We start from the raw sequence: 111,596 nt of genomic DNA on the forward strand, positions 1-111,596 counted from the left end.
ACCGCCCTGATCAACGCCGATATCGACGGCGAAAAGCTCTCCGACGACGAGTTCGGCTTCTTCGTGATGATGCTGGCCGTGGCCGGCAACGAGACCACCCGCAACTCGATCACCCACGGCATGATCGCCTTCGCCAACAACCCCGACCAGTGGGAGCTCTACAAGAAGGAGCGTCCGGACACGGCGGCCGACGAGATCGTTCGGTGGGCTACCCCGGTCACCGCCTTCCAGCGGACCGCTGCCGAGGATGTCGAACTCTCGGGTGTGCAGATCAAGAAGGATCAGCGAGTGGTGATGTTCTACCGCTCGGCGAACTTCGACGAAGACGTCTTCGAGGACCCGTACAGCTTCAACATCCTGCGTAACCCGAACCCGCACGTGGGCTTCGGTGGCACCGGTGTGCACTACTGCGTCGGCGCCAACCTGGCCAAGATGACCATCAACCTGATCTTCAACGCCATCGCCGACCACATGCCCGATCTCACGTCGGTCGGCACCCCCGAACGGCTACGTTCGGGGTGGCTCAACGCCATCAAGCACTGGCAGGTCGACTACACCGGAGCATCGGCCTAAGCGCTGTTCGCCAGAATCAAGGAGGATTCTTCGTGGACTTCAGTCCGGACGAAGGGCAGCAGGCTGTCACCGACGTGGTGACGTCCGCACTCGAGCGGGACAACAGCTGGGACGCACTGGTCGCCGGCGGCATCGTGGCCTTCGGTGTCCCGGTACGGCTCGGCGGTGACGGCCTCGGACTGGCCGAGATCACCTCGGCGCTGACCCAGATCGGCAGGTTCGGCAACGTCAGCCCGGCGTTCGCAACATTGGGCCTGGGTCTACTCCCGCTGCTGGACCTGGCCTCCGAGGAGCAGCAGGACCGCTATCTGGCCGGTGTCGCCAAGGGTGCGGTGCTGACCGCGGCGCTGAACGAGCCGGGTCACTCGCTGCCGGAGCTGCCCGCGACGCGGCTGGCCGATGGCAAGCTCAACGGCACCAAGGTCGGCGTGCCGTACGCCGAGCAGGCGGAGTGGATCGTCGTCAGTACCGATAGCGGTGTGGTCGTGGTGTCACCCGAGGCGGCCGGTGTTTCGGTGACTCCAACGCCGACGGCGAATCACTCCGACGAGTATGTCGTCACCTTCGCTGATACCCCGGTGGCCGACGCGGATGTGTTGGGTGGCAGCGATTCCGTACGTCGGGTCAATCAGTTGGTCGTGGCCGCGATCGGTGCCTACGCGGCGGGGTTGGTGGCCGGTGCGCTGCGATTGACCGCCGACTACGTCGCCACCCGCGAACAGTTCGGCAAGCCGTTGTCGACGTTCCAGACCGTGGCCGCCCAGCTCGCCGAGATCTACATCGCGTCGCGAACGATCACCCTCGCGTCCATGTCGGTCTCCTGGTTGCTGTCGGAGGGCCGGGATGCATCGGAAGACCTTGATGTTCTTGGCTATTGGGTGACATCGCAGGCGCCGCCGGTGATGCAACTCTGCCATCACCTACACGGCGGCATGGGTATGGACATCGACTATCCGATGGACCGCTACTACTCCTCGATCAAGGACCTGACCCGGCTGTTGGGTGGTAAGCAACACCGTCTGGAACTGGTGGGAGCGTAATGTACATCGAGCTGACCCCCGAGCAGAAGCAGTTGCAAGCCGAACTGCGGGAATACTTCTCGAACCTCATCTCGCCTGAGGAATACAAGGCGATGGAGTCCGACCGGCACAACGAGGCCTACCGGGCGATCATCAAGCGGATGGGTTCCGACGGCAAGCTGGGTGCGGGGTGGCCCAAGGAGTACGGCGGCCTCGGGTACGGGACGATCGAGCAGTCGATTTTCGTCAATGAGGCGCAGCGCGCCGATGTGCCGCTGCCCGCGGTGACGCTGCAGACGGTCGGACCGACGCTGCAGCAATATGGGACGGAGGCGCAGAAGAAGAAGTTCCTGCCCGCGATCCTGGCCGGCGAGGTGCATTTCGCCATCGGCTACACCGAGCCGGAGGCCGGCACCGACCTGGCGTCGCTGCGCACCTCGGCGGTCAAGCAGGGTGACGAATATATCGTCAACGGCCAGAAGGTGTTCACCACCGGTGGACACGATGCCGACTACATCTGGCTGGCGTGCCGCACCGACCCGGATGCGGTGAAGCACAAGGGCATTTCGATTCTGATCGTGGACACCAAGGATCCCGGCTATTCCTGGACGCCGATGATCCTGTCCGACGGCGCCCACCACACCAACGCGACGTACTACAGCGACGTGCGCGTGCCGGCCGACATGCTGGTCGGCGAGGAGAACGGTGGTTGGCGGCTGATCACCACCCAGCTCAACAACGAGCGGGTGATGCTCGGACCCGCCGGACGATTCGCGGCGCTCTACGACCGGGTGCACGCCTGGGCGTCGAAGCCCGGCAGCAACGGGGACACCCCACTCGACCACGACGACGTCAAGCGCTCGCTGGGCGAGCTCAAGGCGATGTGGCGGATCAACGAGCTGCTCAACTGGCAGGTCGCGGCGTCGGGGGAGAGCATCGACGTCGCTGATGCGGCTGCCACCAAGGTGTTCGGCACCGAGCGTATCCAGTATGCGGGCCGGTTGGCCGAGGAAATCGTTGGTGCGCACGGTAATCCGGCAGACCCGGATACCGCGGAGTTGCTGAAATGGCTGGACAGTCAGACCAAGCGCAACTTGGTGATCACATTCGGTGGTGGAGTGAACGAGGTGATGCGGGAGATGATCGCGGCTTCTGGTCTGAAGGTCCCGAGGGTTCCGCGATGAGCGCTTGCGCGAAGAGCAGAGAGCAGAGATGAGCGTCGAACAAATCAAGACCGCCGCGGAGAAGGTGAAGTCCGAGGGGAAGAGCAAGCCCCGGACCGGCCGGCATCCGGTCAACCAGCCGATGATCGACCACTGGCTGGACGCGATCGGCGACCAGAATCCGATCTACGTCGACGAGGCGGCAGCCAAAGCCGCCGGCCACCCCGGCATCGTGGCACCGCCGGCGATGATCCAGGTGTGGACCATGATGGGCCTCGGTGGTGTTCGCCCCGACGACGATCCGCTCGGCAAGATCCTCGGGCTGTTCGACGAGGCCGGTTACATCGGCGTGGTCGCCACCAACTGCGAGCAGACCTATCACCGGTATCTGCGTCCCGGCGAGGAAGTCAGTGTCGCCGCCGAACTGACCGATGTCATCGGCCCGAAGCAGACCGCGCTGGGCGAGGGATTCTTCGTCACCCAGCGGATCAGCTGGCAGGTCGGCGACGAAGACGTCGCCGAAATGATGTGGCGCATCATGAAGTTCAAGCCCGCGGAATCAGCTGAGTCAGCCTCGTCGGTGCCCGACGATCTGGACCCGGCATTCATGATGCGTCCGGCGCCGTCGAAAGACACCCAGTTCTTCTGGGACGGCGTCAACGCTCACCAGCTGCGCGTGCAGAAGCGCCCGGACGGCACGCTGCAGCACCCGCCGGTACCCGCGCTGTGGCAGGACAAAGAACTCACCACCGACTATGTGGTCGCCAGCGGCAAGGGCACGGTCTTCAGCTTCGTGGTGCACCACGCGCCCAAGGTTCCCGGCCGCACCCTGCCGTTCGTCATCGCGCTCGTCGAACTCGAGGAGGGTGTGCGGATGCTGGGTGAGCTCCGCGGTGTCGACCCCGCAACTGTGGAGATCGGAATGCCCGTACGCGCAACCTATATCGACTTCCCGGCCGGCGACGACGGCCCGGCCTGGACGCTCTACGCATGGGAGCCCGTTGAAGGAGCCGGGGTATGAGTTCGTCTGTTATAGAAGTGGGCACGAAGCTGCCCGAACTGCCGCTGTACGGCGATCCCACATTCATCGTCTCGACGGCAATCGCCACCCGCGACTACCAGGACGTGCACCACGACCGGGACAAGGCGCAGGCCAAGGGATCCAAGGACATCTTCGTCAACATCCTGACCGACACCGGTCTGGTGCAGCGCTACATCACCGACTGGGCCGGGCCCAGTGCCGTCATCAAGACGATCGGGCTACGCCTCGGGGTGCCGTGGTACGCCTACGACACGGTGACGTTCCGCGGTGAGGTGACCGCAGTTGAGGATGGCTTGATCACGGTGAAAGTCGTTGGTAGCAACAGTCTTGGCGACCACGTGATCGCCACGTCAACCCTTGTTATCGGCTCTTCGCGCGAGCGTTCATCGCAGACAATCGGGGAGGACGCCTGATGCCCGGTGAGCTCTCGGGGAAAGCGGCGATCGCCGGGATCGGCGCGACCGACTTCTCCAAGGATTCCGGCCGCAGCGAGTTGCGGCTGGCATCCGAGGCGGTGCTGGCCGCACTCGACGACGCGGGGCTGACGCCCGCCGATGTCGACGGCATGACGACCTTCACGATGGACTCCAACACCGAGGTCGCCATCGCGCGGGCCGTCGGGATGGGAGATCTGAAGTTCTTCTCCAAGATTCACCACGGTGGTGGAGCGGCCTGCGCGACCGTCCAGCAGGCGGCGATGGCCGTGGCGACCGGAATCGCGGATTGCGTTGTGGCGTACCGGGCATTCAACGAGCGCTCGGGTATGCGGTTCGGCCAGGTGCAGCTCCGGCTGATCCAGGGGGCGGATTCGACGAGCGTGGACAACTCGTTCTCGTATCCGCACGGCTTGTCCACCCCGGCCGCGCAAGTCGCGATGATCGCCAAGCGCTACATGCACCTGTCTGGGGCGACCAGCCGGGACTTCGGCGCCATCTCGGTGGCTGACCGCAAGCATGCCGCCAACAACCCGAAGGCCTACTTCTACGGCAAGCCGATCACCATCGAGGATCACCAGAATTCCCGGTGGATCGCCGAACCGTTGCGGCTGTTGGACTGCTGCCAGGAGACTGACGGCGGGGTGGCGCTCGTCATCGTGTCCGCTGAGCGAGCCAAGGATCTCAAGCATCGGCCGGCAGTCATCGAGGCCGCCGCGCAGGGGTCGAGCCCCAACCAGTACTCGATGGTCAGTTACTACCGCCCGGAGTTGGACGGTCTGCCCGAGATGGGTTTGGTGGGCCGGCAGCTGTGGGCGCAGTCCGGGCTGAAGCCGACCGATATCCAAACCGCTATCCTCTACGACCACTTCACGCCGTTCACGCTGATTCAGTTGGAGGAGTTGGGATTCTGCGGCTGGGGCGAGGCCAAGGACTTCATCGCCGACGGGGCCATCGAGATCGGCGGACGGTTGCCCATCAACACGCACGGCGGTCAGCTCGGTGAGGCCTACATCCACGGGATGAACGGGATCGCCGAAGGGGTGCGGCAGTTGCGCGGCACATCGGTGAACCAGGTGGACGACGTCGAGCACGTGCTCGTCACGGCCGGCACCGGCGTGCCGACGTCGGGCTTGATCCTCGGCTAGCGCACGTCTCGCCGAACGGAGAATCGCTCAGTTTTCCGCCCTGGCGTTACTGTTGCCGTCTTGTCGGTGGCCCACGGCACACTTCCGCCATGGACGACGACCCGTTCATCGGCAGCGAGGCGCTCGACGCTGGTCGCCTGACGCGCCACCAACTACGCACCAGGTTCCGCGCCATTCACCAAGACGTTTACGTTCCGGTGGGCATAGAGTTCAACCCGGCGGTGCGAGCCAAGGCATGCTGGTTGCGATCCCGCAGGCGGGGCGTACTCGTTGGGTTCTCGGCGTCTGTTCTGCACGGTGCCCGTTGGATCGAGGCCCGGCGGCCTGCGGAGATCGCTGATATGAATCACCGGCCGACGACCGGGGTGCTTGCCCGCGGCTGCTTCATCGAAGCGGAAGAGATCTGTCGCAAAGGCGGCATCGCGGTCACCACGCCCGCTCGTACCGCCCTCGACTTGCTGTGCTGGTACCCGAGTGATACCGCGATCGCGGCAGTCGACGCATTGGCGCGCGCGACGCGCTTGAAGGTGCCAGACGTCCAATTGCTGGCTGAGCGCCATCGTGGCCGGCGGGGGATTGTGCGAGCGCGAGCAGCGCTCGATCTCGTCGATCCCGGCGCGGAGTCACCGAAAGAAACGTGGTTGCGGCTGGTGATCGTTCGGGCCGGCTTCCCGCGACCCCAAACGCAGATTCCGGTGTACAACGAATACCGGGTGCGGATCGCTGAGCTCGATCTGGGCTACGAGGACTTGAGGATTGCTTTCGAATACGAAGGCGCGCATCACCGGATCGACCGCAGGCAGCGCGATAGGGACATCCGCCGCTTTGAAGACCTTGCCGAACTCGGTTGGATCGTTGTTCGGTTCACATCGGAGGACACCCCGGGCACGATAGTGCGCCGAGTGGCGGCGGCCTTGGCTCGCCGACAGTAACGCCACGGCGGAGAATCCGTGGATTTGGCGCCGTGGCGTTACTGTCGTGGCTTAGGCCGGCAGGTTGTTCGCGATCTGGGTGTCCTGCATCTTGGCGATCGCCAGGGCGGTCTCGTCAAGGATGGGATCGTCGGGCTCGCTTTCGAATTCGATGTTCACCATCGCTGTGCCCTGAGTGAAGTACACCTCGGTGATCGCCTTCGAACCATCGGGTGACGTTCCGCTCGCGATGAAGCCGCCATCGCCCACATCGGCGGGCTGCGGCTCCCCGGTGACCTCGTTGGCGATGCTGTCCTTGAAACCCTGCAGGGACTGGACTGCGGCTTCGGGACTCTCGTCGATGAAGATGGCGAAGAGGATGGTCTCCTTCTTCTCCGGGTTCGTCATCGTCTGCCCGATTCCCGGTACACCGTTGGGATTGACCGTGGGCTCGCTGGCGGTGAAGCTCGGATCGATGTCAGATGCCTTGAGAAGGAGGTTGCTATAGTCGTCGGCCTGCGCCGAGGGGCTCGCCGAATCACTTGTGGTTTCCGATGTTTCAGCCGAGGTTGTCGCTGCTGCTGAGCTCGATGACGACGTGGAGGTGGATTCCTTGTCGTCACTGCCGCAGCCGACGGCGGCGGTGCCGACCAGTAGTGCCGCGGCGAACAAACCGGCGGTGGTGGTTTGCGCAATCCTCATGACGGTTCCTTCCGTAGCGGCACCAGAGTTGGCCTCGCCTACTACATACAGGTTGGATCGACAAAAGGGCGGTCTATCGGCGAAGATGACGCTGAAATCACAGCTCTTCGTTTCCTGCCGGTCTGAGCCAGAAGGGATGCGTCAGGCCGGGATCAACTCCACGTCGGAGAGCACGACGGCATCCTCTCGACTTGGTGCGGTGACGACGCCGACGTAGCGGCCGTCCTCTTTCCAGACGTTGACCTTGATGGTCTCACCCGGGTACACCACTCCGGCGAATCGCGCGCCGTAGGTCTGCACCTGTGCCACGTCGGCGTCCAGCAGGGTGTCTATCAGCGCCTTACAGGTCATCCCGTAGGTGCACAGCCCGTGCAGGATCGGCTTGGGAAAGCCTGCCGCTGCGGCGAATTCAGGATCGGAGTGCAGCGGGTTGCGGTCACCGCAGAGTCGGTACAGCAGCGCCTGCTGGGGCAGAACAGGCACGGAGATTTCGTGGTCCGGGGCGCGATCGGGGGCAGCCACCGACGTCGACGGGCCGCGCTCGCCGCCGAACCCGCCCTCGCCGCGGGCGAAGATCGACCGCTTGGTGGTCCACAACAGGTTGCCGTCAGGGTCGGTCACCGTCGTCTCGCTGACGATGACGGCCGCTTTGCCCTTGTCCCAGATCTCGGTGAACCGCTGGACCGACCGCGCGGTGCCACTGGGTGGCAGCGGGGCAGGCACCGTCACCGCCTCACTGGCGTGCAGGACCTTGCTCAGCTCGATGTCGATGCCGGGGAACTTCACCTCGGGTGGCTCGGTCAGGTGGAAGCTGGCCGCGACGTTGCCGAAGCTGGGTAGCACCTGCGGCGTGTTGTCCACGAGGTAGCGCAGTTCCTTAGGGTCCATCGGATCCGCGCCCGCGCCGAGGCCAAGCTGGTAGAGCTGTACATCGCTGCTGGTCCACGAGAACTCAACGGGTTCGAGTTCGGCACCGAGCGCGACGGACGGATCGATCGGCATGTCTCAGCCCTTCCCTGCAATGTGCAATGCCGCCAGGTACCCGAACACCATCGCGGGACCGATGGTGCCGCCGGGGCCGGGATAGGTGTGGCCCATCACCGGCGAGCTGACATTACCGGCCGCATAGAGCCCTTCGATCACCGAGCCGTCGTCGCGCAGCGCCCGCCCGTGCACATCGGTGCGAACGCCGCCCTTGGTCCCCAGATCGCCGGGCACCATCTTGGCGGCGTAGAACGGGCCGTTCTTGATCTCGCCGAGGTTGGGGTTGGGCTTGTTGGTTGGATCGCCGTAGTAGCGGTCGTAGGCGCTTTCGCCGCGTTGGAAGTCCTCGTCCTTACCCGAGCGGGCGAAGCCGTTGAACCGCTCGACGGTCGCCAGGAAGTCGGCGGCCGGAAGCCCGGTCTGCTTGGCCAGCTCTTCGAGGGTGTCGGCCTTGACGATCACACCGGACTCCATCCACTTCTTCGGAATCCGCTGTCCTGGTTGCAGTCCGGCGAAGATGTACCGATCGCGGTACTGCTGGTCGAAGACCAGCCACGCTGGTACATTCTCGCCCGGGCCGGGTCCCTGGCCGTATTGACCGCCGTACATGTGGTGGCAGGCCTCGACGTAGGGCATCGATTCGTTCATGAAGCGCTTGCCGGCCAGGTTGACGATGATCGACCCGGGGGAGTTACGCTCCGAGAGAGCGAACCACGGTGCGCCGACCAGCGGTACCGTCGGCCCCCACCAGGCGTCCTCCATCAATTCGAGTGCCGCACCGAGCTTCTCGGCTGCCAGGATGCCGTCGCCGGTGTTGGCCGCGGCGCCCACCGTCCACTCGGTGGTGATCGGTGCACGCTGATACTTGATGCGCATCTGCTCGTTGTGCTCGAAGCCACCGCTGCCCAGGATGACTCCCCGACGCGCGCGGATCAGTTGCGGGTCAGCGGCTTCCGGGCCGGTTGTATCGCGTACATAGATGCCACGGACGACGCCGTCCTCGATGTACAGATCGGTCAGTGCGGTGTTCAACAGAACCGGTACACCGGCTTGACGCAGGCCGATTCGCAACGGCGCGATCAACGCGCGACCCATCCCCACCAGGTTCTTGCCGCGTGCGCCGGCCCACATCGTGCGGGCGCCGACCTTCAGGCTGCGCAGCATGCCGCGGGGGTGACGCTTGAGCTGGTTCAGGCGCACGTAGTCCTGCTGCATCACAACCACATTGAGCGGCACCTTGCCGTACGCCGGCTCCAGGTAAGGCTCGTCGGGCCCGAGCTTCTTGGCGTTGAACGGCTTGGGCTCGATCGACCGCCCGCCGGGGCGTCCACCGGCGGTCTCGGGGTAGTAGTCGGAGTATCCGGGTACCCAGCACATCTTCAGCGGCGTGTGCTTGAGCACGAATGACAGCATCTCCGGACCACGCTCGAGATAGGTGTCGATGCGTTCCGGCTCCACCACGTCGCCGATGATCGTGTGCAGGTACGTCCGCGCGGCGTCTTTGGTGTCGGTCACACCGTCGCGCTTGAGGATCTCGTTGTTGGGGACCCACACGCCGCCACCGGACCGTGCGGTCGAGCCGCCGAAGTGCGGGGCCTTCTCGACGACGACTGCCGATAGTCCCTGGTGAGCGGCGGTGAGCGCCGCGACCATACCGGCAGCGCCGCTTCCGACGACGACGACGTCGAACTCCTGAGCTGTCATACTAGAACACGTTATAGAATTGCCCCGTCCGGGCGCTACTGACCCCGCTTTTCCGGTCAGCGGAACGCTTACCACGCGGGCCTCCGGACAGCACTAGAATTGCCCGCACCGGGCGCCGTTCGCCCCGGTCACACCGACGATGGGACTCCCGGGAATGCTGAGCGTTTCGACGCGTGACGAGCTTGCCGCCGATCTTGCCGAGGCGGAGCGCAGCCGCGTCCCCATGTCTCCGTTGACGTCCAATCATCCCGATATCGACGTGGTCGACGCCTACGAGATTCAGCTGATCAACATCCGGCAGCGGGTTGCCGAAGGCGCGCGGGTGGTCGGCCACAAGGTCGGCCTGTCCTCGGAGGCCATGCAGAAGATGATGGGCGTCGATGAGCCGGACTACGGTCACCTGCTGGCCGATATGGAGGTGTTCGAAGACGTCCCGGTGCCGGCGGGTCGCTACCTGTTTCCGCGGGTGGAGGTCGAGGTGGGCTTCATCCTCGCCGACGATCTGCCGGGGGCCGGCTGCACCGAGGACGACGTGCTCGCCGCCACCGCGGCTTTCGCCCCGGCGATCGAGCTCATCGACACCCGGATCAAGGACTGGAAGATCGCGTTGTGCGACACGATTGCCGACAACGCGTCGTCGGCGGGGTACGTCCTGGGCAAGGAGCGGGTTTCCCCCAAGGACGTGGATATTAAAGCCATCAGGGCCGTCTTGACCCGCAACGGTGAAGTGGTGGCCGAGGGCCGCAGCGACGCCGTTCTGGGCAATCCAGTCACCGCGGTGGCGTGGCTGGCCCGCAAGGTCGAGAGCTTCGGGGTGCGTCTGAAGGCGGGCGACATCGTGCTGCCGGGGTCGTGCACCAGGGCCATCGACTGCCGCCCTGGCGACCAGTTCGTCGCCGACTTCGCCGGTCTGGGTTCGGTCCGGCTGTCATTCGAGTAGGAAGTTACGAGGAGCGTCCACATGGGCCAGAAGAGTTCTGTCGCCATCGTCGGGTCGGGCAACATCAGCACTGACCTGCTGTACAAACTGCTGCGGTCGGAGTGGCTCGAGCCGCGCTGGATGATCGGTATCGACCCGGAGAGCGAAGGCCTGGCGCGTGCCCGCAAGCTGGGGCTGGAGACCAGCCACGAGGGTGTCGACTGGCTGCTGGCTCAGTCGGAGAAGCCGGATCTGGTTTTCGAGGCCACCAGCGCCTACGTGCACAAGGCCGCCGCGCCCCGGTACGCCGAGGCCGGCATCCGGGCCATCGACCTGACCCCGGCGGCGGTAGGTCCAGGGGTCATCCCGCCGGCCAACCTCCGTGAGCATCTGGATGCGCCGAACGTCAACATGGTGACCTGCGGCGGGCAGGCGACCATCCCGATGGTGTACGCGGTGAGCCGCGTCGTCGACGTGCCCTACGCCGAGATCGTGGCGTCGGTGTCCTCGGCGTCGGCGGGCCCGGGGACCCGGGCCAACATCGACGAGTTCACCAAGACGACCAGTGCGGGCGTCGAGGTGATCGGCGGTGCCAAGCGAGGCAAGGCGATCATCATCCTGAACCCGGCCGATCCGCCGATGATCATGCGCGACACCATCTTCTGCGCGATTCCCGAGGACGCCGACCGGGACGCCATCACCGCGTCGATCAAGGATGTGGTGGCGCAGGTGCAGACCTACGTGCCCGGCTACCGGTTGCTCAACGAGCCGCAGTTCGACGAACCGTCGGTGGTGAACGGCGGCAACTTCGTCGTGACCACATTCGTGGAAGTGGAGGGTGCCGGGGACTACCTGCCGCCCTACGCTGGAAATCTGGACATCATGACCGCGGCGGCCACCAAGGTCGGCGAGGAGATCGCCAAGGAGCGGGCCTCTGCGGGAACGGGAGCACAAGCATGAGCACCGACGACATTTATTTCAACCCGATGTGGGACGTCCGGATGACGGACACGTCGCTGCGCGACGGCAGCCACCACAAGCGCCACCAGTTCACCAAGGACGAGGTCGGTGCGATCGTCGCCGCCCTCGATGCCGCGGGTGTGCCGGTCATCGAGGTGACCCACGGCGACGGCCTGGGCGGGTCGAGCTTCAACTACGGGTTCTCCAAGACCCCGGAGCAGGAGCTGATCAAGCTGGCCGCCGAGACGGCCAAGGAATCCAAGATCGCCTTCCTGATGCTGCCCGGGGTGGGCACCAAGGAGGACATCAAGGAGGCACAGAACAACGGCGGCTCGATCTGCCGGATCGCCACCCACTGCACCGAGGCCGACGTCTCGATCCAGCACTTCGGCCTGGCCCGCGAACTCGGTCTGGAGACCGTCGGGTTCCTGATGATGAGCCACACCATCCCGCCGGAGAAACTGGCCGTCCAGGCCCGGATCATGGCCGACGCCGGCTGCCAGTGCGTCTACGTCGTCGACTCCGCCGGTGCGTTGGTGCTCGAGGGAGTGGCCGACCGGGTGTCGGCGCTGGTCGCCGAGCTCGGTGACGACGCCCAGGTGGGCTTCCATGGTCACGAGAACCTGGGTCTCGGCGTGGCCAACTCGATCGAGGCCGTCCGTGCCGGCGCCAAGCAGATCGACGGGTCGTGCCGGCGCTTCGGCGCCGGAGCGGGCAATGCCCCGGTGGAGGCGCTGATCGGGGTGTTCGACAAGATCGGCGTCAAGACCGGCATCGACTTCTTCGACATCGCCGACGCCGCCGAAGAGGTCGTCGCACCGGCGATGCCGGCCGAATGTCTGCTGGATCGCAACGCGCTGATCATGGGCTACTCGGGGGTGTACTCCAGCTTCCTCAAGCACGCCATCCGCCAGTCCGAGCGCTACGGGGTGCCCGCGCATCAGCTGCTGCACCGGGCCGGACAGCGCAAGCTGATCGGTGGGCAGGAGGACCAGCTGATCGACATCGCGCTGGAGATCAAGCGCGAGATGGAAGCCGCGGCCTCGAAGTAGCGTGTCACCGCCCCCGGGCACGATGGAGGCGTGACTACGCGAGCCGACGCACAGACGATCCTCGAGCAGCTGGCCGGGCCGACGGCCCGACTCCGCGACGATCAGTGGACGGCGATCGAAGCTCTGGTGGTGCGGCGGCGACAGGCGCTCGTCGTCCAGCGCACCGGATGGGGCAAGTCTGCGGTGTACTTCATCGCCGCCAAGCTGCTGCGCGAGCTGGGCAATGGTGCCACAGTCATCGTGTCGCCTCTGCTGGCGTTGATGCGCAACCAGGTTGCCGCCGCGCAGCGCGCGGGCGTTCGCGCGGCCACCATCAACTCCGGCAATGTCACCGAGTGGGACGAGATCCACCAGCGAATCATCAGCGGTGACCTTGATGTCCTGCTGGTCAGCCCGGAACGGTTGAACAACCCGGAGTTTCGCGACACCGTCTTGCCGGCACTTGCCGCCGACGCCGGGCTGGTGGTGGTCGACGAGGCCCACTGCGTCTCGGACTGGGGCCACGACTTCCGGCCCGACTATCGGCGCATCCGAACGTTGATCGCCGAACTCGGCTCGGACGTACCGGTTTTGGCGACCACCGCCACCGCCAACGATCGTGTCGTCAACGACGTCGCGGCCCAGCTCGGTGTCGGTGGCCGGGACACGCTGGTGTTGCGCGGTGGGCTCGACCGTGAGTCGTTGAGGTTGTCGGTGGTCCAGGCTGGCGGCGGTGCTCAGCGCACGGCCTGGCTTGCCGAGCACCTGGCTTCGCTGCCGGGTTCCGGAATCGTCTACACGCTGACCGTCGGCCAGGCGCACGATGTGGCGGCGCTGCTGCGCGAGCGTGGGTATGAGGTAGCCGCGTATACGGGTTCGACGGAAACCGCTGAGCGGGAACAACTCGAGGCGGACCTGCTGAGCAACCGGGTCAAGGCGCTGATCGCCACCTCGGCGCTGGGGATGGGTTTCGACAAACCGGATCTGGGATTCGTCGTGCACCTCGGCGCGCCCTCGTCGCCGATCGCGTACTACCAACAGGTCGGTCGCGCGGGCCGCGCGACGGACAGCGCCGAGGTGGTGCTGTTGCCCGGTCGTGAGGATCAGGATGTCTGGCGCTACTTCGCGTCGGTGGCGTTTCCGTCGGAGTCCATGGTGCGCAGCGTGATTCGTGAACTTGAGTCCGACCGTCCGCTGTCGACACCCGCCTTGGAGCCGCTGGTGGATCTGGGCCGGACCCGGCTGGAGATGGTGCTGAAGGTGCTCGACGTCGACGGTGCGGTGCGGCGGGTCAAAGGCGGCTGGCTTGCCACCGGCCAACCGTGGGATTACGACGAGGCCCGCTACCGCCAGCTCGACGAGGCTCGCCGTCGAGAACAGCAGGCGATGCTGGACTATCAGAGCACCAACGAGTGCCGAATGGCGTTCCTGCGCAGGCAGCTCGACGATCCCGATCTGAGCGACGGCGAACGATGCGGTCGGTGCGACAACTGCGCCGGTGCTCGCTTCGGGGCCGCGGTGAACGATGATGCGGTGGCGCTCGTCCAGGAGCGCCTGATGCGGTCCGGCATCGAGATCACCCCGCGCAAGCAGTGGCCGTCGGGGCTGGGGAAGTTGGGCGTAAGCCTCAGCGGTCGCATCGGCGACGGCCCCGAGCCGGGCCGGGCGGTCGGTCGGCTGACCGACCTGGGCTGGGGGCCGCGCTTGCGACGCTTGCTGGACGAACCGGACGGTGAGGTGCCGGCGGATGTGGTGCAGGCGGCCGTCAAGGTGCTTGCCGCCTGGGGTTGGCAGACCCGTCCGACCGCGGTGCTGGCGCTGGACTCGGATACGCATCCGATCCTGATCGCGTCCCTGGCTCGTAAACTGGCCCGGCTGGGCAGGTTGACCGACCTGGGCGTGCTGCGGTATGCGGTGGGGCACCGGCCTGTCAGCGCGGCCAACTCCGCCTATCGGGTCGCCGCCCTCAACGGGGCTTGGTCGGCGTTGGATCCGGCAGCCGTTGCGGCGGTGGGTGGACCGCTGCTGCTCGTCGACGATGTCACCGATACCGGGTGGACGCTGACGATGGCCGCACGGGTGGTCAGGGCGTCCGGCGCTCCCGCGGTGCTGCCGCTGGTGCTCGCGGCCACCAGTTGACGTCGGGTAGCACCGGTGCAGGGACGCGCGACGCTTCTTTCAATGCCACCGATTCGGTCGCCCGGTGTAACGTCGTGAGATTTCGGTCTGCGCGAGGTCAGGTTGGCGCGGTTGCAGGAGCATGGCCGGGATTTCAAGCGGGCATTCGCACTGTGCTGATCCTGCGTGACAGCAACTGAGAGGCGCTTCTGGCCTTCTGTGGTCGAAGCAGCGGACAGTTCAGCGCGTGACGGCGTAGGTCTGTCGATACTTCTGGGGGGATATCCCGACCGACCGGAGGAAGTGGTAGCGCAATGAGGCATACGAGCCGAATCCGGCTTGGGTGGCGATCTGTTCCATCGGCAGGGTGGTGGTCTCGAGCAGTCGCCGAGATCGGTCAACGCGGATGGTGGTGAGCATCCCCATCGGCGTAGTGCCGAAGTGTTCGCGGAACTGGCGGTTGAGGGAACGCACGCTGATGGCTGCGTGGTCGGCGATGGCCTGCAGGTCCAGCGCCATCAGCGAGTTCTCGCGCATCCAGTCGACAGTGCGTTGCAGCGGCGGATATTCGGTGTCGGCTGAGCCGGGATTCTCCATGTACTGTGCCTGACCACCGTCGCGCCAGGCCGATACGACCACTCGGCGCGCGGTACGTCTGGCCAACTCGGGCCCGCAATTTTGACGAATCACGTGTAAGCACAGGTCGATTCCCGACGACACTCCGGCTGAGGTCAGGACCGGGCCTTCGTCGATGAACAGTAGCCGGGGGTCGATGTCCACGCGGGGATAGCGGCGTGCAAACTCGCCCGCGAACTGCCAGTGCGTGGTGGCTCGGCGGCCGTCGAGCAGGCCGGCCGCGGCCAGCGTGAATGCGCCCACGCAGAAGGAGGCCACCCGCGCTCCCCTGCCGGCGATGTCGGAGAGCGTCGAAAGCACCTGCGGTTGCGGGCTTTCGAGGAAGTTGCCGGTACCCGGAACGATCACCAGGTCGGCATCATCGAGACCATCCAATCCGAATGGTGTTCGGATGTTCACCATGCCGAAGTCGGCGGCGGTGTTCACCGACGAGCGCCGACCGCAGAGCCGGACCTCGAACGGCGACGTCCGCCGCCCGGCACTGCCCCAATCGACATCGGTCGATTCGGCTGCGGCGATGTTGGCCATCCCGAATATCTGCCCGGGAATCATCAGCTCGTAGCCGACCACGTCGTCGATCGCCAACACCCCGATGATCATGTGGCTAGATTTTAGCAGTATTAGTCCATCTAGCCACTGGTGCAGATCCAGCGGATCCGGCACTGTCAGGTCAGACCACGACCGAAGGAACAACCGTGCCCCACCTGCTGGATCATGAACTCGCCTTGCCGGACCCGGACATCTGTTCTGCAGCAAAGGACTTCGTCTACGACGTGTCACCCGAATTCGTTGCGCACCATTGCGTCCGCAGCTACCTGTTCGCCCGGCACCTCGCCGGCGCGCAGCGGCTGTCCCCAGGCGCCGATTACGACGACGAACTGCTGTTCCTGAGCTGCATGCTGCACGATCTAGGTGCCACCGAGCATGGCAACGGCGACCAGCGGTTCGAGGTCGACGGCGCCGACGCAGCCGCGGCCTTCTTGCGGTCGCGCGGGGTGGCCGAATCCCGTGTCGATACCGTGTGGCAGGCGGTCGCATTGCACACCAGCGTCGGTCTGGCCCACCGATTCGGTCCCATCCCAGCGATATCCCAGATGGGCATCTCGGCAGACGTCATCGGACATCAACGCGATCTTCTGCGGCCGGGATTCGCCGATCGGGTCCACGCCTCCTGGCCCCGCCACGACCTCGGCTACGCGCTGGCCGCGGTCATCGCCCGACAGGTCGAGGTCAATCCGATGAAGGGTCCGCCGCTGACCTTCCCGCACCACCTGTACCACCTGCACCATGCCCCAGCGACAACCCTGACCTGGTTCGATCTCGTGGACCATGCGGGGTGGAACGATCAACCCCAAGCCCAGATCGAACCAGGCGGTCACCGCCCATGAGCACCACTGCGGTGCAGACCATTTCTGTGCTGGGGCGCGGCAACGTCAACGCCTTCGTCCTGACCGGCGACCGGGCGGTACTGGTCGACGCCGGCGTCCCCGGCTCCGGACCGAAAATCATGGCCGCACTGGCCGATTACGGCCTGGGACCGGCCGAGGTCTCGGCCATCGTCGTCACCCATGGACACATCGATCATTTCGGTTCCGCGGCGTACCTCCGCCAGGAACTCGACGCCCCGATCCTGGCGCACCGTGACGATGTGCGCGCGTATGTCTCCGGCCGCAGCCTCGCGGACACGCTCCGACCGACGGGATTGTTCGGGCGGCTATTCGCCAAGCTGCCGCCCATCCACGAATCCACCCAACCGTTTACGCCCGACATCATCCTGGACGGCCCAATGTCGTTGCGCAGCTTTGGTGTCGCCGCGCAGATTCTGGTCACGCCGGGCCACACCCCGGGTTCGCTATCGGTCCTGACCGCTGGGGGCGAGCTGATCGCCGCGGACATGATCGCAGGCTCCTTCCTGGGCACGATCACCAGGCGACCGGCCAACCCGCCGTTTCATCATGATCGCCTTCTGAACCTCGCCAGCCTCGAAGCGGCCCTGGCCCACGACCCCGTCGCGGTCTACGTCGGGCACGGCGGACCGCTGGCGCCTGACCGAGTGCGACGCTGGGCCACCAGGGAACGCCGCAGGCTCGGTCCCCACCGTCGTTGAACAACGAACGTCGCAACCGGACCGACATCGACCAAGAGAAGTCCGCCCCGGTACCACAACCGGGGCGGCTATTCACCTGTCTCCTTGACAAGAACCTCCTACTGCAATGGCGCTGATTGGGGCGCACCGAAGTTGAGGCGTCGCCACCAGTCGTCATCGGCGAGCTGTAGTCACCACTGCGGTTTGGTGCCGCCTAGCTGCGCGGTCAGCGTGTCGGCGGTAGCGATCAAGCTACGCGCGTGCTTGGCGATCTCGGAGTCGGTAAGTGCCCGTCCGATCTGAAGCGACGCCACCATCGCCTGCCGGTGGTGGTGGTCGTAGACCGGGGCGGAGATGACGCTGACGTCGTGGCGCTGGCGGGCCCCCTCGGCCTCGCTGCGCAGGTAGACCCGTTCGCCGATGTCGGAGATCAACTCGCCCAGCAGCGCGCGCAGTTCGTCCGGCAGGGTGCTCGACATGCCCGCCATCAGTGAGTAGAGCCGCCGGCCGGCGGGGGTGAGCCGCTCGACGAGGTAGCCGGCCGCCCGGCATTCGGCGATGACGCGGTCCAACCGCTGCGTCTCGGTGCGCAGCGGAATGGTCGGGGACCTCTCCAGCCAGCTGCGCAGTGCCTCGTCGTCCCACAGCACGAACATCAGACCGACCGGCGGGGCGAACGGGTAGCTCTGCCCGACGCGGACCCCGACGTCGGAGCCGGGCGGGCCGACCAGTTCCAACAGGGTGATCCGGTCGTCGACAACAGCGGACAGCGCCGCGGTGGTGTCCAAGGCCTTCGACAGACGGGTGAGTTCGGCGCGCGCCGCCGGATTGACCCGCAGCGATTCCTGCGCCAGGTGGCCCAGGGTGATCAGGCTCGGTCCGAGTCGATAGGTCTTGTCGGCGGCGTCGCGTACCAGGTAACCCGAGTCGGTCAGGGTCGTGACGATGCCCAGGCAGGTCGGCTTGGCCAGGCCCAGTCGGCGGGAGAGCTCCGAAAGCCCGAAACGATCCTGCGGGTGCTTGGCGAGAAAATCCAGAATCGCCACTACGCGCTGCGTGGGGGGAGATGATCGACCAGAAGTGGAACCGTCCGGCATTGCAGAATCCTACCCCAGTGGTCCAGATATGGACCACTAACTCGGTTGACTGAGACTAGAACGCGTTCTAATCTCAGTCCGAGAAACGTACCGGTACGGTCCAATATTGAAACGTGAGGCAGTCGATGTATACCCAGCCACTACTGGACGCCATTGCCGAGTCCGAACGACTGGTCTCCGAAGCTCACTTCATCGAGACCGAGGCCGACCTGCTGGAGGGGCTGCAGTATCTGGCGGGCTGCGTCGCGGCCTGCACACACGTCGCCTTCGACTACGACCGTGACCATCCGTTCCTGCACTCGGGCACCGGACCATTCACGAAGATGGGGCTGGACAACCCGGACACCATGTACTTCGGCACCAGGGTGGTGGCCGGCCACGAGTACGTTGTCACCGGCAAGCGCGGAACCACGACCGACGTGAGTTTCCAGCTGCTCGGTGGCGAGTACACCGACGAGGTCGTTCCGGACAGCGAAACGGCGTTCGACGACCGTAGGCTGGACATCGCCGCAGACGGTACCTTTGAATGGCGCTTCACCCCGGATACCAACGCGCAGTTGGTCATTCGCGAGGTCTATAACGACTGGTCCGCCCAGCGCGGCAGCTTCGCGATCGCCCGGACCGATACTGTCGGCACCGCGCCGCCGCCACTGACCAAGGAGCTCATCGAAAAGCGCTGGGCGACAGCGGGCAAACAGTTGGTGCAGCGAGTCAAGACCTGGCTGCAGTTCCCGAGGTGGTTCTACGACAACCTGCCGGTCAACACGCTGACCGCACCCCGGCTGACACCGGGTGGTCTGGCGACTCAGTATTCCTCGGTGGGGCATTACGACCTCGCGCCCGATCAGGCTCTTGTCATCACGTTGCCGGTCACCGACGCTCCGTATCTCGGGTTCCAGCTCGGCAGCCTCTGGTACATCTCCCTGGACTACATCAACCACCAGACCTCGCTGAACGGCACCCAGGCGCAGGCCGATCCGGACGGGAAGATCCGTATCGTCGTCGCCGAGCAGAACCCCGGGGTGGCGAACTGGGTCGAGACGCTCGGGCACCGCAAGGGATACCTGCAGTTCCGTTGGCAGCGGGTATCCCGGGAACTGACCGAGGCCGACGGCCCCGCCCTGGAGCTCGTCAACCTCGACGCGGTGGCGGGCAAGCTGCCGTACTTCGAGCAGAACAAGATCTCTGAGGACGACTGGCGGGAGCGAATCGCGCTGCGTCAGAAACTAATTGGCAACAGGATGGTGGGATAGCACATGGCCGGTCTGCTCGAGAACAAGGTCGTCGTGATCAGTGGCGTCGGTCCGGCGTTGGGAACCACGCTGGCGCGCCGATGTGCCGAGGAGGGTGCCGACCTGGTGCTGGCGGCGCGGACGGTCGGGCGTCTGGACGATGTGGCCAAGCAGGTCACCGACCTTGGCCGGCGCGCGCTGGCGGTGGGCACCGACATCACCGACGAGGCGCAGGTCGAAAATCTGGTCAAGGAGACATTGGCTGCCTATGGCAAGGTCGACGTTCTGATCAACAACGCGTTCAAGGTGCCGTCGATGAAGCCATTCGCCAAGACCAGCTTCGACCACATCCGGGAGACCATCGAGCTCACCGTGCTCGGCGCGTTGCGGTTGATCCAGGGATTCACGCCGGTACTGACAGAGGCCAAGGGTTCGGTCGTCAATGTCAACTCGATGGTGTTGCGGCATTCCGATCCCAAGCAGGGCGCCTACAAGATGGCCAAGGCGGCGCTGCTGGCCATGTCGCAGTCGCTGGCAAGTGAGCTCGGAGGGCAAGGAATCCGGGTGAACTCGGTTCTGCCCGGCTATATTTGGGGCGGCACTCTACAGGGCTATTTCGAGCACCAGGCCGGCAAGTACGGGACGACGGTCGACGAGATCTACAACGCGGCCGCGGTCAACAGCGATCTGAAGCGGTTGCCCACTGAAGACGAGGTGGCCTCGGCGATCCTGTTCATGGCCAGCGATCTGTCCAGCGGCATCACCGGCCAGACGCTGGACGTGAACTGCGGGGAGTATCACAACTGATGAGTTCGGACTTTCTCAGCGTCGAGAGCCTGCTCGCTTCGGCCGTCAAGGCCACCGGGATGGACGATTTCGGCGTCAACGACGACAACTATCTAGAAGCCCTCGATGTCCTGCTCACATCGTTCCGCGAGGACGCCGATCTCACCGAACTCGGCAGCAAGATGCACCGGTTCTTCGTGCGAAATGCGTTGGTGGCCAGGCTTGTTTCGGAGGCTGCCTTCAAGCAGTACCCCGAACACCTCGACCTGCCGATCGAGCGACCTATCTTCGTTACGGGCCTGCCGCGTACCGGCACCACCGCGATTCACCGACTGCTCACCGCCGACCCGTCGCACCAAGGGCTGGAACTGTGGCTGGCCGAATTCCCGCAGCCGCGACCGCCGCGCGAGAGCTGGAAGGACAACCCGGTCTTCCAGCAGATCGACGCTCAGTTCAGCAAGGCCCACGAGGAGAATCCGGACTACACCGGACTGCACTACATGACCGCCGACGAGGTGGAGGAGTGCTGGCAGCTGCTGCGGCAGTCGCTGCACTCGGTGTCCTACGAGACGCTCGCGCACGTGCCGACCTACTCGCAGTGGCTTTCTCGGCAAGACTGGACCAAATCCTACCAACGGCATCGCAAGAACCTGCAGCTGATCGGGCTCAATGACCCCGAAAAGCGTTGGGTGCTCAAGAATCCCAGTCACTTGTTTGCGCTGGACGCGGTTTTCGCCGTCTACCCCGACGCTCTGATCGTGCAGTGTCACCGGCCAGCCGAAACGATCATGGCATCCATGTGCTCGCTGGCGCAGCACACCACTGCGGGCTGGTCGAACACGTTCACCGGAGACGTCATCGGGGCCGATTCGCTGGAGACGTGGTCGCGTGGGCTGGAGCAGTTCAACGCCGTACGCGCCAAGCAGAATCCGGCGCAGTTCTACGACTTGGACTACTTCGAGCTCATCCGCGAGCCGATCCGCACTGTGGAGAACATCTACTCGCACTTCGGCATTGAGATGACGGATTCGGCGCGAGCGGCGGTCCGGCGCACCGACGAGGAGAGCAAGCAGGGGCCGCGGGCGCCCAAGCACACCTACTCGCTGGCCGATTATGGTCTGACCGAGGAGCAGGTGAAGGAGCGCTTCAAAGGGCTGTGAGCCGCGCCGAGATCGACGAAATGTCGTGATCTACTCGCACTTTCGCAGCCTAACGTCGGTTTGGGCGGAGAGACTCTAGCCGTCGCCGGGGGCGGGGGCGCTGGAGTACTCCTCCAGACACCCTTCTGCCACCGCGTGCCTGATGCTGTCCGACAGCCTCGGGCAGGACCGGGTGCGGGCACTGGAGCCGCCCGACTCGCGGATCTCGGCGAAGTAGGCGCAGCGCTGCTGGGCTTCGCTGCTCCACTGCACCGCGGTGTGCGCGGCGCCGAGCTTCTTGACCTTCACCGAGACGTGGCAGTACCTGCAGTCGACGTCGGCGAGACCGGCAGACAGGTAGCGCTCGCGATCCTGCCGGGTGGCCTCGTGCATCGCGGCTGCGCGCTGCGGGTCAGAGGCGAAATCAGGTGCCTTGGACCATGATCCGGGCGCGCCGTCGTCGTCGTGATCGTGCGATTCGGCGTGCTCGTGCACGCCGAGCAGCTGGAGCATGGACCGCGCCAGATCATCGACGTCGGGGAGTTCCTCGGGGCTCATGTTCACACCTGGGTCGGCTGTCCTTCAGAATCAGCCTGCTTCTTGAGGTTCTCCTGAACCTCCACCTGCCACTTCTCGTTGGCCGGTGCGGTGTCGACCTCGAGCTCGAAGCGGTCGGTCATGTCGGCGGTCACATCGGCCACGTCGACGTAGAACTGCTGATACCACCGACGCATCTGGTACACCGCCCCGTCTTCCTCGACGAGCAGCGGGTTGTCGATGCGGGTCTTGTGCTTCCAGATCTCGACGTCTTGGAGGAAGCCCTTGCTGACGCCGGCGACCATCGCGTCCGAGAGCTTCTCGCTCATCGACTCGTCCATGCCCTTGGGCTTCTCGACGATCACGCCCCACTGCAGCATGAACGAGTCCTGAGTCACCGGGTAATGGCAGTTGATCAGGATCGACTCGGCCTTGTAGCCGCCATAGTTGTTGTGCAGCCAGTTGATCATGAACGACGGCCCGAAGTACGACGCCTCCGAATCCAGATGAGACTCGGTGTAGGCCGAACCGCCCAGCACCACATCGGGGCGGCCGACGTTGTGCAGGTACTGGGAGGCGATATGGCCCTCGAAGACGTTCTTGAAGTACGTCGGCAGGCCGAAGTGGATGTAGAAGAAGTGCGCCATGTCGGTCACGTTGTCGACGATTTCGCGGCAGTTGGAGCCCTCGATCAGCATCGAGTTCCACTTCCACTCGGTCCACTCACCGCCGGCGTACTCCGGGATCTCCGGAATGCGCACCTCGGGCTGCGGGGGATTGCCCTCGTGGTCGTGCCAGACGAACAGGAGTCCGCTTCGCACGTCGGTCTCCCAGGAGCGGGTGCGGGCCAGCCGCGGGGTGCGCTTGGCGTAGGGCACCAAGCGGCAGCGGCCGTCGCCGCCCCAGCGCCAATCATGGAACGGGCAGGCCAGCGCGTCATCCTTGACGGTGCCCTGGGACAGGTCCCCGCCCAGGTGGCGGCAGTAGGCGTCCAGGACGTGCACGTCACCGTGGGAATCGGCGAAAGCCACCAGTTTCGTCCCGAACGCGTTGATCGGGTGCGGCTTGCCGTTCAGATAGTCGTTGACCGGTCCCAGGCAGTGCCAGCCCCTGGCATACCGGTCCGGCAGGGTTCCGGTGTCGATCTCGCGAATACCGCTAGTCACCTCGCGCCCTTCCATTTGTGGCCTCTAACTAGAACACGTTACAGTTTTGACGTCGGATCGCGCAATCTTCAGCAGCACTACCTGCGGATTACCCACCTGACGTGCGGTATATGTGAACGATGCCGATGTATTCGTTCGAGGGTCGTTCGCCCCGGGTGGATCCCACCGCGTTCGTGGCACCGACTGCCGTGCTCATCGGGGACGTCACCGTCCAGGCCGGCGCATCGGTGTGGTTCAACGCGGTACTGCGGGGGGACTATGCGCCGATCGTGATCCGAGAGGGCGCCAACGTGCAGGACGGGTCGGTGCTGCACGCCCCGCCGGGCATCCCGGTCGACGTCGGGCCCGGGGCCACCATCGCGCATATGTGCACCATTCACGGCGTTCACGTCGGTGCGGAGGCGCTGATCGCCAACCATTGCACGGTGCTCGACGGCGCGGTGATCGGCGCCCGCAGCATGATCGCCGCGCACTCGCTGGTCGTCGGTGGCACCCATATCCCGGCCGAGGTGCTGGTCACCGGATCGCCCGCCAAGGTCAGGGGTCCGATCGCCGGAACTGGTGCCCAGGTGTGGGTGAACCTCAATCCCAAGGCGTACCAGGATCTCGCCCAGCGTTACCTGGCGGGGTTCGAGGAGATCTAGGGCGTCGAGTCGACGATGCCGCCGAGGGACGAGGCGGAGGAGGAGCAAGACAGCTCTACTGGGGGCGTGCGCTCACCGCAGTGCACACCGTATTCGCATCGAGATCGACGCCGGCGCGGGAAAGTGCAAGGAGCGCACACGCTAACGCCGATCTCGGCGCGAGATCTTGGTTTCAGATCTTCTCTGCGCTGGCGGCGGCCTTGTCGAGTTCCCAGTACGCGCGCAGCGCCACGATCTTGCCCTCGGCGTTGACCCGGTAGGTGAACACGCCCTCGGCCACCACCCGGTAGCCGCTGGACTCGATCACGATGTGGCCGACGTTGGCTTCCTCGTCGCCGCACTGGTAGGTCTTCTCGAAGTGGAAGGTGAGCTTGCTCGGCGCGATCGCCATGTCGTAGAACTTCGCGATCGCGTCCTTCCCACGGTGGCCCTTGCCGTCGGGGTCGAAATGCGATGGGCCGATGGGGTCCTCCACGATCGCATCGTCGGCGAACACCGCCAGCCAGGCCTCTTTGTCGCGAGCCATCGCCGCTTCGCGAGAGCGCCGTCCCGCCTCGTGCGCCGCGGTGCTCATCAGTCCTCTACCTCGCTCGCTCCGGTCCTCGCGCGTTCCTCGCTGCAATCCTCACTCACTCCCACCATCAGTCCTGCCAGCCCGAATGGATATAGGTGTCGGCGAACCGCTTCATCGAGTCGAGTTTCTTGTCCAGCGGTGCATCGAAGCCGAGCCCCTCGAACACCCACGGGATGCCGATGTAGTCGGTGACTCCCGCCTCGACCAGGTCGCGATGGCCGTCGACGCCGAACTTGTCGATGCAGACGGCCTGGTACTCGAAGGGGTCGTCCGCGCGGCCGTTTTCGGCGAGGAGTTTCTTGAGTTCGCCGATGGTCTCGGCCAGCTGGTGGCAGGTCATCATCGCGCTGGTCCAACCGTCGCCGACGCGCGCCGCACGCTTGAGCGCTACGTTGGTGTGCCCACCGACGTAGAACGGCACCGGCTTCGACGGTGCGGGACTCATCTGCAGCCGGTCGAAATCGTAGAACTCGCCGTGGAACTCGACCATTCCGCCGGCCAGCACCAGCTTGATGACGTCGATCATCTCGTCGACGCGTTTGCCCCGCTTCGCGTAGGGCACCCCACACCACTCGAATTCCTCAGGAGCCCAGCCGATCCCGACACCGAAGCCGAACCGGTTATTGGTCAGGTTGGCCACCGACCCGACCTGACGGGCCAGCAGCAGCGGATTGCGCGAACCGAGCTTCATCACGTTGGTGTAGAAGCGCACCTTCGACGTCACCGCACCCAGTGCACCCGCGAGGATCAGCGGATCGACCCAGGGCGAGTTCTCGTCGAACATCCGCTTGCCGTCGGCGGTGTAGGGATAGTCGACGGACTGTTCCTCGAAATAGAAGATCGAGTCCGGCAGCGCGATGTTGTCGAAGCCCAGTTCCTCTGCCGTCTTGGCAATTTCGGTGAGCTGGTCAAGTGGGCTGAATGCGATGCTGACCGTGTACTGCATCATCGTCGGCTCCTCGCGCGAGCGCTCGTCGGGCGCATCACTTCGCGGCTGGCTTGTCCGAGCTGACCACCCACATCGAGAAGTACTGGGCGCCGCCGCCGTAGGCGTGGCCCAGCGCCTTGCGCGCGCCTTCGACCTGGTGGCCGCCGGCCTTGCCCATGACCTGAATCGCCGATTCGGCGAACCGGATCATGCCGGATGCTCCAATCGGATTCGAGCTGAGTACGCCGCCGGAGGGGTTGAACGGGATCCGTCCGCCGATCGCCGTCTCGCCGGCCTCGGTGAGCTTCCACCCCTCACCCTCGGGTGCGAAGCCGAGGCTTTCCAGCCACATCGGCTCGTACCAGGAGAACGGCACGTACACCTCGGCCACGTCGATCTCGTCGATCGGGCTCGTGATGCCGGCGGCCTTCCACAATGCGGCGGCCGCATCCCGGCTGGCTTGCGGATTGACCTGGTCGCGTCCGGCGTACGCCAGCGGCTCGGTGCGCAGCGCGGTCGCGTGGATCCAGGCGACGGGATGTCCTTCGGCCACGCGCGCGTCGGCGGCTTCCTCGTCGCCGATCACCATGGCTGCCGCGCCATCCGAGGACGGGCACGTCTCGTCGTAGCGGATGGGGTCCCACAGCATCGGTGACTGCATCACCTTCTCCACGGTGATGTCGGGCTGGTGCAGGTGCGCCAGGGGGTTCTTGGCGCCGTTGTGCCGGTCCTTGACGGCCACGATCGCGCCGATGTTGAGGGGTGCGCCGGAGCGGCGGATGTAGGCACGCACGTGTGGGGCGAAGTATCCGCCCGCACCCGCACCCACCGGCTTGGTGAAGGGCACCGGAATGCTCAACGCCCACATGGCGTTCGACTCGGACTGCTTCTCCCACGCCATGGTCAGGACGCGCTTGTACTTGCCGGACTGCACCATGCTCGCGGCGACGATCGCGGTTGACCCACCGACCGAGCCCGCGGTGTGCACGCGGATCAACGGCTTGCCGGTCGCGCCGACAGCGTCGGCCATGAACAGCTCGGGCATCATCACGCCCTCGAAGAAGTCGGGTGCCTTGCCGACGACGACGGCGTCGATGTCGTCGAAGGTCGACCCCGAGTCCGCCAGCGCGCGGTCGATCGCCTCGCGCACCAGGCCGTTCATCGAGACGTCCTTGCGTTTGGCGACGTATTTCGTCTGCCCCGTGCCGAGGACTGCGGCCAGTCTCTTAGCCATGACTACTTCCCCTCCAGGACCGCGACGATATTCTGTTGCAGCGCAGGGCCGCTGGTCGCGTGCGCCAGCACACGCCCGGCCGAGCCGTTGAAAATGTGCTGGGCGGCGAAGCCGATCCGCTCCAGGCCGGCGGAGAACATCGGGTTGGCCGCCAGCGCGCCGCCCGACGGGTTGATCTTGGTAGATGCCGGCAGGCCGATCGCTTCGGCCAGGATCAGCTGCTGGTGGCTGAATGGGGCATAGATTTCGGCGACCTCGATCGAGCCGGCGTCCCCGCCGGTGGCAGCCCTGGCCGAAGTCTCCGTCGAGGGCGACGTGGTCAGATCACGCGCGCCGAGCACCGGAGTCTCGATGCGGTGCTCGAAACCGGTGATCCACGCCGGATTCTCACGCAGCTCGCGGGCTTTGTCGCCGGCCGCAAGGACGATCGCCGACGCGCCGTCGGTGATCGGCGCAATATCGTGGCGCCGTAACGGATCCGCGAAGTAGGGGCGCGATAGCAGTTCATCGATGCTCTTGGCGGGTTTCTCGGAGTCGACGCGCTGGGCGGCCGCGAAGGAGTCCAGCGCGACCTGGGCCATCTGCTCCTCGGTCCATTTGCCCGAGTCCAGGCCGAACCGCGCTTGCAGGCCGGCGATCGACACCGAGTCGGGCCACAGCGGCGCGACCGTGTACGGATCGGTCTGCAACGCGAGAACCCGACGTAGGTTGCCCGCCGAGGGCTTGCCGAAGCCGTACACCAGGGCGGTGTCGACCTCCCCGGTGAGGATCTTGATGTAGGCCTCGTAGAGGGCCCACGCCCCGTCCATCTCGACGTGCGACTCGTTGATCGGTGGTACCGCCCCGATTGAGTCGATTGCCGAGATGAACGAAAAGGCGCGCCCGGCAAGGTAGTCCGACGATCCGGAGCACCAGAAGCCGATGTCGGTCTGCTTCAGACCGAGTTCGTCGTAGAGCCGATGGAAGCACGGCATCAGCATTTCGACGCCGTTGGTGGTGCCGTCGGTGCGTCGGACATGCGGGGCATGGGCGAAGCCGACGACCGCTACATCGCGAAATGTCATGTGGCGAGTCCCTTTAGAGGTGGTGCTTGTAGGTGTCGTAATCGGCGTCGGGTTCGCCGGTCGGTTTGAAGTACTCGATGTTGTCGATGCCGAGACCCCATTCATCGCGGGGCTTCCACACCGCCTGCACCCGCATGCCCATCCGCACGTCGGCGATGTCGATCTCCTGGATCAGATGCAGGAACGGGATGTCGGCGCCGTCGAGCAACACGTAGGCCGCGACGTACGGCGGCTTGATGCGCTGCCCCGCGAAGGGGATGTTGATGATGGCGAACGTCGTCACGGTGCCCTTGTCGGGCAACTCGACGAAGTTGTCCAGCTCGAGGCCAGTGGCCGGATCGGCTTCCTTGGGCGGGAAATACACCTTGCCGTCGGCCCCGGTACGGGCGCCGAGCAGCTTGCCGTCTTCCAGCCCGCGCAGGAAGGCGCTCTCCGGAAGCGATGCGGTGTGCTGGATCTCGATGCTGCTCGGCGACACCTGAATGGTCACCGGTTCGCGGCCGTCGGGTGCAGAGGACGGTTCTACCGATTCCTCAGTGTCACCGAGCACGAAATAGGCGATATCGGTGATGGCGCCCACCGGTTCGTCGACCCAGTGCGCATGAACGCGCGCGCCGGTGCCGATCGCGTCGGAGGAGTCCGCGGCGACTGCGTGCAGCAGACCCGTGTCCGCGCCGTCGAGTTTGATCAGCGCCCACGCGAACGGTTTGTCGAGCGGCTGTCCTTCGAGCGGCTCGGACTGCCACGTCCACGACAGCACTGTGCCGACGCTGGCGACCGGGACCACCTCTGTGAGCGGTGCGTAGGTCACCGGGTCATACTCAGCGGGCGGCACGAGCACTCGACCGTCCGAGCCGCGGACGCCGAGGATGCGTCGCCCGCGCAGGGCGGTGAAGAACTGGCCGAGGAGTGGTCCGACTGAACGGGTGTAGTCGAATGACAGGTTCAGCGGTGCCGAAAGGGGCTTCTGATGCGTGTCGATCTGCACCGGGCTGCTTTGGCTGGTGGTCACAGCATCGAGTAGAACAGGTTCTAAGAATCGTGGCAAGGATCGTGTCCCGGACAGAAAGGCGGCACCGATGAAGCTGGGTCTGCAACTCGGATACTGGAGCGCACAACCTCCGACCAACCATGCGGAATTGGTGGCGACGGCCGAGGAAGCCGGCTTCGACACGGTGTTCACCGCCGAGGCGTGGGGCTCGGATGCGTTCACGCCGCTGGCCTGGTGGGGCCGTGAAACCACCCGCATGCGGCTGGGCACTTCGGTGGTCCAGCTGTCGGCCCGTACCCCGACCGCATGTGCGATGGCGTCACTGACCCTGGATCACCTCTCCGGGGGCCGGCACATCCTGGGTCTGGGCGTGTCCGGACCCCAGGTGGTCGAGGGTTGGTATGGGCAGAAATTCCCCAAGCCGTTGGCCCGCACCCGCGAGTACATCGACATCATCCGTCAGGTCTGGGCCCGACAGGCCCCCGTCACCAGCGCCGGGCCGCACTACCCGTTGCCGCTGGCCGGTGAGGGCACCACCGGCCTGGGCAAGCCGCTCAAGCCGATCGTGCATCCGCTGCGCGCCGACATCCCGATCATGCTCGGCGCCGAAGGCCCCAAGAACGTCGCGCTGGCCGCCGAGATCTGCGATGGCTGGCTGCCGATCTTCTACTCCCCGCGGCTGGCGCCGATGTACAACGAATGGCTCGACGAAGGCTTCGCCCGTCCGGGAGCGCGCCGGTCCCGGGAGGACTTCGAGATCTGCGCGACCGCGCAGGTCGTGATCACCGACGACCGGGCCTCGATCATGGACCTGATCAAGCCGCACCTGGCGCTCTACATGGGCGGAATGGGTGCCGAGGACACCAACTTCCATGCCGACGTCTACCGGCGGATGGGCTACTCCGAGGTCGTCGACGAGGTCACCCGGCTTTTCCGCAGCGACCGCAAAGACGACGCAGCCAAAGCCGTCCCCGATGAACTCGTCGACGACTCCGCGATCGTCGGCGACATCGACTATGTGCGCAAACAGATCGTGGCCTGGGAAGCCGCCGGGGTCACCATGATGGTCATCGGTGCTCGGAGCCCCGAGCAGATCCGCGAAGCCGCCGACCTTTTGTAGACACTTCTTGCGAGTTGTCTAGCCTGCGCTTTAGATTGACCGGATGACGTTCGGGCGCTCAGCGCAGGATGTGGGCGTCGCCGAAGGTCATCTCGACATTGGCGACCGAGCCCGACACCATTGCGCGCTTCGGCAGCCCGAGGCTGGCCAGTTCCTTGGCGTACGGGTGATCGCCCAGGCGCAGGGTGGCGCCGCCAGGGCGAAAACGCAGACCGGAGTTGATCATCTCCCAGGGCACCTCGCGAGTGGTGCCCTCGGCGAACGTGTAGGTCTTGAGCACCTGGCTGCGCGGCCGCAGCGACGGCAGCGGTACACCGCGGCGGAATTCCATCCCGGCGATCAGCGAGCCGCCCTCGCTGACATCGAAGGCGAACGGGTTCGTCTCGCGAACCTTGAACTCGGCCATGATCTTGGGGAAGCCCCAGATCGTGCGACCGGCCTCCAGCGTGAAGGACTGGTCGACGGGCAGATGGTGGATGAACGCCGCCGCGTCGCCGAGGGCCCGCAGACCCCGGGCGTTCGAGCCGGGGGGATTGACCATCACGCACGTGCCGAACTCGTGGTATTTGCCGAGGTCGCCGTCGATGTAGCGGGCCAGCATCAAGTTCACCACCGCGCGGCCCGGCCGGAACTGGCAGACCTGCAATCCGCTGTAGTCGATGAGTCGCTGCGCGGCGTCGGCGGGAACCGAGAACATCGCCGTGTGGACATCCGCCTTGCGAATCCGCACCGGCATGGTGAGCACCGTGCCGGCAATGGTGTGCTGCGAATCAGACATGCGGCCACTGTAATCCGCTTTGACACCCCGCGTGAACAGAAGTATGGAGGGAAATAGATGACGGGCACCCTGGCTCCGGCCAAGCCGAATGTTGATCTGACCGACGGGAATTTCTACGCCGACGGTTCCGCACGCGAGGCGTACCGCTGGATGCGGGCCAACGAGCCGGTGTTTCGCGACCGCAACGGGTTGGCGGCCGCCACAACGTATCAGGCGGTCATCGACGCCGAGCGCGACCCGGAAACGTTCTCCAACACCGGTGGAATCCGTCCCGACAACCCGGGCATGCCGTACATGATCGATATGGACGATCCGGGACACCTGCTGCGCCGCAAGCTCGTCAACGCCGGCTTCACCCGCAAACGGGTGATGGACAAGGTCGCCGGCATCGACACGCTGTGTGACACGCTCATCGATGCGGTTTGCGAGCGAGGGGAGTGCGACTTCGTCCGCGACATCGCCGCTCCGCTGCCCATGGCCGTCATCGGTGACATGCTCGGGGTGCTGCCCGAAGAACGCTCAACGCTGTTGAAGTGGTCCGACGATCTGGTGTGCGGGTTGAACTCGGCGGCCGATGCCGAGACGCTGCAGGCCGTCATGGACGCATTCGCCGGGTATTCCGCGTACGCCACTGAAACCATCGCCAAGCGTCGGGCCGAACCGACCGACGACTTGTTCTCGATCCTGGTCAACTCCGAGGTCGAAGGCCAGCGGATGGATGATCAGGAGATCATCATGGAGACCCTGCTGATTCTGATCGGCGGGGACGAGACCACCCGGCACACGTTGTCGGGGGGCGCCGAACAGCTTGTGCGCCACAAGGATCAATGGCAGGCCCTGGTGGCCGACCCGGCCCTGATCCCCGGCGCGATCGAGGAGATGCTGCGCTGGACCTCGCCGGTCAAGAATATGGCCCGAACGGCTATGCGTGACGTTGAGTTCCATGGCACGCAGCTACGTCAGGGTGAAAAGATGCTGCTGATGTTCGAGGCGGCCAACTTCGACGAGTCGGTGTTCGGCGACCCCGACAACTTCCGTATCGACCGGAACCCGAACAGTCACTTGGCTTTCGGCTTTGGAACTCACTTCTGCCTCGGTAACCAGCTGGCGCGGCTGGAGTTGAGCACCATGGTGCGCAAGATTCTCGAGCGGCTGCCGGATCTGCGGCTGGCCGACGAGAATGCCCTGCCACTGCGACCGGCAAACTTCGTCAGCGGCTTGGAAGCGATGCCGGTGGTCTTCACTCCTAGCGCCCCAGTGCTGGCCTGACGTCGAGCTATCGCCACCAGTCGTACCTGACCCTCGCTCACCCGAGGCTGGAGTTGTCGCCGGCTATTCGGACTTTCGCATGTTGGTGACAGTTTGGGCGTAGGCCCTGGTTTGGGCTGTCCCGGTTTCGGGAATCACGAACGCACCTCGTAGGTGGCGGTGCGGCCGACCGGCGCGGGGCAACATCAGCACGAACTGGGGCGCCATGACTGTCATCGAATCCGACTTGGCCCAATCGGTCCGCCGGCTGTTTGTGGCCGCGATGCTCGCCGTCACCGCGCCGATCGCGGCACCGGCGGGCACCCCGACAGCATCGGCGGCCGACGGGTGCCCCGATGTGGAGGTCGTCTTCGCGCGCGGCACGTTCGAGCCGCCGGGTGTCGGGGGCATCGGGCGGGCCTTCACCGACGAGCTGCGAGCCCAGCCTCAGCTGGGCGGCAAGTCCGTCGACGTCTACCCGGTGAATTACCCTGCCTCGCTGAACTTCTCGACGGCCGCCGACGGTGTCATCGACGCCAGCAATCGGGTCCGTGACATGGCCTCGAGATGCCCGAGCACCCAGCTGGTGCTCGGCGGTTACTCCCAAGGCGCGGCGGTGGTCGGCTACGTCACCATCGACAAGATGCCGGACGGCTACGTCCCGCCGGCCGGGATCACCGGACTCATGCCGTCTGAGATCGCCGATCACCTCGCCGCCGTGGCGCTGTTCGGAAAGCCGTCGAACGGCTTCTTGAACGGCATCGACCGCGACGCCCCGCCGATCTCCGTCGGTGGGCTCTATGCGCCCAAGACCATCGACCAGTGTGTTCCCGAGGACCCGATCTGCTCGCCGACCGGCGGCGACAGCGCCGCGCACCAGGCGTATGCGGCCAATGGGATGACCGCCCAGGCCGCCGGGTTCGCCGCACAGAAGGTCCTCGCCGCCACAGCCGCGACGACGAGCGGCGGCTAGCGCATCTTGAACTGGGGGGCGCGTTTCTCCTTGAACGCCAGCGGGCCTTCCTTGGCGTCCTCGGACAGGAACACCGGGATGCCGTTGGCGGTGTCGGGCTTGAACGCGTCGAGTTCGTGCATGCCCTCCGACTCGCGGATGGTCTTGAGGATCGCCTGCACCGCGAGCGGCCCGTTGTTGTTGATGACGTCGGCGATCTCAAGTGCCTTCTCCAGCGCCGTGCCGTCGGGTACCACGTAGCCGATGAGTCCGTAGGACAGGGCCTCGGCGGCGGTGATGTGGCGTCCGGTCAGCAGCAGGTCGCAGGCGATGGTGTAGGGGATCTGCCGCGGCAGCCGCACTGCCGAGCCACCCATCGGGTACAGACTCCACTTGGCTTCGGAGATGCCGAATTTCGCGCTTTCGCCCGCGACGCGGATATCGGTGCCCTGCAGGATCTCGGTGCCGCCCGCGATCGCCGGGCCTTCGACCGCCGCGATGAGCGGCTTGGTGAGCCTGCGGCCCTTCAGCAGACCCTCGATCTTCGTGGGGTCGAACGCGCCGCTCTTGAACGAATCCCCGGGCGGGGCCTTGGTCGCGTTCTTGAGGTCCATGCCGGCGCAGAAGTACCCCCCCGCGCCGGTCAGGATGCAGGTGCGGATCTCCGGATCCTCGTCCACCCGGTTCCAGGCGTCCACCATGATCGAGAGCATCTCGGTGGACAGCGCGTTGCGCGCCTCGGGCCGGTTCAGCGTGACGATGAGGGTGTGTCCGCGCTGCTCAATGAGGGCATCGGCGTCTTTTTTGGGCTCACTCACGGATATCTGCCTTCCAGCATCTTTGCCACAGACTTGATTGGAAATGTAACACGTTCTAATTTGGGTCCGTGGCCCTGAACATAGCCGATCTAGCCGAACACGCCATCGATGCCGTGCCTGACCGCGTTGCCTTCATCTGCGGCGACCAACAAATCACCTTCGCCGAATTGGAGGACAAGGCGAACCGGTTCGCCCACTACCTCCTGGACCACGGCGTCAAGAAGGACGACAAGGTCGGGCTGTACTGCCGGAACCGCATCGAAATCGTCATCGCGATGCTCGGCACCATCAAGGCCGGCGCCATCCTGGTCAACGTCAACTTCCGCTACGTCGAGGGCGAGCTGCGCTACCTGTTCGAGAACTCCGACATGGTGGCCCTGGTCCACGAACGCCAGTACGCCGACCGCGTCGCCAACGTGCTGCCGGACACCCCCGACGTGAAGACGATCCTCGTCATCGAAGACGGCAGTGACAAGGACTACCAGCGCTACGGTGGCGTGGAGTTCTACCAGGCCCTCGCCGAGGCCTCGCCCGAGCGCGACTTCGGGGAGCGCAGCGAGGACGACATCTACCTGCTCTACACCGGCGGGACCACCGGTTTCCCCAAGGGCGTGATGTGGCGCCATGAGGACATCTACCGGGTTCTGTTCGGCGGCACCGATTTCGCCACCGGCGAGTTCGTCAAGGACGAATACGACTTGTCCCGGGCGGCTGTCGACAACCCTCCGATGGTTCGCTACGCGATTCCGCCGATGATCCACGGCGCCACCCAGTCGGCCACCTGGATGTCCATCTTCTCGGGCCAAACCACCGTGCTGGCACCAGAATTCGACGCCGATGAAGTCTGGCAGACCATCCACGAACACAAGGTGAACCTGCTCTTCTTCACCGGTGACGCGATGGCGCGGCCGCTGCTCGACGCGCTGCAGTCCGCCCTGGACAGTGGCAAGGACTACGACCTCTCTTCGCTGTTCCTGCTCGCCAGCACCGCCGCGCTGTTCTCCACCAGCCTCAAGGAGAAGCTGCTCGAACTGCTGCCCAACCGGATCATCACCGACTCCATCGGCTCGTCGGAGACCGGCTTCGGCGGCACCAGCATCGTCGCCAAGGGCGAGCACCACATGGGTGGCCCGCGGGTGACCATCGACCACCGCACCGTCGTCCTCGATGAGGAGGGCAACGAGGTCAAACCCGGCTCGGGGGTGCGCGGCGTGATCGCCAAGAAGGGGAACATCCCCGTCGGCTATTACAAGGACGAGAAGAAGACCGCCGAGACGTTCAAGACCTACAACGGCGTGCGCTACGCGATTCCCGGAGATTACGCCGAGGTCGAGGCCGACGGCACCGTCACGATGCTGGGCCGCGGTTCGGTGTCGATCAACAGCGGCGGCGAAAAGATCTATCCCGAAGAGGTCGAGGCCGCTCTCAAGGGCCATCCGGACGTGTTCGACGCCCTGGTCGTCGGTGTGCCCGATCCGCGCTTCGGCAACCATGTCGCCGCCGTAGTCGCGCCCCGCCAGGGTGCCCGCCCGACGCTGAGTGAACTGGATACGTTCGTGCGCAAGGAGATCGCCGGCTACAAGGTGCCGCGCAGTTTGTGGCTGGTCGACGAGGTCAAGCGTTCACCGGCCGGCAAGCCGGACTACAAGTGGGCCAAGGACCAGACCGAACAGCGGCCGGCGGACGAAGTACACGCCAAGCACGCGGGTGCCGCCAGCTGATGCACACGGAACTGTGCGACCGGTTCGGCATCGACTACCCGATCTTCGTCTTCACCCCGTCGGAGAAGGTGGCCGCGGCGGTCAGCCGGGCCGGCGGAATGGGCGTCCTGGGGTGCGTGCGGTTCAACCAGCCCGACGACCTCGAGGGCGTCCTGCAGTGGATGGACGCCAATACCGACGGTAAGCCGTACGGCGTCGACGTCGTGATGCCGGCGAAGATCCCCACCGAGGGCACCGCCGTCGACATCGACAAGCTGGTCCCGCAGGCCCATCGGGACTTCGTCGCCAAGACCCTCGCCGACCTCGGCGTGCCGCCGCTGTCCGACGACACCGCCCGCAACGAGGGCACGCTGGGCTGGCTGCACTCGATCGCACGGTCACATGTGGAAGTCGCCCTGCGGCATCCGATCAAGTTGATCGCCAACGCGCTCGGGTCGCCCCCCAAGGACGTCATCGATCAGGTGCATGAAGCCGGCGTGCCGATCGCGGCGCTGGCCGGATCGGCCAAACATGCCCGGCGACACGTCGACAACGGCGTGGACATCGTCGTCGCCCAGGGCCACGAGGCCGGCGGTCACACCGGCGAGATCGGGTCGATGGTGTTGTGGCCGGAGATCGTAGATGCGGTATCGGATCGGGCCGCGGTGCTCGCCGCCGGCGGTATCGGCACCGGCCGCCAGGTGGCGGCCGCACTGGCGCTGGGCGCCCAGGGCGTGTGGATGGGGTCGGCGTTTCTGACCTCGGCCGAATACGACCTCGGTGTCCGGTTGCCGTCCGGCCGGTCGGTGATCCAGGAGGCGATGCTGGCGGCGACCTCGGCCGACACCGTGCGTCGTCGGATCTACACCGGCAAACCGGCCCGACTGCTCAAGAGCCGATGGACCGACGCGTGGGATGCCGAGGGTGCGCCCGAACCGCTGCCGATGCCGTTGCAGAACATCCTGGTCAGCGAGGCACATCAGCGGATGAGTGAATCGTCGGATCCGACCACGGTGGCCATGCCGGTGGGCCAGATCGTCGGCCGGATGAACGAGATCCGACCGGTCGCCGAGATCATCGCCGAGTTGGTCGCCGGCTTCGAGGCCGCGACCCGGAAACTGGATACGATCCGCGACAGTTAACGGTGGCGCGCGTCTACAGTCGAACGCGATGACGATCGACGTGTGGATGCAGCACCCCACTGCCCGATTCCTGGCCAGTGACATCTTTGCGTCGCTGCGCCGCTGGACCGCCGGGCAGATCCCGGAGGGCGAGGTGCCCATCGAGGCGACCGTCGCCTCGATGGATGCCGCGGGTGTCGAGATCGGTCTACTGAGCGCCTGGCGTGGACCGCACGGTCAGAACATGATCACCAATGATGAGGTCGCCGAATGGGTTCGGCGATATCCGAACCGGTTTGCCGGGTTGGCCGCGGTCGATCTGGACCGGCCCATGGAAGCGGTCCGTGAGCTGCGGCGACGCGTCCGCGACGACGGGTTCGTCGGACTACGGGTGGTGCCATGGCTCTGGGGAGCCCCGCCGACCGACCGCCGCTACTATCCGCTGTTCGCCGAGTGCGTCGAGCTCGGTGTGCCGTTCTGCACGCAGGTGGGCCACACCGGACCGTTACGTCCATCGGAAACCGGCCGCCCGATTCCCTACATCGACGACATTGCCCTGGACTTCCCCGAACTGAGCATCATCTGCGGCCATGTCGGCTACCCGTGGACGGAGGAGATGGTCGCGGTGGCCCGCAAGCACGAGAACGTCTACATCGACACATCGGCCTATACCTCCCGTCGTCTACCGAGAGAGCTCGTCGAGTTCATGAAGACCAACACCGGCGCGCGAAAAGTGCTGTTCGGCACCAACTATCCGATGATCGGCCACCGACACGCCCTCGATGGCCTCGACGAGCTGGGCCTTTCCGGCGACACCCGCTCGGCGTACCTGCGCGGCAATGCCATGCAGGCGTTCACCGCGCTCGGGGCGGTTGCCTCGTGAACGGCGCCCGGGCACTGATCACGACGCTGGTCGACAACGGTGTGCAGGTCTGTTTCGCCAACCCCGGCACCTCGGAGATGCACTTCGTCGCCGCCCTGGACACCGTGCCGCAGATGCGCGGTGTGCTCACCCTCTTCGAAGGTGTCGCCACCGGTGCGGCCGACGGATACGCCCGTATCTCGGGTGGCCCGGCCGCGGTGCTGTTGCACTTGGGTCCGGGGCTGGGCAACGGCCTGGCCAACCTGCACAACGCCCGCCGCGCGGTGGTGCCCCTGGTCGTGGTGGTCGGCGACCACGCGACCTATCACAAGAAGTACGACGCACCATTGGAGTCGGATATCGACTCGGTCGCAGGCACGGTGTCGGGCTGGCTGCGGCGCAGCCTCGAGGTGACCGATGTGGCCGCCGATGCCGCCGAGGCCATCGCCTCGGCGCGAATTCACCGGCACATCTCCACCTTGATCCTGCCTGCGGACGTGTCCTGGGACGAGGGTGCCGCGCCTCTGGAAAGCGCTGCGTTGCAGACAGATCTGGCGGCTGTCGATGCGAGTCGCGCCGAGGCCGCGCTGCGTTCGGGTGAGCCCACGGTGATCATGGTCGGTGGCGACGCCACCGATTCGGCCGGGCTGTCCGCGGCGGTCAGGCTCACCCAGGTGAGTGGGGCGAGAGTGTTGTGTGAGACCTTCCCGACCCGGCTCGAACGCGGGGCGGGCGTGCCGGCAGTGGAGCGGCTGGCCTATTTCGCGGAGGCCGCCACGACCCAACTCGCCGGCGCCCGGCACCTGGTGCTGGCGGGGGCGCCCCACCCGGTCTCGTTCTTCGCCTACCCCGGCAAGGCGAGCGACCTGGTGCCCGACGACTGCGCGGTGCACACCCTGGCCGGCCCCGTCGGGGCCGGCGCGGCGCTGGCGGGTCTGGCGGACCGGATGGCGCCGACCGAGACCGCCGCCACCGCCGAACTCGCACGGCCGGCGTTGCCGAGCGGTCCGCTCAACGTGAGCACCTCGGCCGATGTCATCGGCGCGCTGCTGCCGGAGCGGGCGATCGTCGTCGACGAGGCGAACACCTCGGGCGTCCTGCTGCCGCAGTCGACGGCCGGTGCGCCGGCACACGACTGGCTCACCTTGACCGGTGGGGCGATCGGCTACGCGCTGCCGGTGTCGATCGGCGCCGCGATCGCCGCACCGGACCGTCCGGTGCTGTGCCTGGAGTCCGACGGCTCGGCGATGTACACCATCTCGGCCCTGTGGACCCAGGCTCGCGAGCACCTCGACATCACCACCGTCGTCTATGCCAACCGCGCCTACGACATCTTGCGGATCGAACTGCAGCGGGTCGGAGCCGAGGCCGCAGGGGAGCGGCCGGGACCCAAAGCCGAGTCGCTCCTCGATTTGACCGGGCCCACGCTGGATTTCGTTCGCATCGCCAAAGGTATGGGTGTGCCCGCCCGCCGGGTCGGCACCGCCGAGGAACTCGCCGACGCGCTGCAATGGGCGTTCGGCGAACCGGGACCGCACCTCATCGAAGCGGTCATGCCCTCGATCGCGGGCTAGTTTGCGTCGAAACAGAAGTCAGAGTGAAGTTTTGGTGCGACCTTCGCTCCGACTTCTGTCTCGACGGACTCAGCGCGGTATCTCGAACACCGGGTCGGGGCACTGGAGCCCCTCCGCTGACAGCCTCCGCTTGATGATCTTGAATGTCTCGGTGCTCGGCAGGGCTGTGCTCACCCTTACGAATGCCGGCCACTGTTTGGGCCCGAGATCGTCCTGGGCGGCGAGGAACGCCCGGAACTCGGCCGGGTCGAACTCCGCGCCCTCCGGCAGCACCAGCGCAGCCATCACCCGATCCCCGACCACCGGGTCGGGGATCGGGTAGACCACTGCCTCGGTCACGTCGGGGTAGCGCATCAGCACCCGTTCGATCGGAGCGGTGCCCAGGTTCTCGCCGTCGACCCGCATCCAGTCACCCAGCCGGCCGGCGAAGTGCGCATAGCCGGCGTCGTCCCGATAGGCCAGGTCACCGCTGTGGTAGATGCCGCCGGTCATCCGTTCGGCTTCGGCATCGGGGGCGTTGTAGTAGCCGCGGAAATTGCCGGGGCCCGTGACGTTGACGAGTTCGCCGATCACGCCGGGCGGACACGGTTGTCCGGTCTCGACATCGATGATGTCGAGACCCTCCGGCAGCGGTCCCAACGCGCCCTCGGGAGTGTCCGGGGTGCGGGCGATGTTCACCCCGCCTTCGGTCGAGCCGAACCCGTCCACCACGGTCACGCCGAAACGCTTCGCGAACCTGTCGATGTCGCGTGGTGCCGCTTCGTTGCCGTAGACGATGCGCAACGGGTTGTCGGCGTCGTCCGGGCGTGGCGGCGTGGCCAGGATGTAGGACATCGGCTTGCCGACGTAGTTGGCATAGGTGGCGTTGAACCTGCGTGCGTCAGGGATGAATTGCGAGGCGGAGAACCTGCGGCGCAACGCAATCGACGCTCCGGCGGCGACCGCCGGCGCCCAGCCGGCCATGATCGCGTTGGAGTGGAACAGTGGCATCGACAGGTAGCAGGTGTCGGCCGGCCCCAACCCGAACCGCTGTGCCAGCATCACCCCCGGAACGGCCACCTTCTCATGGGTGCACCGCACGGCCTTCGGGTCACCGCTGGTGCCCGAGGTGAAGATGAGCATGAACAAGTCGTCGAAGTTGCTGGGCGCGAAGGTGATCGGTGATCGGTGAAACTGGCTGAGCTCGCCGGCCCAGGCTGGCGCTCCCACGTCGATGACCGCCATACCGGCGGGCGCGAAACCGGTGCCGTAGGTCTGCGGACCGACCTGTTCGTCATCGGCGAGTATCAGCTGGCAGTCGGCCCGCTCGATGTCGCGTGCCAGTGCCTCACCGCGGCGGGTGGGGTTCAGCCCGACCGGAACAAGACCGGACAGTGCGGCCGCCACCAGCAGCGACGAGAAGAACGGGGTGTTGCCCAGCAGTACACCGATGTGCGGCGGCTTGGCCGGATCGAGCCGGGCCTTCAGCGCTGCCGCCAGATCGGCGGCGTCCTGGATATGTTGGCGCCAGGTCGAATACGAGCCGTCGTCGGCGTGGATCCCCCGGTCGTCGACGTCGGCCAACGGCATGAGCAGATCGGTGACGGTCTGCTCGTCGCTCACCGGTCCGGCCAAGCCGGTGTGTCGGCCAGCTCGCGGCCGATCAAGCGCAGCTGGGCGGTGGCGCCGCCCAGCGCGAACTCCATCTCCTTGGCGGTGATGAAGTACCGGTGCACCTGGTGGTCGACATCGATCCCGACACCGCCATGGACGTGCACGGTGGTGTGGGCGACGCGATGCCCGGCCTCGGCCGCCCAGAACGCCGCCGTGGCGACCTCGACGTCGGCGGGCAGGTCCTCCGACAGCCGCCACGACGCCTGCACGAGCGCCAGCCCCAGACCTTTGATGTCGATGTAGTCGTCGGCGAGCCGAGCGGACACTGCCTGGAAGCTGCCGATCGGCCGCTCGAACTGCTCGCGGGTGCGGGCGTATTCGGCGGTCAGCTCGAGCGCGCGCTCGAGGACGCCGAGCTGGAAGGCCGTGTGCCCCACTGTCTTGTGGGTGGTCAACCAGGCCAGCGCGTCGGCATCGCCGACGACCCGGTCGGCTCCGACCTCGACGCCGGCGAGATCGAGCTCAGCGGCACTGTTCTTGCCGGTGGTCAGCAGTGGGATCACCGAGACTCCGGCGTCGGCGGCGGCCACCAGGAAAACCTTTGTGCCGGCCTCGGTTTCGGCGGGCACCAGGAAGGCGTCGGCGACCGGTCCGAACGCGACCTGGGTGCGGGTACCGGTCAGCTTGAACCCGTCGCCGGCGCCGGTCGCCTGCACGGGGCCTTGGCCGAACTCACCGTCGAGAGCCACCGTCAGGATCTTCTCGCCGGTCACCGCCGGAGCCGCCCACTGCTCACGCTGTTCGGGAGTGCCGAACCGGGCCAGCGCGCCTGCGCCCAGCACCACCGATTCCAGATATGGCACCGCGCCCAGCTGGCGGCCCAGCGCCGCGAGGATCGCGGTCTGCTCAAGCACTCCGTACCCGCCGCCGCCGATCGACTCCGGCGCGGCGGTCGACAGGATGTCGGCGTCGATCAGCTTGCGCCACAGCTCGGTGTCGAAGCGCTGGTCGAGGCCGTCGAGCTCACGCTGATGCTGCGGCGTGCACACCGCGTCGACGATGGTGCCGACCAATCCCGAGAGATCCTGCGCGGCTTCTGTTCTGGTGAAATCCATTTCAGTCCTAAAGTCTTGTCTCGGTGGTCAGCGGTTGACTCGGGGCAGGCCCAGCGCGACCATGCCGATGATGTCGCGCTGGATCTCGTTGGTGCCGCCACCGAAGGTGAGGATCAGGGCGGCGCGGTGCATCCGCTCGACGCGGCCGCGCAGCAGCGCGCCGTGGGAATCCTGGCGCAGCGTTGCTGACGGCCCGAGGATCTCCATCAACAGGCGGTAGGCCTCGGTGGCCAACTCGGTGCCGAAGACCTTGGCCGCTGAGGCGTCCGCGGGGTTGAGCGTTCCGCTCTTGGCCGAAGCCAGTTCCCAGTTGATCAGCTTGAGGTACTCGGCCTTGGCCAGCACCCGGGCGAGGTTGAGCTGCACCCACTCGGAGTCGATCAGGCGATTGCCGTGGACGTCCTTGGTGTTCTGCGCCCACTCGCGAACCTGGTTGAGCGCCAGGAAGATCGGCTGGGCGGAAACCAGGGCGACCCGCTCGTGGTTGAGCTGGTTGGTGACCAGCTTCCAGCCGCCGTTCTCCTCGCCGACGCGGGTGGAGACCGGCACCCGCACATCCTGGTAATAGGTGGCGCTGGTGCCGACACCGGCCATCGTGTGCACCGGCGTCCACGAGAAGCCCTCGGAGGTGGTCGGCACGATGAGCACTGAGATGCCGCGGTGCTTCTTGGCCTCGGGATTGGTGCGCACCGCCAGCCACACGTAGTCGGCGTACTGGATCAGGCTGGTCCACATCTTCTGGCCGTTGACCACGTAGTCGTCGCCGTCGCGCACTGCGGTGGTGCGCAGCGCCGCCAGGTCGGTGCCGGCGCCGGGCTCGGAATAGCCGATCGCGAAGTGCAGATCGCCGGCGGCGATCTTGGGCAGGTAGAAGGCCTTCTGCTCGTCGGTGCCGTAGGCCATGATCGTCGGCGCGACGCTGTTGATGGTCAGGAAGGGCACCGGGGCGCCGGCGACGGCGGCCTCGTCGGTGAAGATCAAGGAGTCCATCGGGTCGCGGTTCTGCCCGCCGTATTCGGTCGGCCAGTTCAGGGTCAGCCAGCCGTCCTTGCCCATCTGGGACACGGTCTCGCGGTAGACGTTGCCGGTGCCGATCTCGCCGCCGGAGGTCGACATGAGCGCTTCCTGGCGCTCGGGGGTCATCAGCTTGCCGAAGTACGTCCGCAGCTCCCGGCGCAGCTCCTCTTGTTCAGGGGTGTAACTGATCCGCATCGGCTCGATCCTTCGTTGGAGTTGCTCGCCGTCGGCGACCCGCCGACACTCCTGGTTGTAACACGTTCTAGTCTTGTGGTCCAGCGCCCGTTGGGGCCAGGTATCGAACCATCTGGTCGTATCGTGGAGCTGCGAACGCCCCCGCCGCCGGGGTCAGTCAGCCAAGGAGGTTGTCGTGCGAGTCGAAGTCGACCGTGATCGTTGTGAAGGTAACGCTGTCTGTGTGGGAATTGCCCCGGACCTGTTCGAACTCGACGATGAGGACTACGTCATCGTGACCAAGGATCCGATCCCCGCCGACCAGGAGGAGCTGGCTGAACAGGCCATCGCCGAATGCCCTCGCGCCGCCCTGACCCGCAAAGACTAGAGGTATTCGTAACTTGAGTGCACAAGACGACGCGACGGATCTATCTGGACGCGTAGCGGTGGTGACCGGTGCCGCCTCCGGCCTGGGCCGTGCCGAGGCCATCGGGTTGGCCCGTTCGGGTGCGACGGTGGTCGTCAACGACATGCCCAAGGCGCTGGACGCCTCCGATGTCCTCGACGAGATCAGCGCCGTGGGTTCCAAGGGTGTGGCGGTCGCTGGCGACATCAGCCAGCGCTCGACGGCTGACGAACTGGTGGCGTGCGCCGACGGACTCGGCGGGCTGAACATCGTCGTCAACAACGCCGGCATAACCCGCGACCGCATGCTGTTCAACATGACCGACGAAGACTTCGACGCGGTCATCGCGGTGCACTTGCGCGGGCATTTCCTGCTCACCCGTAACGCCGCGACGTACTGGCGCAACCAGGCGAGGTCCGCCGGGGCGGATGGGGCCGGGTCGGTCTACGGCCGCATTATCAACACCTCGTCGGAAGCCGGCTTGTCCGGGCCGGTGGGACAGGCCAACTACGGTGCCGCCAAGGCGGGCATCACCGCGCTGACGCTGACCGCCGCGCGAGCACTCGGCCGCTACGGCGTGCGGGCCAACGCGATCGCTCCACGGGCGCGCACCGCGATGACCGCCGACGTGTTCGGCGAGGTTCCCGATCTCGCCGACGGCGAGGTCGACCCACTGTCACCCGAGCACGTGGTGACGCTGGTGCGTTTCCTGGCCGCGCCGGCCTCGGACAAGATCAGCGGCCAGGTATTCATCGTGTACGGACCGACGGTCACTCTGGTGGCCGCTCCGACCGCTGAGCATCGATTCCACGCCGACGGAGCCGCGTGGGATCCGTCCAGCCTGGGCACCTCGATGCAGGCCTACTTCGCCGATCGTGATCCGGAGCGCACGTTCGGTGTGATGGGTCTGATGGGTGACTGACCAAGCCCGAATGGCTCGAGCTCGAGTGATCTAGTCGGCCGTCATCTCGCCACGGGTCGCACCCTTGGTCTCGGCGAGTGCGTCGAGGAATGACTGCGCCCAGCGGTCGACGTCGTGCGCAAGCACTTGGCGCCGCAGCGCCCGCATTCGGCGCCGGCCCTCTTCCGGAGTTTGGTCGAGGGCGGCTTCGATGGTGTCCTTGACACCCTCCAAATCGTGCGGGTTGGTCAGGTAGGCCTGGCGGAGTTCGGCTGCGGCACCCGTGAATTCGCTCAGAACCAGGGCGCCGCCCAGGTCGCTGCGGCAGGCCACATATTCCTTGGCCACCAGGTTCATACCGTCGCGAAACGGCGTCACCAGCATGACGTCAGCCGCCACGAAGAATGCGATCAGCTCGTCCCTGGGTATCGGGCGGTGCAGGTAGTGCACCACCGGGTGGCCCACCTCGCCGTATTCGCCGTTGATGTGGCCCACCTGTTGTTCGACTTCGTTGCGCAGGATCCGGTAACTCTCCACCCGCTCCCGGCTCGGAGTGGCCAGTTGCACCAGGACGGTGTCATCCCGCTTGGCCCGTCCCTCCGCAAGCAGTTCCGAAAACGCCTTGAGCCGGATGTCGATGCCCTTGGTGTAGTCCAGCCGGTCGACTCCGAGCAGGATCTTGCGTGGGTTGCCGAGTTCGGCACGGATTTCCTTGGCACGCCGGCGGATGTCACGATGGCGCGCCGTGCTGTCGAGGTCTGCGGAGTCGATGGAGATCGGGAAGGCGCCGACTTTCACGGTGCGGAAGCCGAGCTGCACTTCGCCGAACCGCGACCGCACACCGACCGATGCCCGAGATGTGTTGGCCCCGACCAGCCTTCGCGACAGGAACAGGAAGTTTTGCGCCCCGCCGGGCAAATGGAACCCGACCAGGTCCGCGCCGAGGAGGCCCTCGATGATTTCGGTCCGCCACGGCATCTGCATGAACAACTCCACCGGCGGAAACGGAATGTGCAGGAAGAAACCGATCGTCAGGTCCGGCCGCAGCATCCGCAGCATCTTCGGAACAAGTTGCAGCTGATAGTCCTGAATCCACACCGTGGCACCTTCGGCCGCGGCATGCGATGTCGCTTCGGCGAACCGGCGATTGACCTCGACGTAGCGGTCCCACCAGGCTCGGTGGTAGATCGGCTTGACGATCACGTCGTGGTACAGCGGCCACAGCGTTGCGTTGGAGAAACCCTCGTAGTACTCGGCGACGTCGTCCGTGGACAGCTGCACCGGGAAGAGCTGAAGATCGTCCTCGACGATGGGTTCTTCCGGACCGTCGACAATGCCCGGCCAGCCGATCCAGGCGCCGCGATGTCGGCGCAGCAACGGCTCCAACGCGGTGACCAGCCCGCCTGGACTTCGCTTCCAGGTCAGGCTGCCGTCCGGCAACCGCTCCATGTCAATCGGCAGGCGGTTGGCGACCACCACGAAGTCAGAATTTCCGGAGCGGGCCGCATTCCTGCTCCCGGGCACGGGCTACGCCTCGAGCTTTGACGGCCCAATGCCGAGCATCGACAAGAAGACCCGGCACTCGTCGGCGTCATTCGCATAGGCCGCGACCACTCGCCGGGCCTGGCGCGCAGTGCTGTCGGCCAGCGGCTCGACGTCGTCGATATCCGCGGGATCAGATTTTGCAGGCATGACTCAACCTTAGCGAACGGGCAGAGGGCCGTTACGGGCTCGACGAAAGCGTGGACTTGGGCTGGACCGGCACATTGTCCTGGTCCTCTTCGTAGCAAACCGTCGACGCCCAATAGCCGGTGCAGGAGTCGCCGTTGATATTGGGTACCAGATCGGCTGCGACCCCGCTCTCGGTGCTGGAGGTCACGTCCTGTGTGGTGCGCGGCTGCAGATCCTCCATCGCCGCGTCGCCCTCGGTGTTGGTCACCGGAGTCATCGTCGGCACGCAGTTACCGGTCGACGGATCCGGTGATTCGCCCGACTGGCAGCCACCCGGACCACCGACGTGTGAACTCGGCTCGGGCCCCGGCGCCGGTTCCGGGTTGGGAATCCCGCCCCCTCCGCCGCCTTCGGCGTGCGCCATCGGAGCTGTGGCGACCGCGAGCGCAAACGCGCTCGCGGTCAGCAGCTTTGCCACCCAAGAGGAGTGGACCGGCATTTTTGCCCTCCCTGTCGTGCCCGCTGACTACGGGCTGGACGAAATGCTCGAATGCGGCGTGACGGCGGGCATCTGATTTTCCTCCAGGCCGATGCACTGACCGGTATTGGAGCCCGTGCACGGAATGCCCTGAACCTCGGGCACGCTGTTGGGATCACCCGGCGTCGAGAAGGTGATGTTACCGCCACCGCTGGACGGCGTGGGGTAATTGCCACCGGGCTGGTTGGGCACCAACTCCGGAATGCACTGATCGGTGTAGAGGTCCTCGGACTCGCCGGCCGGGCAGGCGATGGCAGGCCCCGACGGCGCGTTCGACGGCGCAGCGAAGAACGCGACGGCGGGAGCGGCTGCTATTGCGATGCTGAATCCACCGGCGAGGAGGATACGGCGGCTGACTGAGGAGCTGATCGTCATACTTCACGCTTCCTTGAGAAGTCGACGGAGTTCCGAAGTCGGCCCTCCGTTCTACGGACTGGACGAGATGGTCGAGCGGGGTTCTACTGCCGGAGCCTGCTGATCTTCCTGCAATCCTATGCACTCACCGGTGTTCGCGCCTGTGCAAGGTACTCCCTGGACTTCCGGCACGCTGTTCGAATCGCCGGGAGTGGAGTAGGAAGCCCCGTCCTGGGGGGCGGCTCCGGGCATTGCCTCGCACCCGCCGGTTTCCTGATTCAGCGTTTGACCCTCGGGGCATGCCGCCACCGAAGCGGTCGCGGGTACCACGAACGCGGTCAGCGCCGGCGCCGCCGCCACCGCGATCGCGAAGCCGCCGGCCAGGGCCAGACGCTGCACCGAATTCTTCAGATTAGCCATGATCATGCTTTCTACTTGATTTGCTGAGTGGCCGTGTCAGCGCAGTCTATTGCTGCTCATCCCCAACCGCAGTTGTTCGGCCGTTTCCCGATCCTTACGGCGCGCTTATCGGCAGCCATGGCCCTTCCGTTACATCCGGGTCAATATTTGTCGGTAAGAAAATTCTGGCAACGACAAACGGCGGCGAAATGCTGCGCAGCGTCGCATCACGATCTCCTCGTTGGCCAGCGGAGATATCCGCGGTGCAATATCGGCGTACGCAATTCGGCCGCGGCACAAACTGTCCCGCCCCCGCAATAACAACACCGCACGGCGGTCCACAACGACCGGAAATCAGGGTTGGATTGACGTCTCGTGGTGTTCGCTAGAGGCGGACATGACTCGGCTATCGCTGCCCTGGTGTCGGCCATCGGGTGGGCGGCCCTCGACGACCTCGACGGGCAGTGGGACGGGCACTATGCGGCGACACGACGTCGTGGTTCTATACGTAGAACCTGTTTCAGTTTCGTGTGAGGAGTGCGGCGTGCAGCTCTCGTTCGAGGATCGGACGTACCTGATCACCGGTGGCGGTAGCGGTATCGGCAAGGGCATCGCGGAGGGGCTGGCCAAGGCCGGCGCCAACGTCATGATCGTGGGCCGCAACGCCGATCGTCTCGCCGCCACCGTCGACGAGATCAAGGCCAACGCACCCGCGGGCAACATCAACTACGAGCCGGCCGACGTCACCAACGAGGACCAGGTCGCCGCGGTGGTGGATGCGACCACCGCGTGGAACGGACGGCTGCACGGAGTCGTGCACTGCGCCGGGGGTTCGCAGACCATCGGCCCGATCACCCAGATGGACTCCGAGGCGTGGCGCGCCACCGTGGACCTCAACATCAACGGGTCGATGTACGTGCTCAAGCACTCGGCCCGCGAGATGGTGCGCGGCGGGGGCGGCTCCTTCGTCGGCATCTCCTCGATCGCGGCCAGCAACACCCACCGCTGGTTCGGGCCGTACGGTGTCACCAAGTCGGGGCTTGACCACCTCATCAAACTGGCCGCCGACGAGCTCGGGGCGTCCTGGGTGCGGGTCAACGGCATCCGGCCCGGGCTGATCAAGACCGAGCTGGTGCAGCTGGTGCTCGATTCCCCCGAAATCAGCGGCGACTACGCCGAGTGCACGCCGCTGCCGCGCCCCGGCGAGGTCGAAGACGTCGCGAACATGACGTTGTTCCTGCTCAGCGATGCGGCTCAGTGGATCACCGGGCAGATCATCGGGGTCGACGGCGGGCAGAACCTGCGCCGCGGTCCGGATTACTCGGCGATGCTGGAGCCCGCCCTGGGCGCGGACGCGTTACGCGGAGTGGTCTGAGGCCGCGGCGTCACGCGCCGCCAGGCCACCCACCGCCGACCAATCCAGATGGTCGCCACCGCCGGCGAGCAGGCGCAGGAACCGGTCGCGCAGCAGGCTGGCGATCGGTAACGGAACCCGTAGTTCTTCGGCGGCGGCCAACACCAGCCCAATGTCTTTGTGGCCCAATGGCGCTGCGAATCCAGCTGGTTCGAACTGTCCACCCGCGATCAGCGCCCCGTAGGTCCGGTACACCGGCGCCGAGAACAGGGTCGAGGTGTCCAGGTACTGGTGTTTGTCGACCCCGCCCCGGTCGACGAGCGCCATCGCTTCACCGAGTGATTCGATCACCGAACCGATGAGGAAGTTGCCGCTGAGCTTGAGATTGGCCGCCGGCGGGTCCTCGGATATGACGAAGGTTCGCTGGCCGATCGCAGCGAATGCCGGCATCGCCAGGTCCACGCACTCGGCCGGGCCCGCGGCGACCACGAACAGTGCTGCCGACGCGGCGGCCTCCGGCCGGCCGAACACCGGCGCTGACACAAATCCGCGACCCGCTGCGGCGTGCGCTTCGGTCAGGTGCTTCGCCAGCCCGACGCTGATCGTGCTGGACGAGATGTGCACGGTGTCCGGTGCGGTGGAGGCGATGATGCCTTCGTCGCCGAACGCCAGTCCGGCCACGGCGTCGTCGTCGGCGAGCATGGTCAGCACCACGTCACCCGTGCAGGCCTCGGCCACCCGGTCGGCCGGCCGAGCGCCCTCGGCCACCAGCGCATCCACCTTGGCCCGGGATCGGTTGTAGACGGTCACCTCGTGCCCCGCCCTGATCAGATTCGCGGCCATGCCCACGCCCATGTTGCCCAGTCCGATGACTCCTACGCGCTTGACCGGAATCTTGGGCGCAAGCCTCGGACTTCAGTCCGGGGTGAGCCCATCCCGTTTGTCGGCGGGCGTAGCCCGGCGTTCAGAGTGGCCGGTCTTGCCCGTCTATGTATTGCTTGATGATCGACAGTGGGGCGCCTCCGCAGGAGACGGCGAAGTAGGACGGCGACCAGAGGTGTCCGCGCATGCGAGCGCGGACACACGCGCCGGTGTATTCGCGGCGCACCGCGTAGGCGGTGCGGCCCTTGAGCCGCTGAACCAGCGTGGAGATCGCTAGCGTGGGCGGGTAGGAGACCAGCAGGTGCACGTGGTCGGTCTCGCCGTTGAACTCGACCAACTCGGAGCCCAGGTCGGCACACACCTCGGCCATGGTGTGCTCGCAGAAGGTGAGCATGGCGTCGGTGAACACTTTCCGGCGGTATTTGGTCACGAACACCAGATGGGCGTGCAGCAGCGACACGCTGTGGCGTGCACGGCGGTAGGTCGTTGTTGTCAGTGGGCAGCTCTACGGTTGGGGTATGCGGATGCGTTATCGGTATCGCATCGAACCGACACCGGTCCAGCAGCAGATGTTGGCGCGGGTGTTCGGGTGCTGCCGGGTGGTGTTCAACGACGCGCTGCGGGTCCGCGACGACGCGTATCGCGCGGGGGTGAAGCTGTCCGACAGCGAGATTCAGCGCCAGGTGATCACCGCGGCGAAGACCACCACCGAGCGGGCCTGGTTGCGCGAGGTGCCCAGTGTGGCGCTGGTGCAGTCGGTCAACGACTCCCGCCGCGCGTGGCGCAACTTCTTCGACTCGATCAGCGGGAAACGCAAGGGCGGCAAGGTTGGGCGGCCGCGGTTCAAGTCCCGCAAGGATCACCGGCAGTCGTTTCGGCTCACCCGCAACGGGTTTTCGATCCGCGCCAACAGCCGGTTGTTTGTGGCCAAAGTCGGCGAAGTGCGGGTGCGCTGGTCACGCGAGCTGCCGTCGGAGCCGTCGAGTGTCACCATCATCCGGGAACTCGACGGCCATTTCTACGCCAGCTTCGTCGTCGAGGTTGCGTCCTCACCGCTGCCCGTGGTGGTCCGGGAGGTCGGTGTGGATGTGGGGATCGCCCGGTTGGCCACGACCGCCGCCACCGATGGCCGGCGGTCCGATATCGCCAATCCGAAGCATTTGGGCCGCACGCTGCGCAAGCTGGCGCGGTTGGAGCGGGAGAAGTCTCGCCGGCAGAAAGGATCAGCCAACCGGGACAAGTCGCGGCGCAAGGTGGCCGTCGCGCACAATCAGGTCGCCCGTGCTCGGCGGGACTATCACCACAAGCAGGCTTTGGCGTTGGTTCGCGACAACCAAGTGATCCACGTCGAAGACCTCAACATCGCGGGCATGGTCAAAAACCGTGGTCTGGCGCGAGCGATCAGCGATGCGGGGTGGGGACAGTTCGTGCGGATCATCGGCGAGAAAGCCGACCGCTACGGGCGCACCGTGCACACGGTGTCGCGGTGGCTGGCGTCGAGCAAAACCTGCTCTACACCGGGGTGTGGGCATCGCCTCGACGAACTCCCACTGCAAATCCGCACCTGGACATGCCCGCAGTGCCGGGTGGTCCACGATCGCGACCACAACGCCGCCAAGATCATTCTCGCTGCCGGGCGGGCAGAGAGACTAAACGCCTGTGGAGCCTCTGTAAGTCCTCCCAACACTCGGGAGGCACGGGGCGATGAAGCAGGAAGCACCCCAACCGCGGCGTAGCCGCACGGGAATCCCCGCCATTCATGGCGGGGAGCACGTCAAGTCAATGGTGGTCATCGCCGGCCGCGCGCCAGGCGACCGTGCTCAGTTGACGCAGGGCACCTTGCCGCCGTCGATCGGCGCGCCCTGGTCGGGGGTGGGGGTGATGGTCATGTCAGACCAGCTGTGGTTGGTCGTCATCGAGACGACGTCGGTGGTCTGCGGCTGATCCGGCGGAACGTCGTAACCCTGACCGAGGACGACACGGATGTGGTCAGCTGCCAGCGCGCTGGTGGCCTGTGGCGCGTTCTCCACACCGAGCAGAGTGGCCACCGACTGGGCGTCTACCTGTCCCCCCGGTCCGTAGGTGATCACGGTGTCGATCGGTTCACCGGACTCGCGGTCACGGACCTCGTCGATGGTGAAGTCGTGTTTGCCCAGCAGCGCAGCGGCCTGCGATGCCAGTCCCGAGATGTCACTGGCGTTGACGACGCTGACCACGGTCTGTGGGTTGGACGGTGGGAGCGGCTGGGGAGCCGCGGTCGGGGTGGTCGTGGCCGAATCGTCGCCGATGGCCTTGGCGATCTCGCTGCGAATCTTCGCGGGATCGACGATGTTGACGTCCTGGCCGTTGATGTTCTCGTAGCGCACCACCGGCAGGGTGCGGAACTCGACGTCGGCTCCGGCCAGCGCGGCCATCCTGCGGAACTGGTCCTCGCCCCAGCCTTCCGAGAGCACGATGTCCTGCCGGGCTACCCCCATCAGCCGTTTGAACTTGTCCAGGTCGGTGAACGAGCCGGACTCGTGCAATTGGTGCATCACTGACAGCAGGAAGGCCTGTTGCCGATGGGTGCGGTCCAGATCCCCGTTCTCCAGTCCGTGCCGCTGCCGCACGAACGCCAGAGCCTGTTCGGCATTCAGGGTCTGACGGCCGGCCGGGAAATCGGCGCCCGAGTAGTCGTCGTGGACCGCGTGGTTGAGGCAGACCTCTACGCCGCCGAGGCTGTCGGCGAGATGGTAGAAGCTGGCGAGGTTGACCTCGGCGAAGTAATCGATGGGCTGGCCGGTCAGATTGCGGACCGCGCGAATGGTCGCTCGGCGGCCCGCCTCCCGCCCGGCACTCTCCAGCTCGGAGCGATCAGAGACGCCCTCGTCGACGAGTTTCTGTTCGGTCTGTGCCTTGGTCAGGCCGTAGGCCTCCTTGATCTTGATGTGGCTGTAGCCTTTGATGCCGCTGACGGCCACATAGTCGTCCCGCGGGATCGAGAAGGCGACGACATGGTCGTCGGCGCTGATGTGGACCAGGATCAGGGTGTTGGTGTTGTAGCCACCCGAGTCGGAGTCGCCGGCGTGCAGCTTGTCGAGGAGTGCATCCGGCAGTTCGTTGCCGTCCTGGTCTTTGCGGGAATCGAGTCCGATCAACAGGATGTTCATCGCGCCACCACTGGAGCGCGGCTCGTCCGAGCCCAGGGCCTTGGACACCGTGATTCCGCTGAGCAAGCCGTGGGCCTGCGAATAGGCCAGGCCGGTCAGCATCAGGACCACGACGGAGGCCAACCCGACCACGGATCGGATCGTCATCCGCAGCGCCCGCCCGCCGTTGCCAGACCGCTCGCGATGGCGGCCACGGCGGTTGCCCGCGGCGGCCGCGCGCGGGGGCGGCGACGGATCCATGATCGACAGTATGGCCGCAGATGCTGGTGAGGCCCCAGCTAGGCCCGGTCGCCTTGGGGCGATTGGGCTGCATACCCCGTGGACGCACAAGTAGTCTCCTCCGCAGATCAAAGCTTTGCGACGACCTGGAAGGGGTGCGGTCATGCCGACTCTCGCCGGCCGCTGGGCAGCGGCATTTCTCACAGTCAGCGTCGCCACGGCGGGCTTGGTCACCGCGTCTCCGGCTCGGGCCGACTGCGTCTCCGGGGGCGGCTCCACCGTCTGCGCGCAGGGCGATGTGCGCGGCGCTGACGGACCGCCGATGTCCACCGGCCCCTATGTCCCGTACCCCTGCGACTACGACCCGTACTGCTACAACGGTGGACTCTCGATCATCCTCGACCCGGGCGACGGTCCCAAGCCACCGCCACCGCGTCCGCGGCCGCCGAGGCCGCGACCGTCTCCACGGAACTGATCGCGGCACCGCTATGCTGTGCACGTGCTTAGCATGATGCGCTGCGGCGGCCACCGATGAAGCCGGCGCCGTTCGATTACCACCGGCCGGCCAGCGTCGCGGAGGCGGCGCAGATGCTCGCCGAATTCGGCGATGACGCCAAACTGCTGGGTGGCGGGCAGAGCCTGGTGCCGATGCTGGCTATGCGCCTGGCGTTCTTCGACAACCTGATCGACATCTCCCGACTCGAGGAGATGAAGGGGGTCGAGGCGCGGGACGGCGAGGTGTGGATCGGCGGCGGCACCACCCATGCCACGGTGGGCGCCGACGAGCAGCTCGGCGCCACCGTGCCACTGCTGACCCGGGCCACCCCGTTGATCGGGCACTTCCAGATCCGCAGCCGCGGCACCATCGGCGGCTCGATCGCCCACGCGGACCCGGCCGCTGAGTACGCGGCCGTCGCGCTGGCGCTCGACGCGACGATGGAGGCGGTCTCGACGTCGGGCAGGCGGGAGATTGCGGCCGGCGAGTTCTTCGCGGGGGTGTGGGAGACCGCGATGGAGCCCGATGAGGTGCTGGTCGGTGTGCGGTTCCCGGTCTGGTCGGGTCGATGCGGATTCGCGGTCGAGGAATTCGCCCGGCGCCACGGCGATTTTGCCATCGCCGGGGCAGTTGCGGGCGTCGAACTCGACAACGACGACCGGGTACGGCGCAGCGGAATCGGATTGCTTGGGCTGTCCGCCACGCCGAGGCGCGCGAAGGCCGCCGAAGAGGCGATAGCGGGTCGCCCGGTCGGCGACATCACCGCCGAAGAGATCGGCGAGCTCGCGATGAGTGGACTGGACGACATCCCGGCCGACCTCCAAGGATCGGCCGATTATCGGCGGCGGGTCGGGGCAGCGATGGCCGCCCAGGCGTGGCAGGCCGCGGTCAAGGAGGCAATCGATGCATGAGCGACCGATTCAACTGTCGGTCAACGGAATTCCCGTTGAATCTATCGTGGAGCCACGGCTGACCCTGGCCGACTTCCTGCGCGAGCGGTGCGGGCTGACCGGCACCCACCTGGGTTGCGAGCACGGCTCGTGCGGTGCCTGCACGGTGTTGCTCGACGGTGCGGCGGTGCGATCCTGCCTGGTGTTCGCGGTGCAGGCCGAAGGCGCGGAGGTCTCGACAGTCGAGGGTGTCGCCTCCACCGACGGAGAGCTGTCGCCGGTACAGGCCGCCATGCGTGACTGTCATGGGCTTCAATGCGGGTTCTGCACACCGGGTTTCGTCATGTCGATCACGGCACTTCTGCGCGACAACCCCAACCCCACCGACGAGGAGATCCGCGAGGGCCTGTCCGGCAATTTCTGTCGCTGCACCGGCTATCAAGGCATCGTCAACGCGGTTCGGCAAGCCGCCGAATCCGGCGCGGCGCAGACTTAGTCCGCTGCGGCCGCCTCGATCAGCGCGACGATCCGCGATGGGGTGGCGGGCAGGTGGGTGATGGTCACCCCGAGCGGGGCCAGGGCGTCGTTGATCGCGTTGATCACCGCGGGTGTGGAGCCGATGGCTCCGCCCTCACCGCAGCCCTTGTAACCGCCCACGCCGGGGCTGGGCACCTCCACGTGCCCGTACTCGATCGGCGGCACCTCGGTCGCCGTCGGCAGCAGATAGTCGACGAACGTGGTGGACAACGGGTTTCCGTCGTCGTCGTACACCAGATTCTCCAGCAGTGCACCGCCGATGCCCTGAACGGTGCCGCCCGCGATCTGCCCCTCCACGATATTGGGATTGATCATCGGGCCGACGTCCTCGCTGACGATGTAGCGGGTCAGGGTGACCCGGCCGGTCGTGATGTCGACCTCGCAGGTGCACGCATGAGTCGCGTTGGCCCAGTGGATCATCGTCTGGGAGGTGAACCGGGCGGTGGCCTCCAGGGTGGCCGCCATACCCGGCGCCAGCGCCTGGGGCTCGTAGTAGGAGCGGTAGGCCAGGTCGGCGAAAGTAACACTCTTGGAAGAATCTTCGCGGGAGGTGGCCCGGGAGTTGGCGAGCTCGATATCCGACTCCTCGACGCCGAGCACGTGAGCCGCCATCGCCACCAGCTGCTGGCGCAGGATGGTGCCGGCCTCGTTGACCGCGCCCGCGGTCATCGGCCCGCTGCGGCTGCCCTGGGTGCCGGCGCCGTACGGGGTCACCGCGGTGTCGCCCTGGATCGTCGACACGTCGTTGATGTCGGCGCCGAGCGCGTCGGCGGTGAGCTGCACGACGGTGGTCTCGATGCTGTTGCCGCTCGACCCGCCGTTGACGTAGACGTTGATCTTGCCGGTGGGCTCCATGCGAATGGTGCAGCCCTCGGTGGCCAGGTGCCCGGTCGCGGCGCCGGTCGGCTCGATATAGGCCGAGAAGCCGAGGCCGAGGTACCGACCCTGGGCCAGCGCCTCGGCCTGCTCCTTGCGGAACCCTTCGTGGTCGAGGATCTTGACGGCCTGCTCGAAGGTTTCCATCGGCGCGACATGGTCATACGGCATGCCGTTGGGGTTGAAGTAGGGCATCTCGTCGCGGCGAAGCAGGTTCTTACGCCGCAACTCGACCGGATCGACACCCATCTTGCGTGCCGCGATGTCGAGAAGTATTTCCCGCGTGAGGGTTTCGTACTGCCAAGGTCCTCGGTAGGCGGCCAGGCCGCTGGTGTTGGTGAACACCGTCTTGTAGTTGAAGCTGGACTTGGGCACCCGGTAGGGGCCGGGGAAGAACATCCCGATGGCCGCGGTGGTCAGCACCGGGTACGGGGTGGGATAGGCGCCGATGTCCTGGAGGAAGTCGATGGCGACGGCGGTGATCGCCCCGTCGGCGTCGAACGCCATCCGCGCTCGTCCGTCGACGTGGCGAGCTTGTCCGGCCGACATCAGATTCTCGCGACGATCTTCGATCCACTTCAGTGCGGCGGGTACCTTGCGGGCGGCCAGCATGATGCACATGTCCTCGCGCATCGGGACGACCTTCTGGCCGAATCCGCCGCCGGTGTCCCGGGTGATGACGCGAACCCTTTGAGCCGGGATGCCGAGCAGACGCGCGGCGAACGCGCGCAATTCGTGCGGGGTCTGGGTGGAGGCCCACAGCGTCAGTTCCGCAGTGGCGGCCACCCATTCGACGACCAGGCCGCGGGTTTCGATGGGCACCGGCACGTGGGTCTGCTGGTAGATCTGCTCATCGGCGACGTAGGCCGCGGCGGTGAAAGCCTCTTCGTCCGGCGGTGCTCCGGCCAGCCCGCCGGCGACGTTGTCCGGGTAGGCCTCGTGGACCACCGCGTCGGCGTTCACGGCCTTGGTGAAGTCGGCGATCGCGGGCAGCGGGTCATAGTCGACGTCGACAAGCTCGATGGCGTCCTCGGCGAGGTAGCGATTTTCGGCGATGACGATCGCGACGGGGTCGCCGACGAACTTCACCTCACCCTCGGCCAGCGGGGGACGGGGAGTGTCCGGGACGTCCTTACCGGCCACCGCGTGCCAGGCCTCTTTGACGTCGGGATTGAGGTCCGCGGCGGTGAGCACCGCATGCACACCGGGCAGTGCGAGTGCCGCCGAGGTGTCGATGCTGTTGATCCGAGCATGTGCGAACGGACTGCGGACGAAACAGGCGTGCAGCATCCCGGGCCGGACGATGTCGTCGACGTACGTGCCATGCCCGGTGAGCAGGCGAGTGTCCTCGACTCGGGGGACGCGAGTTCCCGCGTACCGGGTGACAGGTGCGGCCATGCGGGAGCTCCAATGCGTCGTCGACGAGCCGGTTCGCGAGAGGCTAAGCAATCGCTCAGCAAAGGGTACCCAAGGGCTTCGGCTCCGTCACCGGGGGTTCGTCATACCCGTGTCGGGTAACCCGCACAGCCGGCGCAGCGCGGCCAACCCGTCGGGTGTTCCCGGCCAATGGGTGGACAGTGCCTGCGCTCCGGCGGTGCGGGTGATCCAGCGCAGCACCAGTGCGGTGATGACGATGTCGTCGGCGACGCCGAGCACCGGGACGAAGTCGGGGATCACGTCGATGGGCGAGGCCAGGAATATCAGCAGGCCAGCGAGAACGACGCGGATCCGGCGCGGCATCTCCGGATCGGTGGCCAGGCGTTTCAACAGCCGCAGCACGTCCGGTAGCAGCCGAACCAGGTCCACGACACCGACATCGTGGGGCTTGAGCAGCCAGAGCGCGACGGCGAGGGCCAGCCAGACGACGAGCAGTGCCGCGGCGATGGACGCCGGGATCATCCACCACTGGCCGAGCATGGTGTCCATCTTCATACCAGGGCGTTCACGAAACACTGTCGAAACATGTTCGCCGCATCGATGAAACACCGCGCCGACATTCTCGTCGGAACCGTCGAAGGAGCCGGACTTGGATGCGATAGATCCCGCCGCCACCGCATGGCTGCTGGCCAGCACAGCACTCGTCTTGTTGATGACCCCCGGACTGGCCATCTTCTACGGCGGCATGGTCCGCACCACCGGCGTGCTCAACATGATCATGATGAGCTTCATCTCGATCCCGCTCGTCACGGTGGCATGGCTGCTCTTCGGCTACACACTGGCGTTCTCCGGAACCACCCTGGGTGGGGTCATCGGCGACCTGTCGCACATCGGGATGGCCGGCATCGGCCCGGGCACGGCGCACGGCTCGGTTCCCGAACTGCTGTTCGCCACCTTCCAACTCAGTTTCGCGATCATCACGGCCGCTCTGATCAGCGGCGCGATAGCCGACCGGGCCAAATTCGCAGCCTGGATGATCTTCGTGCCCGTCTGGTCCATCGTCGTGTATGCGGTTGTGGCGCATTGGGTTTGGGCTCCCGGCGGCTGGTTGTTCAAGATGGGTGTACTCGATTACGCCGGCGGGCTGGTAGTCGAGATCGTGTCCGGATCCTCGGCGCTCGCGCTGGCGCTGGTGCTCGGGCCCCGTATCGGTTTCAAGGTCGACGCGATGCGGCCCCACAACCTGCCCTTCGTCTTGCTGGGTGTCGGCTTGCTGTGGTTCGGATGGTTCGGCTTCAACGCCGGATCCGCGCTGGCCGCCAACGGCACCGCGGCCGCGATCTTCCTCAACACCCTGGTGGCGGGCTGCCTGGGCATGCTGGGCTGGCTGTCGGTCGAGCAGATCCGCGACGGGCGCCCGACCACGTTCGGTGCGGCTTCCGGGGTGGTCGCCGGACTGGTCGCGATCACGCCGTCGTGCGGCACCGTGAACACCCTCGGCGCCGCGGTGGTCGGGGTGGCGGCGGGCATCGTGTGCTCGTTCGCGATCGGACTGAAGTTCCGGTTCGGCTACGACGACTCCCTCGACGTCGTCGGTGTGCACTTCGTCGGCGGGGTGGTGGGAGTGCTGCTCATCGGTTTCCTGGCCACCGCGGTGATGACGGGCGGACCGCAGGGGCTGCTCTATGGCGGCGGGCCGGCCCAGCTGGCCAAACAGGCCCTCGCGATGGCCGTGGTGGCGGCATACGCCTTCGTCATCTCGTTCGTATTGGCCAAGCTGATCGACCGCACGCTCGGTTTCCGGGTCAGTCCGGAGGACGAGACCGCCGGGGTGGACTTCACCCAGCACGCCGAAACCGCCTACGCCGAGGGAGTTCACGGGCATCAGCCGTTGCGCCGGCCGATGTTCGGCGATCAGCGCCCCCGATCGGACACCGGCGACGGGCAGTGACCACGCGGATCGGTTCGCCCGTCTAGCTCACCATCTCCTGCCCGGGCAGCACCTGAACTCGCAGTCGGTCACCGGCGCCTTCTGCGCCGGACTAGCATCCAGCCGAGGAACAGGACCGCCGCCCCCGAGGACTGCGACACCATCGTGTAGCCGAGGTCCTGCATGATGCCGATCTCGATCGCGCTCAGCGTCCTGACACCCAATCCGGTGTCGGAGGCCGCGTTCATCAGTTGGGTCATCGAACCGGTGAACACCTTGTCGTTGAGGTGCGACATGGAACTCCCGGACTCCCAGGGGTTCGGGGTGTAGAGCGGCACCGGGCCGCCATAGGCCGCCACCGCGTTCGCGCCGCCGAAGTACAGTCCGCCGTTGCCGCCGGTCAGGTTCGAGTTGAATGCGGTCTTCCAGTTGTCGCCGTTGAACGCTGAGGTTCCGGCGGAGTTCACGATGAAGCTGTCGTAGGTGGTCCAGTTCGTCCCGGTGTTCTTGCCGGCGCTGTCCACAACGGAGATGAAGCCGAAGGTGTGCAACAGCTCGTGCATCGCGGTGGACTGGAAGTCGTACTGGCTGCTACCCACCGAGTCTCCCAAGGCCCACGGGTAGCCGAAGTTCCAGGTGATCGTGCCGTCGGCTGCCGCTCCGTTGGAGTCCTCGCCGGTGAGGATCTTGTGCTGAACCACGGTGTCGAAGAATCCGGGATCCGAGCTTGTCAGATCGCTACCCGCCGACGCCAGCGTCCCGCCCATCAGCGAGTACTGACCGGCGACGGCGTAGGTGATGGTGACCGACTGGCTGGGATCGAAATAACTCGACAGGTAGATGGCCGTCGCAGCCAGCTGCGCTCGAGCCGCGCTCGACCAGAACTGCGAACCGTTTCCGTAGCTGAAGCTGAACGTGATCCGCGGGGTGTTGGCGGGCTGTTCGTAGACGCCGACTGCCGTGGAGGTGCTCGCGCTGCGGAACCAATTGAGCAGATTGATGTGGGTCCCGGTGTCGGTCACCGAGACGGTGAAAGAGTCGATGCAGGTGGTGCTGCACTGACCGCCGGGTGTTGGTGTGTAGGTGTACGTGCCGGTCGAGCTGTCGAGGGCGACGGTGCCGTAGTGGGCTGTCGACGTCACCTTGTAGACCAGGCGATCCCCCTCGGGATCGGTCGCTACCACCTCGCCGTTGATCGGCCCCGAGGTCTCACTGGTGGCCAGCTGCACCGCTGATACGGAGGGTGCCTCGTTGAAGAAGGTGCGGCGGACCAGCAGGACCGCCCCCTCCAGGTAACCCTGAATGGTGTTCACCAGCGCGGTGAGCGGATCGGCGACCGCCGACGCGGACGCGGACTTGCTGGCGCTGATGCTCGCGGCCGTCATCTGGGCGTTGCTACTGGCCGGCGCCGGGGTGCTGCTCGTGGTGTCGGTGCTGGTCACCGATGATGTCGTCGAATCGTTCGTGGAATCGGTCGACGCCTGTCCGTCGGTGGTCGACGTCGTGGTCGCGGTGTCACCGGCCGTCGCGTCGGTGGCGCTGTCCGGGGTCGAGCTCGCCGACGTCGTCGCCGACGAGTTGGTCGAGACCCGTCGAGACCCCGCCTCGGAGCGATGCGACGTGCCGGCGCTCGAGGCTGTCGACGAGGTGACGGAACGAGTGCTCGATGCGATCGACGCGGTCGACGAAGTGCTGGCGGTGCGGCTTGCCGCCGTGGACGACGAGGTGACGGTCCCTTTTGTGGACTTCGGGCCGCGAGCGGTGTGACCCGTCGCCTCCTTCGGCGACGCCGAACTCGACGACGCCGAACTCGACGACGCCGAACTCGACGTTGCCGAACTCGACGAATCCGATGCCGAACCGTGGTCGGTGTCATCGGCGCTGGCAACCGCGACGACCGGGCTCGCCAGTGACAATCCCAGTGCGAGGGCAGCGATTCCTGCCCTCGCACCACGCTGAACGTTCGCCATCAAAGCACCACCTTCGTGCAGTTCCGACTTGCCCCGAAGTTGGCGAACTTCAGGCAAACCCCCCGGTAGGGGCCCCGAGCCGGGTTTGCCGGCCGGACGCCCGTTTGCTGTCTCAGGGAATCTTAAGCTGTTCACGGCCGTGTATGGAACGTTTACGGGCGAAGTTCGCGGGTTGTGGGCCTCAGATGTTTCGGCCCGTGCGCCGCGTCGGGTGCCGTCGCCGCCGGGTCACGTCAGTCCGCGGACATGTCGACCACACACTTTCCCACCGACTTCCGCTCTGAAATCCGGGCCAGTGCGGCGGGCACGTCGTCGAAAGCGAAGCGGTCCTTCACGGTGTCACGAATGGCGCCCTGTTCGAACAGTCTCGTGAGGTTGCCCAGCACGTGTTCGGTGTGTGCTCGTGACGATCCGGCCGCGAGAACGCCCACCACCGACGTGTTGGTCACCGCCATCATCGCAACGTCGACCGCGGGCCAGCTCCCGCTGGCGAAGCCCACGGCGAGATGTTGTCCGTCCCGGGCCAGCGCACTCATCGCGTTCGTGCCCTGAACGCCGCCGACCGGGTCGTAGACCATGTCGACCCCTTGCCAATCGGTGGCCGCACGCAGGGCCTGGGCGAGGTCGCCGTCCGCGACCCGGTCGCCGCGGGCGACGAAGCTGTGGTCCGCGCCGTACGACCGGCAGAACTGCGCACGGGATTCGTCGCCGACGACGGCGAGCACCGTCGCTCCGAGCGCCTTGCCGAGCTGAACGGCGGCGATACCGCTACCGCCGGCGGCGCCGAGAACCGCGAGGCGTTGACCCGCCCGGAGATGCCCGCGATCGACCAGACCGGTCCACGCGGTGACGTTGGGAATCCAGAAGCCGGCGGCCACGCAGTCGTCCAACGCCTCCGGCACCTGGACGGTTGAGCCGGCCAGCGCCAAGGCTTCCTCGGCGAATGAGCCGTTTCCGTTGATGAAATCACTGACACCCATGACCCGCGTGCCCAGAATCGAATCGTCGACCCCGGGGCCGACCGCGGTGACGGTCCCGGCCAGTTCCTGTCCGGGTGTGAAGGGCGCGCTCGGGGTGAGGGGGTAGGTTGCGCGGCACATCAGAACATCGGGCAGTCCGATCCCGGCCGCGGCCACTTTGACTCGGACCTGATCGGGACCTGGGATGGGCAACTCCCTCTCGACCAGTCGCAACACATCTGCGGGTTCGCCCGCGCCGTGGGCCTGCCACGCTCTCATCGGTCCGTCCTCCGCGGGTATTGCACCCCGTCATCACGCCATGATTACACTGTGATTTTAGTCGGCGAAAGGGCGGCCATGGCGTGGGATTTCGAAACCGACCCCGAATTCGCCGAACAATTGGCGTGGATGCGCGAGTTCATCGACGATGACGTGATCCCGCTGGAGCCCATTCTCGGTGAACTGCCGGCCGCCGAGTGGGAGGCGGTGAAGCGCCACCTGCAACAGCGGGTCAAGGCCCGAGGACTGTGGGGGCTGTTTCTCGACAGCAGCCTCGGCGGCCCGGGTGCGGGTCAACTCAAGTTGGCCCTGATGTCGGAGATCATCGGTCGATGCATGGTGTCGATGGAACTGTTCGGCGTGCAGGCCCCGGACAGCGGCAACATGGAACTGCTCGCCCATGGTGCCGATGACGAGCAGAAGCAGCGCTGGCTGTTCCCGAATCTGCGGGGCGAGATCTCCAGCGCCTTCGCGCTCACCGAACCCTTCCTCGCCGGCGCCGATCCCACCGTCATCGCCACCACGGCGCTGCCGGACGGCGATAGCTGGGTCATCAACGGGCACAAGTGGTTTACCACGAACGCTTCATGTGCCGACATTATTCTCGTGGTTGCCGAGACCGATCCGGATCGGCGGCCGCACCGGCACGCCTCGATCTTCGTGGTGCCGACCGATAACCCGGGTGTCGAGATCGTGCGCGAGATCCCGACGATGGCGCATGCCGACCCCGAATTCGGCCGACGCGGCAATCATGCCGAAGTGATGTTCCGCGACTGCCGGGTTCCCGCCGATCACCTGATCGGGGAACGGGGCGCCGGATTCCTGCTTGCCCAGCAGCGGCTCGGCGGGGGGCGGATCCATCACGCCATGCGCTGGCTCGGCCAGGCGCAACGGGCGCTGGACATCATGGGCGAACGCGCCGTGTCGCGACGGTCACACGGACGGCTGCTCGGCGAGCATCAGATGGTGCAGGACTACATAGCCCTGTCGCACACCGAGATTCAAGCCGCCCGGCTCCTGACCTTCCACACCGCCTGGCAGATGGACCGCGTCGGCGCCAGCGCGGTGCGTGCCGAACTGGGAATGATCAAGGCGCACGTGTCGAAGGTCGTGCTTGCGGTACTCGACCGCACCATCCAGGTCTGCGGGGCGCTGGGTTACTCCGGCGACCTCCCCGTCGAACAGTGGTATCGGATAACCCGGTTCGGTTCGATCGGCGACGGGCCCGATGAACTGCACAAGTCGGTGCTGGCCCGGCATGTGCTCAAGAAGTACCAACCCGTCGAGGGGTGGCCGACGGAGCATCTACCGTCGCGTCGCCCTGCCGCGCAACGCAAGTGGCAACAATTGCGCCAGGAAGCAGGTATCGCATGAGCGACGCGGGCACCCACCTTGCGATGGTGATGAACGCGCAGGGATCGGCCCCCACGCCCGAGCGGCGGCCGACACCGGCTCCGGGCCGGGGTGAAGTTCTGGTGAAAGTCAACGCGTCGAGCGTCAACTACCACGACATGGTCAATCTGAGCGGCCTCATCTGGGGGGAATGGCCACGGGTGCCGATGAGCGACGGTGCCGGCGAGGTGGCGGCCATCGGTCCCGATGTCACCGACTTCTCGGTGGGTGATCGGGTGATGGGGACATTTCATCCAGATTGGCACAACGGTCCACCCACCCCGCAGGTCAAGGCCGAACTTCCCGGCGACAGCGGGGACGGCTGGCTTCAGCAGTACCGCATCGCCCGGCCGACCGGCCTGGTCGCCACACCGGCCCACCTGACCGACCTCGAGGCAGCAACGTTGCCCTGCGCCGGGGTCACGGCATGGAATGCCTTGATGGAAGCTGGTATTGGACCCGGGGACATCGTCGTTACCCAGGGCACCGGGGGAGTGTCGCTGTTCGCCGTCCAGTTCGCCCGCGCGCTCGGCGCGGACGTCATCCTGACCTCATCGTCCGATGACAAGCTGGCGATCGGATCACAGCTCGGCGCAACGCATCTGATCAACTATCGGACCAACCCTGACTGGGAGGACGAGGTCAGGCGGATCACCCACCGTCGCGGCGCCGATCTGGTGGTCGATCTCGGCGGGCCCGCGACGCTCGCACAGTCGGTGCGCGCAGCGCGAATGGGGGGCACCGTAGCGGTGATCGGCGTCCTCACCGGCTTCGACGTCGCGCCGATACCGGTCGCCGATGTGATGCTCAACAACATTCGCATCATCGGGATCACCGTCGGTAGCGTGCTCAGTTTCGTGGAACTGTGCGATGTGATCACGGAAGGGTCGATCAGACCGCACATCAGTCATGTCTTCGACTGGACCGACCTCACCGAGGCTGTCCGCGTGTTGCAGGCCGGTGAACACGTCGGAAAGATCGCGCTGAGCATCCCATGAGCGCCGAAATCGAACTTCACGCCGACCAGATCGTCGCTGCTGCCGTGGACATTCTTCGCGAAAGCGGTCTCGACGCGGTCAGCATGCGCAGCGTCGCCGGTCGCCTCGGGGTGACCCCGCCGCCGGTCTATGCCCGGATCGGCAACAAGAGTGCCCTCCTCGATGCCGTCGCCGATCACTTTCTGTCCGATCTGGCGCCGCCGTTGCAGCGCGACGAACGGTGGCCGGACTACGCCCGGCGGTGGACCGCTCAACTGCGACAACGGCTTACCGAAGCCGCCGACAGCAGACTCTTCCTCCAGGTGAAACGACCGGCTTACCTGGAGGCATCACGACCGCTGCTCAAATGCATGCGGCGCGACGGTATGGACACCGATCACGCGGTGCGCGCCTGCCGACTCCTCACCTGGGCGACAGTGGGTTTCGTCGCGATGGACCATCCACCGGCGAGCGGCACGGCCGGGCGGCGCAACCGTCTGGCCGGCAGTGATCCGGACGGAGTGAGCGCCGACGAGGTCGACGAATTATTCACGGCCCATATCGAGTACCTCATCGACGGCATCCGCCGAGACAGCTGACCGCTATCCGGCGACGCCACCGTCGATCGTCATCAACGATCCGGTCGTGTAGCTGGAGGCGTCGGACAGCAGATAGACCACCGCGCCGACGACCTCCTCGGGTCGGCCGACCCGCCCGAGTGCGATCGGCTTCACGACGCCGGGCAGCAGATCGGGATTTCGCACGAATCCCGACGCGGCGTCGGTGTCGAATGTTCCGCAGATGATGCAGTTCACCCGCACCCCGACGCCCGCGTATTCGATGGCGGTAGCGGCGGTCAGCGCGTTGAGGCCGGCCTTGGCGGCACCGTAGATCGGCGCGACCGGAGTCGGCTTCACCGAGGCCAGTGAGCTGATGTTCACGATCGAACCGCCGCCCGTGCTGGCCATGGCCGCCGCGGCCAGGGCGGTGAGGCGTGTCGGTCCCTTGAGGTTGACGCCGACCACCTTGTCGAACAGCGTCTGCGAGGTGTCCAGCAAGGACGGTGCGAGCGGACTCATCCCGGCGTTGTTGATCAGCCCGTCCAGTCGTCCCCAGCGCGATGCGGCGGCGTCGACGACGGAGTCGAGGGACTCCCAGTCGCCCACGTGACACTGCAGCGGATACGCCTGGCCGCCGGAGTCGGATATCTTCGCGGCGAGCTCCTCGCATGAGGCCAGCTTGCGGCTGGCGATGACGACTCGCGCACCGCGTGCGGCCAGGCCGGTACTCATCGCGGCGCCGAGTCCGCGGCTGCCACCGGTGACCAGTACCACTCGGCCGGACACATCGAAGAGCGGGTCGGTCATCGGGCGAACCTCCGAGCGCGGATGAACAGGCCGTCGACGATCGCGCCGAAGACTTCATGGACCGGGTTGCGGGATTGGCCGCGAACGTGTTTGGCGTAGGAGCCCTCCAGTACGATGGCGAGCTTCCACGCGCTGAAGACCTGGTACCAGTCGAAGCCGGACAGGTCGCGGCCGGTCGCGGCGGCGTAGCGCTCGATCAGCTGAGCGGGGGTCTGGCAGTGATCGGGGTCGATGCCGTTCGGGCTGCCCGGTGCGGCAAGTGCGATCGGATTGCCCTCCTCGGGCCAGAAGATCATCGCCCAGGCGAGGTCGATGAGTGGGTCGCCCACGGTGGTCATCTCGAAATCCACCACGCAGGCGATTCGGGGCGGGGCGGTGGGCGCCCACATGACGTTGTCCAACTTGTAGTCGCCGTGCATGACCGTCAGATCGCCATGCGTCGGCATGTGGGCACGCAGCCACACCGCGAGATCGTCGACTCCCGGCAGATCCCGGACCCGATAGCTGTCGAGCTGGCCCAGCCAGCGGTCGACCTGTCGGTCGAGGAAACCCTGCGGGTGCGACATGTCCGCCAGCGCGGTCGATGCCCAGTCGACGGCATGCAGCTGCGCCAAGGTGTCGATGAGTTGCTCACCGATTCTGTCCTGCGAGCCGGGGTCGGCGCGCAGTGTTTCGGGCAGCCCGTCGCCGCGGATGACATCGCCCTCGATGAACGACATCACGAAGAACGGCGCCCCGAGAATGCTGGGGTCATCGGTGCGGGCCAGCACATGTGGAACCGAAATACCCTGTGAGGAGAGTATTTCCATGATGCGCGCCTCACGGATCACCTGGTGGGCGGTATCGGACACGGCGGTCAGCGGGGCCCGGCGGACCACCCAGGATTCGCCGAGCCGGTCGACGCGGAACATCTCACAACTACCGCCCCCGCGGATCGCCGTGACCGCCACGTCGGCGGTCTGCCCGGTGACCTCGCCCAGCCAGTCGGTGAAGCGGGGGGCGTCGAAGTCGGTCGCCACTCAAGCGTTGTACACCTTGGGAACTGGCGGTGTCACCAGGCGTGTCTCAGTGCGCGGCTAGCGAAGAGGTAGCCTCAGGCGCGCGACCAGTGAGACCAGATACTGGCGGCTTTGCGTCCCTCAATACGTTTGGCCGTTGGCATACCGCTGCCGGCGGTAGTGCCGGCCCTTGCCCCGGTTCCGGCTCTTGTACGTCGGTAACTGTGAGTCGCAGTTGGGACAGACCAGTCGCAGGTTTTCGCGCCGATTGTTCGTCGGGTCCCCATCGATGTGGTCCAACACGAACGCAAGGTGCAGGCCCAGCCACAAATTGGATCCGCCGCAGATCGCGCAGCAGCCCGACTGAGCGGTGTTGAGATGAATCCGAATGTAGTGGTTACGGGTGGTAGCGATGGTGGCGTCACCGGTTTCGAGCCAGAGTTCTGTACTGGCTTCCTGCCGGGCCAACTGCTGACACGCATTGCTGCAGTAGATCTTCTGGCTACGCTTGGTGAGCGCGGATCCACAACGACGACACTGCCTCACATGGATGACGCTACGACGTGCCACCGACAAGAATTGCCGCCGGATTCAGGCCGGTGTTGGAGCCCCCTATCGGGATTGAACCGATGCCATCCCGCTTACAAGGCGGGTGCTCTAGCCACTGAGCTAAGGGGGCGTGGCGGGTCAGAACTCCCGACCGCTCAACAGACTACCGAAGTCACTGCTCGTCGTCGTCGATGACCAACCGGTCGCCGCGGACCCGTTCGGAGCTGATCGTCCGTGGCGGGGTGTAGCTGCGGCGGCGGCCCGGGATCGGGATCCGGTCGGCGATGTTGCTCAGCGGGTTGACCACCATACTGAGCGTGGTGACCGCCTCGCGCAGCGTCTCGATGGTGGGTGCCAGCGCCTCCAGTCCGGGTGCGAGCCGGTTGAGGGTGTCGGCGACGTCGGCCAGTTGCTCGAGCGGGCCGTTGCGCGCCGTCAACTTGTCGATCAGACCGTCCTCGGCCAGCAGCCGGTCGGCCAGTCCGTCCTCACCGAGGATCCGCTCGATCAGACCCTCCTCGTCGAGCAACTGGTCGACGAGGCCGCCCGGGGCCAGCGACCGCTCCAATCCGCCGCCCTCGGCGGTGAGCCGGTCGAGCACCCCGTCGGGAGCGGTGACGCGGTCGATCAGCCCGCCCGGTCGCATCAGCCGGTCCAGCGGGCCGTCGGGAGCCAGCGCCCGGCCCAGCGGGGCGTCGTCATCGAGCAGCTGCGCGATCTTGTTCGCCCGGGCAATGGTGTCCTCCAGGCCGAACATCTGGGCCACCGAGTTCGGCGACGCCGGCGCTCCCGCCTCACCCAGGGTTCGTTTGGTCAGGTCAAGGCCCGCCCTGGCGACATCCAGCCCCGCTTCGGCCGCGGCCAGACCCACCCGCACCGGTGTGGTCGCCATCCCAACCAGGGTTTTCGCCAGGTCCATCGCACAAGTGTAGGAGCCGGGGAACTTTGTAACCGGCGGTATCGGTTAACCGGGTATTCCACAACTCACAGCAACCTCACAGCGTGCAAGCAGCCCCAGTTCAACAATGTGAGAGGAAATTGTCAGCATGGCCGCACCTGTCACAACCTCCGTCACAACTGAAACCAAGCCCGAGGCGCGTGTGCTCGTCGTCGACGACGAGACCAACATCGTGGAACTACTCTCGGTGAGCCTGAAGTTCCAGGGCTTCGAGGTTCACACCGCCTGCAGCGGACCGGCAGCCCTCGACCGGGCCCGTGAGGTACACCCCGACGCGGTGATCCTCGACGTCATGATGCCCGGCATGGATGGCTTCGGTGTGCTGCGTCGGCTGCGTGCCGACGGAATCGACGCGCCCGCGCTGTTCCTGACCGCGCGTGACAGCCTGCAGGACAAGATCGCCGGCCTCACCCTCGGCGGCGACGACTACGTGACCAAGCCCTTCAGCCTCGAAGAGGTCGTCGCCCGGCTGCGCGTCATCCTGCGCCGGGCCGGCAAGGGCGTCGAGGAGCCGCGCAACTCGCGACTGAGTTTCGCCGACATCGAGCTCGACGAGGACACCCACGAGGTCTGGAAGGCCGGCGAACCCGTCTCGCTGTCGCCCACCGAGTTCACCCTGCTGCGCTACTTCGTCATCAACGCCGGCACCGTGTTGTCCAAGCCCAAGATCCTCGACCACGTCTGGCGCTACGACTTCGGCGGCGACGTCAACGTCGTGGAGTCCTACGTCTCCTACCTGCGCCGCAAGATCGACACCGGCGAAAAACGTCTCCTTCACACGCTGCGCGGGGTCGGATACGTGCTGCGGGAACCGCGGTAATCGCCGCGCGGCGCGCCGTTCGGCGCGAACAATAGACAAATGCCCAGTCCGTACCAGCGAGCGCTGCCGCTGCGGGTCGGCCTGGTGGCCGCGATGCTGCTGCTCGTCGGCTGTGGGTTGTTGGCCTCCGGGATCGCGGTCACCTCGACTCTGCAGCACGACCTCATCAGCCGCGCCGACCAGGCTCTGCTGGACGCCTCGCGTGGTTGGGCGCAGGCCCCGCGCAGACTGCCGCCCCCCGACGAGGGCCCGAACCCGGCGCGCCCGCCGTCGAACTTCTATGTGCGCGGGGTCGACGCCGACGGGCACATCTGGATGGCCGTCAACGACCGCGATGCCGAACCGGCGCTTCCCGACGACAACGACGTGGGACCCGTACCGGTGACCGTCGGCTCGCTGGACAACTCACCGGTCCGATGGCGAGCGGTGTCGGTGCAGGGCCCCAGTGGTGAGTTGACCACGGTGGCCATCGACATGTCCGACATCCAGTCCACCGTACGGAGCCTGGCCTGGTCGCAGTTCGCCATCGGCACCGCCGTCCTGGTGATCCTCGGCGTCGCCGGCTACTGGGTGGTGCACCGCAGTCTGCGCCCACTGGTCGAGGTCGAGAAGACCGCCGCCGCGATCGCCGGCGGACAGCTGGATCGTCGTGTGCCCGAACGAGATCCGCGCACCGAAGTCGGCCGGCTTTCGCTGGCGCTCAACGGCATGCTGGCCCAGATCCAGACCGCGGTGGCGTCGTCGGTGGACTCCGCGGAGAAGGCGCGGACGTCGGAGGAACGGATGCGCCGGTTCATCACCGACGCCAGCCACGAGTTGCGCACCCCGCTGACGACCATCCGCGGATTCGCCGAGCTGTATCGGCAGGGCGCGGCGCGCGACGTCGAGATGCTGATGTCACGCATCGAAAGCGAATCGCGGCGAATGGGATTGCTGGTCGACGATCTGCTGTTGCTGGCCCGCCTCGACGCGCAGCGCCCACTGGAACGACGCCGCGTGGACCTGTTGACGCTGGCCACCGACGCGGTGCACGACGCGCAGTCCATCGCACCCAATCGCACCATCACCATGGAAGTCTTCAATGGTCCCGGCACGCTGGAGGTCCTCGGTGACGAGGCCCGATTGCGCCAGGTGTTGAGCAACCTGATGGCCAACGCGCTGCAGCACACCCCGGCGACCGCGCGAATCACCGTTCGGGTCGGTACCTCCGCCGACGATGCGGTGCTCGAGGTCGCCGATGAAGGGCCCGGCATGTCGCCAGAGGACGCCCAACGGGTGTTCGAGCGGTTCTACCGCACCGACTCCTCACGCGCCCGCGCCAGCGGCGGGACCGGGCTGGGTCTGTCGATCGTCGATTCGTTGGTGTACGCGCACGGCGGACGGGTGACGGTGCGCACCGCCCCGGGACAGGGGTGCTGCTTCCAGGTCAGCCTGCCGCGCATCGCCGACGTCCCGGCACCGATCGGCACGTGACGACACCTCAGGTGAGGTCGGCCAGTGCGGCTTTGATCTTGGCCTGCGCCTCGTCCAATGATTCCGGCGACGGGTTGTGGTCGACGTTCGCGAAACCGAAGTCGGCAAGATTGTGTGCCGGGAAGACGTGTACGTGCAGGTGTGGAACCTCGAGTCCGGCGATGATCACGCCGGAGCGTTGGGCGCCGAAGGCCGCGCACACCGCCTTGCCGATCCGTTGCGACACCGCCATGACCTTGTTGAACAAGACCGGGTCGACATCCTGCCAGTTGTCGACCTCGGCACGCGGGACCACCAGGGTGTGCCCGTGGGTCATCGGCTCGATCGTCAGGAACGCGACGACCTCGTCGTCGGAGTAGACGAATCGTCCCGGAAGCTCGCGGTTGATGATCTTGGTGAAGACGGAGGCCATGCGCCCAAGCATATGAGCAGACGACATCGGCCGATCGCGAAGCTGGTTCACAGCAACCTTTCAGATCCGATCCAGTGTGACGGCAGCTTGACCCGCGAGCATCATGTCCCATGACCGACACCCTGCCGGCCGAGCAGCGTACTGCTCAGCCGGGCGCCAGGGGTCGGTACGTCCTCGACATCGTCGTCCCGGTCTACAACGAGGAGGACGACCTGACGGCCTGTGTACGCAGGCTGCACCAGTATCTGCGCGACCAAGTGCCCTACCGGGCGCGCATCATGGTGGCCGACAACGCAAGTACCGACGACACTCTGGCGGTGGCGCGTCGGCTCAGCGACGAGTTGCCCGACGTCGAGGTGCTCCACATCGACGCCAAGGGGCGCGGTGGAGCGTTGGCCACCGCGTGGGCGTCCTCGCCGGCCGACGTCGTGGCCTATATGGACGTCGATCTGTCGACTGACCTCTCGGCGTTGATGCCGTTGGTGGCGCCACTGGTGTCCGGGCATTCCGATATCGCGATCGGGTCGCGGCTGGCCGGGTCGTCGCGGGTGGTGCGTGGGGTCAAACGTGAAGTGGTGTCGCGCGGCTACAACCTGATGCTGCGCGGGTTTCTCGGCGCCCGGTTCTCGGACGCCCAGTGCGGATTCAAAGCCCTGCGCGCCGACGTCGCCCGCCGGCTGCTGCCGCTGGTCGCCGACACCGGCTGGTTCTTCGACACCGAACTGCTGGTGCTGGCCGAGCGGGCAGGCCTGCGTATCCACGAGGTGCCGGTCGACTGGGTGGACGATCCCGACTCGCGGGTCGACATCGTCGCCACCGCGATCGAGGACATCAAAGGATGCTGGCGGGTGGGCCGGGCGCTGGCCATCGGCGCGCTGCCGCTGCGCGACCTGCAGGCCGCCCTGGGTCGCGAACCACTGGTGCCCGGGGTGCCCCGCGGCATGGTCGGCCAACTCGTGCGCTTCGGACTGATCGGCATCGCCAGCACCATCGCCTTTGCGCTGCTGTACCTTTCGCTGCACCCGGCACTCGGAGCGCAGGCCGCCAACCTGACCGCGCTGCTGCTGACCGCGCTGGTCAACACCGCCGCCAACCGGGCGTTCACGTTCGGTATCCGCGGCCGAGCCGGCGCCGCCCGCCACCACGTACACGGACTGCTGGTGTTCGGCTTCGGCCTCGCCATCACCAGCGGCTCACTGTATCTGCTCCACCGTTTCGACCCGACGGTCGGCAAGGTCGCCGAACTGTCGATTCTGGTCATGGCCAATCTCGTCGCCACTCTGGTCCGCTTCGTGGCGTTGCGCCGAGTGTTCGGCGCACCGACTCGATGACCATCGCCACCGACCGGCCGAAAGTCGGTACAACCCTGCCTATTCCGGAGCGGGCGCGCCTCACTCCGCATCGGTGGGCCCTGGTGGCGCTGCTGGCCGCGACGGCCGTGCTCTATCTGTGGGATCTGGACCATTCGGGCTGGGCCAATGCGTTCTACTCGGCGGCCACGCAGGCCGGCGCGCAATCCTGGAAGGCTTTCCTGTTCGGATCCTCGGATGGCGCCAACTCCATCACCGTTGACAAACCGCCACTGGCGCTGTGGCTTCCGGGCCTGGCGGTCCGCATGTTCGGGCTCAACACCTGGAGCATCCTGGTACCGCAAGCCCTGATGGGGGTCGCGTCGGTCGCGCTGCTGTGGGACACCGTGCGCCGGCCGTTCGGCGAGACCGCCGGACTGATCGCGGGCACCACGCTGGCACTGACTCCGGTGGCCGTCACGATGTTCCGCTACAACAACCCCGATGCGCTGTTGGTGCTGTTGATGATCGCCGCGGTGTGGGCGCTGCTGCGGGCGGTCGAGGATGGCCGGCCGCGCTGGATCCTGCTCTGCGGCGCATTCCTCGGGTTGGGGTATCTGAGCAAGCAGCTCGAGGTGGCGCTGGTGATGCCGGCATTGGCGATCAGCTATCTGCTGGCCGGGCCGCGAGGACTACTCCACCGGGCCGGCCAACTGATGCTCGGGCTGGGCGCGACTCTGGTCGCGGCGGGGTGGTGGGTGCTGCTGGTGCAGCTGTGGCCGGCTGGTCAACGGCCGTGGATCGGTGGGACGCGGAAGAATTCGATTCTCGAGTTGACGCTGGACTATAACGGCTTCGGCCGTCTTGACGGCGACGAGCCGGGCAGCACCGGTTCGCCGGGCTTCATCTCGCCGATCCACCTGGGCGGCCGGACCTCGGTGCACCCGTGGGGTGATCCCGGCCCCGGTCGGCTCTTCGAACCGGAACAGATCGGTGGTATCGGCTGGCTGCTTCCCGCTGCGCTTCTGTTCGCGGCGGTTCTGCTCGTGTGGCTGGCCCGTGCACCGAGGCGGGACAAGCAGCGGGCCGCCGTCCTCGTGTTTGCGCTGTGGCTGCTGACGACCGCCGCGGTGTTCAGTTTCATGGCCGGGATTTTCCACGCGTATTACACGGTGGCGTTGGCGCCGGCCATCGCCGCGCTGATCGGCATCGGCGCCGCCGTCTGCTGGACGGAACGCGAAAAGATCTGGGCCAAAGCGACAATGGCGGCGGCTGTGCTGCTGATGGCAGGGACGGCGGTACTGGTGCTGCATCGCCTACCCGACTATCACCCGTGGTTGAGGTGGGCCGTCCCGGGCGGTGCGGCGGCGCTGCTGGCCTGGCTGGCCCTCGCTGGCAGGAGGCCGGACCTGATCCCCAGGCCCGTCGTGGCCGCGCTCGCGATGCTGGTCGCCCTCGGCGGGCCAGCGGCCTATAGCCTCACGACGGTGGTACGGGGAAACGTCGGCGCGATGCCGATCGCCGGACCGGTTCCGCGCGTGGTGATCGCGATGACCAAGGGCGTCAGGCCGGCCCGGCAGGCTGAGATCAAGGTGGTCGCCGGCCCCGGATTCCTCGCACCGCCAGGCCCTCCCCGCGGCCGGATGCATCTGGTGGGGTGCACGCTGCTGGATTCCGGGGTACCCGACCAGCGCCTGGTCGACCTGCTCGACGCGAATGCCGATCGTTACACCTGGGTGGGCGCCACCGTCGGGTCGGTGTGCGCGGCCGGCTATCAACTGGCCAGCGGACACCCGGTGATGCCGATCGGCGGCTTCAACGGCACGGATCCGTCACCGGCGCCCGATGCCTTCCTTCGCCTCGTGCTGTCCAAGCGGATCCACTATTTCATCGTCACCAACCCGATCCATGAGGACAGGTGGGGGCACCTGGACACCAATGCGTTGATCCAGCAGTGGGTTCAGCGCAACTTCACCCCGATGCACGTCGGCCGGGTGCTGATCTACGACCTGACGGCCTAGGTCAGGCCAGCATGGCCGCGATCTCGTCCAGCGACCAGGGCGGGCTGTCGTGATGATCCCGGTAGCCGATCAGGCTGGGGGAGGGTCGGTCGAAGCGCCCGACGAAGCCGCCTGCGGCGATGAAGATCTGGCCGGTGATACTCCTGGCCAGGTCGCTGACGAGGTAGCCGTACATCGGGGCGACGTACTCGGGGGGTGCGGCGTCCAACGCGCCTTGTGCGCTGACCTCGTCGAGCAGGCCACGCTGACGCAGCGACGCGATCTGTTCCTCGAATTCCGGCCCGGTGGACAGCCTTGTCTTCGCCCCGGGACACACCACATTCGCGCGAACCCCATACTCGGCCAACTCCGCGGCGATCGCCATCGTCAGACCGTTCACCCCGCCCTTGCCGGCCGGGTATCCGGTGCCGCCGTAGTCACCCAGGAATGCAAAGGAACTCGTGTTGACGATGGCGCCGCGTCCCCTGGCCACCATCTTCGGCGCCACGGCGCGGCAGGTGGCGAACGTCGTGATCAGGTGGACGTCGATCAGCCGGCGGAACTCGTCAGTGGTGACGTTCAGTATCGACGATCCGGGGGGCTCGGGTGCCCCCGCACAGTTGACCAAAGCGTCGACCGCACCGAATTCCTTCTCGCACAGGGCGATCAGATCCTGCGCCACCGACTCTTCAGCGGCCGAGCCGGCGTGCGAGAGGGCCGCGCCACCGGCTGAGGTGATGGACGAGACGGTTGCGTCAACCGCCGCCGCGTCGCGGCCGTTGACCACCACACCGGCGCCACAGCCGGCCAGCAGTGCCGAGACGGCTGCGCCGATACCCCGCGAACCGCCGACGACGACGGTTCCGAACCCTTCGAGCGGCCGGTCGCTCACTGCTCGGCTGGGGCCTGACCGAACTGCATGCCGTCCATGTTCCAGTAGCCGCGCATGTTGCTGATCAGACCGGCCTCGTTGACCCGGTAGGTGAACACACCGCGCACCGTGCTGGTGAGCCCGCCCTCGAACTGGCTGCGCAACACCAGGATATGAGCCACCTCGTTGGGGGAACTCGACGGGAAGGTCTCCTCGCAGGTGACGCGAAGGTTGTTGATCGCGATGTTGGCGTCGTAGAACTCCGCAACGGCGTCCTTACCCCGCACACCCTGGCCGTCGGGATTCGTGATGGCCTGACCGATCGGATCCTCGATCACGACGTCGGGCGCCATCAGGGCCAGCCAGCCCGCCCGGTCGTGCGACATCACGCACTTCCAGGACGCCTGCGACGCGGCCAGCGCCGGTGTCTGCTCAGTGGTGGTGGACATGGTTCCTCTCCTTCGTTGTCAGATACTGCAGGCGGCGCGAGCGCCATCTTCGGTGGCTTTTCGGATCAATCCCAAACCAGTGCAGTCCCCGACGGCGTGCACCTTGGCGCCGGGCAGCCGGTCGGTGACGGCGTCGAACAGTGCGGTGTCGGCCTCGGGGTGTCCGGCGACGATCACGCTGTCGGCGGCCACCTCTCGTGGGGTCCCGCCGTACGGGGTGAACGCCACAGCGCCGTCGGTGATCCGGTGCACCTCCGTCCGGACGTGCACCGGCACCGCCAGGCGGTCGAGCCGGTCCATGTGCTCGGTGCGACGTTTGAGCCCGATCTCGGGGGCGATCGTCCGGTCCGATTCCAACACGGTGACGAATCGTCCCCGGGCGGCGAGGAATTCGGCCAGTTCTACCGCGACGAGGTCGCCGCCGACGATGACCACGCGACGACCCAGCGGCAGCCAGGCCCGACTCGCCAGCCGAACCGAGGCGGGCTGGACGAGGCGTTGTGCCCGGCCGGAGAGCACCGCCGCGCCGAGTCGCTGCCAGGCCGGCTGTCGGGGGTCGGCGTGCCCGGCCAATAGCTCACGAAGCGCGGGTCCGCTGTGCACGCTCCGGTGGTGGTCCCCGTCGATCGGGGGAACCACGACCGTGGCGCCGGTGGCCACGATCACGGCGTCAGGGTCCATGGCGACGATCTCGTCCGCCTCGACCGGGTGAGACAGTTCCACGGCCACTGAGCTGCGCGCGATTTCGCCACGAAGATACCGTAGAAACGGTTCGTTCTCCGGATGCAGGATCGACGCCCACACCAACGCCCCGCCCAGCTGCCCGTTGCGCTCGAACAAGCTGACGTGGTGTCCACGTTCGGCAGCCACCCGGGCGGCTTCCAGACCACCGGGGCCGCCGCCGATCACCACGACGCGTTTGCGGTGCGTGACGGGACGCACCGCCAGCTCCCGTTCCTTGCCGGTACGGGGGTTGACCGCGCAGTCGACGGAGAATCGCTGTTCCATCGCATCGATGCAGTTCTCGCAGGAAATGCAGCGGCGAACCCGGTCGGCTTGTCCGGTCTGAAGTTTGGCCGCCAGGTCGGGATCGGCCAGCATCGGCCGCCCCATGGCGACGAAATCGGCCCGGCCCTCGGCGAGGATCTGTTCGGCTCGCACCGGATCGTGGATGCGGCCGACGACGATCACCGGTACGTCCACCACCTGCTTGACCGCGGCCGCCGCACCGACGTTGAGCGCATCCCCGTCGTCGGCGGCGTTGACCATGCCGGTGACCAGACGGTCGATGACCCCGCCGCTGACGTGGAAGGCGTCCACCCCGGCGTCCACCAGTTGCGGTGCCACCTGGGCGGTTTCGTAGCTCGGGCGGCCGCCGGCCACCCGTTCGTAGCCGGAAATCCGCAGCGTGATCGGCAGCGCGTCGCCGATCTCGGACCGGATGGCCGCCAGCGTCCGCAGCACCACGCGGACCCGCCCGCCGACCGAGTCGCCCCGATAGTCATCAGTGCGCCGGTTGCGTTGTGGGGCGAGAAAGGATCCCAGGAACATGTAGCCGTGCGCGGCGTGGAGTTCGATGCCGTCGTAGCCGGCCTCGGCAGCCCGCCGCACCGCGGCCTTGAACAAGTCGATGATCTCGGTCAGCTGGGCGGTGGTCACCTCGGCCGACGGGCGGCCGGTGAGGTAGGACGGAATGACCGATGGGCCCAGCGAGGTGACCCCGTGCATCTCCGGACCCAGTCCGTCGGGGCCGGCGTGGACGATCTGGGGCTGGATCTTGGCGCCGTGCTCGTGTACCGAATCGACCAGCGCTCGGTGGGCACCGACTGCTTCGTCGGTGCCCAAGTGCAGGCCCCCGGGTGTCTCGGGATGGCGGTGGTCGATGCCGGTGGCTCCGACGGTGATCAGACCGACCCCGCCCTTGGCGCGGGCGGCGAAGTAGTCGCGGGTGCGTTCCGACGGCAGGCCGTCCGGGGTGCCGTACATGGTCTCCATCGGAGACATCACGAGCCGATTGCGCAATGTCATCGGGCCGATCCGCCCGGGGCGCAACAGGTTCGGGAAGGTGCTCATGCATACCGGTTCATGAGCTCCGGGCCGTGCCCGCGCCGGGGGCAAGGCGGACACGGCCCGGAAGGTCCTCACACGACACGCGGAAGGTCAGCGGTCCTCGTCGGTGTAGCGGATGACACCGCGGATGTTGCGGCCCTCCAGCATGTCCTGATAGCCCTCGTTGATCTGCTCGAGGCGGTACTGGCGGGTCACCATGTCATCGAGATTGAGCTTGCCGGCCTTGTACATCGACAGCAGCTGCGGGATGTCGTAGTGCGGATTGCCGCCACCGAAGATGGTGCCCTGCAGGTTCTTCTGCATCAGCGTCAGCAGCGCCAGGTTCAGCGTCACCTGGGTGTCGAGCATGCTGCCGATCGCGGTCATCACGCATGTGCCCGACTTGGCGGTCAGGTTCATGTAGTTGTCGACGTCGGCGCCGTGCACCTCGCCGACCGTCACGATCACCTTCTTGGCCATGAAGCCCTGGGTGACCTCGGCGATGCCCGCCATCGCCGACTCGATGTCGGGGTAGACGTGGGTGGCGCCGAACTTCAGGGCCTGATCGCGCTTCCACTCCACCGGGTCGATCACGAAGATGAATCGGGCGCCCGAGTTCACCGCACCCTGCAGAGCCGACATGCCGACGCCGCCGACACCGACGACGGCCACGTCTTCACCGGGCCGGACTTGAGCGGTGTGCACCGCCGAGCCGTAGCCGGTGGTGACGCCGCAGCCGACCAGGCAGGCCACCTCGAACGGGATGGACGGATCGATCTTCACCACCGAGGACTCGTGGACGACCATGTAGGGCGAGAAGGTGCCCAGCAGCGTCATGGGGAAGACCGGCTCGCCCTTGGCGGTGATGCGGTGGGTGCCGTCGGCGATCGCGGTGCCGGCCAGCAGACCCGCGCCCAGATCGCACAGGTTGCGCAGGCCGGCCTGACACGACGGGCATTTGCCGCACGACGGGATGAACGAGAGCACGACGTGATCTCCGACGGCGACGTCTTCGACGCCCTCGCCGACCTCCACGACGACGCCGGCGCCCTCGTGTCCACCGAGCACTGGGAAGCCCATCATCGGAATGCCGCCGGTCACCAGATGGTGGTCGGAGTGGCACATGCCCGACGCTTCCATCTGGATCTTGACCTCGCCTTTAGCGGGGTCGCCGATCTCGATTTCCTCGATCGACCATGGCTTGTTGAACTCCCAGATGAGAGCGCCTTTTGTCTTCACTGCGAACCTCCACTCGCAAAACCTCGCCCCGGGCTTCTCCAAGGCGGCCGGCCAGGCCGGATAGTCAATCTAGGCCAAAGTTAGAACGTGTTCTTGTTCTGTGGACCATTATGACCTCCGTCACCTCCGGGGTCACCGTCGGGGGCCGGTTTCTTGACGGCCGTCGAGTATTCACCAGATCGGAACCGGGGCCTCACCGAGGGGGTAGTAGCCGGGCAGCTTCTCGCCCGCCATGCTGCGCTCGATGCGCTTCTGCATGGTCGCGGTGAGGTCGCCGGAAGAGATGAGGTTGACGAACGCCTTCTGCACGTGGCCGAAGTCGAAGAAGTCACGCTGCCACTCGATGAGCAGAGCCCCGTCTTTCTCGGTCAGCCGGAACCAACTGCCGCCGATGCCGTAGATCTCGTCGCGGGTGCCGTCGGACTTGTTGGCGATCTGCTTCCAGAAGCCGACGATCTCGTTCTGCTTCTCGTCGATCAGGACCTTCTGGTATTCGTAGACCCAATTCTCCAGGCCCTCCATCTCCAGGCCGAGCGCGACGTCGCGGATCTCGGCCTTCCCGACGCACATGACGTCTTCCTTGGGGCCGATGTTCCACCCGTAGGTGGCGTCTTCGGTATAGAACTCGGCCAGGTTCTTCCAGTCGCCGGCTTTTTCGGAGTCCTTGTTGGCCTGAAGCCAGCGCTGGACCCAGTCTTCGAGTTGTTCGCGTGACGCCATTGTTCCGCCTTCTCTATTTCTCGGTGATGGACAGTGCTCGGGTGGGGCACATTTCGACTGCTCGTTCAACGTCCTCGCGCATGTCGTCAGGCGGCTCGGGGTCGACGATCTCGACCGGGCCGCGCTTGGGCACTTTGAAGACGTCGGGCGCCTCCAGTTCGCACATGGCGTGGCCCTGGCAGAGGTCCTCGTCGAGTTCGATTCGGTAGCAACCCATGTCAGTCCTTGACGCGTTTGCGGTAGCGGACCTTGGCGGGTCGGGCCAGCTGAACAACCATCTTGGAGTGGTCGTTCTGGTAGCTCTCCGGGGGCTGGGCCATCTCGAACTCATACTCCCGCAACAGCACCGAGAAGATCGCCTTGATCTGCATCTGGGCGAACGCCGCGCCGACGCAGCGGTGCCGCCCGGCGCCGAACGGGATCCAGGTCCAGCGGTTGACGATGTCCTCCTGTCGCGGCTTCTCGTAGCGGTCCGGATCGAAGGCGTCCGGGTTGGGGAAGTCCTCGGGGATCCGGTTGGAGATCGCCGGCGAGGCGGCCACCATCTGCCCCTTGTGGATCGGATAGCCTTCCACCTCGAATTCGTCCTGGGCCACCCGCATCAGGATGATCAGCGGCGGGTGCAGGCGCAGGGTCTCCTTGAGAGCGTTGTCGATCTTCGGAATCTGGCGCAGCGCATGGAAACTCACCTCCTGGCCGTCGGCGTAGAGATCGTCGAGCTCCTGCTGCACCTGGGCGTAGTAGTCGGGGTGGCGCAGCAACTCGATGAGCGTCCACGAGGAGGTGCCCGAGCTGGTGTGGTGGCCGGCGAACATCAGCGAGATGAACATGCCGGTGATCTCGTTGGCCGAGAACCGCGGATTGCCCTCGTCGTCCTTGATCGAGACCAGGACGTCGAGCATGTCGCGATCGCTCTTGTCCTTGGGCGGGTTGGCGATTCGTCCGTTCATGACCTCCTGAACCAGCTCGACGAGACCCGCGCGGGCTTCGTCGCGAATCCGGAAGCTTTCGATCGGCAGGTACGGGTCGACGTAGCACAGCGGGTCGGTGCCACGCTCGAGCAGGTGGTAGTAGTTGGCGAACCGGGAGTCGAGCTGGTTGCGGAACTTCAGCCCGATCAGGCACGCGGTCGAGGTGTAGATGGTCAGCTCGGCGAAGAACTCCAGCAGGTCGATCTCGCCGGAGTCGCCCCAGTTCGCGATCATCTTGCGGACTTCGGCCTCGATGGTGGCGGCGTGTCCCTTCATCTGTTCACCGCGCAGCGCGGTGTTGTGCAGCATCTCGGCTCGGCGCTCGGGGTCGGCGTCGAACACCACGCCCTCGCCGAAGATCGGCGTCATGAACGGGTAGGCCTCGGCCTGGTTGAGATCGGCGTCGCTGGAGCGGAAGAAGAACTCGTTGGCCTCGGCGCCGGTCAGCAGGATCACCTGCTTATCGGCGAGCTGGAACCAGCCGAGGTCGCCGCACTCCTCGCGGATGCGCTTCATCAGGCCGATCGGGTCCGTGCGGAATTCCTCGAGATGGCCGTGTTCCTCTTCGCCTCCGGAGACGCGCTGTACTTCCTTGGTGACGGTCACGACGGCATTCCTTCCTCGCCCAGAGCGAGCTTTTGGCGGTCTTTGTTGTCGGCCAGCGGAGCTTCGGGCTGGAGCTCCATGTTCGCGATGAACCCGCCGCGCGGCGTTTCCGCGACGAACGTGATGGCCCGTGCCAGGTCAGCGGCGCGCAGGAAGTAGTCGTGGCGCGCCTGCCCCCACTTGGCCCAATCCTCAAGGGCTGGGCCGATCTTCTCGGCGGGCAGGCTCCAGCCCATGGACGTCTTGGTCGGGCCGGGGTGCACGATCGAGGCCCGCACGCCGGTGCCCTCCAGCTCCATTTGGAAGTTGGTCACCATCGCGACCAGTGCGGCCTTGGCCGCGCCGTAGGCGCCCATGTGGGGGCGCTGGCGCAGCGAGACGTCGGAGCCGACGAAGATGAGGTCGCCGCGCTGGCGCTCCAGCATGCCGGGGAGAACGGCGCTGGCCAGCCGGAACGCACCGACCAGGTGGATCTGCAGCTGGGAGTCGAACTCATCGCTGGTGATCTCGTCGAGCTTGCCGAAGTAGGTGTCACCGGCGCCGGCGACCAGCACCTCGATATCTCCGAGTGCCTCAGTCGACTGTGCGACAAATGCTTTCACCGAATTGGGGTCGGTCACGTCGAGGTGAAAGCCGACGGCTTCGCCGCCCTCGGCGTTGATCTTGCCGACGATGTCGGCGAGCTTCTCCACACGCCGCGCACCCAGTGCGACCGGGAACCCGTGAGCGGCGAGCTCGAAGGCGGTGGCCTCTCCGATACCGGACGAGGCGCCGGCGACGATGGCGGGCCTGCGGTCGGGAAGGGGAGCAAAACGTGGCATATCAACGGGATCCTTCTAGCGAGACTGCACTGTGATGGGCAGGTGGGCGAAACCGCGGACATTGCTGGAGTGGACGCGCACCGAATTGGCCTCGTCGACTTCGTAGCCGCGGATGCGTTTGAACAGCTCTTCCAGCGCCACTCGTGCCTCCATGCGGGCCAGGTGGGCGCCGAGGCAGAAGTGTGCGCCGCTGCCGAAGCTCTGCAGCTTGGCGCCGATGTCGCGGCCGATGATGTAGTCGTCGGGGTTCTCGAACGCCCGCTCGTCGCGGTGGGCCGACCCGGGCAGGAGCAGCACCACATCACCGTCGGGAATGACTGTGTCGTAGAGGGTCAGCTCGCCGGCGACGGTGCGGGCCAGGATCTGGCTCGACGTGTCGTAGCGCAGCGTTTCTTCGACCCACAGCGGTACCCGGGACAGGTCGGCATACACTTCCGCGAGCTGGTCGGGGTTTTTGTGCCCCCAAAATGCCGCGTTGGCAAGCAGTTTGGTGGTGGTCTCGTTGCCGGCGATCACCATGAGGAACATGAATCCCAGCACTTCGTCGTCGGTCAGCCGGTCGCCGTCGATTTCGGCGTCCAACAGGGCCGTCGTGAGGTCCTCGGTTGGCTTCTTGCGCCGCTCCTCCACCATGGCCTGGTAGTAGACGATCAGGTTCAGCGACGCCTCGACCGCCTCCGGCGGCACGTCGGTGACACCTTCCTCACGATGCATCACGCCATCGGCCCAGGCCCGAACCTGCACGCGGTCGGCTTCGGGCACCCCCATGAGTTCGGAGATGACGTCCATCGGCAGCTTGCCGGCGAATTCGTCGACGTAGTCCACGGCCTCTCCCGAGGAGGCCTTGTCGAGCATGGCGTCCAGGTGCTTCACGGCGATCTCGGTGACGCGAGGCTCCAGTTCACGAATCCGCCTCGGGGTGAAGCCTTTCGAGACCAGGGTCCGCAGCCGCAGATGAGCCGGATCGTCCATCGCCAGGAAGGACATCGTCTTGGAGGCGTGCGGGCCACGAGACGCCGGATCGAGCGAGACCCCGTACTTGTTGGACAGCGTCGTACTGTTCCGGAAGCCCTGCAACACGTCCCGGTGCCGGGATACCGCCCAGAACTTCAGCTCCTCGTTGTAGTACAGCGGGGCCTCGTCGCGCAGCCGCTTGTAATACGGGTAGGGATCCTCGTGGAAGTCGTAGTCGTAGGGATCCAGCACCAGCTCGACATACCGTTCTGGCGTCTGCACATTCATTGGCTCTCTCCCAAGATAAGTCCCGCGACATACCCCATCCGGTCGGCGACCTCCCGGTAGCTCAAGGTGCCGCTGCCGGCGTGCACGAGCGCGCCGTAGTAGGTCATCTCCAATGCCGACACGATCTGCGGATCGGCGTCCGGCCCCAATGCCGACTTGATCCGTTTGTGAATCTCGGCGCCGATACGGTCGCGCACCCGGTGCACCCCGGCGTCGTTGCTCAACACCGCGGTGGTGCACGCCGCGGCGAACTCGGGCTCGTCGGCGATCACCAGCGCCAGGCTGCGCAGCGACTGCTGCACGCGATGCAGCCGGGTGTCGTTCACGTCGGTGAAGTAGGGGACCTGGCCGACCAGGTCGAGGTAGACCTCGGCGATCAAGTGGTTCTTCGAGGAGAAGTAGGTGTAAGCCGTCGCCGGTGCCACCTTCGCGCGAGCCGCGACGGCCCGCACCGTGAGGTCTGCGTATGACGACTCGCGCAGCATCTCCATGCCCGCCCGCAGCACCTTGCGGAAGGTTTCTTCCTGGCGGCGATTACGTGGCGCGCCGTCACCGTCGGGGGTGACGGCAAGCACGGCATCGCTGGACACATGTCCAAGTTATCGGACGCGTGCGTGGCAAGGCAAGGGATCGCCATGAAATGCCTGTTCAAATAGGTATAGGGGCATGCTTTTCGGATACCCTTGCACCGCGGACACGTCTGAGGCTATGGTTCGAAAGACAGAATCTCGGACACGTGTCCAATGAAGCAGACGGGATTTGGGATGGCGATTGCGGCCGACAGGAACAGCGATCTCTTCATCGACGGGAAGCTGGTGCCGGGTGGCAACGGCAGATACCCGACGATCAACCCGGCCACCGAGGAAATCCTGGGTACGGCCGCCGACGGCGACGCCGAGGACATGAGTCGGGCCATCGAGGCCGCGCGCCGTGCCTTCGACACGACCGACTGGTCCACCAACACCGAACTGCGGGTGCGCTCCATCCGTCAGCTGCGCGATGCGATGAAGGAGCACATCGAGGAACTGCGCGAGATGACCATGGCCGAGGTGGGTGCCCCGCGCATGCTGACCGCGGCCGCACAGCTGGAGGGTCCCGTCCAAGACCTGTCCTTCAGTGCCGATACCGCCGAGACCTATTCGTGGCGGCAGGATCTCGGCGTCGCCTCGCCGATGGGCATTAAGACCCAGCGCACGATCGTCCGCGAGGCCGTCGGGGTCGTCGGCGCCATCACCCCGTGGAATTTCCCGCACCAGATCAATCTGGCCAAGCTGGGACCCGCGCTGGCGGCAGGTAACACCATCGTCCTCAAGCCGGCACCCGATACCCCTTGGTGTGCGGCGGTTCTCGGTGAGCTGATCGCCGAGCACACCGACATCCCGCCGGGCGTGGTCAACATCGTCACGTCCAACGACCACTCGGTCGGGGCGCTGCTGTCCAGCGACCCGCGGGTGGACATGGTGTCGTTCACCGGCTCGACCAATACCGGTCGCGCGGTGATGGCCGCCGGTGCGGCCACCATCAAGAAGGTCTTCCTGGAGCTCGGAGGCAAGTCGGCGTTCCTGGTGCTCGACGACGCCGATCTGGCCGGCGCCTGCTCGATGTCGGCCTTCACCGCGTCGATGCACGCCGGTCAGGGCTGTGCGATCACCACCCGCCTGGTGGTGCCGCGGGCGCGCTACGACGAGGCGGTCGAGGCGGCAGCGGCGACCATGGCCGGTATCAAGCCGGGTGATCCGACGAACCCCGGAACCATCTGCGGGCCGGTCATTTCCGAGCGTCAGCGCGACCGGGTGCAGTCCTACCTCGATCTCGCGATCGAAGAGGGTGGCCGGTTCGCGTGCGGCGGTGGCCGGCCGGCCGACCGCGACACCGGATACTTCATCGAGCCGACGGTGATCGCCGGGTTGGACAACAGCGCCCGCGTGTCACGCGAGGAGATCTTCGGCCCGGTGTTGACGGTCATCGCCCACGACGGTGACGACGATGCGATCCGCATCGCCAACGATTCGCCGTACGGCTTGTCGGGCACCGTGTTCGGCACCGATCTCGACCGTGCGCAGTCCGTCGCGGACCGGTTGCGGGTCGGCACCGTCAATGTCAACGGTGGGGTGTGGTATTCGGCGGACGCGCCGTTCGGCGGCTACAAGCAGTCCGGGGTCGGCCGGGAGATGGGCCTAGCCGGCTTCGAGGAATACCTAGAGCTGAAAGTCATTGCCACAGCGGTCTAATCCGGTGGCCGAGAGAGGAACGTACATGGGACAGTTCGACGAGAAGGTTGCCATCGTCACCGGCGCGGGCGGCGGTATCGGCCAGGCCTACGCCGAGGCACTTGCCCGCGAGGGCGCGGCGGTGGTGGTCGCCGACATCAACACCGAAGGCGCGCAGAAGGTCGCCGATGGAATCAAGGGTGAAGGGGGCACCGCGCTCGCTCTGCCGGTCGACGTCAGCGACCCCGTCTCGGCCAAGGCGATGGCGGATGCGACGCTCGCCGAGTTCGGCGGCATCGACTACCTGGTGAACAACGCCGCGATCTTCGGCGGGATGAAGCTGGACTTCCTGATCACGGTGGACTGGGACTACTACAAGAAGTTCATGAGCGTGAACCTGGACGGCGCGCTGGTCTGCACCCGTGCGGTGTACCGGAAGATGGCCAAGCGCGGCGGTGGAGCGATCGTCAACCAGTCGTCCACAGCGGCCTGGCTGTACTCGAACTACTACGGCCTGGCCAAGGCCGGGGTCAACAGCCTCACCCAGCAGCTGGCCACCGAGCTCGGCGGCCAGAACATCCGGATCAACGCGATCGCGCCCGGACCGATCAATACCGAGGCGAACCTGAGCACCACCCCGCAGGAGATGGTTGCCGACATCGTCAAGGGAATCCCGTTGTCGCGCATGGGTGAGGTCGACGATCTGGTCGGCATGTGTCTGTTCCTGCTGTCGGATCAGGCCAAGTGGATCACCGGCCAGATCTTCAATGTCGACGGCGGACAGATCTTCCGCTCGTGAGTGAGGTCAAGGTCGGGTACATCGGGTTGGGCAACCAGGGTGCGCCGATGGCCAAGCGGCTCGTCGAGTGGCCCGGCGGGCTGATCGTTTTCGATGTGCGGACCGAAGCGATGACGCCGTTGGCCGAACTCGGCGCCACGCTCGCTGACAGTGTCGCCGACGTAGCGGCGGCGGACGTCATCGAAGTGACTGTGCTCAACGACGAGCAGGTGCGCGATGTGGTGGGTCAGCTGGCCGAACACGCTAAGCCGGGAACGGTGATCTCGATCCATTCCACGATCGAGCCGGGCACGGCCGCTGAGCTGGCGGATCAGGTGCGCCCAAAGGGCATTCATATCGTCGACGCTCCGGTCAGCGGTGGCGCCGGCGCGGCCGACAAGGGTGAGCTGGCCGTCATGGTCGGCGCGGACGACGAGGCGTACGAGATCGTCAAGCCGGTGTTCAAGCAGTGGGCCTCGCTGGTGGTCCGGGCGGGCGAGCCCGGCGCGGGTACCCGAATGAAGATCGCGCGGAACATGTTGACGTTCATCGGCTTCACCGCCGCGTGCGAGTCGCAGCGGCTCGCCGAGGCGGCCGGAATCGACATGCAGAAACTGGGGCGGGTGGTGCGGCACAGCGACGCGCAGAGCGGCGGTCCGGGCGCGATCATGTTCCGCGACGACACCAAGCCGCTGGAGCCGGGCCACTTCCTCTACGACATGTTCATCCATACTCGGGGCTTGGCCGAGAAGGATCTGAAGCTGGCGCTCGGTCTCGGCGAGGCCCATGGCGTGGAACTGCCGCTGGCCGAGATAGCGCTACGGGACCTGGCCGCCGGACTTGGTGTCCCCCACACGAAGGAGTGACGATGGACGAGTTGCGCCGCAAGGGCCTGGAGAAGATGAACGAGGTCTACGGCTGGGAGATGCCGGATTCGCCCGGTGACTATTTCGCGCTCACCGCCGATCACCTGTTCGGCACCATCTGGACGCGGCCGGGATTGTCCATGCGGGACAAACGCATCATGACGCTGACCGTCGTCACCGCACTGGGCATTTCCGACCTGGCCGAGATCCAGGCCAACGCCGCCCTGCACAACGAGGAACTCACGCCTGAGGAACTCAAGGAGATGGCGATCTTCTTGACGCACTACCTCGGTTTCCCACTTGGCTCGAAATTGGACGGGGTCGTCACCAAGGTCACGGCCAAGCGTAAGAAGGCCGCCGAGGCAGGCCAGAGCGAGGACAAGAAGGCCAACGTCAACGACGCTCTCAAGATGCACAGCGGCAGGACGCTCGAGGAGTAGAACTCGCAACGAGTCAGAACTGAGAGCGGGGATTCGTCGCTCGACTGCGCTCTCACTTCTGCCTGGATGTCCGAATTCTCGTGGGCTCCAGTTGCGTCACCCCAGGCGGTATCCGACACCGGTTTCGGTGTCGATGATCGTTGGCGGCCCGAGCTTTCGGCGCACCATCATGATGGTGTAGCGCACCGCCCCGGTGAAGGGATCCGTGTGCTCGTCCCACACCTTCTCCAGCAGGTGTTCGGCCGACACCACGGCGCCATCGGCCCGCAGAAGCTCGGCCAACACCGCGAACTCCTTGCGGGACATGCTGATGGGAGCGCCATCACGAGTCACTGTGAGCATGTGGGGATCGAGCCTGATCCCGCTACGCTCCAGAATCGGCGGCACCGCCGCTTGTGATCGCCGGCTCAGTGCTTGCACCCGCGCCACTAGCTCGGTGAAGGCGAACGGCTTGCTCAAGTAGTCATCGGCGCCGAGCTGTAAACCGTTGACCCGGTCGGCGACCGCGTTGGCGGCGGTGAGCATGAGGATTCGGGCCAGGCGCCCGGACGTGGACAATTCGACGCAGACGTCGTCGCCGGCGAGGACGGGCAGGCCCCGATCGAGCACGATCACGTCGTAGTCGTTGAGGGTCGCGCGTTCGAGTCCGCTGGCCCCGTCGTAGGCGATGTCGACTGCCATTGCGTGGCGGCGCAGACCTGCAGCGATCGCATCGGCCAGCACCACTTCGTCTTCGACGACCAACACCCGCATGGGGAAAGTATCCTCCCGGGCCCGTTAGGTGACTGTGAGGAAATCTTGTGCCGCTGGTGGCGGGCGTGCGGCGGTCCGGCCGGACTCGCCGCACGCCCGCCAAAGGTCAGATCACACCGGGCCCAGGAAGCCCGATACCCGCGCCGGGCAGCACACCAAGCCCGGAGAGTGGTCCGCCGAGACCGCCGAGCCCGGGGCCCGGTACCAGCCCCGGCCCCGGTGCGCCCAGTCCTGCTCCCGGCAGCACGCCGAGCCCGGATGCGGGACCCCCGACCCCGCCGAATCCGAGTCCCGGCAGGATACCCGGTCCCGGTGCGCCCCAGCCCAGCCCCGGGTCGGCGTTGGCCACCGCGGACAGTGCGGCAAACGGGACGGTGACGACTGCCGCGGCGCCCGCAAACCAGGCGGCCGCATGCACGGCGATTGTTCGGTAGTTCATTGTGGGTTGTCCTTCCACTTCGATTCGCTGCAGTGATTCGTGCAGCCGTTGGCACCGGATCTCGTCATCGAGATCGCCAACGCCGAATCAGTCTGGTCCGTGGGATGTTCGGTCACGGTGAGGAACATCCTCACGCTGACCAAACAGATGTCGCGGCACCATGATCCACACCTCCGGCATCCGCCGGCGCCCGTGACATCACCGAAAGGACGGACGACCCAATGCCCACCCTCCCCCCCTTTGCGACGTCGATACGGCGCCGTGCCTTCGCCGGCATCACCGTCGCCGCGACCGCACTCGTGCTGTTGCCGGCGACGCCCGCCGCGGCGGCCGACGACTGCACCGCCAGCGGATTGGCCCGCACGATCTCGGGGGTGGCCGCGAGCACGGCGGACTATCTCGACGCTCACCCCGACGTCAACGATGCGTTCACCAAACTCAAGGGCGAATCGCGGCCGCAGATGCGTGCCGATGCCCAGCGGTACCTGGACGCAAACCCGTCGGTGCGTGCTGACCTGCAACATCTGCGTGCTCCGCTGAACGACTTCGCCCAGCGTTGCGGGGTCGCATTGCCCCCGGGACCGCTCGGCGGCTGACGGGAGGCGATGATCGGCACCTGGTCCCCTCACGGCGGGCAAACACCAGATCGGCGACGATGATCGGGTGCAGTCATTCGATATAGCCCGGTTGCTGGGCTGGCCGCTCCGGGGCAGGACGATCAGGACCAGGCTGACCGTGCTCTACGGCGGGGCTTTCTTCATCGCGGGCGCGCTGCTGGTGGCGGTGATGTACTTCTACGTACGCCAGTCCCTGGACAACAGTCCAGGAGCCAACGCGCTGGAGACCGCTCAGACCTTCCTGGGACAGCGGGGGATGCAGGCGCATCCGATTCTCGAGGACCTGGTGACCGGGCTGAGTCAGCAGGCAGAACAACAGCGTCGTGACACCCTGCGATCGGTGCTGGTCTGGTCGCTGGCGTGTCTGGCCGTTGTCGGCCTGGTGGCGTTCGCATTCGGCTGGGCCTTAGCCGGGCGGTTCTTGCAGCCGCTGCAGGAGATCACCGCGACTGCGCGGCGGGTGGTCGACCGCAATCTCCATGAGCGCATTTCCCTGACCGGCCCGTCCGATGAGATCAAAGAGCTGGCCGACACCTTCGATGCGATGCTGGAACGTCTCGACCGGGCGTTCGACGGTCGATACCGATTCGTGGCCAACGCTTCTCACGAGCTGCGCACCCCGCTGGCCATCAACCGCACGGTCATCGAAGTGGCCCTCGAGGATCCCGAGATAGGGGAGCAGACGCGCCGACTCGCCGAGACGCTATTGGGTGTGAACAAGCGACATGAGCGGCTCATCGACGGTCTGCTTGTCCTGGCCAGTAGTGACCAGCGCATCGACCGCCTGGTGCAGGTGGACTTGGGCGAGGCGGCCAATCGGGCGGTTTCGAATGCGCGTCAGCAGGCGACCGAGGCGCGTGTCCAGATCTCTTCGACAATCAATTCCGCACGTGTGGAGGGGGATCCGGCCTTGCTGCAACGCCTGATCGATAACCTCGTCGACAATGCACTTCGCTATAACCTGCCGGCCGGCGGGTGGGTGCATATCGCAGTGACGGCCGACGTCCGCGCCGCTCGGGTGCGGGTGGAAAACTCGGGACCGCACATCTCGCCCGGAGATGTCGAGCTCATGTTCGAGCCGTTTCGCCGGCTGGCCAACGACGATCAACGTTCCGAGACAACCGTGTTCGGTGGGGCCGGGCTCGGGCTGTCGATCGTGCGGGCGGTGGCGGAGGCACACGACGGGCAGGTCCACGCGACGCCGGGTCCGCGCGGCGGAATGACTGTCGAGGTCGTGTTCCCTCGAAGTCAGTAGCTGTTACACGTACCGGCCACCGCGAGAAGAGTCGACTGCCCCTGTTGTCCTTGGGGTGTGCCGGCCTTCTCGTCGATCGTGTTCTGCCATTGGGGATTGGCGGCCAGCGCCTGGGAGATCATCTGCTGTCTGGTGTTGACCGGGGCGGCCAGAAATCTCTGCAGCTTGGCTTGCGCCGGTGGGTATTTCGACAGTTCGGCAGCCAGGTCGGGTGCCTGTGCACCCAATGCCGACACCACTTGCTGATAGCTGCATGTGGTGTTGACCAATGGGCTGAGATCGGGCTGCGCTGAGGCGACACCGGTCGCCATCAACAAGAAGCCCAGGCCGGCGATACCTGCCGCCACCGTGGTGCGTCGAACAGACATGATCGTTTCTCCTTCGCTGCCACCGCACTCGCGATGACTCGACTCCAGTTGAGCAGCGATGCTGTTGGGCTGTCGTTAGGAGTTTGCCGGCAAACGCTGAACCAACATCACAACTGGTCAACTCGTCTCGTGGCGCGACGCGTCGCGTGCGGAGATCGAATTCCGTTGTGAAACCCAGTGATCCGCAGAAGCAGTCCTACAAGAAAGGCAACAGCAATGAACCTCGTGAACCAGGCCCAACGGTCATCCAGCGCGGCGGTCGCCGCGATCGGCGTCGTGGCTGCCATGTCGGTCTCCGCGCTCGCGGCGGGGCCCCTGCACACGAGTCTCGACGGACGGCTCGCAGCTCTGTCGAGCGAGGTATCGTCGGCGATCCACGACGTCCTGGCCGCGGCGCACACCGATGTCCACGCCGACCGCACTGACGTCGTCACTGGCCGGCAGACGATTCGTGCCGGGCGTCACCAAGCCGCCCTCGCCATCGGGGCCAGTGTCCTGACGGGAAGTTTTGGGGACGGGCAGATTGCGGTGATCCTCGATGATGCTCGCACCGCGAGTCAGGATCAGCGGGAGGCTAACAGCGGCTCTCACACCGACATCCGGGAAACCCGGCAGGGCGCTGCGGGGGACATCCGCACCATCATCGCCGACTACTACGACGGAAGCACGGTCGAAGCGGTGAAGACCATCATCGACACGGCCAGGATGGACAACGCGATGACACGCTCGGCGATCGCCGCCTCCGCCCAGGAGAACAAGTCGATCCGGCACGCCACCACCAGCGACGCCGTGGCAATTCGACAGAGCGTGCGGGCCGGCGAGATCAGCAAGCAGGAGGCCGCGCAAGAGATTCACGCCGGGCGCCGTAGCGCGCATACCGAAATCGCCGACAACCACGCGCAGATGGCGGCCTCGCACCAGGAGATCAAGACGACCCGCCACCTGGCGGCCAAGGACGCGCACAAGACTGCGCACGAGGGCCGCACCGGGGAGTGAGCCGACCGCTGCTGGAGTCATCCCCCGTAGAGAGGCGCAGCGGGGTGACTCCAGTAGCGGCCGCATAACAAAGAAGTCAGTAAGACAACGGTAAGGAAACGCCCAGATCTCAAACGGTGATGTTGCCGTGTCACAAATGTGATTTTTGTGAACCAGTGTTACCAAAGTGAAATCGAGGACCAGGGCCTCGATCGGACGGGCAGGAATGGCGATGACTTCGATGACCATGTACGACTCGTGGACCGCGCCGACCATGCTCAGCTTGTGGACGGAACCGGAATCCAAGCAGGCCAAGGTTGTTCGCCAGGCATCCAAGTGGGTGGCGGTTGTCGACACCACGGTGACGGTGCTGTGCCCACCGGTGGTATCGGCGTGTGCCATCTTCGCCGCCATGATGTGGCCGGCGCACCTTCCCGCCGACCTCATCGGTCACGCGGCGACTTCCGTGCCGATGAATGCTCAGGCACAAGCCGGCGGTCCGGTTCGCTAACCGCTTGTGCTCGTTGAGCGATTCGCGGCGAACGACAACGCGGCTCCCACCCAGCGGCGCAGATAACGGCGAAGTTCGTCGCCCCGTCGCGGTGGCCGGCCCGGGTCGAGCATGAACGACTGAATGATCCGCAGTAGGTGCTCGGCGAGTTCGTCCAGCTCGTCATCGCCGAATCCGGACGCGGCCCAGTCCACGTCGAAGCGGCGCAGCATCGAACCGGCGAACGCCAACGCCACATCCGAGGTGACCTCGGCGCTGAACGCGCCGAGGCGTTCCGGCCCGAGCAACAGGCCCATGTGCTTGTCGTTCGGCAGCCATTCCACGGCTGCGGCAATACCTTCGGTCACCGCCTCGGCCGGATCGGTGATACCCGCCAGGTGAGCGGCCATCCGGTCGAGGAACCCCGTCGCGGCGGCCATGGCGGCGGCCTGTAGCAGCGCGTCGGTGCTGGGGAAGTAGCGATAGACGGTTTGGCGGGTCACGCCCAGGGTGCGGGCGACGTCGGCGATGCTCAGGTCGGCGCCGCGGGCGTCGATGGCCTTGTTGGCCGCTGCCAGGATCCGGGCCACCGCTTCCTCGTCACTGGCAGGCGCGGATCCCGACCAACCATGAGTGCGCACGATCTAGCCGCCCACTGCTGCGGAGTAGGCCATCCCGCCGAAGAAGAAGACGACAACGCACAGCGCCAGCGTGCCGACCGCGAACGGCCAGGCCCGCTTGCGGCGAGCCAACGCGACGATGGTGACGATCATGCCGACCAGGCCCACCAGTGCGGCGATCCCCACGGCCGTCATCACCGCGGTCACCGCCCCGTCCACGCTGCACGTCGCCGGCGGGCAGTAATCGAGGAAGGCCAATGCGAACAGCCCGAGAACCGCGCCGGCGGCACCGAAAACGACCGTCAGCACCATGACAGTGATCGAAATCGCCAAGTCGGCCGCCGACCGCGGCGGTTTCGCCGGCGGGGGATGACCGGGATGGGGCTGGTAGCCCGGGTAAGCCATGACCCGGGATGCTAGCGGGGTCGGTGGCCTAGTGATAGGAGACGGGCAGTTCCTTCACCCCGTTGATCCAGCCCGAACGGAGGCGCTGCGGTTCGCCGAGCTTGCTGATGTCCGGAATCTGATTCGCGATCTCGTTGAAGATCAGCTTGATCTCCATGCGCGCCAGGTTGGCGCCGATGCAGAAGTGGGCGCCGTTGCCACCGAAGCCGAGATGTGGGTTCGGATCACGCAGGATGTTGAACTGGAACGGGTTGTCGAAGACGTCCTCGTCGTAGTTGGCCGAGCTGTAGAACAGGCCGGCCCGCTGGCCTTCGCGGATCGTGACGCCGCCGAGTTCCACGTCGCGCGTGGCGGTGCGCTGGAAGCAGTGCACCGGGGTGGCCCAGCGGACGATCTCGTCGGCGGTGGTCTCTGGGCGCTCGCGCTTGAAGAGTTCCCACTGGTCGGGGTTGTCGAAGAACGCGTTCATGCCGTGGGTCATCGCGTTTCGGGTGGTCTCGTTTCCGGCCACCGCCAGCAGGATGACGAAGAACGCGAACTCGACCTCGTCGAGTGACTCCCCGTCGATATCGGCCTGCACCAGGCGGGTGACGATGTCGTCGGCCGGGCACTTCCTGCGCTCCTCGGCCATCCCGTAGGCGTAAGCCATGAGCTCGGCGTTGGCGACGGTCGGGTCGACGTCGTTGAAGTCCGGGTCGTCGGTGTTCATGATGCTGTTCGTCCATCCGAACAGCTTCTGGCGATCGGCTTCCGGGACGCCGAGCAGGTCGGCGATCGCCAGCAGCGGCAGCTGCATCGCGATGTCGTCGACGAATTCGCCGGTGTCCTTCGTCGCCGCCGCCGCGACGATGTCGCGGGCGGCGCCGGCCAGCTTCTCCTCCAGCTTGGCGACCGCGCGCGGGGTGAACAGCCGGGAGACCACCTTGCGCAGCCGGGTGTGCTCGGGCGCGTCGTGGTTGATCAGCAGTGCCTTGGTGATCTCCACCTGGTCTTTGGTCATGTCGTCGGCGAAGCGCATGACCACGCCCTGCCGGTTCGTCGACCACACGTCGCCGTCTCGGGAGATGTCCCGGATATCGCGGTGTTTGGTGATCACCCAGTAGCCGCCGTCGTCGAAGACGGAAGGGGCCTCGTTCCACCACACCGGCGCGGTCTTGCGCAACTGGGCGAACTGGGCGACCGGCATGCCTTCCTTGAGCAGGTCGGGGTCGGTGAAATCGAAGCCCGCTCCGAACGGGCACACGCTCGCGGTGGTCATGGTCTCCCTCGCTGTCGTTGTGATGTAGGGCACCTTGGCATAGACCATACACCTTGATGCCGAGTGTATGCCCGCTACTTTCGGCTGATGAGCGATCGCCCCGATCTGACCGAACTGCAGCGCCGGCGCGCGCTGACCGAAGACGCTTCGCGACAGGACGCGGTGGAACGCCGGCACGCCGCAGGTGGCCGAACGGCCCGGGAGAACATCGCCGACCTGGTCGACGCGGATACCTTCGTGGAATACGGGCGGTTCACGGTCGCCGCCCAGCGCCGCCGCCGCGACCTCGACGACCTGATCGCGCGGACGCCGGCCGACGGGCTGATCGCCGGGACGGCCGCTATCAACGGTCACCCGTGCGCCGTGCTGTCCTACGACTACACGGTGCTCGCCGGCACCCAGGGGGTGTTCGGGCACCGCAAGAAAGACCGCCTTTTCGAGCTCATCGAACGAATGCGGCTGCCCACCGTGTTCTTCGCCGAGGGCGGCGGCGGGCGGCCCGGGGACACCGACTTTCCCACGGTGTCGTCGCTGGAAGTTCGGGCCTTCAAGCTGTGGGCGGCGCTGTCGGGGATGGTGCCGCGCATCGCCATCGTCAAGGGGCGTTGTTTCGCCGGCAATGCGGTGATCGCCGGCTGCTCGGATCTCATCGTGGCCACCGCGGACAGTTCGATCGGCATGGGTGGTCCGGCGATGATCGCCGGCGGCGGGCTCGGCGACGTCGAGCCCGACGCCGTCGGCCCGATCTCGATGCAATCACCCAACGGTGTCGTCGACATCGTCGTCGCCGACGAAGCCCAGGCCGTCGCCGTCACCAAGCGTCTCATCGGCTACTTCCAGGGCACCACGGCGCCCGGCTCTTCAGCCGACCAAGCCTCCTTGCGCACAGTCATTCCCGAGCGCGTCCGCCGCGCCTACCCGATCAAGCCGATCATCGAGACCCTCGCCGACGATGACTCGGTGACCTTCCTGCGGGAGAAATTCGCCCCCGAGATGGTCACCGCGCTGGCCCGCATCGAAGGCCGCCCGGTCGGCGTCATCGCCAACAACACGATGGTCATGGCCGGCGCGATCACCGCCGCCGCCGCGGACAAGGCGGCGCGCTTCCTGCAGCTGTGCGACACCTTCGGGCTGCCCGTCGTCTCACTCATCGACTGCCCCGGCTACATGGTCGGCCCGGCAGCCGAGGCGCAGGCACTGGTTCGGCGCGCATCCCGGATGCTGGTCGCCGGCGCAGCGATCCGGGTCCCGCTGGTGGCGGTGATCCTGCGCCGCGGCTATGGGCTGGGTGCGCAGGCGATGACCGGCGGCAGCCTGCACGAACCGCTGCTCACCGTGGCGTGGTCGGGTGCGCACCTCGGCCCGATGGGGCTCGAGGGTGCGGTGCGGCTCGGTATGCGCAAGGAGCTGGAAGCCATCGACGACGACACCGAGCGGGAACAGCGCGTGCGCGAGGCTACCGCTGCGATGGAGGCGAACGCCCAAGCGCTCAATGCGGCGATGATGTTCGAGATCGACGACGTTATCGATCCGGCGGAAACCCGTGGTCTGATCGCCGCGACGCTGACCGCCGCGGCGGCGCGCGGTGACCTCCCGCCGCTAAGGCGGTTCGTCGACACCTGGTAGCCGGGGTGGGCGATAGGGTGTGAACCTGTGCGCGTCCTCGTGATCGGATCCGGTGCCCGCGAACACGCCCTTCTCCTGGGCCTGCGTAAAGACCCCCAGGTTGATTTCCTGGCCGTCGCGCCCGGCAACGCGGGCACCGCGACGGTCGCCGAGCAGCACGATGTGGACGTCACGTCCGCCGAAGCCGTCACCGATCTGGCCAGAAAGCTCAATGCCGACCTGGTGGTCATCGGCCCTGAGGTGCCGCTGGTCCTCGGGGTGGCCGACGCCGTTCGGGCCGCCGGAATCGCGTGCTTCGGGCCGTCGAAGGACGCCGCCCGGATCGAAGGCTCCAAGGCGTTCGCCAAGGACGTGATGGCCGCGGCCGGTGTGCGAACCGCGGGCAGCGAGACCGTCGACAACCCCGCCCACCTCGATGCCGCGTTGGATCGCTTCGGGCCCGCCGCGGGCCAACCCGCTTGGGTGGTCAAGGACGACGGGCTGGCGGCCGGTAAAGGGGTGGTGGTCACCGCCGACCGCGACGTAGCCCGCGCGCACGCCGCATCGCTGCTCGATTCCGGACATCCCGTGCTGCTCGAATCCTTTCTCGACGGACCCGAGGTGTCGCTGTTCTGTCTGGTCGACGGTGCGACCGTGGTGCCTCTGCTGCCCGCCCAAGACTTCAAGCGGGTCGGCGACGACGACGCCGGGCCCAATACCGGCGGCATGGGTGCCTATTCGCCGCTGCCGTGGCTGCCCGCCGAGGTGACCGCCGAGATCATCAGTAGTGTTGTCGAACCCGTTGCCGCCGAACTGGTTCGCCGCGGCTGTCCGTTCTCCGGTCTGCTGTATGCGGGGCTGGCGATCACCGCTAGTGGTCCGGCTGTGGTCGAATTCAACTGCCGATTCGGCGATCCCGAGACCCAGGCCGTGCTGGCGCTGCTGGAATCCCCGCTGGGGCAACTGCTGTACGCCACAGCTGCCGGAACGCTGGCCGACTTCGGTCCCCTGGCCTGGCGCGACGGATACGCCGTCACCGTCGTGGTGGCGGCCGAGAACTATCCCGGCCGCCCGCGGGTCGGCGACGTGATCACCGGCTCGGAGGCCGAGGGCGTCCTGCATGCCGGTACCGCGCGACGCGACGACGGTACCGTCGTCTCCTCGGGCGGACGGGTGCTCTCGGTCGTGGGCGCCGGAGATGACCTGGGGGCAGCGCGCGACGCCGCCTACCGAATCCTGGCTTCGATCCGCCTGCCCGGCAGCCATTTCCGCAGCGACATCGGACTCGCCGCAGCAGAGGGGCGGATCACGCTAGCTTGACGGGCAAATGCTTCACGCCGTGAATAACGTTGCTGTGCAAATACTCCGGCTCGCCGACCTCGATCTCCGGTAGCCGGGTGAGCAGCTGGTGGAACAGTTGGCGCAGCTCGGTCCTGGCCAGGTTGGCGCCGAGGCAGAAGTGCGGCCCGCCTCCACCGAACCCGAAGTGCGGGCAAGGGGAGCGGGTGATATCGAATTCGCCGGGGCGGTCGAACACCGCTTCGTCGCGGTTGGCCGAACAGTAGAACAGTGCCACCTTCTCGCCGGCCTTGATCGTCGTCCCGGCCAGTTCGGTGTCGACTTTCGTGTGCCGGGCGAAGTTGAGCACCGGGGTGGCCCAGCGGATGAACTCCTCGGTGGCCGCTGGTATCCGTGCGTCGAAATCCTTTAGCAGCCAGGACCTTTGATCGGGATGGTTGGCGAGCGCCTTGAACGCGTGCGAGGTGGTCTGCTTGGTGGTGTCATTGCCCGCGGAGGCCAGTAGCACCATGAACGATCCGATCTGGACGTCGGTGAGGCGGTGCCCGTCGACCTCTGCGTTGACGATGTTGGTCATCAGGTCGTCGTGCGGTTCGCGGCGGCGCAACTGGGCGAGTTCGATGCCGGAACTGGTGAGAATGCCGATCTGGGTCAGGGCGTGTGTCGCGCGTTCTTCGAAGCTGGCGTAGTCCTCGTCGGTTCCGCTGAACAAGCTTTCGGCGGCATACGCCACGGCCTCCTGGTCGGCGGGGGCGATGCCGATCATGTCCGACACGGTTCGCATCGGGAGCTTGGCCGAGCACTCGGTGACGAAGTCGATTTCTTCGCCGTCGCGCAGCTTTTCGATCAACCGGTCGACGATGTCGGCGGCATTGGCCTGAATCTGGGCCTCGATGCGGCGAACCTGCTTGGGGGTGAACGCCGCACTGATCAGCCGCCGGTACAACGTGTGCTCCGGCGGATCCATCGCCAGGAAGAAACTGGTGGCCTGTTGGACTTCGGCGGGGAGGGGATCGACGCTCATACCCAGTGCCGAACTGAAGATGTCGGTGTGCTGGCTGACGTACTTGATGTCGGCGTGGCGGGTGATCGCCCAGTATCCCGTTTCGGTGTGCGGGAAGACCGAGGACACCGGCGGATGCCAGGACAGGCCATCGGCGGCGCGCAGTTGTGCGAACGTGCGGTCGCGGGCGTCGAAGTCGGCGGTCCAGAAGTCGGGTGCCGAGATGTCCAGCGGGTGGTACGGCCGCGGGGATAGCGGCAGGCTGTCGACGGTCATGGTCTCCTCGGTGGCGCTGCCGGAAAGGCTTATCGAATGGATGACAGTAATAGCGACTGTAGACAATTCCAGAACTGGAGACAATCATGTCCGGGGTGACATCAGACCGTCGCGCGGCGTTCAAGGCCGAGCGTGCCGACATGCTGGCGTTCTGCGCCGGGCTCGACCCTGCCGAATGGCGGATGGACAGCCGTGCGGCGGGCTGGCGGATCCAGGACGTGGTCGCCCACCTGGGCGCCGGCTGCCGCGCGCCCTTCAGCCCCTTAGCCGCGAAATTCATGCGGGGCAACGACATCGAGGTCGCCAACGACTTGATGGTGGACACCCGCCGGAACTGGTCCGCGGCGGACGTCTTAGCCGAGTACCGCCGCTGGAGCGGTGTCGCCGCCGTGGTGTTCCCGCTCCTGGCCGCCAGCCCGTTGGCCCGGGTCCAGATGCCGCTGGCCGAGCTCGGCAGATTTCCGGTCCGATTGCTGCCCAGCGCCATGGTCTTCGACCATCACACCCACCTACGCCACGACATGGCGCCGGCGCTGGGGCGACCCGCACCGGTCACCGATGCCAACCGGATGACCGTCGTCCTGGAATGGATGATGGCGGTGCTGTCGAACCAGATGCGCGCGGCGACGCCGGCATGGCTCGACCACCCGCTGGCGATCACGCTGGCCGGGCCGGGCGGCGGCAGCTGGCGCGTCGGCCCCGACGGCTCGGTCGCGCCGGGTTCGGCGGACGGTTCGGCCGCGCAGATCGACGGATTGGCACTGGAGTTCCCCGAGTGGGGCACCCGGCGCGCCGGGTGGCGTGACCGCGATGTGCGGATCAGCGGCGACGCCGATTATGCGACGGCGTTCCTCGACACCGTGAACGTCGTTTGAGTGATTTCGGCGCGTTTTCGTTCGCTCAGCGGCGGTAAACGCGCCGAAATCACACGGTCACGCGGTCAAGAGGGGCGCCATCCAGGTCAGCTCGCCGGGCAGCTGCGAGCTCCAGTAGCTCCCGTCGTGCCCACCCGGGGAGAAGCCGCCGGCGGGCGGATTGGGCAACTGGGCGATGAATTGCTTGGTCGCCGCGTAGAACGGGTCGCTGTTGCCGCAGTCGATGCGGATGGGGATCGACGCCAGCGCGGGCAAGCCGAACACGCTGTTGCCGGCGAAGTCGTCGGGACCGTCGAACGCGCCGGGTGCCGTCGCTCCGGAGGAGAGCCACAGCGCCGGGCTGACCGCGGTGATCGCCGCGGTGCGGGGCGCGCCGAGCCGGGCGCCCAGCAGCAGCGCCCCGTAGCCGCCCATCGACCACCCGAGGAAGGCGACCCGCGAAGTGTCCAGGCCCTGGTCGCCGAGCATCGGGATCAGTTCGTCGAGGACCATGGCCCCGGAATCCTCGCCGGAGGCGCGTTTGTGCCAGTAGCTGCCGCCACCGTCGACCGCGACCACAGCGAACGGCGGCAGCCCGGCCGCCACCGCCTGAGCCAGCCCCTGCTCGACCCCACCGGCCATCACCGTCGCGGCGTCACTGCCCTTGCCGTGCAGGGCGATGACCGGCCGCAGCGGCGCAGTCTGCCCGGGTGGGCGGGCGATCGCCCAGTTGGTGTTGACACCGCCGCGCGCGGCCGACACGAACGAGCCGGTGACCATCGTGGGGGCCGGGGCGCCGGCGGGGGCCGGCTCCAGTGGGGCAGGTGGCAGCAGCGGGGCGCCGACACCGGTCATCGCGACGTCCCGGCCGGCCAGGCGCGCGCTCGAATCCAGCACGCGGCCGGCCGCGAAAGCGCCCGCGGCACCCGCCACGGCTCCGGCGCCGAGTCGCAGAACAGCGCGACGGCTCAGGTTCGCCATTCGCCACATCTTGCCATCAGGCCCCACCGGCCGACGATCTCCGGCCGATGTGAGGTTAATGATTCGGTGAAAGGCCGATGTGCCGCCGACGCTGCTGGCAGCATTGCTGAACGTGACAGCAGCGATGACCCCAAAAGGGGAACGACGGCGGTACGCGCTGATCAGCGCGGCCGCCGAGTTGCTGCGTGAAGCCGGGTTCGAGGCGGTGCGCCACCGGGCGGTGGCACGTCGTGCGGGTCTGCCGTTGGCCTCGACCACGTACTACTTCTCGTCGCTCGACGATCTGGTGCACAAAGCCGTCGAGTACATCTGCGCGGTCGAGATCGCTCAGCTGCGGGCCCGGGTCGACGCGCTGCCGCGCCGTCGACGTGGTGCGGAAGCGATCGCCGACGTGCTGGTCGACCTGCTGGTCGGTGATCCCGAAGACGAGGCCAGCAGCGAGGAACTGATCTCCCGCTATGAGCGCTACATCGCCTGCGCGCGCCAGCCCGAGCTGCGGGAAATCCAGCGGAGGTTGCTGCAGCAACGGGTGGATGCGGTCATGGAGGCGATCGTGCGCTCCGGGCGCAACCTGCGAGTCGATCTAGTGACCGCGCTTGTCAACGCCGTGGATGGCGCGGTGGTCTCGGCGCTCGTCGGTGACGGGGACGGCCCGCGTGAGCTCGCTCGCGCCACGCTGATGGATGTCATCGACGTGTTGGCGCCGATCGACGAGCGCACCATGCGGGTGTAGCGGTTACGTTCGAGGCATGGATTTCTCCGGGCTCGCCCGGCCGGCCACCGAACTGCTGGATGGTGTGATGGACCGGGCGCTGATCCTCGGCTACACCAAGATCGGTTCAGGATTGCGTCGGCGTTGGTGGGCCGCCGATGCCGGGCCGCGGGCGTTGCTGGGAAAGCGGGTGCTGATCACCGGGGCGACCGCCGGCATCGGCTTGGCGATGGCGCGGTCGTTCGCTGAGCTGGGTGCGGGAGTTCATCTGCTGGGCCGCAACGCTGACAAGGTGGATCGCGCTGCGGCCCTGACCCGGGATGCGGTCCCCGACGCCCATGTCGTGGGCGAAGTCTGCGACGTCTCCGACCTCGACGCCGTGCGGCAGTGGAGCGCCGACTTCGCCAACCGGGTTCCCGCCGTCAACGGACTGGTGCACAACGCGGGGTTGATGCCCAGAGAGCGCACGCTGACCCCGCAGGGCCATGAAGTGCAACTGGCCACCCACGTCCTCGGCCCCCATCTGATGACCGAGCAGTTGCTGCCGCTGCTGCGTGCGGCGGGCGGCGCCTCAGTGGTGTTCGTGTCCTCTGGCGGCATGTACGGCTCACCGCTGGTGGTTGACGATCTGGAATGCCGGCGTGGCTACAACGGGGTGCGTGCCTACGCCCGCACCAAGAAGATGCAAGTGGTGCTTGCTGACTCGTGGGCCCGCAGGCTGGCCGGCACCGACATCAGGGTCGAGAGCATGCATCCCGGCTGGGTCGACACCCCCGGGGTGGCCGAATATCTGCCGCGCTTCCGTGCCGTGACCCGACCGCTGCTGCGCGATGTGGGCGACGGCGCGGACACGGCGGTGTGGCTGGTGGCCACCCGACCGGAGTCCAAGCCGGGGCATTTCTGGCATGACCGCAGCCAGCGGCCGACGACGTTCGGCTGGCAGCGCCAGGAAGACCCGGCCAAGGTCCGCCGCTTCCTGGAACAGGTCAGCCGGCTGACCGGAACGTCGGAATCGTGGCCGGGCCTGCGCGCCTAGCGTCCCTCTGTTGCGCCTGTTCGCCCAAACCGCCGCCGCGAAAGTATCGGTGCGGCAGACCATTACGTCGATTTCGGCGTGGGCGTGAGGATGCCGGTTCTGGCCGGTGCGATCAGCCAGGACTGGGCTCCAACCGCCGGAGCCGGGTCTGCAGCAGCGCCACCCGATGCTCGTTGCCCGCCAGGCCGACGTACCGGTCGCCGAACGCGGCCAGTAGTGCGTCATCCAAGCGGCGCACCGCGCCCGCCGGGAAGCGGTAGTCCATCTTCTGGTTGACGGCATCGGTGTCGAGATTGGTCAGCAGCTCCTCGAGGGCGTCGAGGGTCACAATGCCCAGCTCGCCCAGCAAGTCGGAGATCCACGCATAGTGCTCGGTGCGGGACCAGCCCGCTTCGGGAAACCGATGCCCCAGGTACGTGGCCAGCACCGGCGTCGCAATTCCGGTACCCGTGGCGGCCGGGGTGCGGTCGTCGGCCATCGACTCTCGCAGTCGGTTTCGGATTTCGGTGAATTCCCGGTCGGCCAACTCGAGCAGTCCTGCTGCCAGGGTGAACCGGCGGTCGAGTTCCGGCGCGTCGCGCTCCGGGACCGTGCCCTTGTACCGGATGTCGTGTTCGAACTCCGCCCACGCGTGTTGGAGGACGGTGCGCACCTGTACCGACGCCGGCTGCGTCTCACCATCGACCCTGACCAGCAGATGTCGACTCGCGTATCCCCAGCGGCCCTCGCGAGCCGTCACTTGTCCCATGTCGAGGTCGGCTAGCACGTCCAGTTCTTCGGATAGCACGGTGCCGACAGCGGTGACGTCCTCGCGCAGGTATGTGATGACCCGCACGCCCACCTGGTCGGTGATCTGTGTCGACGGGTCGGTGTAGAGCCGCTGGCCGTGGCTGCTGCGATCGGCCTTGGCCGCGAACGACGCGACGCTCTTGGTGCGGGCCGTGACGCTGAGGTAGTTGATGCCGGCATCGTCCAGCAGGCGCTTCACCAACGCCAGGTAGTGCTCGGTGCTGGCGATCAGAGTTGGCCGCTGTTCGGCGTAGTGGGCGACTGCGTCCCCGACCACGCCGGGCGTCGGCTCCGGCGGCGCCGGGGTCAGGTCCGGTGGCAGCGTCGGCGTAACGATGTAGCCGCCCGCGAAGTCTCCGTACGTCGTCACAGAGGCGGGTCGCCGCGTGGCATAGAGCCCGACATACGCGCACACCACCGCGTCGACCGGATCCTCGGCGCGGCGCAGGTCGCTCTTGCGTACCGCGCCCTCGACGACGCCGCGCAGTTCGATCCAGTCGGGGTGATCTCCGACCCGAAGGGGCACCGCGGCCTGTGCGAGCCTTTCGATCTCGTCCATCAACCGCAGGAGTTCGATACGCAGTTGTTTCAGGTCGCGGCCCTGCTTGTGCTTGTACTTCAGCGTGCGGCCGAGCCGAAACAGCACCACCGTGGCCGGATGCGGGTAGACCTCGATGGCCCGACGTGACGCCCGCGATTGCGGGTCCATGTCCAGCCCGAGCGCGTCGGCGATACGGGCGCCGCGCGGCGTGCCGGCGAATTCGGGCTTTCCCGTGTTTGCCGGGTGCGCGCCGGCCTCGAACTTGGCGAAATCCCGGTTCAACTGGGTTTCGCAGTCTCGTTGGCCGGTCGGGTTGGTAACCACAAGCGGAGCGTCGATGGCGACCAGGCAGGCGCCTTCGACATAGGGCCGCACTTCGGCGAGGATGCTCGAATCATCTTGCGCGGTGGCGATATGAATGAGCCGGCCGTCCGCGTCGAGCACCGCGACTCCGGTGGGCTTGCGCTCACCCCAGGCCAGGTCCAGACCGACAAAGTGCATTCGTCTACCTTGCCGTACTCGGGCCGTAAGCTGTGCGGTTGTGACAATCCACGCACCCATCCCCGACGTCCTGGCCGCGCGATACGCCAGCGCGGACATGGTCGCGATCTGGTCGCCCGAGGCCAAGATCGTCGCCGAACGCCGGCTCTGGCTCGCGGTGCTCCGCGCCCAGAAAGAACTTGGCGTCAGCGTGCCCGACGGTGTGATCGAGGACTACGAGGCGGTGCTCGAGCAGGTCGACCTGGCATCGATCGCCGCGCGCGAACGGGTCACCCGCCACGACGTCAAGGCGCGCATCGAGGAATTCAACGCACTCGCCGGCCACGAGCACGTGCACAAGGGCATGACCAGCCGCGACCTCACCGAGAACGTCGAGCAACTGCAGATCCGCCGATCGCTGGAACTCGTGCATGCTCACGGCGTGGCCGTCGTGGCCCGGCTTGCCGAAAACGCGGTGCTCTACCGGGACCTGGTGATGGCCGGCCGCAGCCACAATGTCGCCGCCCAGGCCACCACATTGGGGAAGAGGTTCGCCTCAGCCGCCGAGGAAACGCTGATCGCACTGAGGCGTGTCGCCGAGTTGATCGCACGCTACCCGCTGCGGGGCATCAAGGGCCCGATGGGCACTGCCCAGGACATGCTGGACCTGTTCGACGGTGACGCCGTCCGGCTGGCCGAGCTGGAACACCGGGTGGCCGAATTCCTGGGTTTTAAGGCGGTTTTCAGCAGTGTGGGCCAGGTTTACCCGCGGTCGCTGGACCACGACGTGGTGTCGGCTTTGATCCAGCTGGGCGCCGGCCCGTCGTCGTTCGCACACACGGTGCGGCTGATGGCCGGCCACGAGCTGGTGACCGAAGGGTTCGCGCCCGGACAGGTCGGTTCGTCGGCGATGCCGCACAAGATGAACACCCGCAGCTGCGAACGGGTCAACGGGCTGCAGGTGGTGCTCCGCGGCTACGGGTCGATGGCCGCGGAATTGGCTGGCGCGCAATGGAATGAAGGTGACGTCTTCTGTTCGGTGGTACGCCGGGTGGCCCTGCCGGATGCGTTCTTCGCGATCGACGGACAGATCGAGACGTTCCTGACGGTCCTCGACGAGTTCGGTGCCTACCCCGCGGTGATCCAACGCGAGCTCGATCGGTACCTGCCCTTCCTGGCCACCACCAAGGTGCTGATCGCGGCTGTGCGGGCCGGGATGGGTCGGGAGGCCGCGCACGAGGTGATCAAGGAGCACGCGGTGGCCGTGGCCCTGGCGATGCGCGAGAAAGGTGCCGAGCCCGACCTGCTGGATCGGCTGGCGGCCGACGAACGGCTGCCACTGGACCGCGCGGCATTGGATGCCGCGCTCGCCGACAAGCAGGACTTCACCGGGGCGGCGGGCAGCCAGGTCGACCAGGTGATCGCCGCGGTCGACGAACTGGTCAGCGCCTACCCCGATGCAGCCAAGTACGCGCCCGGCGCGATCCTGTAGAGACCCATGTCGCTCGGCCGGATTCGCCAGCTGTTCGCGGAACTTGGCTGAGATGCGGCCACCGCCCGACGTGTTCGCGGCGGTGATGGCCACGGGCATCGTCTCGATCGCGGGTGCCGATCACGGTCATCGCTGGATCAGCTTGGGGCTGGCCGTGATTGCCGGGTGTGGGCTACCGGTACTCGTGGTGGTGTGCGCGGTGTCGTGGCGGCGGTCGCCGCTGGATGTCCATGATCCGGATGTGCTGTTGCGGTTGTTCACCTATGTGGCGGCGTGCGCGGTGCTCGGGGCGCGGCTGGCGGAGTACCGGGTGGCGTTGTGGGTGCTGGCCGGGCTGGCCCTGCAGTTCTGGCTGACGCTGGCGCCGGTGGTGGTCAGGCGGATGTGGCGGATTCGCTGGACCGGACTGCGTGACCGTGCGCACGGCGCGTGGGAGCTCGCCAGTGTGGCGACGTCGGGGTTGGCGATCCTGTCCGCCGACCTGCGCTGGCTGTTCGGCGCGCTGCTGTTCTGGGCACTGGCACTGCTGGTCTACGGCGTGATCACTGGGCTCATGCTGTGGCGGGCCCTGCACGAACGACTGGATCGGGACGGTTTCGAGCCGGACAGCTGGATCCTGATGGGCGCTCTGGCGATCGCGACCCTGGCCGGGGACCACATCCACCGCATGTGGGCCTCGGAGGTGGTCGAAGCGGTCACCGTGCTCACCTGGGTGCTGGCGACGCTGTGGATCCCGGTGCTGGTCCACTTCGGCATCCGGCGCATCAATTCCGGCCCCGGTAGGCTGCGGTTCCGGGGGGTCTGGTGGGCGATGGTGTTCCCGCTGGGCATGTACGCGGCGGCGACTCAGGCGATGAGTTTCGAGACGGGTTGGCGCGGGCTGCACACCGTGTCCCTGGTTTTCTTCTGGGTGGCCTTCGCCGCCTGGGTCACCGTGGCCGTCGGCGCAGTCATGAAGCTCCAGTCACATCACGGCGTGACCGGCATCGACGGGTAGCGCCGCGCCGGTGATGTAGCGGGCTTTCGGGCTCGCCAGAAACACGACGGCGTTGGTGACGTCCTCGGCCTCGACAAGCGGGACCGGCAGCAGGTTGGCGGACAGCGCCGCTGCGTTCGGCTGCTCCTGAATCATCCGAATGGTGTTCTCGTTGAGGATCATCGGTGTGGCGACACCGCTGGGATGCACGGTGTTGACCCGAATGCTGTGCTGGGCGTAGGCATTGGCGGCCGAGCGCATCAGCCCGACCAGCCCGTGCTTGGCGGCGGCGTAGGCGAACATCGCCGCGCTGCCGTCGCCGCCGCGGCCGACCAGCCCCTGCGCGGAGCTGGTCAAGATGATCGAGCCGCCGCGGCCCTTACGGATGATCGAGGGCACGGTCGCGGCGATGGTGTGCCACACCCCGTTGAGATTGGTGTCGATGATGTCGCGGTACACATTGACGTCAAGCGGATCCTTGAGGCCGATCGCCACCACCCCGGCGTTGGCCACGACGATGTCGATGTCACCGAGTGCATCGATGCCGCCCTGCACACCGACCCGCAGGGCGTCGAGATCTCGGACGTCGGCGATGACGGGAACGACCCGCCGACCCTGCGCCTCGACCAGTCGGACGGTCTCGTCGAGGTCCTCCTTGGTGGCCAGGGGATAGGGGATCGAGTCGATGTCGGCGCAGCGGTCGATGGCGATGATGTCGGCGCCGTCGGCGGCCAGCGCCACGGCGTGACTTCTGCCCTGACCGCGGGCCGCGCCGGTGACCACTGCGACGGTGTCGATGAGATCTGCCACGAGGCGGACTCTAACCGATCCGGTCGCGACTGTGAGAAGCTTCCAGAAGCCATGGCGAAACCCAAAGGTGCAGCATCAGCCAACTCCTCGTTCCTCGGCCGGCCGGTCGGCGCCAACAGTGAGGAGACGAGGCGGCGCATCCTCGAGGCGACGATGCGCTGTGTCGCAGAGTTCGGCTATTCGAGGACGACGATCCGCGAGATCGCCCGCGAGGCGAAGATGACCAGCGGCAGTCTCTATCACTACTTCCCGAACAAGGCCGAACTCGTGCGAGCCACCTTCGACGAGGTCGCCACCATCGCCGTGCCCAGGCTCGAACAGGCCGCCGAAGAGAACGTCGCCACCCTCGACAAGCTGATGGCGGTGCTCGACGAGAGCGTGCGGGTGATGCGGGACTACCCACTGGCGGTCGCCTTCGATCGGGCCATCCGCGCGGAAAGTCCGCAGCATCTGCATCTGGCCGAGACCAGTGACAGGCGGTTCATCGCATTACGAAATCTGATCCGTGACATCCTCGAGCAGGGTGTGGACCACAAGGAGCTGGGCCCCGGGGTCGACGCGGAGAGTGCGGCCAACGCCGTATACATGATCTTCCGGGGCTTGAACGAGTACGCTGCCAGTGCGCCGCCGGCTGCGGAGTACCACGCCACCGTCGCCGCGCTCAAACAGCTGCTGCGAGGACAGCTGTTCAATTATGGCGTGAGCCGGTAGAGCTTCCGCGCATTCGATGCCAGGACAGCATCGACGTGTTCGGCGCCGACCGCATCGGCAACCCGCTCGATATCGCTGTCCTGGAACGGAATCGCCGCGCGAGTCGACGGTAGGTCGGTACCGAAGATCAGTGCCCCGGGATTTGCCTTCACGATGCTGCGCATCAGGGCGTCGGGGTCGCTGACTCTGATCCGGCCGAACCCGGTCGCCTTGACCACCGTCCCGGACTCCACCAATCGCAACAGCGCTCCGCTGATGTCGTCCGACATGGCCAGATGGTCGACACTGACCTGCGGCAGCGCGGCCAGAGTGGCCTCCAGGCCGGGCAGGTCGGCCGCATCGAGATAGAACTCGCAATGCCAGCCGGCGATGTCGTTGACCCGACGGGCAAGGGTGTCGATATCGTCCAGCGTCGCTGAACCGCCGCGGTACAGGTTGAACCGGACCGCACGAACGCCGGCCCGATCCAAGGCAAGGATTTCGGCGTCGGTGGTGTCGGCAGGGATCTGGGTGACACCCACGAAGCCCGGACCCAGCTGCCCCAGAGCATCTTTCACGTAGCTTTGATCGAATGCCTGGAACGATCCGCTGACGACCGCGCCGCCGGTGACGGGTAGCGGTTGGACCCGTTCTCGGTAGTCGGCGGCGGTGAAGGCATCGGGTAGATAGCCGTTGTTGGGCACCAACGGAAAACGCGGATCGATGATGTGGAAGTGGGCATCGAAAATGCGCGGTTCCACGCTCACTGGCCTGTCCTGACGAAGTCGGCGCAGCGTTCGCCGACCATGATCGCCGGGGCGTTGGTGTTGGCCCGGGGAATGCGCGGGAACGCCGACGCATCGGCCACCCGAAGACCCTGCACGCCACGGACTCTCAGCTTCTCATCCAGGACGCTTTCGCGATCGGTGCCCATCGCCGCCGAGCAGGCGGGGTGGCCGGTGGTCGCCACCGAACTTCGCACCCATGCCTCGATCGCGGCGTCGGTGACGACCTCGGGGCCGGGGTGCAGTTCGGCGGTGATGACCGAGGCGAACGGCTCGGCCGCGACGATCTCCCGGGTGCGCCGCACCACCCGGATGAATGCCTGCACGTCGTCGGGGTGGGCCAAGGTGTTGAGCCGGATCTCGGGTGCGTCATGCGGATCAGATGATCGAGCCAGCACCGTGCCGCGGCTCTTCGGTGTCCAGTAGGACTGCAGTACCGACGACGCGCGGCGCAGCTCGCGGTCGGTCGCGACGAGGCTGACGTAGCTGGGGGAGTGAATCAACTGGAAATCGGGTGCAGGCAGCTCTGGATGTGATCGGATATGCGCAAGGGCCTCCATCGCGTTGCTGGTCAGCTTGCCGGTTCGGCGAAATAACCAGCGCAGCAGCCATTGTGGCTTCTGAGCGTCCGACAGGCCGACGTATTCGGGCTGCACATCCCAGCTCATTGCCGTCGCGGGATGGTCGGTGAGGTTGGTTCCCACCGCAGGGCTGTCGACGATGGGTGCGATCCCGACCGAACGCAGGTGGGCGGCCGGACCGATGCCGGACAGCTGCAACAACTGTGGTGTCCCGTATGCACCCGCCGACAGGACGATTTCGCGGTTGGCACCGACGCGAAGACGTTGCCCCTTGCGCTCATACTCCACGGCCACCGCGCGCCCGTCTCGGATCACCACTCGGTGCACGAGCGCGCCTGTTACCACGGTGAAGTTCGAACGCCGCCGCGCCGCGGGCAGATATGCCCGTGCGGCGTTCCAGCGCTGGCCTTTCCAGATCGTCACCGGTGCGATAGAGGTGCCGTCGAGATCAGGTCCGCCGACATCCTCGTTGTCGGAGACCCCGGCGGCGCGGGCGGCGGCCACCCACCGAGAGGAAGTCGGGTCGGGCTCGGGGAGTCTGGTTACCCGGACCGGGCCTGAGGTCCCGTGCGCCGGTCCACCGAGGTAGTGCGACTCGATGCGACGGAATACCGGCTCGACGTCGGACCAGCCCCACCCCGGCAACTGCCAGCCGTCGTAGTCGAGATGACTACCGCGTACCCACACCATCGCGTTCATCGAACTCGTGCCGCCCAGCACTCTGCCCCGGGGCTGCGGAATGGTTCGGCCGTCGCAGCCGGGCTCGGGCTGCGAGCTGAAGTCCCAATCGGTCGGTCCGCTCATCTGTGCGGCGAAGGCCAGCGGGGCGCGTACCGTCAGCCGTCGATCCGAACCGCCGGCCTCCAGCAGCAACACGCTGGATGGCCCCGCGGCCAGGCGGCCGGCCAGTGCGCAACCCGCGGATCCGGCACCGATCACGATGTAGTCGTAGTCAGCCACGGTTGTGGACGCTAGCCCCCGTCGACCTCGATCGCGTGTTCGGGGCAATCCTGGGCCGCTTTGCCGACGAGATCGTGGTACTGCGCCGGGATCTCGTCGAGTATCACCTCGGCGAAGCCGTCAGCGGTCCAGCCGAACACCGCCGGACAGATCGACACGCAGTCGCCGTGTCCGGCGCAGCGGTCCGAATCGACCGAGGCCTTCATTGTCACCCCATTCGTCAGATCTCGACACCTTCGTAGCTGGCGAGCATATCGGGATCGGGCAGTGCCATTTGCAGATAGACGTCGATGCGGGTGATCTTTTCGGATGGCCCGAATTCGTAGACCGACACCGAGTTGACCGAGTTGCTGAAATCGCCGATTCTGCTGTGCTCTTCGAGCTCCAAGAACACCACGTGGTCGGCCTCGGTGACCCGCTTGAACTCCGAGTCCCACTCCGACGAGGCCGCCCAGTTGGTCAGGAAGGTGACATACTCCTGCCAGTTCATCACCTCTTTGAAATTTCCCACCCGCACGAAATTGTGGGTGTCGATGAGCTCCGCGAGAGGTGCCCAGCTCTCGGCGGTGAAGCCGGGCTGCTTTGCCGCGTCGACCAGCCGCTTCATCAGCACGGTGTACTCCAACACCGCGCGGGCCCGGCCGGTGTGGTGGGTGATGTCCGGTACCGCCATCAGACTGTCAACCCTTCTTCGACCAGTCGGCGTTCCAGAGCGTCGGTGTATTCATGGGTTCCGCGGAACGGCCCGTGCACGCCGATCGCGACATCGAGGAAGTCGCTGTACTCGCTGTTGACGTGGGTTTCCCACCGGGTGACCTCGCCGTCGTCATTGGTGTCGACGAAACTGTAAGAGTAGAAGCCCATTACGGTGCCGTCGGCCTTGTTGGTGCCCTGCCATCGGGTCTTCATCACGAACCCGTTGTCGGCGGGCCAGTGCCTGAAGTCGACGGGCTTCCAGTCCGGGAACC

115 protein-coding genes and 1 tRNA gene (2 of these 116 only partly in view) are annotated in these 111,596 nt (G+C 66.3%); 56 read left to right on the top strand and 60 right to left on the bottom strand.

What is annotated here, in order from left to right:
- From ORI27_RS00575 to ORI27_RS00605, 7 genes are all read left to right on the top strand, one after another.
- Positions 1-573: the 3' end of a cytochrome P450 gene (locus tag ORI27_RS00575; protein WP_265994731.1), read on the top strand. The gene continues 666 nt to the left of window position 1, outside the view; 573 of the gene's 1,239 nt are visible here — the last part of the coding sequence; its start codon lies beyond the left edge, outside the window; its stop codon occupies positions 571-573.
- 32 nt (positions 574-605) lie between these two features.
- Positions 606-1,613, top strand: a complete 1,008-nt coding sequence (locus ORI27_RS00580) for an acyl-CoA dehydrogenase family protein (protein WP_265994730.1) — start codon at positions 606-608, stop codon at positions 1,611-1,613.
- Positions 1,613-2,776 carry an acyl-CoA dehydrogenase FadE29 gene (fadE29, locus tag ORI27_RS00585; protein WP_265994729.1) on the top strand — a complete coding sequence of 388 codons (1,164 nt, stop codon included), beginning with the start codon at positions 1,613-1,615 and terminating at the stop codon, positions 2,774-2,776. The genes ORI27_RS00580 and fadE29 overlap by 1 nt, the downstream gene beginning before the upstream one ends.
- Positions 2,777-2,804: 28 nt before the next feature.
- Positions 2,805-3,776: a bifunctional MaoC family dehydratase N-terminal/OB-fold nucleic acid binding domain-containing protein gene (locus tag ORI27_RS00590; protein WP_265994728.1), complete on the top strand. Its 972-nt coding sequence runs from the start codon at positions 2,805-2,807 to the stop codon at positions 3,774-3,776.
- Entirely contained in the window at positions 3,773-4,210 is a 438-nt protein-coding gene (locus ORI27_RS00595; protein WP_265994727.1) for a MaoC family dehydratase, read from the top strand. The genes ORI27_RS00590 and ORI27_RS00595 overlap by 4 nt, the downstream gene beginning before the upstream one ends.
- Positions 4,210-5,379, top strand: coding sequence for a lipid-transfer protein (locus ORI27_RS00600; RefSeq protein WP_265994726.1), 1,170 nt, complete (start codon positions 4,210-4,212; stop codon positions 5,377-5,379). The genes ORI27_RS00595 and ORI27_RS00600 overlap by 1 nt, the downstream gene beginning before the upstream one ends.
- Positions 5,380-5,468: 89 nt before the next feature.
- Positions 5,469-6,311: a hypothetical protein gene (locus tag ORI27_RS00605; RefSeq protein WP_265994725.1), complete on the top strand. Its 843-nt coding sequence runs from the start codon at positions 5,469-5,471 to the stop codon at positions 6,309-6,311.
- A gap of 51 nt (positions 6,312-6,362) precedes the next feature.
- Here the strand turns inward: ORI27_RS00605 and ORI27_RS00610 are convergent, their stop codons facing one another.
- From ORI27_RS00610 to kstD, 3 genes are all read right to left on the bottom strand, one after another.
- Positions 6,363-6,992 carry a hypothetical protein gene (locus tag ORI27_RS00610; protein WP_265994724.1) on the bottom strand — a complete coding sequence of 210 codons (630 nt, stop codon included), beginning with the start codon at positions 6,990-6,992 and terminating at the stop codon, positions 6,363-6,365.
- A 141-nt stretch (positions 6,993-7,133) separates the two neighbouring features.
- Positions 7,134-7,994 carry a MaoC family dehydratase gene (locus ORI27_RS00615; RefSeq protein WP_265994723.1) on the bottom strand — a complete coding sequence of 287 codons (861 nt, stop codon included), beginning with the start codon at positions 7,992-7,994 and terminating at the stop codon, positions 7,134-7,136.
- A 3-nt stretch (positions 7,995-7,997) separates the two neighbouring features.
- Positions 7,998-9,680: a 3-oxosteroid 1-dehydrogenase gene (gene kstD, locus ORI27_RS00620; RefSeq protein ID WP_265994722.1), complete on the bottom strand. Its 1,683-nt coding sequence runs from the start codon at positions 9,678-9,680 to the stop codon at positions 7,998-8,000.
- 154 nt (positions 9,681-9,834) lie between these two features.
- On the opposite strand from kstD, the gene ORI27_RS00625 reads away from it, so the two are divergent.
- From ORI27_RS00625 to ORI27_RS00640, 4 genes are read left to right on the top strand one after another with little or no spacing between them, the layout of a single operon-like run.
- Entirely contained in the window at positions 9,835-10,620 is a 786-nt protein-coding gene (locus tag ORI27_RS00625; RefSeq protein WP_265994721.1) for a 2-keto-4-pentenoate hydratase, read from the top strand.
- A 21-nt stretch (positions 10,621-10,641) separates the two neighbouring features.
- The gene (locus tag ORI27_RS00630) at positions 10,642-11,559 is read left to right on the top strand and encodes an acetaldehyde dehydrogenase (acetylating) (protein WP_265994720.1); all 918 of its coding nucleotides are present in this window, start codon (positions 10,642-10,644) and stop codon (positions 11,557-11,559) included.
- Positions 11,556-12,611, top strand: coding sequence for a 4-hydroxy-2-oxovalerate aldolase (gene dmpG, locus ORI27_RS00635; protein WP_265994719.1), 1,056 nt, complete (start codon positions 11,556-11,558; stop codon positions 12,609-12,611). The genes ORI27_RS00630 and dmpG overlap by 4 nt, the downstream gene beginning before the upstream one ends.
- A gap of 30 nt (positions 12,612-12,641) precedes the next feature.
- The gene (locus ORI27_RS00640; protein ID WP_265994718.1) at positions 12,642-14,729 is read left to right on the top strand and encodes a RecQ family ATP-dependent DNA helicase; all 2,088 of its coding nucleotides are present in this window, start codon (positions 12,642-12,644) and stop codon (positions 14,727-14,729) included.
- A gap of 219 nt (positions 14,730-14,948) precedes the next feature.
- On the opposite strand, the gene ORI27_RS00645 is transcribed toward ORI27_RS00640, so the two are convergent.
- Complete coding sequence (locus ORI27_RS00645) at positions 14,949-15,944, bottom strand: GlxA family transcriptional regulator (protein ID WP_265994717.1); 996 nt, start codon at positions 15,942-15,944, stop codon at positions 14,949-14,951.
- A 95-nt stretch (positions 15,945-16,039) separates the two neighbouring features.
- On the opposite strand from ORI27_RS00645, the gene ORI27_RS00650 reads away from it, so the two are divergent.
- Both ORI27_RS00650 and ORI27_RS00655 read left to right on the top strand, forming a co-directional pair.
- Entirely contained in the window at positions 16,040-16,732 is a 693-nt protein-coding gene (locus ORI27_RS00650; RefSeq protein ID WP_265994716.1) for an HD domain-containing protein, read from the top strand.
- Complete coding sequence (locus ORI27_RS00655; protein WP_265994715.1) at positions 16,729-17,451, top strand: MBL fold metallo-hydrolase; 723 nt, start codon at positions 16,729-16,731, stop codon at positions 17,449-17,451. The genes ORI27_RS00650 and ORI27_RS00655 overlap by 4 nt, the downstream gene beginning before the upstream one ends.
- 170 nt (positions 17,452-17,621) lie before the next feature.
- Here the strand turns inward: ORI27_RS00655 and ORI27_RS00660 are convergent, their stop codons facing one another.
- Complete coding sequence (locus tag ORI27_RS00660; RefSeq protein ID WP_265994714.1) at positions 17,622-18,527, bottom strand: IclR family transcriptional regulator; 906 nt, start codon at positions 18,525-18,527, stop codon at positions 17,622-17,624.
- Between the two features lie 125 nt (positions 18,528-18,652).
- Here ORI27_RS00660 and ORI27_RS00665 point away from each other — a divergent pair, with 125 nt between their 5' ends.
- Genes ORI27_RS00665 through ORI27_RS00675 form a run of 3 tightly spaced genes read left to right on the top strand, consistent with a single transcriptional unit; the run spans position 18,653 to position 21,705 of the window.
- Positions 18,653-19,780 carry a hypothetical protein gene (locus ORI27_RS00665; protein ID WP_265994863.1) on the top strand — a complete coding sequence of 376 codons (1,128 nt, stop codon included), beginning with the start codon at positions 18,653-18,655 and terminating at the stop codon, positions 19,778-19,780.
- Positions 19,781-19,783: 3 nt separating this feature from the next.
- Complete coding sequence (locus ORI27_RS00670; RefSeq protein WP_265994713.1) at positions 19,784-20,566, top strand: SDR family oxidoreductase; 783 nt, start codon at positions 19,784-19,786, stop codon at positions 20,564-20,566.
- Complete coding sequence (locus tag ORI27_RS00675; RefSeq protein WP_265994712.1) at positions 20,566-21,705, top strand: sulfotransferase family protein; 1,140 nt, start codon at positions 20,566-20,568, stop codon at positions 21,703-21,705. Before ORI27_RS00670 ends, ORI27_RS00675 begins: the two co-directional genes overlap by 1 nt.
- A gap of 75 nt (positions 21,706-21,780) precedes the next feature.
- On the opposite strand, the gene ORI27_RS00680 is transcribed toward ORI27_RS00675, so the two are convergent.
- Together ORI27_RS00680 and ORI27_RS00685 are read right to left on the bottom strand one after the other, a co-directional pair.
- Positions 21,781-22,242, bottom strand: a complete 462-nt coding sequence (locus ORI27_RS00680; protein ID WP_265994711.1) for a hypothetical protein — start codon at positions 22,240-22,242, stop codon at positions 21,781-21,783.
- A gap of 2 nt (positions 22,243-22,244) precedes the next feature.
- Positions 22,245-23,387, bottom strand: coding sequence for a Rieske 2Fe-2S domain-containing protein (locus tag ORI27_RS00685; RefSeq protein ID WP_266073855.1), 1,143 nt, complete (start codon positions 23,385-23,387; stop codon positions 22,245-22,247).
- A 119-nt stretch (positions 23,388-23,506) separates the two neighbouring features.
- On the opposite strand from ORI27_RS00685, the gene ORI27_RS00690 reads away from it, so the two are divergent.
- The gene (locus ORI27_RS00690; RefSeq protein ID WP_265994709.1) at positions 23,507-24,031 is read left to right on the top strand and encodes a gamma carbonic anhydrase family protein; all 525 of its coding nucleotides are present in this window, start codon (positions 23,507-23,509) and stop codon (positions 24,029-24,031) included.
- A gap of 172 nt (positions 24,032-24,203) precedes the next feature.
- On the opposite strand, the gene ORI27_RS00695 is transcribed toward ORI27_RS00690, so the two are convergent.
- The 5 genes from ORI27_RS00695 to ORI27_RS00715 all read right to left on the bottom strand — a co-directional run bounded on the left by ORI27_RS00695 (position 24,204) and on the right by ORI27_RS00715 (position 28,843).
- Positions 24,204-24,605: a nuclear transport factor 2 family protein gene (locus tag ORI27_RS00695; RefSeq protein WP_265994708.1), complete on the bottom strand. Its 402-nt coding sequence runs from the start codon at positions 24,603-24,605 to the stop codon at positions 24,204-24,206.
- 67 nt (positions 24,606-24,672) lie between these two features.
- Positions 24,673-25,551 (bottom strand): TIGR03619 family F420-dependent LLM class oxidoreductase, encoded by an 879-nt coding sequence (locus ORI27_RS00700; protein ID WP_265994862.1) that lies wholly within the window; start codon positions 25,549-25,551, stop codon positions 24,673-24,675.
- Positions 25,552-25,588: 37 nt separating this feature from the next.
- Entirely contained in the window at positions 25,589-26,767 is a 1,179-nt protein-coding gene (locus tag ORI27_RS00705) for a thiolase domain-containing protein (RefSeq protein ID WP_265994707.1), read from the bottom strand.
- A 2-nt stretch (positions 26,768-26,769) separates the two neighbouring features.
- Complete coding sequence (locus ORI27_RS00710) at positions 26,770-27,831, bottom strand: thiolase domain-containing protein (RefSeq protein ID WP_265994706.1); 1,062 nt, start codon at positions 27,829-27,831, stop codon at positions 26,770-26,772.
- Between the two features lie 13 nt (positions 27,832-27,844).
- Positions 27,845-28,843 (bottom strand): Zn-ribbon domain-containing OB-fold protein, encoded by a 999-nt coding sequence (locus ORI27_RS00715; RefSeq protein WP_265994705.1) that lies wholly within the window; start codon positions 28,841-28,843, stop codon positions 27,845-27,847.
- A gap of 67 nt (positions 28,844-28,910) precedes the next feature.
- Here ORI27_RS00715 and ORI27_RS00720 point away from each other — a divergent pair, with 67 nt between their 5' ends.
- The gene (locus ORI27_RS00720; protein ID WP_265994704.1) at positions 28,911-29,942 is read left to right on the top strand and encodes an LLM class F420-dependent oxidoreductase; all 1,032 of its coding nucleotides are present in this window, start codon (positions 28,911-28,913) and stop codon (positions 29,940-29,942) included.
- A 58-nt stretch (positions 29,943-30,000) separates the two neighbouring features.
- Here ORI27_RS00720 and ORI27_RS00725 read toward each other — a convergent pair whose 3' ends face one another.
- Positions 30,001-30,720 carry an acetoacetate decarboxylase family protein gene (locus tag ORI27_RS00725; RefSeq protein WP_265994703.1) on the bottom strand — a complete coding sequence of 240 codons (720 nt, stop codon included), beginning with the start codon at positions 30,718-30,720 and terminating at the stop codon, positions 30,001-30,003.
- Positions 30,721-30,777: 57 nt separating this feature from the next.
- On the opposite strand from ORI27_RS00725, the gene ORI27_RS00730 reads away from it, so the two are divergent.
- Complete coding sequence (locus ORI27_RS00730; RefSeq protein ID WP_265994702.1) at positions 30,778-31,989, top strand: cytochrome P450; 1,212 nt, start codon at positions 30,778-30,780, stop codon at positions 31,987-31,989.
- A gap of 205 nt (positions 31,990-32,194) precedes the next feature.
- Entirely contained in the window at positions 32,195-32,941 is a 747-nt protein-coding gene (locus ORI27_RS00735) for a cutinase family protein (protein ID WP_407666194.1), read from the top strand.
- Here ORI27_RS00735 and ORI27_RS00740 read toward each other — a convergent pair.
- On the bottom strand, positions 32,938-33,738 hold the full coding sequence (locus tag ORI27_RS00740) for a crotonase/enoyl-CoA hydratase family protein (protein WP_265994701.1): 801 nt from the start codon (positions 33,736-33,738) through the stop codon (positions 32,938-32,940). The genes ORI27_RS00735 and ORI27_RS00740 overlap by 4 nt on opposite strands.
- Before the next feature lie 68 nt (positions 33,739-33,806).
- On the opposite strand from ORI27_RS00740, the gene ORI27_RS00745 reads away from it, so the two are divergent.
- From ORI27_RS00745 to ORI27_RS00760, 4 genes are read left to right on the top strand one after another with little or no spacing between them, the layout of a single operon-like run.
- Positions 33,807-35,459, top strand: coding sequence for an acyl-CoA synthetase (locus ORI27_RS00745; protein WP_265994700.1), 1,653 nt, complete (start codon positions 33,807-33,809; stop codon positions 35,457-35,459).
- The gene (locus tag ORI27_RS00750; RefSeq protein ID WP_265994699.1) at positions 35,459-36,580 is read left to right on the top strand and encodes an NAD(P)H-dependent flavin oxidoreductase; all 1,122 of its coding nucleotides are present in this window, start codon (positions 35,459-35,461) and stop codon (positions 36,578-36,580) included. Before ORI27_RS00745 ends, ORI27_RS00750 begins: the two co-directional genes overlap by 1 nt.
- A 28-nt stretch (positions 36,581-36,608) precedes the next feature.
- Entirely contained in the window at positions 36,609-37,442 is an 834-nt protein-coding gene (locus ORI27_RS00755; protein WP_265994698.1) for an amidohydrolase family protein, read from the top strand.
- Complete coding sequence (locus ORI27_RS00760; protein ID WP_265994697.1) at positions 37,439-38,995, top strand: acetolactate synthase large subunit; 1,557 nt, start codon at positions 37,439-37,441, stop codon at positions 38,993-38,995. Before ORI27_RS00755 ends, ORI27_RS00760 begins: the two co-directional genes overlap by 4 nt.
- A 69-nt stretch (positions 38,996-39,064) precedes the next feature.
- Here the strand turns inward: ORI27_RS00760 and fadD17 are convergent, their stop codons facing one another.
- Genes fadD17 through ORI27_RS00775 form a run of 3 tightly spaced genes read right to left on the bottom strand, consistent with a single transcriptional unit; the run spans position 39,065 to position 42,915 of the window.
- Entirely contained in the window at positions 39,065-40,564 is a 1,500-nt protein-coding gene (gene fadD17 / locus ORI27_RS00765; protein WP_407666202.1) for a long-chain-fatty-acid--CoA ligase FadD17, read from the bottom strand.
- Between the two features lie 29 nt (positions 40,565-40,593).
- A complete protein-coding gene (locus tag ORI27_RS00770; protein WP_265994695.1) occupies positions 40,594-41,703 on the bottom strand; it encodes an acyl-CoA dehydrogenase family protein in 1,110 nt (369 codons plus the stop codon).
- Between the two features lie 27 nt (positions 41,704-41,730).
- Positions 41,731-42,915: an acyl-CoA dehydrogenase gene (locus ORI27_RS00775; RefSeq protein ID WP_265994694.1), complete on the bottom strand. Its 1,185-nt coding sequence runs from the start codon at positions 42,913-42,915 to the stop codon at positions 41,731-41,733.
- Positions 42,916-43,090: 175 nt separating this feature from the next.
- Here ORI27_RS00775 and ORI27_RS00780 point away from each other — a divergent pair, with 175 nt between their 5' ends.
- Complete coding sequence (locus ORI27_RS00780) at positions 43,091-43,282, top strand: ferredoxin (protein ID WP_099251137.1); 192 nt, start codon at positions 43,091-43,093, stop codon at positions 43,280-43,282.
- A gap of 13 nt (positions 43,283-43,295) precedes the next feature.
- Positions 43,296-44,222, top strand: a complete 927-nt coding sequence (locus ORI27_RS00785) for a 3-oxoacyl-ACP reductase (RefSeq protein WP_265994693.1) — start codon at positions 43,296-43,298, stop codon at positions 44,220-44,222.
- A 30-nt stretch (positions 44,223-44,252) separates the two neighbouring features.
- Here the strand turns inward: ORI27_RS00785 and ORI27_RS00790 are convergent, their stop codons facing one another.
- The 5 genes from ORI27_RS00790 to ORI27_RS00810 are packed head-to-tail and all read right to left on the bottom strand — an operon-like array spanning position 44,253 to position 47,184.
- Complete coding sequence (locus tag ORI27_RS00790) at positions 44,253-45,725, bottom strand: alpha,alpha-trehalose-phosphate synthase (UDP-forming) (protein ID WP_265994692.1); 1,473 nt, start codon at positions 45,723-45,725, stop codon at positions 44,253-44,255.
- Positions 45,726-45,728: 3 nt separating this feature from the next.
- Positions 45,729-45,893: a hypothetical protein gene (locus ORI27_RS00795; RefSeq protein ID WP_170313133.1), complete on the bottom strand. Its 165-nt coding sequence runs from the start codon at positions 45,891-45,893 to the stop codon at positions 45,729-45,731.
- A gap of 31 nt (positions 45,894-45,924) precedes the next feature.
- Positions 45,925-46,350 (bottom strand): hypothetical protein, encoded by a 426-nt coding sequence (locus tag ORI27_RS00800; protein ID WP_265994691.1) that lies wholly within the window; start codon positions 46,348-46,350, stop codon positions 45,925-45,927.
- 48 nt (positions 46,351-46,398) lie between these two features.
- Positions 46,399-46,785 (bottom strand): intersectin-EH binding protein Ibp1, encoded by a 387-nt coding sequence (locus tag ORI27_RS00805; protein ID WP_265994690.1) that lies wholly within the window; start codon positions 46,783-46,785, stop codon positions 46,399-46,401.
- A gap of 51 nt (positions 46,786-46,836) precedes the next feature.
- On the bottom strand, positions 46,837-47,184 hold the full coding sequence (locus ORI27_RS00810) for an intersectin-EH binding protein Ibp1 (RefSeq protein ID WP_265994689.1): 348 nt from the start codon (positions 47,182-47,184) through the stop codon (positions 46,837-46,839).
- A 523-nt stretch (positions 47,185-47,707) separates the two neighbouring features.
- On the opposite strand from ORI27_RS00810, the gene ORI27_RS00815 reads away from it, so the two are divergent.
- Entirely contained in the window at positions 47,708-48,538 is an 831-nt protein-coding gene (locus ORI27_RS00815; protein WP_265994688.1) for an SDR family oxidoreductase, read from the top strand.
- On the opposite strand, the gene ORI27_RS00820 is transcribed toward ORI27_RS00815, so the two are convergent.
- Both ORI27_RS00820 and tnpA read right to left on the bottom strand, forming a co-directional pair.
- A complete protein-coding gene (locus ORI27_RS00820; protein ID WP_265994860.1) occupies positions 48,521-49,411 on the bottom strand; it encodes an NAD(P)-dependent oxidoreductase in 891 nt (296 codons plus the stop codon). The two genes, ORI27_RS00815 and ORI27_RS00820, sit on opposite strands and share 18 nt — an antisense overlap.
- Positions 49,412-49,481: 70 nt before the next feature.
- On the bottom strand, positions 49,482-49,895 hold the full coding sequence (gene tnpA, locus ORI27_RS00825) for an IS200/IS605 family transposase (RefSeq protein ID WP_265994859.1): 414 nt from the start codon (positions 49,893-49,895) through the stop codon (positions 49,482-49,484).
- 22 nt (positions 49,896-49,917) lie between these two features.
- Between tnpA and ORI27_RS00830 the strand changes: the two genes are divergently transcribed.
- Positions 49,918-51,135: an RNA-guided endonuclease InsQ/TnpB family protein gene (locus ORI27_RS00830; protein ID WP_265994687.1), complete on the top strand. Its 1,218-nt coding sequence runs from the start codon at positions 49,918-49,920 to the stop codon at positions 51,133-51,135.
- Between the two features lie 84 nt (positions 51,136-51,219).
- Here ORI27_RS00830 and ORI27_RS00835 read toward each other — a convergent pair whose 3' ends face one another.
- Positions 51,220-52,788, bottom strand: coding sequence for an LCP family protein (locus ORI27_RS00835; RefSeq protein WP_407666193.1), 1,569 nt, complete (start codon positions 52,786-52,788; stop codon positions 51,220-51,222).
- Between the two features lie 142 nt (positions 52,789-52,930).
- Between ORI27_RS00835 and ORI27_RS00840 the strand changes: the two genes are divergently transcribed.
- Genes ORI27_RS00840 through ORI27_RS00850 form a run of 3 tightly spaced genes read left to right on the top strand, consistent with a single transcriptional unit; the run spans position 52,931 to position 54,649 of the window.
- On the top strand, positions 52,931-53,242 hold the full coding sequence (locus ORI27_RS00840) for a hypothetical protein (protein WP_265994686.1): 312 nt from the start codon (positions 52,931-52,933) through the stop codon (positions 53,240-53,242).
- Positions 53,243-53,298: 56 nt separating this feature from the next.
- Positions 53,299-54,174 (top strand): FAD binding domain-containing protein, encoded by an 876-nt coding sequence (locus ORI27_RS00845; RefSeq protein WP_265994685.1) that lies wholly within the window; start codon positions 53,299-53,301, stop codon positions 54,172-54,174.
- Entirely contained in the window at positions 54,167-54,649 is a 483-nt protein-coding gene (locus ORI27_RS00850) for a (2Fe-2S)-binding protein (protein ID WP_265994684.1), read from the top strand. Before ORI27_RS00845 ends, ORI27_RS00850 begins: the two co-directional genes overlap by 8 nt.
- Here the strand turns inward: ORI27_RS00850 and ORI27_RS00855 are convergent.
- Together ORI27_RS00855 and ORI27_RS00860 are read right to left on the bottom strand one after the other, a co-directional pair.
- Positions 54,646-56,964: a xanthine dehydrogenase family protein molybdopterin-binding subunit gene (locus ORI27_RS00855; protein ID WP_265994683.1), complete on the bottom strand. Its 2,319-nt coding sequence runs from the start codon at positions 56,962-56,964 to the stop codon at positions 54,646-54,648. The genes ORI27_RS00850 and ORI27_RS00855 overlap by 4 nt on opposite strands.
- A gap of 87 nt (positions 56,965-57,051) precedes the next feature.
- Positions 57,052-57,498 carry a YkvA family protein gene (locus tag ORI27_RS00860; RefSeq protein ID WP_407666192.1) on the bottom strand — a complete coding sequence of 149 codons (447 nt, stop codon included), beginning with the start codon at positions 57,496-57,498 and terminating at the stop codon, positions 57,052-57,054.
- Between the two features lie 94 nt (positions 57,499-57,592).
- Between ORI27_RS00860 and ORI27_RS00865 the strand changes: the two genes are divergently transcribed.
- Positions 57,593-58,894 carry an ammonium transporter gene (locus tag ORI27_RS00865; protein ID WP_265994682.1) on the top strand — a complete coding sequence of 434 codons (1,302 nt, stop codon included), beginning with the start codon at positions 57,593-57,595 and terminating at the stop codon, positions 58,892-58,894.
- A 68-nt stretch (positions 58,895-58,962) separates the two neighbouring features.
- On the opposite strand, the gene ORI27_RS00870 is transcribed toward ORI27_RS00865, so the two are convergent.
- Positions 58,963-60,186, bottom strand: a complete 1,224-nt coding sequence (locus ORI27_RS00870) for an Ig-like domain-containing protein (RefSeq protein ID WP_266073856.1) — start codon at positions 60,184-60,186, stop codon at positions 58,963-58,965.
- Between ORI27_RS00870 and ORI27_RS00875 the strand changes: the two genes are divergently transcribed.
- Positions 60,176-60,640 carry a hypothetical protein gene (locus tag ORI27_RS00875; RefSeq protein ID WP_266073858.1) on the top strand — a complete coding sequence of 155 codons (465 nt, stop codon included), beginning with the start codon at positions 60,176-60,178 and terminating at the stop codon, positions 60,638-60,640. The genes ORI27_RS00870 and ORI27_RS00875 overlap by 11 nt on opposite strands.
- Before the next feature lie 436 nt (positions 60,641-61,076).
- Here ORI27_RS00875 and ORI27_RS00880 read toward each other — a convergent pair whose 3' ends face one another.
- The gene (locus ORI27_RS00880) at positions 61,077-62,081 is read right to left on the bottom strand and encodes an NADPH:quinone oxidoreductase family protein (protein ID WP_265994679.1); all 1,005 of its coding nucleotides are present in this window, start codon (positions 62,079-62,081) and stop codon (positions 61,077-61,079) included.
- A gap of 78 nt (positions 62,082-62,159) precedes the next feature.
- On the opposite strand from ORI27_RS00880, the gene ORI27_RS00885 reads away from it, so the two are divergent.
- The 3 genes from ORI27_RS00885 to ORI27_RS00895 are packed head-to-tail and all read left to right on the top strand — an operon-like array spanning position 62,160 to position 65,049.
- A complete protein-coding gene (locus ORI27_RS00885; RefSeq protein ID WP_265994856.1) occupies positions 62,160-63,455 on the top strand; it encodes an acyl-CoA dehydrogenase family protein in 1,296 nt (431 codons plus the stop codon).
- Positions 63,452-64,471: a zinc-dependent alcohol dehydrogenase family protein gene (locus ORI27_RS00890; protein ID WP_265994678.1), complete on the top strand. Its 1,020-nt coding sequence runs from the start codon at positions 63,452-63,454 to the stop codon at positions 64,469-64,471. Before ORI27_RS00885 ends, ORI27_RS00890 begins: the two co-directional genes overlap by 4 nt.
- Positions 64,468-65,049, top strand: coding sequence for a TetR/AcrR family transcriptional regulator (locus tag ORI27_RS00895; protein ID WP_265994677.1), 582 nt, complete (start codon positions 64,468-64,470; stop codon positions 65,047-65,049). The genes ORI27_RS00890 and ORI27_RS00895 overlap by 4 nt, the downstream gene beginning before the upstream one ends.
- Positions 65,050-65,052: 3 nt before the next feature.
- Here the strand turns inward: ORI27_RS00895 and ORI27_RS00900 are convergent, their stop codons facing one another.
- The 5 genes from ORI27_RS00900 to ORI27_RS00920 form a co-directional block, all read right to left on the bottom strand.
- On the bottom strand, positions 65,053-65,817 hold the full coding sequence (locus tag ORI27_RS00900) for an SDR family NAD(P)-dependent oxidoreductase (RefSeq protein WP_265994676.1): 765 nt from the start codon (positions 65,815-65,817) through the stop codon (positions 65,053-65,055).
- Positions 65,814-66,836: a phosphotransferase family protein gene (locus ORI27_RS00905; protein WP_265994675.1), complete on the bottom strand. Its 1,023-nt coding sequence runs from the start codon at positions 66,834-66,836 to the stop codon at positions 65,814-65,816. The genes ORI27_RS00900 and ORI27_RS00905 overlap by 4 nt, the downstream gene beginning before the upstream one ends.
- Positions 66,837-66,956: 120 nt before the next feature.
- Positions 66,957-67,361, bottom strand: a complete 405-nt coding sequence (locus tag ORI27_RS00910; protein ID WP_265994674.1) for an HNH endonuclease — start codon at positions 67,359-67,361, stop codon at positions 66,957-66,959.
- 57 nt (positions 67,362-67,418) lie between these two features.
- Positions 67,419-67,494, bottom strand: a tRNA-Thr gene (locus tag ORI27_RS00915).
- Positions 67,495-67,536: 42 nt separating this feature from the next.
- A complete protein-coding gene (locus ORI27_RS00920) occupies positions 67,537-68,283 on the bottom strand; it encodes a hypothetical protein (RefSeq protein WP_265994673.1) in 747 nt (248 codons plus the stop codon).
- Positions 68,284-68,410: 127 nt separating this feature from the next.
- Between ORI27_RS00920 and ORI27_RS00925 the strand changes: the two genes are divergently transcribed.
- Together ORI27_RS00925 and ORI27_RS00930 are read left to right on the top strand one after the other, a co-directional pair.
- Entirely contained in the window at positions 68,411-69,142 is a 732-nt protein-coding gene (locus ORI27_RS00925; protein ID WP_265994672.1) for a response regulator transcription factor, read from the top strand.
- Positions 69,143-69,181: 39 nt separating this feature from the next.
- The gene (locus ORI27_RS00930) at positions 69,182-70,615 is read left to right on the top strand and encodes a sensor histidine kinase (RefSeq protein WP_265994671.1); all 1,434 of its coding nucleotides are present in this window, start codon (positions 69,182-69,184) and stop codon (positions 70,613-70,615) included.
- A gap of 7 nt (positions 70,616-70,622) precedes the next feature.
- Here the strand turns inward: ORI27_RS00930 and ORI27_RS00935 are convergent, their stop codons facing one another.
- The gene (locus ORI27_RS00935; protein ID WP_265994670.1) at positions 70,623-71,027 is read right to left on the bottom strand and encodes an HIT family protein; all 405 of its coding nucleotides are present in this window, start codon (positions 71,025-71,027) and stop codon (positions 70,623-70,625) included.
- A 110-nt stretch (positions 71,028-71,137) separates the two neighbouring features.
- Between ORI27_RS00935 and ORI27_RS00940 the strand changes: the two genes are divergently transcribed.
- Both ORI27_RS00940 and ORI27_RS00945 read left to right on the top strand, forming a co-directional pair.
- A complete protein-coding gene (locus tag ORI27_RS00940; RefSeq protein WP_265994669.1) occupies positions 71,138-72,358 on the top strand; it encodes a glycosyltransferase in 1,221 nt (406 codons plus the stop codon).
- Positions 72,355-74,337, top strand: a complete 1,983-nt coding sequence (locus ORI27_RS00945) for an ArnT family glycosyltransferase (protein ID WP_265994668.1) — start codon at positions 72,355-72,357, stop codon at positions 74,335-74,337. Before ORI27_RS00940 ends, ORI27_RS00945 begins: the two co-directional genes overlap by 4 nt.
- 1 nt (position 74,338) lies before the next feature.
- On the opposite strand, the gene ORI27_RS00950 is transcribed toward ORI27_RS00945, so the two are convergent.
- The 10 genes from ORI27_RS00950 to ORI27_RS00995 form a co-directional block, all read right to left on the bottom strand.
- Positions 74,339-75,208: an SDR family NAD(P)-dependent oxidoreductase gene (locus tag ORI27_RS00950; protein ID WP_265994667.1), complete on the bottom strand. Its 870-nt coding sequence runs from the start codon at positions 75,206-75,208 to the stop codon at positions 74,339-74,341.
- Positions 75,205-75,636: a nuclear transport factor 2 family protein gene (locus ORI27_RS00955; RefSeq protein WP_265994666.1), complete on the bottom strand. Its 432-nt coding sequence runs from the start codon at positions 75,634-75,636 to the stop codon at positions 75,205-75,207. The genes ORI27_RS00950 and ORI27_RS00955 overlap by 4 nt, the downstream gene beginning before the upstream one ends.
- Positions 75,637-75,654: 18 nt before the next feature.
- Entirely contained in the window at positions 75,655-77,709 is a 2,055-nt protein-coding gene (locus tag ORI27_RS00960; protein ID WP_265994665.1) for an oxidoreductase, read from the bottom strand.
- Positions 77,710-77,796: 87 nt separating this feature from the next.
- A complete protein-coding gene (locus tag ORI27_RS00965) occupies positions 77,797-78,924 on the bottom strand; it encodes an NDMA-dependent alcohol dehydrogenase (RefSeq protein ID WP_265994664.1) in 1,128 nt (375 codons plus the stop codon).
- Positions 78,925-79,095: 171 nt separating this feature from the next.
- On the bottom strand, positions 79,096-79,644 hold the full coding sequence (locus ORI27_RS00970; protein ID WP_265994663.1) for a nuclear transport factor 2-like protein: 549 nt from the start codon (positions 79,642-79,644) through the stop codon (positions 79,096-79,098).
- 13 nt (positions 79,645-79,657) lie between these two features.
- Positions 79,658-79,861, bottom strand: a complete 204-nt coding sequence (locus ORI27_RS00975) for a ferredoxin (protein ID WP_265994662.1) — start codon at positions 79,859-79,861, stop codon at positions 79,658-79,660.
- Position 79,862: 1 nt separating this feature from the next.
- Positions 79,863-81,221: a cytochrome P450 gene (locus ORI27_RS00980; RefSeq protein WP_265994661.1), complete on the bottom strand. Its 1,359-nt coding sequence runs from the start codon at positions 81,219-81,221 to the stop codon at positions 79,863-79,865.
- Positions 81,218-82,042, bottom strand: a complete 825-nt coding sequence (locus ORI27_RS00985; RefSeq protein ID WP_265994660.1) for an SDR family oxidoreductase — start codon at positions 82,040-82,042, stop codon at positions 81,218-81,220. Before ORI27_RS00985 ends, ORI27_RS00980 begins: the two co-directional genes overlap by 4 nt.
- 15 nt (positions 82,043-82,057) lie before the next feature.
- On the bottom strand, positions 82,058-83,284 hold the full coding sequence (locus tag ORI27_RS00990) for a cytochrome P450 (protein ID WP_265994659.1): 1,227 nt from the start codon (positions 83,282-83,284) through the stop codon (positions 82,058-82,060).
- Positions 83,281-83,874 carry a TetR family transcriptional regulator gene (locus ORI27_RS00995; protein ID WP_265994658.1) on the bottom strand — a complete coding sequence of 198 codons (594 nt, stop codon included), beginning with the start codon at positions 83,872-83,874 and terminating at the stop codon, positions 83,281-83,283. Before ORI27_RS00995 ends, ORI27_RS00990 begins: the two co-directional genes overlap by 4 nt.
- Before the next feature lie 174 nt (positions 83,875-84,048).
- Here ORI27_RS00995 and ORI27_RS01000 point away from each other — a divergent pair, with 174 nt between their 5' ends.
- From ORI27_RS01000 to ORI27_RS01015, 4 genes are read left to right on the top strand one after another with little or no spacing between them, the layout of a single operon-like run.
- Positions 84,049-85,515 carry an aldehyde dehydrogenase gene (locus ORI27_RS01000; RefSeq protein WP_265994657.1) on the top strand — a complete coding sequence of 489 codons (1,467 nt, stop codon included), beginning with the start codon at positions 84,049-84,051 and terminating at the stop codon, positions 85,513-85,515.
- A 25-nt stretch (positions 85,516-85,540) separates the two neighbouring features.
- Positions 85,541-86,293, top strand: a complete 753-nt coding sequence (locus ORI27_RS01005) for an SDR family oxidoreductase (RefSeq protein WP_265994656.1) — start codon at positions 85,541-85,543, stop codon at positions 86,291-86,293.
- Positions 86,290-87,138 carry an NAD(P)-dependent oxidoreductase gene (locus ORI27_RS01010; protein WP_265994655.1) on the top strand — a complete coding sequence of 283 codons (849 nt, stop codon included), beginning with the start codon at positions 86,290-86,292 and terminating at the stop codon, positions 87,136-87,138. The genes ORI27_RS01005 and ORI27_RS01010 overlap by 4 nt, the downstream gene beginning before the upstream one ends.
- Positions 87,139-87,140: 2 nt before the next feature.
- Positions 87,141-87,578, top strand: coding sequence for a carboxymuconolactone decarboxylase family protein (locus tag ORI27_RS01015; protein WP_265994654.1), 438 nt, complete (start codon positions 87,141-87,143; stop codon positions 87,576-87,578).
- Between the two features lie 96 nt (positions 87,579-87,674).
- On the opposite strand, the gene ORI27_RS01020 is transcribed toward ORI27_RS01015, so the two are convergent.
- Positions 87,675-88,331, bottom strand: a complete 657-nt coding sequence (locus ORI27_RS01020) for a response regulator transcription factor (RefSeq protein ID WP_265994653.1) — start codon at positions 88,329-88,331, stop codon at positions 87,675-87,677.
- Positions 88,332-88,437: 106 nt separating this feature from the next.
- The gene (locus ORI27_RS01025; protein ID WP_265994652.1) at positions 88,438-88,770 is read right to left on the bottom strand and encodes a hypothetical protein; all 333 of its coding nucleotides are present in this window, start codon (positions 88,768-88,770) and stop codon (positions 88,438-88,440) included.
- Between the two features lie 221 nt (positions 88,771-88,991).
- Here ORI27_RS01025 and ORI27_RS01030 point away from each other — a divergent pair, with 221 nt between their 5' ends.
- Together ORI27_RS01030 and ORI27_RS01035 are read left to right on the top strand one after the other, a co-directional pair.
- Positions 88,992-89,366, top strand: coding sequence for a heme-binding protein (locus ORI27_RS01030; RefSeq protein ID WP_265994651.1), 375 nt, complete (start codon positions 88,992-88,994; stop codon positions 89,364-89,366).
- 67 nt (positions 89,367-89,433) lie between these two features.
- On the top strand, positions 89,434-90,642 hold the full coding sequence (locus ORI27_RS01035; protein WP_265994650.1) for a sensor histidine kinase: 1,209 nt from the start codon (positions 89,434-89,436) through the stop codon (positions 90,640-90,642).
- Here ORI27_RS01035 and ORI27_RS01040 read toward each other — a convergent pair.
- On the bottom strand, positions 90,636-91,010 hold the full coding sequence (locus tag ORI27_RS01040; protein WP_265994649.1) for a hemophore-related protein: 375 nt from the start codon (positions 91,008-91,010) through the stop codon (positions 90,636-90,638). The genes ORI27_RS01035 and ORI27_RS01040 overlap by 7 nt on opposite strands.
- A gap of 216 nt (positions 91,011-91,226) precedes the next feature.
- On the opposite strand from ORI27_RS01040, the gene ORI27_RS01045 reads away from it, so the two are divergent.
- Positions 91,227-92,006 carry a hypothetical protein gene (locus ORI27_RS01045; RefSeq protein WP_265994648.1) on the top strand — a complete coding sequence of 260 codons (780 nt, stop codon included), beginning with the start codon at positions 91,227-91,229 and terminating at the stop codon, positions 92,004-92,006.
- Positions 92,007-92,217: 211 nt separating this feature from the next.
- The gene (locus tag ORI27_RS01050) at positions 92,218-92,496 is read left to right on the top strand and encodes a hypothetical protein (protein ID WP_265994647.1); all 279 of its coding nucleotides are present in this window, start codon (positions 92,218-92,220) and stop codon (positions 92,494-92,496) included.
- Here the strand turns inward: ORI27_RS01050 and ORI27_RS01055 are convergent.
- Genes ORI27_RS01055 through ORI27_RS01065 form a run of 3 tightly spaced genes read right to left on the bottom strand, consistent with a single transcriptional unit; the run spans position 92,493 to position 94,758 of the window.
- Complete coding sequence (locus tag ORI27_RS01055; protein WP_265994646.1) at positions 92,493-93,116, bottom strand: TetR/AcrR family transcriptional regulator; 624 nt, start codon at positions 93,114-93,116, stop codon at positions 92,493-92,495. The two genes, ORI27_RS01050 and ORI27_RS01055, sit on opposite strands and share 4 nt — an antisense overlap.
- 3 nt (positions 93,117-93,119) lie before the next feature.
- Positions 93,120-93,500 carry a hypothetical protein gene (locus tag ORI27_RS01060; protein ID WP_265994645.1) on the bottom strand — a complete coding sequence of 127 codons (381 nt, stop codon included), beginning with the start codon at positions 93,498-93,500 and terminating at the stop codon, positions 93,120-93,122.
- 28 nt (positions 93,501-93,528) lie between these two features.
- A complete protein-coding gene (locus tag ORI27_RS01065) occupies positions 93,529-94,758 on the bottom strand; it encodes a cytochrome P450 (protein ID WP_265994644.1) in 1,230 nt (409 codons plus the stop codon).
- Between the two features lie 87 nt (positions 94,759-94,845).
- On the opposite strand from ORI27_RS01065, the gene ORI27_RS01070 reads away from it, so the two are divergent.
- Positions 94,846-96,384, top strand: coding sequence for an acyl-CoA carboxylase subunit beta (locus ORI27_RS01070; protein ID WP_265994643.1), 1,539 nt, complete (start codon positions 94,846-94,848; stop codon positions 96,382-96,384).
- Between the two features lie 27 nt (positions 96,385-96,411).
- Positions 96,412-97,683 carry a phosphoribosylamine--glycine ligase gene (gene purD, locus ORI27_RS01075; protein ID WP_265994642.1) on the top strand — a complete coding sequence of 424 codons (1,272 nt, stop codon included), beginning with the start codon at positions 96,412-96,414 and terminating at the stop codon, positions 97,681-97,683.
- Here purD and ORI27_RS01080 read toward each other — a convergent pair.
- A complete protein-coding gene (locus ORI27_RS01080; protein ID WP_265994641.1) occupies positions 97,670-98,941 on the bottom strand; it encodes a cytochrome P450 in 1,272 nt (423 codons plus the stop codon). The two genes, purD and ORI27_RS01080, sit on opposite strands and share 14 nt — an antisense overlap.
- Positions 98,942-99,027: 86 nt before the next feature.
- On the opposite strand from ORI27_RS01080, the gene ORI27_RS01085 reads away from it, so the two are divergent.
- Entirely contained in the window at positions 99,028-99,816 is a 789-nt protein-coding gene (locus tag ORI27_RS01085; RefSeq protein WP_265994640.1) for a maleylpyruvate isomerase N-terminal domain-containing protein, read from the top strand.
- Positions 99,817-99,873: 57 nt separating this feature from the next.
- Here ORI27_RS01085 and ORI27_RS01090 read toward each other — a convergent pair whose 3' ends face one another.
- A complete protein-coding gene (locus tag ORI27_RS01090) occupies positions 99,874-100,785 on the bottom strand; it encodes an alpha/beta hydrolase (RefSeq protein WP_265994855.1) in 912 nt (303 codons plus the stop codon).
- Positions 100,786-100,879: 94 nt separating this feature from the next.
- Between ORI27_RS01090 and ORI27_RS01095 the strand changes: the two genes are divergently transcribed.
- Both ORI27_RS01095 and ORI27_RS01100 read left to right on the top strand, forming a co-directional pair.
- On the top strand, positions 100,880-101,509 hold the full coding sequence (locus tag ORI27_RS01095; protein ID WP_265994854.1) for a TetR/AcrR family transcriptional regulator: 630 nt from the start codon (positions 100,880-100,882) through the stop codon (positions 101,507-101,509).
- Between the two features lie 16 nt (positions 101,510-101,525).
- The gene (locus ORI27_RS01100; RefSeq protein WP_265994639.1) at positions 101,526-102,524 is read left to right on the top strand and encodes an SDR family NAD(P)-dependent oxidoreductase; all 999 of its coding nucleotides are present in this window, start codon (positions 101,526-101,528) and stop codon (positions 102,522-102,524) included.
- Positions 102,525-102,636: 112 nt separating this feature from the next.
- Here the strand turns inward: ORI27_RS01100 and relZ are convergent, their stop codons facing one another.
- Positions 102,637-104,355, bottom strand: coding sequence for a bifunctional ribonuclease/(p)ppGpp synthase (relZ, locus tag ORI27_RS01105; protein WP_265994638.1), 1,719 nt, complete (start codon positions 104,353-104,355; stop codon positions 102,637-102,639).
- Positions 104,356-104,413: 58 nt separating this feature from the next.
- On the opposite strand from relZ, the gene purB reads away from it, so the two are divergent.
- Together purB and ORI27_RS01115 are read left to right on the top strand one after the other, a co-directional pair.
- Positions 104,414-105,826: an adenylosuccinate lyase gene (gene purB, locus ORI27_RS01110; RefSeq protein WP_407666201.1), complete on the top strand. Its 1,413-nt coding sequence runs from the start codon at positions 104,414-104,416 to the stop codon at positions 105,824-105,826.
- Positions 105,827-105,878: 52 nt separating this feature from the next.
- Positions 105,879-106,823, top strand: a complete 945-nt coding sequence (locus ORI27_RS01115) for a tellurite resistance/C4-dicarboxylate transporter family protein (RefSeq protein WP_265994637.1) — start codon at positions 105,879-105,881, stop codon at positions 106,821-106,823.
- Here ORI27_RS01115 and ORI27_RS01120 read toward each other — a convergent pair.
- Positions 106,791-107,612, bottom strand: a complete 822-nt coding sequence (locus ORI27_RS01120; RefSeq protein ID WP_265994636.1) for a mycofactocin-coupled SDR family oxidoreductase — start codon at positions 107,610-107,612, stop codon at positions 106,791-106,793. The two genes, ORI27_RS01115 and ORI27_RS01120, sit on opposite strands and share 33 nt — an antisense overlap.
- Before the next feature lie 51 nt (positions 107,613-107,663).
- On the opposite strand from ORI27_RS01120, the gene ORI27_RS01125 reads away from it, so the two are divergent.
- A complete protein-coding gene (locus ORI27_RS01125; protein ID WP_265994635.1) occupies positions 107,664-108,323 on the top strand; it encodes a TetR/AcrR family transcriptional regulator in 660 nt (219 codons plus the stop codon).
- On the opposite strand, the gene ORI27_RS01130 is transcribed toward ORI27_RS01125, so the two are convergent.
- The 5 genes in view from ORI27_RS01130 to ORI27_RS01150 are tightly spaced (at most 14 nt apart) and all read right to left on the bottom strand, a layout consistent with a single transcriptional unit that may run on beyond the window.
- Positions 108,305-109,063, bottom strand: coding sequence for an amidohydrolase family protein (locus ORI27_RS01130; protein WP_265994852.1), 759 nt, complete (start codon positions 109,061-109,063; stop codon positions 108,305-108,307). The two genes, ORI27_RS01125 and ORI27_RS01130, sit on opposite strands and share 19 nt — an antisense overlap.
- Before the next feature lie 2 nt (positions 109,064-109,065).
- Positions 109,066-110,628, bottom strand: a complete 1,563-nt coding sequence (locus ORI27_RS01135) for a GMC family oxidoreductase (protein ID WP_265994634.1) — start codon at positions 110,626-110,628, stop codon at positions 109,066-109,068.
- Positions 110,629-110,639: 11 nt separating this feature from the next.
- Positions 110,640-110,834: a ferredoxin gene (locus ORI27_RS01140; RefSeq protein WP_265994633.1), complete on the bottom strand. Its 195-nt coding sequence runs from the start codon at positions 110,832-110,834 to the stop codon at positions 110,640-110,642.
- Positions 110,835-110,848: 14 nt separating this feature from the next.
- Positions 110,849-111,301 (bottom strand): hypothetical protein, encoded by a 453-nt coding sequence (locus ORI27_RS01145; protein WP_265994632.1) that lies wholly within the window; start codon positions 111,299-111,301, stop codon positions 110,849-110,851.
- Positions 111,301-111,596: the 3' portion of a hypothetical protein gene (locus ORI27_RS01150; RefSeq protein ID WP_265994851.1), read on the bottom strand. 232 nt of this gene lie beyond the right edge of the window; only the last 296 of its 528 coding nucleotides appear in the window; the start codon falls outside the window, past its right edge — the gene reads right to left on this strand; the stop codon is at positions 111,301-111,303. Before ORI27_RS01150 ends, ORI27_RS01145 begins: the two co-directional genes overlap by 1 nt.

The organism is Mycobacterium pinniadriaticum (assembly GCF_026242045.1).
Classification (GTDB): domain Bacteria; phylum Actinomycetota; class Actinomycetes; order Mycobacteriales; family Mycobacteriaceae; genus Mycobacterium; species Mycobacterium pinniadriaticum.

Coding starts and splice junctions, on each gene's coding strand:
- ORI27_RS00840 (WP_265994686.1), top strand. CDS start 52,931: ATGCCGACTCTCGCCGGCCGCTGGGCAGCGGCATTTCTCACAGTCAGC.
- ORI27_RS00755 (WP_265994698.1), top strand. CDS start 36,609: ATGACGATCGACGTGTGGATGCAGCACCCCACTGCCCGATTCCTGGCC.
- ORI27_RS00875 (WP_266073858.1), top strand. CDS start 60,176: ATGGTGTTCACCAGCGCGGTGAGCGGATCGGCGACCGCCGACGCGGAC.
- ORI27_RS00730 (WP_265994702.1), top strand. CDS start 30,778: ATGACGGGCACCCTGGCTCCGGCCAAGCCGAATGTTGATCTGACCGAC.
- ORI27_RS01090 (WP_265994855.1), bottom strand. CDS start 100,785: ATGTGGCGAATGGCGAACCTGAGCCGTCGCGCTGTTCTGCGACTCGGC.
- ORI27_RS00925 (WP_265994672.1), top strand. CDS start 68,411: ATGGCCGCACCTGTCACAACCTCCGTCACAACTGAAACCAAGCCCGAG.
- ORI27_RS01085 (WP_265994640.1), top strand. CDS start 99,028: ATGTCCGGGGTGACATCAGACCGTCGCGCGGCGTTCAAGGCCGAGCGT.
- ORI27_RS01100 (WP_265994639.1), top strand. CDS start 101,526: ATGGATTTCTCCGGGCTCGCCCGGCCGGCCACCGAACTGCTGGATGGT.
- ORI27_RS01030 (WP_265994651.1), top strand. CDS start 88,992: ATGCCCACCCTCCCCCCCTTTGCGACGTCGATACGGCGCCGTGCCTTC.
- ORI27_RS01140 (WP_265994633.1), bottom strand. CDS start 110,834: ATGAAGGCCTCGGTCGATTCGGACCGCTGCGCCGGACACGGCGACTGC.
- ORI27_RS00850 (WP_265994684.1), top strand. CDS start 54,167: ATGCATGAGCGACCGATTCAACTGTCGGTCAACGGAATTCCCGTTGAA.
- ORI27_RS00595 (WP_265994727.1), top strand. CDS start 3,773: ATGAGTTCGTCTGTTATAGAAGTGGGCACGAAGCTGCCCGAACTGCCG.
- ORI27_RS00855 (WP_265994683.1), bottom strand. CDS start 56,964: ATGGCCGCACCTGTCACCCGGTACGCGGGAACTCGCGTCCCCCGAGTC.
- ORI27_RS01050 (WP_265994647.1), top strand. CDS start 92,218: ATGACTTCGATGACCATGTACGACTCGTGGACCGCGCCGACCATGCTC.
- ORI27_RS01080 (WP_265994641.1), bottom strand. CDS start 98,941: ATGACCGTCGACAGCCTGCCGCTATCCCCGCGGCCGTACCACCCGCTG.
- ORI27_RS00860 (WP_407666192.1), bottom strand. CDS start 57,498: ATGAAGATGGACACCATGCTCGGCCAGTGGTGGATGATCCCGGCGTCC.
- ORI27_RS01005 (WP_265994656.1), top strand. CDS start 85,541: ATGGGACAGTTCGACGAGAAGGTTGCCATCGTCACCGGCGCGGGCGGC.
- ORI27_RS00705 (WP_265994707.1), bottom strand. CDS start 26,767: ATGGCTAAGAGACTGGCCGCAGTCCTCGGCACGGGGCAGACGAAATAC.
- ORI27_RS00615 (WP_265994723.1), bottom strand. CDS start 7,994: ATGCCGATCGATCCGTCCGTCGCGCTCGGTGCCGAACTCGAACCCGTT.
- ORI27_RS00655 (WP_265994715.1), top strand. CDS start 16,729: ATGAGCACCACTGCGGTGCAGACCATTTCTGTGCTGGGGCGCGGCAAC.
- ORI27_RS00845 (WP_265994685.1), top strand. CDS start 53,299: ATGAAGCCGGCGCCGTTCGATTACCACCGGCCGGCCAGCGTCGCGGAG.
- ORI27_RS01040 (WP_265994649.1), bottom strand. CDS start 91,010: ATGTCTGTTCGACGCACCACGGTGGCGGCAGGTATCGCCGGCCTGGGC.
- ORI27_RS00835 (WP_407666193.1), bottom strand. CDS start 52,788: ATGGATCCGTCGCCGCCCCCGCGCGCGGCCGCCGCGGGCAACCGCCGT.
- fadE29 (WP_265994729.1), top strand. CDS start 1,613: ATGTACATCGAGCTGACCCCCGAGCAGAAGCAGTTGCAAGCCGAACTG.
- ORI27_RS01115 (WP_265994637.1), top strand. CDS start 105,879: ATGCGGCCACCGCCCGACGTGTTCGCGGCGGTGATGGCCACGGGCATC.
- ORI27_RS00955 (WP_265994666.1), bottom strand. CDS start 75,636: ATGTCCACCACCACTGAGCAGACACCGGCGCTGGCCGCGTCGCAGGCG.
- ORI27_RS00645 (WP_265994717.1), bottom strand. CDS start 15,944: ATGATCATCGGGGTGTTGGCGATCGACGACGTGGTCGGCTACGAGCTG.
- ORI27_RS01125 (WP_265994635.1), top strand. CDS start 107,664: ATGGCGAAACCCAAAGGTGCAGCATCAGCCAACTCCTCGTTCCTCGGC.
- ORI27_RS00810 (WP_265994689.1), bottom strand. CDS start 47,184: ATGGCTAATCTGAAGAATTCGGTGCAGCGTCTGGCCCTGGCCGGCGGC.
- ORI27_RS01025 (WP_265994652.1), bottom strand. CDS start 88,770: ATGAACTACCGAACAATCGCCGTGCATGCGGCCGCCTGGTTTGCGGGC.
- ORI27_RS01045 (WP_265994648.1), top strand. CDS start 91,227: ATGAACCTCGTGAACCAGGCCCAACGGTCATCCAGCGCGGCGGTCGCC.
- dmpG (WP_265994719.1), top strand. CDS start 11,556: ATGAGCACCGACGACATTTATTTCAACCCGATGTGGGACGTCCGGATG.
- ORI27_RS00940 (WP_265994669.1), top strand. CDS start 71,138: ATGACCGACACCCTGCCGGCCGAGCAGCGTACTGCTCAGCCGGGCGCC.
- ORI27_RS00795 (WP_170313133.1), bottom strand. CDS start 45,893: ATGCCTGCAAAATCTGATCCCGCGGATATCGACGACGTCGAGCCGCTG.
- ORI27_RS00975 (WP_265994662.1), bottom strand. CDS start 79,861: ATGGGTTGCTACCGAATCGAACTCGACGAGGACCTCTGCCAGGGCCAC.
- ORI27_RS01060 (WP_265994645.1), bottom strand. CDS start 93,500: ATGGCTTACCCGGGCTACCAGCCCCATCCCGGTCATCCCCCGCCGGCG.
- ORI27_RS00630 (WP_265994720.1), top strand. CDS start 10,642: ATGGGCCAGAAGAGTTCTGTCGCCATCGTCGGGTCGGGCAACATCAGC.
- ORI27_RS01070 (WP_265994643.1), top strand. CDS start 94,846: ATGAGCGATCGCCCCGATCTGACCGAACTGCAGCGCCGGCGCGCGCTG.
- ORI27_RS01020 (WP_265994653.1), bottom strand. CDS start 88,331: ATGCGGGTGTTGGTCGTCGAAGACGAAGTGGTGCTGGCCGATGCGATC.
- ORI27_RS00945 (WP_265994668.1), top strand. CDS start 72,355: ATGACCATCGCCACCGACCGGCCGAAAGTCGGTACAACCCTGCCTATT.
- ORI27_RS00895 (WP_265994677.1), top strand. CDS start 64,468: ATGAGCGCCGAAATCGAACTTCACGCCGACCAGATCGTCGCTGCTGCC.
- ORI27_RS01065 (WP_265994644.1), bottom strand. CDS start 94,758: ATGACCACCGCGAGCGTGTGCCCGTTCGGAGCGGGCTTCGATTTCACC.
- ORI27_RS00690 (WP_265994709.1), top strand. CDS start 23,507: ATGCCGATGTATTCGTTCGAGGGTCGTTCGCCCCGGGTGGATCCCACC.
- ORI27_RS00700 (WP_265994862.1), bottom strand. CDS start 25,551: ATGCAGTACACGGTCAGCATCGCATTCAGCCCACTTGACCAGCTCACC.
- ORI27_RS00830 (WP_265994687.1), top strand. CDS start 49,918: ATGCGGATGCGTTATCGGTATCGCATCGAACCGACACCGGTCCAGCAG.
- ORI27_RS00680 (WP_265994711.1), bottom strand. CDS start 22,242: ATGAGCCCCGAGGAACTCCCCGACGTCGATGATCTGGCGCGGTCCATG.
- ORI27_RS00675 (WP_265994712.1), top strand. CDS start 20,566: ATGAGTTCGGACTTTCTCAGCGTCGAGAGCCTGCTCGCTTCGGCCGTC.
- ORI27_RS00770 (WP_265994695.1), bottom strand. CDS start 41,703: ATGGATTTCACCAGAACAGAAGCCGCGCAGGATCTCTCGGGATTGGTC.
- ORI27_RS00625 (WP_265994721.1), top strand. CDS start 9,835: ATGCTGAGCGTTTCGACGCGTGACGAGCTTGCCGCCGATCTTGCCGAG.
- ORI27_RS00935 (WP_265994670.1), bottom strand. CDS start 71,027: ATGGCCTCCGTCTTCACCAAGATCATCAACCGCGAGCTTCCGGGACGA.
- ORI27_RS00805 (WP_265994690.1), bottom strand. CDS start 46,785: ATGACGATCAGCTCCTCAGTCAGCCGCCGTATCCTCCTCGCCGGTGGA.
- ORI27_RS00710 (WP_265994706.1), bottom strand. CDS start 27,831: ATGACATTTCGCGATGTAGCGGTCGTCGGCTTCGCCCATGCCCCGCAT.
- ORI27_RS00750 (WP_265994699.1), top strand. CDS start 35,459: ATGCACACGGAACTGTGCGACCGGTTCGGCATCGACTACCCGATCTTC.
- ORI27_RS00660 (WP_265994714.1), bottom strand. CDS start 18,527: ATGCCGGACGGTTCCACTTCTGGTCGATCATCTCCCCCCACGCAGCGC.
- ORI27_RS01000 (WP_265994657.1), top strand. CDS start 84,049: ATGGCGATTGCGGCCGACAGGAACAGCGATCTCTTCATCGACGGGAAG.
- ORI27_RS00880 (WP_265994679.1), bottom strand. CDS start 62,081: ATGAGAGCGTGGCAGGCCCACGGCGCGGGCGAACCCGCAGATGTGTTG.
- ORI27_RS00775 (WP_265994694.1), bottom strand. CDS start 42,915: ATGCGGATCAGTTACACCCCTGAACAAGAGGAGCTGCGCCGGGAGCTG.
- ORI27_RS00590 (WP_265994728.1), top strand. CDS start 2,805: ATGAGCGTCGAACAAATCAAGACCGCCGCGGAGAAGGTGAAGTCCGAG.
- ORI27_RS00930 (WP_265994671.1), top strand. CDS start 69,182: ATGCCCAGTCCGTACCAGCGAGCGCTGCCGCTGCGGGTCGGCCTGGTG.
- ORI27_RS00890 (WP_265994678.1), top strand. CDS start 63,452: ATGAGCGACGCGGGCACCCACCTTGCGATGGTGATGAACGCGCAGGGA.
- ORI27_RS00885 (WP_265994856.1), top strand. CDS start 62,160: ATGGCGTGGGATTTCGAAACCGACCCCGAATTCGCCGAACAATTGGCG.
- ORI27_RS00960 (WP_265994665.1), bottom strand. CDS start 77,709: ATGAGCACCTTCCCGAACCTGTTGCGCCCCGGGCGGATCGGCCCGATG.
- ORI27_RS00695 (WP_265994708.1), bottom strand. CDS start 24,605: ATGAGCACCGCGGCGCACGAGGCGGGACGGCGCTCTCGCGAAGCGGCG.
- ORI27_RS00720 (WP_265994704.1), top strand. CDS start 28,911: ATGAAGCTGGGTCTGCAACTCGGATACTGGAGCGCACAACCTCCGACC.
- kstD (WP_265994722.1), bottom strand. CDS start 9,680: ATGACAGCTCAGGAGTTCGACGTCGTCGTCGTCGGAAGCGGCGCTGCC.
- ORI27_RS01145 (WP_265994632.1), bottom strand. CDS start 111,301: ATGGCGGTACCGGACATCACCCACCACACCGGCCGGGCCCGCGCGGTG.
- ORI27_RS00985 (WP_265994660.1), bottom strand. CDS start 82,042: ATGCCACGTTTTGCTCCCCTTCCCGACCGCAGGCCCGCCATCGTCGCC.
- ORI27_RS00605 (WP_265994725.1), top strand. CDS start 5,469: ATGGACGACGACCCGTTCATCGGCAGCGAGGCGCTCGACGCTGGTCGC.
- ORI27_RS00900 (WP_265994676.1), bottom strand. CDS start 65,817: ATGACCGACCCGCTCTTCGATGTGTCCGGCCGAGTGGTACTGGTCACC.
- ORI27_RS00990 (WP_265994659.1), bottom strand. CDS start 83,284: ATGAATGTGCAGACGCCAGAACGGTATGTCGAGCTGGTGCTGGATCCC.
- fadD17 (WP_407666202.1), bottom strand. CDS start 40,564: ATGCCGTTGGCCGACGTCGACGACCGGGGGATCCACGCCGACGACGGC.
- ORI27_RS00970 (WP_265994663.1), bottom strand. CDS start 79,644: ATGGCGTCACGCGAACAACTCGAAGACTGGGTCCAGCGCTGGCTTCAG.
- ORI27_RS00725 (WP_265994703.1), bottom strand. CDS start 30,720: ATGTCTGATTCGCAGCACACCATTGCCGGCACGGTGCTCACCATGCCG.
- ORI27_RS00670 (WP_265994713.1), top strand. CDS start 19,784: ATGGCCGGTCTGCTCGAGAACAAGGTCGTCGTGATCAGTGGCGTCGGT.
- relZ (WP_265994638.1), bottom strand. CDS start 104,355: ATGCACTTTGTCGGTCTGGACCTGGCCTGGGGTGAGCGCAAGCCCACC.
- ORI27_RS01015 (WP_265994654.1), top strand. CDS start 87,141: ATGGACGAGTTGCGCCGCAAGGGCCTGGAGAAGATGAACGAGGTCTAC.
- ORI27_RS00735 (WP_407666194.1), top strand. CDS start 32,195: ATGACTGTCATCGAATCCGACTTGGCCCAATCGGTCCGCCGGCTGTTT.
- ORI27_RS00600 (WP_265994726.1), top strand. CDS start 4,210: ATGCCCGGTGAGCTCTCGGGGAAAGCGGCGATCGCCGGGATCGGCGCG.
- ORI27_RS00920 (WP_265994673.1), bottom strand. CDS start 68,283: ATGGACCTGGCGAAAACCCTGGTTGGGATGGCGACCACACCGGTGCGG.
- ORI27_RS00610 (WP_265994724.1), bottom strand. CDS start 6,992: ATGAGGATTGCGCAAACCACCACCGCCGGTTTGTTCGCCGCGGCACTA.
- ORI27_RS00665 (WP_265994863.1), top strand. CDS start 18,653: ATGTATACCCAGCCACTACTGGACGCCATTGCCGAGTCCGAACGACTG.